The 83,603-nt window shown below is 69.7% G+C and carries 63 protein-coding genes, 1 tRNA gene and 1 pseudogene (1 of these 65 only partly in view); 31 read left to right on the top strand and 34 right to left on the bottom strand.

The window, feature by feature from the left end; all coding sequences use genetic code 11:
* Window positions 1-72: 72 nt before the first annotated feature.
* Window positions 73-2,655, bottom strand: coding sequence for an ABC transporter permease (locus ACTWQR_RS20365; protein WP_443228534.1), 2,583 nt, complete (start codon window positions 2,653-2,655; stop codon window positions 73-75).
* Entirely contained in the window at window positions 2,652-3,440 is a 789-nt protein-coding gene (locus ACTWQR_RS20360) for an ABC transporter ATP-binding protein (protein WP_443228533.1), read from the bottom strand. The genes ACTWQR_RS20365 and ACTWQR_RS20360 overlap by 4 nt, the downstream gene beginning before the upstream one ends.
* 488 nt (window positions 3,441-3,928) lie before the next feature.
* On the opposite strand from ACTWQR_RS20360, the gene ACTWQR_RS20355 reads away from it, so the two are divergent.
* The 3 genes from ACTWQR_RS20355 to ACTWQR_RS20345 all read left to right on the top strand — a co-directional run bounded on the left by ACTWQR_RS20355 (window position 3,929) and on the right by ACTWQR_RS20345 (window position 7,960).
* Window positions 3,929-5,434, top strand: a complete 1,506-nt coding sequence (locus tag ACTWQR_RS20355; RefSeq protein WP_443228542.1) for an MFS transporter — start codon at window positions 3,929-3,931, stop codon at window positions 5,432-5,434.
* Between the two features lie 238 nt (window positions 5,435-5,672).
* Entirely contained in the window at window positions 5,673-7,283 is a 1,611-nt protein-coding gene (locus ACTWQR_RS20350; protein WP_443228532.1) for a flavin monoamine oxidase family protein, read from the top strand.
* Entirely contained in the window at window positions 7,280-7,960 is a 681-nt protein-coding gene (locus tag ACTWQR_RS20345; protein ID WP_443228531.1) for a Rid family hydrolase, read from the top strand. Before ACTWQR_RS20350 ends, ACTWQR_RS20345 begins: the two co-directional genes overlap by 4 nt.
* A gap of 37 nt (window positions 7,961-7,997) precedes the next feature.
* Here ACTWQR_RS20345 and ACTWQR_RS20340 read toward each other — a convergent pair whose 3' ends face one another.
* The 3 genes from ACTWQR_RS20340 to ACTWQR_RS20330 form a co-directional block, all read right to left on the bottom strand.
* The gene (locus ACTWQR_RS20340; protein WP_443228530.1) at window positions 7,998-8,765 is read right to left on the bottom strand and encodes a DUF1963 domain-containing protein; all 768 of its coding nucleotides are present in this window, start codon (window positions 8,763-8,765) and stop codon (window positions 7,998-8,000) included.
* Window positions 8,766-8,816: 51 nt separating this feature from the next.
* Window positions 8,817-9,650, bottom strand: coding sequence for a hypothetical protein (locus ACTWQR_RS20335; RefSeq protein ID WP_443228529.1), 834 nt, complete (start codon window positions 9,648-9,650; stop codon window positions 8,817-8,819).
* 200 nt (window positions 9,651-9,850) lie between these two features.
* Window positions 9,851-10,600, bottom strand: coding sequence for a hypothetical protein (locus tag ACTWQR_RS20330; protein WP_443228528.1), 750 nt, complete (start codon window positions 10,598-10,600; stop codon window positions 9,851-9,853).
* A 404-nt stretch (window positions 10,601-11,004) separates the two neighbouring features.
* Between ACTWQR_RS20330 and ACTWQR_RS20325 the strand changes: the two genes are divergently transcribed.
* The 4 genes from ACTWQR_RS20325 to ACTWQR_RS20310 all read left to right on the top strand — a co-directional run bounded on the left by ACTWQR_RS20325 (window position 11,005) and on the right by ACTWQR_RS20310 (window position 15,688).
* Window positions 11,005-12,360, top strand: a complete 1,356-nt coding sequence (locus ACTWQR_RS20325; protein ID WP_443228527.1) for a hypothetical protein — start codon at window positions 11,005-11,007, stop codon at window positions 12,358-12,360.
* A gap of 283 nt (window positions 12,361-12,643) precedes the next feature.
* The gene (locus ACTWQR_RS20320) at window positions 12,644-13,483 is read left to right on the top strand and encodes a helix-turn-helix domain-containing protein (protein WP_443228526.1); all 840 of its coding nucleotides are present in this window, start codon (window positions 12,644-12,646) and stop codon (window positions 13,481-13,483) included.
* A complete protein-coding gene (locus ACTWQR_RS20315; protein ID WP_443228525.1) occupies window positions 13,455-13,760 on the top strand; it encodes a DUF397 domain-containing protein in 306 nt (101 codons plus the stop codon). Before ACTWQR_RS20320 ends, ACTWQR_RS20315 begins: the two co-directional genes overlap by 29 nt.
* Before the next feature lie 164 nt (window positions 13,761-13,924).
* Entirely contained in the window at window positions 13,925-15,688 is a 1,764-nt protein-coding gene (locus ACTWQR_RS20310) for a DUF2207 domain-containing protein (protein ID WP_443228524.1), read from the top strand.
* Between the two features lie 94 nt (window positions 15,689-15,782).
* Here the strand turns inward: ACTWQR_RS20310 and argG are convergent, their stop codons facing one another.
* From argG to ACTWQR_RS20290, 4 genes are all read right to left on the bottom strand, one after another.
* Window positions 15,783-17,231: an argininosuccinate synthase gene (argG, locus tag ACTWQR_RS20305; protein WP_443228523.1), complete on the bottom strand. Its 1,449-nt coding sequence runs from the start codon at window positions 17,229-17,231 to the stop codon at window positions 15,783-15,785.
* A 453-nt stretch (window positions 17,232-17,684) separates the two neighbouring features.
* Entirely contained in the window at window positions 17,685-18,032 is a 348-nt protein-coding gene (locus ACTWQR_RS20300; protein WP_443228522.1) for a hypothetical protein, read from the bottom strand.
* Between the two features lie 20 nt (window positions 18,033-18,052).
* Window positions 18,053-24,493: a polymorphic toxin type 30 domain-containing protein gene (locus ACTWQR_RS20295; RefSeq protein ID WP_443228521.1), complete on the bottom strand. Its 6,441-nt coding sequence runs from the start codon at window positions 24,491-24,493 to the stop codon at window positions 18,053-18,055.
* 156 nt (window positions 24,494-24,649) lie between these two features.
* On the bottom strand, window positions 24,650-28,189 hold the full coding sequence (locus ACTWQR_RS20290; protein WP_443228520.1) for a LamG-like jellyroll fold domain-containing protein: 3,540 nt from the start codon (window positions 28,187-28,189) through the stop codon (window positions 24,650-24,652).
* A gap of 147 nt (window positions 28,190-28,336) precedes the next feature.
* On the opposite strand from ACTWQR_RS20290, the gene ACTWQR_RS20285 reads away from it, so the two are divergent.
* Window positions 28,337-28,531, top strand: a complete 195-nt coding sequence (locus ACTWQR_RS20285) for a DUF397 domain-containing protein (RefSeq protein WP_443228519.1) — start codon at window positions 28,337-28,339, stop codon at window positions 28,529-28,531.
* A 142-nt stretch (window positions 28,532-28,673) separates the two neighbouring features.
* On the opposite strand, the gene ACTWQR_RS20280 is transcribed toward ACTWQR_RS20285, so the two are convergent.
* Window positions 28,674-30,197, bottom strand: a complete 1,524-nt coding sequence (locus ACTWQR_RS20280; RefSeq protein ID WP_443228541.1) for a helix-turn-helix domain-containing protein — start codon at window positions 30,195-30,197, stop codon at window positions 28,674-28,676.
* A 288-nt stretch (window positions 30,198-30,485) separates the two neighbouring features.
* On the opposite strand from ACTWQR_RS20280, the gene ACTWQR_RS20275 reads away from it, so the two are divergent.
* Both ACTWQR_RS20275 and ACTWQR_RS20270 read left to right on the top strand, forming a co-directional pair.
* Window positions 30,486-30,968, top strand: a complete 483-nt coding sequence (locus ACTWQR_RS20275) for a DUF485 domain-containing protein (protein WP_443228518.1) — start codon at window positions 30,486-30,488, stop codon at window positions 30,966-30,968.
* Between the two features lie 26 nt (window positions 30,969-30,994).
* Window positions 30,995-32,575 carry a sodium/solute symporter gene (locus ACTWQR_RS20270; RefSeq protein WP_443228540.1) on the top strand — a complete coding sequence of 527 codons (1,581 nt, stop codon included), beginning with the start codon at window positions 30,995-30,997 and terminating at the stop codon, window positions 32,573-32,575.
* Between the two features lie 190 nt (window positions 32,576-32,765).
* Here the strand turns inward: ACTWQR_RS20270 and ACTWQR_RS20265 are convergent, their stop codons facing one another.
* The 3 genes from ACTWQR_RS20265 to ACTWQR_RS20255 form a co-directional block, all read right to left on the bottom strand.
* Complete coding sequence (locus tag ACTWQR_RS20265; protein WP_443228517.1) at window positions 32,766-33,653, bottom strand: cellulose-binding protein; 888 nt, start codon at window positions 33,651-33,653, stop codon at window positions 32,766-32,768.
* A gap of 164 nt (window positions 33,654-33,817) precedes the next feature.
* Complete coding sequence (locus tag ACTWQR_RS20260) at window positions 33,818-36,766, bottom strand: SUKH-4 family immunity protein (RefSeq protein ID WP_443228516.1); 2,949 nt, start codon at window positions 36,764-36,766, stop codon at window positions 33,818-33,820.
* Window positions 36,767-36,773: 7 nt separating this feature from the next.
* A complete protein-coding gene (locus ACTWQR_RS20255) occupies window positions 36,774-37,769 on the bottom strand; it encodes an SMI1/KNR4 family protein (protein ID WP_443228515.1) in 996 nt (331 codons plus the stop codon).
* Window positions 37,770-38,039: 270 nt separating this feature from the next.
* On the opposite strand from ACTWQR_RS20255, the gene ACTWQR_RS20250 reads away from it, so the two are divergent.
* Together ACTWQR_RS20250 and ACTWQR_RS20245 are read left to right on the top strand one after the other, a co-directional pair.
* Window positions 38,040-38,543 carry a YwqJ-related putative deaminase gene (locus ACTWQR_RS20250; RefSeq protein ID WP_443228514.1) on the top strand — a complete coding sequence of 168 codons (504 nt, stop codon included), beginning with the start codon at window positions 38,040-38,042 and terminating at the stop codon, window positions 38,541-38,543.
* A 75-nt stretch (window positions 38,544-38,618) separates the two neighbouring features.
* A complete protein-coding gene (locus tag ACTWQR_RS20245; protein WP_443228513.1) occupies window positions 38,619-39,113 on the top strand; it encodes an SUKH-3 domain-containing protein in 495 nt (164 codons plus the stop codon).
* A gap of 603 nt (window positions 39,114-39,716) precedes the next feature.
* On the opposite strand, the gene ACTWQR_RS20240 is transcribed toward ACTWQR_RS20245, so the two are convergent.
* The gene (locus tag ACTWQR_RS20240) at window positions 39,717-41,081 is read right to left on the bottom strand and encodes a sensor histidine kinase (protein WP_443228512.1); all 1,365 of its coding nucleotides are present in this window, start codon (window positions 41,079-41,081) and stop codon (window positions 39,717-39,719) included.
* 167 nt (window positions 41,082-41,248) lie between these two features.
* Between ACTWQR_RS20240 and ACTWQR_RS20235 the strand changes: the two are divergent.
* The 8 genes and pseudogenes from ACTWQR_RS20235 (at window position 41,249) to ACTWQR_RS20200 (ending at window position 48,077) form a co-directional block, all read left to right on the top strand.
* Window positions 41,249-42,123, top strand: a pseudogene (locus ACTWQR_RS20235) (hypothetical protein).
* Window positions 42,124-42,134: 11 nt separating this feature from the next.
* Window positions 42,135-42,205: transfer RNA gene (locus ACTWQR_RS20230), tRNA-Gln, on the top strand.
* Window positions 42,206-42,317: 112 nt separating this feature from the next.
* Window positions 42,318-43,766: a bifunctional UDP-N-acetylglucosamine diphosphorylase/glucosamine-1-phosphate N-acetyltransferase GlmU gene (gene glmU, locus ACTWQR_RS20225; protein ID WP_443228511.1), complete on the top strand. Its 1,449-nt coding sequence runs from the start codon at window positions 42,318-42,320 to the stop codon at window positions 43,764-43,766.
* A gap of 158 nt (window positions 43,767-43,924) precedes the next feature.
* A complete protein-coding gene (locus ACTWQR_RS20220; RefSeq protein ID WP_443228510.1) occupies window positions 43,925-44,896 on the top strand; it encodes a ribose-phosphate diphosphokinase in 972 nt (323 codons plus the stop codon).
* A gap of 267 nt (window positions 44,897-45,163) precedes the next feature.
* Complete coding sequence (locus ACTWQR_RS20215; RefSeq protein ID WP_443228509.1) at window positions 45,164-45,751, top strand: 50S ribosomal protein L25/general stress protein Ctc; 588 nt, start codon at window positions 45,164-45,166, stop codon at window positions 45,749-45,751.
* A gap of 123 nt (window positions 45,752-45,874) precedes the next feature.
* Window positions 45,875-46,492 (top strand): aminoacyl-tRNA hydrolase, encoded by a 618-nt coding sequence (pth, locus tag ACTWQR_RS20210; RefSeq protein ID WP_443228508.1) that lies wholly within the window; start codon window positions 45,875-45,877, stop codon window positions 46,490-46,492.
* A gap of 150 nt (window positions 46,493-46,642) precedes the next feature.
* Window positions 46,643-47,128 carry a hypothetical protein gene (locus ACTWQR_RS20205; protein WP_443228507.1) on the top strand — a complete coding sequence of 162 codons (486 nt, stop codon included), beginning with the start codon at window positions 46,643-46,645 and terminating at the stop codon, window positions 47,126-47,128.
* Between the two features lie 223 nt (window positions 47,129-47,351).
* A complete protein-coding gene (locus ACTWQR_RS20200; protein ID WP_443228506.1) occupies window positions 47,352-48,077 on the top strand; it encodes an LPXTG cell wall anchor domain-containing protein in 726 nt (241 codons plus the stop codon).
* A 102-nt stretch (window positions 48,078-48,179) separates the two neighbouring features.
* Here ACTWQR_RS20200 and ppc read toward each other — a convergent pair whose 3' ends face one another.
* Window positions 48,180-50,912, bottom strand: a complete 2,733-nt coding sequence (gene ppc / locus ACTWQR_RS20195; protein WP_443228505.1) for a phosphoenolpyruvate carboxylase — start codon at window positions 50,910-50,912, stop codon at window positions 48,180-48,182.
* Between the two features lie 314 nt (window positions 50,913-51,226).
* Between ppc and ACTWQR_RS20190 the strand changes: the two genes are divergently transcribed.
* From ACTWQR_RS20190 to ACTWQR_RS20180, 3 genes are all read left to right on the top strand, one after another.
* Window positions 51,227-52,237, top strand: coding sequence for an acyl-CoA desaturase (locus ACTWQR_RS20190; RefSeq protein ID WP_443228504.1), 1,011 nt, complete (start codon window positions 51,227-51,229; stop codon window positions 52,235-52,237).
* Window positions 52,234-52,911 carry a TetR family transcriptional regulator gene (locus ACTWQR_RS20185; RefSeq protein ID WP_443228503.1) on the top strand — a complete coding sequence of 226 codons (678 nt, stop codon included), beginning with the start codon at window positions 52,234-52,236 and terminating at the stop codon, window positions 52,909-52,911. The genes ACTWQR_RS20190 and ACTWQR_RS20185 overlap by 4 nt, the downstream gene beginning before the upstream one ends.
* A gap of 112 nt (window positions 52,912-53,023) precedes the next feature.
* Window positions 53,024-53,647, top strand: coding sequence for a Uma2 family endonuclease (locus ACTWQR_RS20180; RefSeq protein WP_443228502.1), 624 nt, complete (start codon window positions 53,024-53,026; stop codon window positions 53,645-53,647).
* 31 nt (window positions 53,648-53,678) lie between these two features.
* Here ACTWQR_RS20180 and ACTWQR_RS20175 read toward each other — a convergent pair whose 3' ends face one another.
* Window positions 53,679-54,041 carry a VOC family protein gene (locus ACTWQR_RS20175; RefSeq protein ID WP_443228501.1) on the bottom strand — a complete coding sequence of 121 codons (363 nt, stop codon included), beginning with the start codon at window positions 54,039-54,041 and terminating at the stop codon, window positions 53,679-53,681.
* A gap of 4 nt (window positions 54,042-54,045) precedes the next feature.
* Window positions 54,046-54,864: a trans-aconitate 2-methyltransferase gene (locus ACTWQR_RS20170; RefSeq protein WP_443228500.1), complete on the bottom strand. Its 819-nt coding sequence runs from the start codon at window positions 54,862-54,864 to the stop codon at window positions 54,046-54,048.
* A gap of 135 nt (window positions 54,865-54,999) precedes the next feature.
* Between ACTWQR_RS20170 and ACTWQR_RS20165 the strand changes: the two genes are divergently transcribed.
* Window positions 55,000-55,497, top strand: coding sequence for a MarR family winged helix-turn-helix transcriptional regulator (locus tag ACTWQR_RS20165; RefSeq protein WP_443228499.1), 498 nt, complete (start codon window positions 55,000-55,002; stop codon window positions 55,495-55,497).
* Here the strand turns inward: ACTWQR_RS20165 and ACTWQR_RS20160 are convergent.
* Window positions 55,456-56,223 carry a LuxR C-terminal-related transcriptional regulator gene (locus tag ACTWQR_RS20160; RefSeq protein ID WP_443228498.1) on the bottom strand — a complete coding sequence of 256 codons (768 nt, stop codon included), beginning with the start codon at window positions 56,221-56,223 and terminating at the stop codon, window positions 55,456-55,458. The two genes, ACTWQR_RS20165 and ACTWQR_RS20160, sit on opposite strands and share 42 nt — an antisense overlap.
* A 258-nt stretch (window positions 56,224-56,481) precedes the next feature.
* Between ACTWQR_RS20160 and ACTWQR_RS20155 the strand changes: the two genes are divergently transcribed.
* Together ACTWQR_RS20155 and ACTWQR_RS20150 are read left to right on the top strand one after the other, a co-directional pair.
* A complete protein-coding gene (locus tag ACTWQR_RS20155; protein WP_443228539.1) occupies window positions 56,482-56,961 on the top strand; it encodes a GNAT family N-acetyltransferase in 480 nt (159 codons plus the stop codon).
* A 99-nt stretch (window positions 56,962-57,060) separates the two neighbouring features.
* Entirely contained in the window at window positions 57,061-58,491 is a 1,431-nt protein-coding gene (locus tag ACTWQR_RS20150) for a condensation domain-containing protein (RefSeq protein ID WP_443228497.1), read from the top strand.
* Window positions 58,492-58,503: 12 nt separating this feature from the next.
* Here the strand turns inward: ACTWQR_RS20150 and ACTWQR_RS20145 are convergent, their stop codons facing one another.
* The 6 genes from ACTWQR_RS20145 to galT all read right to left on the bottom strand — a co-directional run bounded on the left by ACTWQR_RS20145 (window position 58,504) and on the right by galT (window position 64,064).
* A complete protein-coding gene (locus ACTWQR_RS20145; protein WP_443228496.1) occupies window positions 58,504-58,974 on the bottom strand; it encodes a DUF3618 domain-containing protein in 471 nt (156 codons plus the stop codon).
* 99 nt (window positions 58,975-59,073) lie between these two features.
* Window positions 59,074-59,616 (bottom strand): phosphatase PAP2 family protein, encoded by a 543-nt coding sequence (locus ACTWQR_RS20140; protein ID WP_443228495.1) that lies wholly within the window; start codon window positions 59,614-59,616, stop codon window positions 59,074-59,076.
* An 86-nt stretch (window positions 59,617-59,702) separates the two neighbouring features.
* Window positions 59,703-60,752, bottom strand: a complete 1,050-nt coding sequence (locus ACTWQR_RS20135) for a YihY/virulence factor BrkB family protein (RefSeq protein ID WP_443228494.1) — start codon at window positions 60,750-60,752, stop codon at window positions 59,703-59,705.
* 146 nt (window positions 60,753-60,898) lie between these two features.
* Window positions 60,899-62,041 (bottom strand): galactokinase, encoded by a 1,143-nt coding sequence (gene galK, locus ACTWQR_RS20130; protein WP_443228493.1) that lies wholly within the window; start codon window positions 62,039-62,041, stop codon window positions 60,899-60,901.
* A complete protein-coding gene (gene galE, locus ACTWQR_RS20125; RefSeq protein ID WP_443228492.1) occupies window positions 62,038-63,006 on the bottom strand; it encodes a UDP-glucose 4-epimerase GalE in 969 nt (322 codons plus the stop codon). The genes galK and galE overlap by 4 nt, the downstream gene beginning before the upstream one ends.
* Window positions 63,003-64,064, bottom strand: a complete 1,062-nt coding sequence (gene galT, locus ACTWQR_RS20120; protein WP_443228491.1) for a galactose-1-phosphate uridylyltransferase — start codon at window positions 64,062-64,064, stop codon at window positions 63,003-63,005. Before galT ends, galE begins: the two co-directional genes overlap by 4 nt.
* Before the next feature lie 122 nt (window positions 64,065-64,186).
* Here galT and ACTWQR_RS20115 point away from each other — a divergent pair, with 122 nt between their 5' ends.
* Complete coding sequence (locus tag ACTWQR_RS20115; RefSeq protein WP_443228490.1) at window positions 64,187-65,866, top strand: sodium:solute symporter family protein; 1,680 nt, start codon at window positions 64,187-64,189, stop codon at window positions 65,864-65,866.
* Between the two features lie 56 nt (window positions 65,867-65,922).
* Window positions 65,923-66,261: a hypothetical protein gene (locus ACTWQR_RS20110; RefSeq protein WP_443228489.1), complete on the top strand. Its 339-nt coding sequence runs from the start codon at window positions 65,923-65,925 to the stop codon at window positions 66,259-66,261.
* A gap of 56 nt (window positions 66,262-66,317) precedes the next feature.
* Here ACTWQR_RS20110 and ACTWQR_RS20105 read toward each other — a convergent pair whose 3' ends face one another.
* The 10 genes from ACTWQR_RS20105 to rsmI form a co-directional block, all read right to left on the bottom strand.
* Window positions 66,318-67,028, bottom strand: coding sequence for a helix-turn-helix transcriptional regulator (locus ACTWQR_RS20105; protein WP_443228488.1), 711 nt, complete (start codon window positions 67,026-67,028; stop codon window positions 66,318-66,320).
* Window positions 67,029-67,331: 303 nt separating this feature from the next.
* The gene (locus ACTWQR_RS20100; RefSeq protein ID WP_443228487.1) at window positions 67,332-69,203 is read right to left on the bottom strand and encodes an outer membrane protein assembly factor BamB family protein; all 1,872 of its coding nucleotides are present in this window, start codon (window positions 69,201-69,203) and stop codon (window positions 67,332-67,334) included.
* Window positions 69,204-69,327: 124 nt separating this feature from the next.
* The gene (locus ACTWQR_RS20095) at window positions 69,328-71,184 is read right to left on the bottom strand and encodes an outer membrane protein assembly factor BamB family protein (protein ID WP_443228486.1); all 1,857 of its coding nucleotides are present in this window, start codon (window positions 71,182-71,184) and stop codon (window positions 69,328-69,330) included.
* A gap of 215 nt (window positions 71,185-71,399) precedes the next feature.
* Entirely contained in the window at window positions 71,400-73,202 is a 1,803-nt protein-coding gene (locus tag ACTWQR_RS20090; RefSeq protein WP_443228485.1) for an ABC-F family ATP-binding cassette domain-containing protein, read from the bottom strand.
* 191 nt (window positions 73,203-73,393) lie between these two features.
* Window positions 73,394-74,284, bottom strand: coding sequence for a 4-(cytidine 5'-diphospho)-2-C-methyl-D-erythritol kinase (locus tag ACTWQR_RS20085; RefSeq protein WP_443228484.1), 891 nt, complete (start codon window positions 74,282-74,284; stop codon window positions 73,394-73,396).
* Window positions 74,281-75,150, bottom strand: a complete 870-nt coding sequence (gene rsmA, locus ACTWQR_RS20080) for a 16S rRNA (adenine(1518)-N(6)/adenine(1519)-N(6))-dimethyltransferase RsmA (RefSeq protein WP_443228483.1) — start codon at window positions 75,148-75,150, stop codon at window positions 74,281-74,283. The genes ACTWQR_RS20085 and rsmA overlap by 4 nt, the downstream gene beginning before the upstream one ends.
* 265 nt (window positions 75,151-75,415) lie before the next feature.
* Window positions 75,416-76,804, bottom strand: a complete 1,389-nt coding sequence (locus ACTWQR_RS20075; RefSeq protein ID WP_443228482.1) for a ubiquitin-like domain-containing protein — start codon at window positions 76,802-76,804, stop codon at window positions 75,416-75,418.
* A gap of 142 nt (window positions 76,805-76,946) precedes the next feature.
* Entirely contained in the window at window positions 76,947-77,816 is an 870-nt protein-coding gene (locus tag ACTWQR_RS20070) for a TatD family hydrolase (RefSeq protein ID WP_443228481.1), read from the bottom strand.
* A 155-nt stretch (window positions 77,817-77,971) separates the two neighbouring features.
* On the bottom strand, window positions 77,972-78,406 hold the full coding sequence (locus tag ACTWQR_RS20065; RefSeq protein ID WP_443228480.1) for a hypothetical protein: 435 nt from the start codon (window positions 78,404-78,406) through the stop codon (window positions 77,972-77,974).
* 217 nt (window positions 78,407-78,623) lie between these two features.
* Window positions 78,624-79,481, bottom strand: coding sequence for a 16S rRNA (cytidine(1402)-2'-O)-methyltransferase (rsmI, locus tag ACTWQR_RS20060; protein ID WP_443228479.1), 858 nt, complete (start codon window positions 79,479-79,481; stop codon window positions 78,624-78,626).
* A gap of 62 nt (window positions 79,482-79,543) precedes the next feature.
* Between rsmI and ACTWQR_RS20055 the strand changes: the two genes are divergently transcribed.
* The 3 genes from ACTWQR_RS20055 to ACTWQR_RS20045 all read left to right on the top strand — a co-directional run.
* The gene (locus ACTWQR_RS20055; protein WP_443228478.1) at window positions 79,544-81,286 is read left to right on the top strand and encodes a dolichyl-phosphate-mannose--protein mannosyltransferase; all 1,743 of its coding nucleotides are present in this window, start codon (window positions 79,544-79,546) and stop codon (window positions 81,284-81,286) included.
* 127 nt (window positions 81,287-81,413) lie between these two features.
* Window positions 81,414-83,033 (top strand): penicillin-binding transpeptidase domain-containing protein, encoded by a 1,620-nt coding sequence (locus ACTWQR_RS20050; protein WP_443228477.1) that lies wholly within the window; start codon window positions 81,414-81,416, stop codon window positions 83,031-83,033.
* 93 nt (window positions 83,034-83,126) lie between these two features.
* Window positions 83,127-83,603: the 5' end (the start) of a penicillin-binding transpeptidase domain-containing protein gene (locus ACTWQR_RS20045; RefSeq protein WP_443228476.1), read on the top strand. 1,239 nt of this gene lie beyond the right edge of the window; 477 of the gene's 1,716 nt are visible here — the first part of the coding sequence; it begins with the start codon at window positions 83,127-83,129; its stop codon lies off the right edge, out of view.

Below are 83,603 nucleotides of genomic sequence, written 5' to 3'. Positions count from 1 at the left end.
GGCGCCGGGCCCGCCCCCGATCCCCCCGCCCCACCATGACCCCCGTACATGGTGGCCGCTCAGCCTGCGCGGCTACTCCGTGGCGATCGCGTTCAGCACGTTCATCCGCCCTGCCCGGAACGCCGGCACTAGCGCCGCGAACAGGCCCACGAACGCCGAGGCGATGAAGACGCCGACGATGGTCGGCCAGGGGATCTCTAGGACCTTCAGGCCTTCCAGAGCGAGGAGTTTCTGGGCCGTGGCGCCCCAGCCCATGCCCAGGCCGAGTCCGAGCAGCGCTCCGAAGAGGGCGATGACGACCGACTCCAGGCGGATCATGCGGCGGAGCTGGCGGCGGGAGAGGCCGATGGCGCGCATCAGACCGATCTCGCGGGTGCGCTCGACGACCGAGAGGGCAAGGGTGTTCACGACACCCAGGACCGCCACGATGATCGCGAGGGCCAGCAGGCCGTAGACCATGTTCAGGAGCTGGCCGATCTGGTCCTTGAGCTCCTGCTTGTAGTCGGACTGGTCACGGACCTGGTACTGGGGGTACGGGTCCAGGGACTTCTTCAGAGCCGCGTACGCCGGCTTCTCCTGGCCTTCCTTGGCGGTGGCGAACATGATCTCGTTCGGCGGGATCTTGTCGGCCGGGACGTACTTCTCCATCGTGACGATGCTCATGTACAGCGCGCCCTTGTCGATGGCCACGTCGTCGTCCGTGATCGCCGCGACCTTCAGCTCGGCGGTCCGGCCGCCCTTGAAGGCGACGGTCACCGTGTCGCCGACCTTCACACCGTGATCCTTGGCGTACCCGGAGCCGACCGACATCGCGTCCTTGCCGTACGCCGCCGACAGCTCACCGGCGGTCGTCTCGCGGCGCAGGTCGCTCGCGTACGTCGGGTCCGCGGCCGTCATCTCGCTGTCCTCGGTCTTGCCGTCGGGCGAGGTGAGCTTGGCCTCGACCTCCTTGTAGCTGGTGACATGCTCCAGACCCGGCGTCGACTCGATGGCCTTCTGGGCCTGCGGCACGATCCGCTGGTTGCCCTGGATGATGAAGTCCGTGCCGACCGACTTGTCGAGTTCCTCGGTCGCGGAGGCCACCATCGAGGAGCCGACGACCGAGAGGCAGGCGACCAGCGCGAGGCCGATCATCAGGGCCGCACCCGTGGCGCCCGTGCGGCGCGGGTTGCGCAGTGCGTTGCGCTCGGCCAGGCGTCCTACGGGGCCGAAGGCACGCAGCAGGACCGCGCTGATGGCCCGGACCACTCCCCCCGCGAGCAGCGGACCGATGATGACGAACCCGATCAGCGTGAGCACCACACCGGCGCCCAGCATCAGCGAGCCGTCGCTCGCCGTGTCCGAGGTGCCCGCCAGGTACAGGGCGGCGGCACCGGAGCCGGTGAGGACCAGGCCGATCAGGCCCCGTATCCACCCGGCCTTGCCGTCGGCCGGCGTACCGGCGTCACGCAGCGCGGCCATCGGGGAGACCTTGCCCGCGCGGCGGGCGGGGAGGTAGGCGGCGAGCACCGTGACGACGATGCCGAGGACCAGGCCGACCACCGGGGTCGCCGTCTTCACCGTCAGGTCGGCGGTGGAGAGGTTCATGCCCGCCATCGACATGAGCTTCATCAGGCCGACCGCGATGCCGACGCCCGCGCCGACACCGGCCACGGATCCGACGACACCCAGCAGCAGGGCCTCGACGAGCACCGACCGGTTGACCTGCTTGCGGGACGAGCCGATCGCCCGCATCAGGCCGATCTCACGAGTCCGCTGGGCGACCAGCATCGAGAAGGTGTTGATGATCAGGAAGATGCCGACCAGGAAGGCGATCCCGGCGAAGCCGAGCATGGCGTACTTGATGACGTTCATGAACTCGCCGACGCCCTCGCGGTTCTCGTCCGAGAACTCCTTCTGCGTCTGGACCTTGTACGCCCCCTCGGCGCCCTCGGCGCCGGCGAGCGTCGCGGAGACGTTCTGCTTCAGCCGTGCGTCGGTGACACCCTGTTCCGCCGTGACGTTGATCTGCGTGAACCGGCCGGTGGCGCCGAGCAGTTCGCGCTGCGCGGTGGCGGTGTCGAAGTAGACGACGGCCGCACCGGGGTTGGTCACCTTGAAGGTGGCGATGCCGACGATCTTCGCCTTGAAGTCGCCCGTGACGGCGATGGTCCGCAGCTCGTCACCCATCTTGAGGTTGTGCTTGTCCGCGGTGTCGGCGTCGACCATCACCTCGGTCGGCCCGCGCGGGGCGTGACCGGAGGTGATCTCCATCGAACGCAGGTCGTTCTTCGTCCAGTTGCCCGCGATCGTCGGAGCGCCGGTGCTGGACCCCATGTTCTTGTTGTCGCTGTTGACGACGGTCACGTTCATCGAACCGACCGCGCCCTCGGCCGACTTGACGCCGTCCGCCTTCTCCGTCCGCGCGACGACCGACGCGGGCAGCGACTCGGGCTTGCCGTTCTGCGGGGTGTCGTCGGCCTTGGCCGCCTTGGGCTGGACCGTGACGTCGGACGCGGTCGTCGCGAAGAGCTTGTCGAACGTCGTGTTCATGGTGTCGGTGAAGACGAGCGTCCCGCAGACGAAGGCCACCGACAGCAGGACCGCCACGGCCGACAGGGCCATGCGTCCCTTGTGCGCGAAGAAGTTGCGCATCGAGGTCTTGAAGACGGTCATGACGTACGCCCCCGGGCGTCGAAGTCCTTCATGCGGTCGAGGACGGCCTCGGCGGTCGGGCGGAGCATCTCGTCGACGATCCGGCCGTCGGCCAGGTACAGCACACGGTCCGCGTACGAGGCGGCCACCGGGTCGTGCGTGACGATCACGATGGTCTGGCCGAGCTCGTCGACGGAACGGCGCAGGAAGTTGAGGACCTCGGCGCCGGCGCGGGAGTCCAGGTTTCCGGTCGGCTCGTCACCGAAGATGATCTCCGGGCGCGCGGCGAGGGCGCGGGCCACGGCGACGCGCTGCTGCTGGCCGCCGGAGAGCTGGGTCGGCCGGTGCTTCAGGCGGTCGGCGAGACCGACCGTCTCGACGACCTGACGCAGCCAGGCCTTGTCCGGCTTGCGGCCCGCTATGTCCATCGGCAGCGTGATGTTCTCCAGCGCGTTCAGCGTCGGCAGCAGGTTGAACGCCTGGAAGATGAAGCCGATCCGGTCCCGGCGCAGCTGTGTGAGCTTCTTGTCCTTGAGGCGGGTGATCTCCGTCTCGTCCAGGTAGATCTGCCCTGAGGTCACGGTGTCGAGGCCGGCGAGGCAGTGCATCAACGTGGACTTGCCGGACCCGGACGGGCCCATGATCGCGGTGAAGTGTCCCCTGGCGATGTCCACGTCGACGTGGTCCAGCGCGACGACCCGGGTCTCTCCGGCCCCGTACGCCTTGACGACCTGCCGCGCCCGCGCGGCAACGGCCGAACGCTCTCCAGTGCCCCCGTGCCTGGGAATGGTTACAGCCGATGTCACGGTATGTCTCCTAAGTCGGTCATCCAGTAGGACGACGAAGTCTGACGAGATTTGTGGTCGATTCACGTCGTCCGGTTACGTCGTTTTACGTCGTTCCGTTACAGCGACAAGTCTCGCGGCGGGAGGTGGTCCACCGCGCTGGTGCCCAGCGCAGTCTTTTGCTGGGGAAAACCCCACCCCCCGAGATGCGGTTCGTACGAGGTCCGTACGAACCCGCATCCCCCCTGCCGCTCCCCAGCGGCATAAAGCCAGGCTAAGGAGTGACAGGGCCCCCTCTCCTCCTCCGGCGGTACGAACCCTCCCCGAGCCGTAGTACGGAGGTCCCCCTAGGGGATCTCCGCCCTCCGGTGGAGCACTCCACAGGGACGCCTCCGCCTTTGAGCCCAGTCAGCGTCCACCCTCCCCTGGCGTGAGGGGCAAGTGAGAAGGTGGAGCGACAGATAGATGCAGGGGGAAGGAATCCGGTGAGCCAGGGGGAAGAGACCGAGATACCGGCCGCGGAGGAGGACGGGACCGCCTCGTCGCAGGCCGGGACCCGCAATCGCCGCGCCGTCGTGGCCGCCCTCATGCTCTGCATGGGCCTGGCCGCGCTCGACTCCACGATCGTGTCGACCGCCGTCCCGCAGATCGTCGGCGACCTCGGTGGCTTCTCGGTCTTCTCGTGGCTGTTCTCCGGCTATCTGCTCGCTGTGACGGTCACCCTGCCCGTCTACGGCAAGCTCTCCGACACCTTCGGCCGCAAGCCGGTCCTGATCGCCGGCTCGATCCTCTTCCTCCTCGGCTCCCTGCTCTGCGCGGTCGCATGGAACATGGCCGCGCTGATCGCCTTCCGAGTCGTCCAGGGCCTCGGCGGCGGCGCCCTCCAGGGCACGGTCCAGACCCTCGCCGCCGACCTCTATCCGCTGGAGCAACGCCCCAAGATCCAGGCCAAGTTGTCCACGGTCTGGGCCACCTCGGCGGTCGCGGGCCCGGCCCTCGGCGGGGTGCTCGCCGCGTACGCGGACTGGCGCTGGATCTTCCTCATCAACCTGCCGCTCGGCGCGGTCGCGCTCTGGCTGCTGATCCGCCACCTCCACGAGCCGCGACGGGAGCCGGGACCCCGGCCCCGGCCTCGCGTCGACTGGGCGGGCGCCCTCACCGTCTTCGCCTGCGGCGGCTTACTGCTGCTCGCGCTGGTGCAGGGCGGGGTGGCCTGGCCCTGGCTGTCACTGCCCTCAATGGCCTTGTTCTGTACGGGACTTGCCTTGATCGGCGCTCTGGTTCTCATCGAACGCCGTGCCGCCGAACCGATCATCCCCGGCTGGGTCTGGCGCCGCCGCACCATCGCCGCCGTGAACCTGGCCCTGGGCGCGCTGGGCCTCCTCATGGTCGCCCCGACGGTCTTCCTCCCGACGTACGCGCAGGCGGTCCTCGGCCTCACCCCGATCGCCGCCGGATTCGTACTCTCCGTATGGACACTGAGCTGGCCCGCATCGGCGGCCCTCAGCCAGCACGTCTACCGTCGCATCGGCTTCCGCAACACGGCGATGATCGGCATCGGCACGGCGGCGCTGCTCCTGCTCGCGTTCCCGTTCCTCCCCTACCCCGGCGAACCCTGGCAGCCCGCCCTCCTGATGCTGCTCCTCGGTGCCGCCCTCGGCCTCTTCCAACTCCCCCTGCTCATCGGCGTCCAGTCGAGCGTCGGCTGGGCCGAGCGTGGCACGACGACCGCGTCCGTCCTCTTCTGCCGCCAGACCGGACAGACCATCGGCGCCGCACTCTTCGGGGCGGTCGCCAACGGGGTGCTGGCCGCCCGGCTCGGCGGCGCGGGCGACCTCGACTCGGTGACGCGCGCCCTGGACTCGGGCGCCCCCGGCGAACAGCTGCGCCGCGCGGTCGCGGAGGCGGTCCACTCCGTCTACTTCGGCGCGGCCTGCGCCGCCGGACTCGCCTTCCTGGTCCTGCTGCTGGTGGCCCCGCGACGCTTCCCGGTGATCACGGATCCGGACGACTGAGGCGCCCCGCGCCGCCCAGCATCGCCGAACTCGCCTTCCTGGCCCTGCCGTTGGTGGGGCCCGCCGAGCTGCTCATGCCATCGATATGTCGTCGGCATGGCTCCGTAACAGTCCTGTTGGACGCTCGTGGAGCACTTCCGGCTCACCAGCAACTCGCCCCCCACGTGGCCGGGTTCGATCGGACGATGCGCCCGGCCCACGCACGTCGCGGGCGCGGGCCGCGGGTGAGGAGACATTGATGACTCAAGAGGCATCCCGTCGCAACTTCCTGAGATCCGTCGGAGTCGCGGGCGGCGCCGGAGTGATGTACTCGGCGATGGGCGCGCTGGGCCTTGCCCCGGTCCCGGAGGCACGGGCGGAGGAGTACCGGCCGCCCCGGGAAAGCGACTTCTCGCTCGCCGGGAAAACCGGAAAAGGCGGCAAGAAGGTCCTCATACTCGGCGGCGGCATAGCCGGCCTGGCGACCGCGTACGAGCTGGGCAAGGCCGGCTACGACTGCAGGATCCTTGAGGCGAAGGACCGCCCCGGCGGCCGCAACTGGACGGTCCGCGGCGGCACCGCGCTCACCGACCTGGACGGACGCACTCAGACGGCGTCCTTCTCCAAGGGCCAGTACATGAACGCGGGCCCGGCCCGGCTGCCGCAGTCCCACGTCACGCTGGAGTACTGCCGCGAACTCGGCGTCCCGCTGGAGGTGTTCACCAACACCAACGCCAACGCGTACATCTACCACGAGAACAGCGCCGCCCTCGCGGGCAAGCCGGTCCGCTGGCGCACCGCGAAGGCCGACGCGTACGGATACGTCTCCGAGCTGCTCGCCAAGGCCACCGACCAGGGCGCCCTGGACACGGAGCTCACCGCCGCCGACAAGGAGCGGCTGATCGCCTTCCTGCAGAACTTCGGCGCCATCAAGGGCAAGGCGGACGGCTTCGCGTACACGGGCTCCGACCGGCGCGGCTACTCGGTCGAGCCGGGCGCGGCCTTCGAGGCGGGCACGGTGCTCGGCCCGGTGCCATCGTTGTCGGACGTCATCGGGAGCGGCGTCGGGCAGCGCTTCTCCTTCGAGTTCGGCTACGACCAGGCCATGCTGATGTTCCAGCCGGTGGGCGGCATGGACGCGATCCCGTACGCGCTGGCGAAGGCCATCGGCCGGGACCGGATCATCTACGGCGCCAAGGCGCTGGAGGTCAAGGACCTCCCCGACGGCGCCGAGGTCGTCTACCAGGACGCGCAGGGCCGCACCCGCAGCCGCCGCGCCGACTTCGTCGTGGCGGCGATCCCGCCCATGGTCATGGCCCGGGTCAAGCACAACCTGGGCGCGGACATCACCGCGGCGCTGAAGTACGCCGTCCCGACCCCGGTCGGCAAGGTGGGGCTCGAGTACCGCAGCCGCTGGTGGGAGACGGACGAGCACATCTACGGCGGCATCACGCCGACCGACACGGACCTGGCCACCATCTGGTATCCCTCGTACGGCTACCAGGGCCGCCGCGGCACGCTCATCGGCTACTACAACTTCGGCGCCAACGCCGTCGCCTACAGCAACCTCCCGCACAGCCAGCGGGTGGAGCGGGCGGTGAGCCGGGGCGTGAAGATCCACGGAGACAAGTACCGCACCGAGCTCGACCGCTCCTTCAGTGTGGCCTGGCACCGCACGCCCGACATCGAGGCGGGCTGGGTGGGCTGGCCCTCGCAGACCGGCCCGGAGTACAAGCTGCTCAACAAACCCGCAGGCCATGTCTACTTCGCCGGCGACTGGCTCAGCCACGTCATCGCCTGGCAGCACGGCGCGTTCACCTCGGCCCGCAAGGTCGTGACCGACATCCACGAGAGGGCGATGGCCGCATGAAGCAGATGACGCGCGTGACGCACATGAAGCGCATGAGCCGGCGTACCCAGATCCTTACCGCCACCGCGCTGACGGGCGCGTTCCTGACCGGATCCGTCGCGCTGGCCGACGCCCAGGGCTGGTGGTCGCCCGGCCCGAAGACGGTACGCGTGATGCTGCCCGAGGGACAGACCAACCCGGCCATCGCGAACGGCGTGGCGATGGGCGGGGAGGTGGCCGTCTACCAGAGCAGCGGCCTCGGCCCGACCGCGCTCAACCCGAGCGCACCGGAGGGCACGCCCGAGCGCTACACCGACCCCTCGCTCACCGAGGGGGCCACGGGTGTCACGATCACCGAGGCCCAGGCCCTCGTCGTACTGCGCAACATCAAGACCAACCTGGAGGCCGCGGGCCTGACACCGGCCGACGTCATCACGATGAAGGCCTACCTGGCCAATCCGCCGGGCACGGAGATCGCCGACTACGCGGGCTGGAACCGCGCGTACCGGCAGTACTTCGCCAACATCGACCTGAAATCCCACGAGGTCGTACCGGTCCCCATGGGCAACTCGCCCGCGAAGGCGCCGCTGCTCGCCAACGACGCACGCCCGGCCCGGGTGTCCCTGGAGGTCGCCTCGCTGCCCGTCCCGGGCTGGCTCGTCGAGGTCGAGGTGACCGCGAGGTACAAGAAGCGTTAGCGGGCGCCCTTGGTCAGGGCCATTCCCGGGCGTCGGATCAGCCCATCATGTCCATGCAGACGTGCACCCGGTCGAAGCGGAGTGCCGCCAGATCGTCGCGCCGGATCACCCAGTGGATGAGGCCTTGATCCAGCTCTTCCACGTCGGCACTCCATTCGGCCAGCAGGACCCAGTCCTGGTCCTTGGGCGATTGCGGAGCGGTGTCCTCCGTGGCCGCCCACATCTCGGCGTCCTGCACGGGGTCGTTGTTCCAACTCCAGGGATAGCCACCTATCTGCAGTGGCCCGTTGCTCTGTATGTCGGTGCACGTCTTCCACCACACGCCGCCCAGTGCCTCGCCGTGCGGATGCTCGGGGCGTATCGCGCTGCCGTGGTTGGGAAGGGAGGGATCGACACTCAGGCGGAGTCGGCTTTGCGAGTACACCGGGAACCAGTCGTTCTCCTCCGTCGGCCTTCGCTCGGAAACGGCTGTCCCGGCGGGGACGTACACCACCTCGCCCTCGGGCTCTTCGTACTCGACGAAGAGCAGCAGATGACCGTCGGGCGGCAGCGGGAGGTCCGTCGCCTCCCGGGGCAGGGCAGCACAGTCGATGGAGGCGACGAAGGGGAACTCGTAATCCGGGGCATCGGCCGGAAGCATCGGGTGACCGCCCACTTGGGCCACTACCGGCCCGTCCCCGTCAGGGCCCAGCGTCGCGCACTGGCGGGCGATGCCTGTCCAACGCTCCACGTCGTCGGACGGGATGCCCTGCCTGAGCGCCTCTTCACGGAAGGGTCCAAGTTTCTTCGATGTCTCGGCATTCACGCTAGGGAGCGTAAGGGCAGGGACTGACAACAGCGGTCCCGGCGACCCGGCTCAGGGGGTGTCGTAGATGGTGGTCGCTGTGCCGTTGGTGACCTTCACCTCGCCGGTGAGGCCCTTCTTGGCGGCGCTCTCCAGTTCGGCTTCGGTGCACTCGGTGCCGCCCTCCTGCCCTTCGCCCACTCCCGGGCCGCCGCAGACCTGGCCGTAGCCCCAGATCTGGGTGTCCTCGGCGACGAAGAACTGCTGCGGGACGCCGTGCTCCTCGGTGACCGTGTACTTGCCCGGCGCCAGGTAGCTGACGGCGCCGTGCCAGGTGCCGTTGACGCCCTTGCCCTTGTTGATGCCCTCGATGGGCGTGTCGCGGGAACCGGAGTCCGAGCCGGAGCCGGAGTCGGAGCCGGGGCCGGCGTCGGACGGGGCGGCCCGCCGCTCGGAGACCAGCGTTGCGACGCCGCCGCTCATCTTCACATCAGCGTTGACGGCACCCTTCTTGGTGGCCGTCTCCAACTGGTCCAGCGTGCACGGCGCGTCCACCTTCGACTGCGCGTCCCCGCATATGGTGCCCACGCCGTAGACCTCGGTGTCGTCGGCGACCCAGAACTGCTGGTCGTCCTTGCCCGGGGCGGACACGATGTACTTCCCCGGCGCGAGGAAGGTGACCGTGCCGTTGCTGAACGTCCCGCTGACACCCTTGGACGTGGACCCCTTCGCATCGCTGGAGCCGTTGGAGTCCGCTGCCTTGTCCGCGACCGCGGTCGAGCCCTTGGCACCCTTGCCGGAGGACGAGCCGCCGCCGGTCGCGGAGTCGTTCTGGCAGGCGGTCATCAGCAGCCCGGCGCTGATCGCGGCGGTGAGGACGGCGGCCTTGCGCAGGTGACGGTTCATGACGGGAGGTCCTTCCGATGTGAGGGGTAGCGGGTCGGCGGTGCTGCTGCCGTTCTCCCGCTTCGTGATGACTATGAGGGCCCCGCAGCCCCGCAGGTCACGCCCGTCCTCGCATCAGGACACCGCTGTCGCACAGCCGTGACACAGCAACACGACCTCTTGGGCCCGGTCCCTTGGCCCGGTCCCTCAGGCCCAGTCCCTTAGGTCCAGTCCCTTAGGTCCAGTCCCTGAGGCCCTGTCCGGGGTACGGTCCGCCTCCCGCAGGAGGCGGACGACAGCCCGCCCGTGTGTCCTGGAGCCATGGGCTTGAACAGGCGTACGGCGATGAAGGCGGGCCTCGTGGCCTCGGTGGCGTCGGCGGTGGGGCTCAACACCGCCCGCGCGCAGGCGACTTCGTCCGTCACAGCACTCACTGTGCAGGGCGAGACGGCAGCACGGACGAACATCCCGGTCGTACGGGACCGCCGCGCGTCCGGAGGCAGATACCTGGCCCTGGCCACCAATGAGAAGCCGGGCCGGGAGGGTTGGTACGCGGCGTACGTCGTCCACCCCCCGGAGGCCGGCCTGTACGCGCTGACCGCCGTCGCCACCGCCCCCGTCGAGGTACCGCACACCGAGACAGCGGCCTCGTACCTGCAACTCTCCCTGAACAACGACCCGTTCACCGAGATCGCCCGGTCCCAGCCGTACTGGTACGAGTCGAAACCCGCCTGGGGCGACCTCTCCCTCCTAGACCTCGGGGAGCTCGAACTCCGGCGCGGCGAGAACACGTTGACGTTCCGGGTGACCGAGCCGACGGTCCGGGAGGAGGGGACGGCGTACGCGCTCGCGCTGGACTCCTTCACGCTGAGGCGGCGGGTGCGTGTGGAGTTGCGTGAGGCGTACGTCGGCGACAGGGGCCGGGGCCGGGGCACGTACCGGTACGGGGAGCCGGCGAGTCTGAGCCTCAAGCTCAACGGGCACGCCGAACGCCCGCACCATGTGCGCTACACGGTCACCGACTACTTCGGGGAACGGGTGGCGGAGGGCTACGCGACGATCCCGTCCGGAGAGACGACGACGAAGGTCTCTCTCCCTCAACTCGCGCCCGGCAATTACCGAGTGGACGCATCAGATGACCTGACAGCGCACTTCGCCTGCCTGCCCGCACGCCCCGCCGTCAGCGGGGCGGCCAACCGCTTCGGCGTCAACGTCTGGGCCACCTCCCTCATACCGCGCTCCCGCCTGGACGCCTTCGCCGCCGCGATGAAGGACATGGGCGCGGGCTGGACACGGGACGGCCAGTCCTGGGCCCGCCGCAGAGCCGTCGCCGGGCGCGTACGACACGGATCACCATGCCCGGGTCACCCGCACCATGCGCAAGCACGGCCTCTCCCCCTTGGAGGTCATCTCGCCGGCCCCCGAGTGGGCCATGACGGAGGCCTCACTCCCCCTCCCCGCGGACCTGCGGCACGCGTACCGCTACGCCCGCCGCCTCGCGTCCCGGCACTCCGGTCACCCCGCCGCCATCCAGCTCTCCAACGAACCCGACGTGGACGTCACCAGCAGCACCGGCGACGCACACGCGGCCTTCGTGAAGGCGGCCGCACTGGGCATCGCAGCCACGCCCGACCCGCCCCTCGTCGTACTGCCGGGCATCGCGCAGTCGGGCCCCTTCCAGGACCTGATGCTGGAGAACGACGTGGTGCGGTACGCGGACGTCTGGGCGTTCCACGGCTACCCGGACCCCGCCGAGCAGGACGAACCGGAGTTCCCGGGGGCGGCCGAGGAGCAGCGCGAGCTGGCGCACCGGCACGAGGCGGACGACGTACCGCGATGGATGACGGAGTGCGGCGCGTTCTTCTCCGTACGGCCGGGCGTCGACCTCACCCCCGCCCAACAAGCCGTCCAGGCTCGCTACTTGGTCCGCTCGATGGTGGAGGGGCTGGCGGCCGGGAACAGCCGGCAGTTCTGGTTCGCGGGGCCGCCGCTGCACGACGAGGGGGTGTACTTCGGGCTGCTGAGCCGGGAGTTCCAACCGTTGCCGGGGTACAGCGCGTGCGCGGCGCTGACGTCGATGCTCGGCGAGGCGCATTTCGTCGCGCCCGTACGGGGGTTGCCGACCGGGGCGGTCGGCTTCGACTTCGACTCGGGGCGGGGTGAGTTGGTGAGGGTCCTCTGGGCGTCGACCTCGAAGCCGGTACGGGTCACCGTGCGCGGGGACGCCGCCCTGTACGACGTGATGGGCAGGCGGGTGAGGGCTGATGGCCCCTTGACCGTCTCCCGCGACCCGGTTTACGTCGTCACCGTGGGCGACACGCGAACCGAAGTACGCACGCCCTTGAGCCGCCCAGCCCTCTCCCCCGCCGAACACGTCGTCCTCAGCCAGCGCTACCCCGCCCGGAACGCGGCCCCCAACAAGGACAACGGCGACGCGGAACCCCCTCTGGGTTACCGCCTGTCCCGCCGCACCCGTATGTCCCTGGACATCTACAACTTCACCGACGCCTCACAGAGGGTGACCGCCAAGGCCCGCCCCGCCGGGGGTTGGTCGGCACGGGCGGACGGCCCGACGCGGGTCGAGATCCCACCGCAGGGCCGTACGACGGTGACGTTCACGATCACGGCGGGCAGCGGCGTGCGACGTCGGACCGACCACCGCCTGGAGTTCACGGCCACGCTCGACGGCGACGAGGTGCCGCCGTCGGTGTCGCTGATCCAACTCAAGTAAGCGGCCCACACTTTGGGCACTGACACAGCGGAAAGCGAGTCGGCGACTCGATCGGCGGGGCCTCGCGCGCCGGTTCGTACGTCACCTTCGGGCCCCAGGTCCGTCCGCCGTCCCGGGAGACCCGGAGGGTGAGGTACGGACCGGGGACCTTCTCGTCGGTCGCTTCCATCGCGTTGCCCTTTCACTCTCTGTGTCGATCAGGACACACAGTGGCGTCACCGTCGGTACGCTCGATAGATAGCTGAGCGTGACAACGGAGTGCGCACGAAGGGGAGTTGCACGGATGGCGATCGAGGACAATCCGCGTTCCCGGGAAAAGTACGGCGAGGAACTGAAGCGGAGGCGTGAGGCGGCCGGCCTCACGCAGGAGGAGCTGAGCCAGCGTGCGGTGATGTCACGCACGCACATCGCCCACATCGAGGCGGGGCGACGCAGGCCGGATGTGAGGGATGCGGAGCGGCTGGATCAGGTGTTGGAAGCGGGAGGGTTCTTTGTACGGTTCTTGCCGACGCTGGACGGCAAGAAGGTAGCGGAACACTTCGCTGAGGCAGCGGAGTTGGAGCGGCAGGCCACCATCATCAAGCAGTACGCCGGCACCCTCGTACCAGGATTTCTACAGACAGAGGCGTACGCGTACGAGGTGCTCAGCTCCGGGCACCCGCCCAAGAGCGACGAGGAGCGTGACAGGCTCCTCGGCACACGTCTTGAACGAGCTCACATCCTCGACAACTTCGACTCACCGGTGGTGTGGGTACTCTTCAGCGAAGCGGTGCTCCGCCAGGTGATCGGCAGCCCGGCGGTTATGTGCGAACAGCTCGGACACATCATGGAGTTGGGCGAGAGTCGCCGCATCCGCGTGCATGTACTTCCCTTCCGGGCCGGGGCTCACGCCGTGTTGGAAGGCCCGGTCAAACTCATGTGGTTCGAGGACCTCCCACCCGTTGCCTACGTAGAAGGCCTGAAGTCGGGCAGGATTTGGGAAGTTCCGTCCGTGGTGCGCCAATGCGAGGACGTCTACGATCACGCTCTGGGCGACGCGCTGTCGCACCGCAAGTCCCTGGAACTGATCAGGTCGGTCGCGGAGGATTACGAGCATGAAGCGCAGCAAGCACATCGTTCCTGACTCCTCGGTGCTGACCGCTTGGCGCAAATCCACCTACAGCGGCGGCGACAGCGGCGAGTGCCTGGAGGTCACCGACCCCACCGCCTACGCGACTTGGCGCAAGTCCACCTACAGCGGCGGCAGCAGCGGCGAGTGCCTAGAAGTGAACGATTCCCCCGCCCCCACCCGAATCCCGGTCCGAGACAGCAAGAACCCCCACGGCCCCGCCATCACCTTCTCCGCCCCCGCCTGGACGGCCTTCGTCACCGCCCTCCGCGGAACCGCGGCAGGTCGCTGAGTCCGGCGTAGGCTGCGGATCTCCGTGGGGCGGCTGGGGGGTTGTCCCGGGACTAGTGGGGGGTTGTCTTGAGCGGTAAGAGCGATGGAAGCGATAGAGCTGACAAGGCGAGACCGGCCAGCGGGACGGCTGCGCGGCGGCGTCGGCGCCGCAGCCTGGTCTGGATGTTCCTCATGGTGCTGCTGCTCGGCGCGGTCGTGGGACTCGGCGCACTCGCGGGGAACACCGAGCGGGTCAACAGTATGTGGGTCAGCGCCGAGGTCGCCAAGGACGGCAGCGCCCGCATCACCGAGGTGATCGACTACGACTTCGGGTACCCCGACGGCTCCCGGCACGGCATCTACCGTGATATCCCGGGCCTGACCTACGAGGATCCGGACAACGAGGTCAGTGCCACCGTGGACGGCGCCCCTGTCCCGTACGAAGTCACATACGGTGAGACGACGGACCTGAGCATCAGGGTGGGTGACCCCGACAACACGATCACCGGGCTCCACCGCTACCGCATCCAGTACACGCTCCAGAACGTCGCCCCTGACGGCAAACTCGCCTGGGACGCGGTCGGCACGGGCTGGAAGACCGACCTCGACAACGTCGAGATCCATGTCGTGGCCCCGTACGACCTCACCGGCACGCGTTGCGTGCAGGGCAGGACCGGTTCCGAGCAGAGCTGCAGTGCCGCAGAGCCCGAGCCGGGCCGGCTCCTCGTCACACTCGACAAGCTCAAGGCTGGCCGAGGCGCCACGCTGTACGCCTCCGGCGCCGTGAGCGGAGCCGCCGACCAGGTGGCCGCTCCCGTACCGCCCTCGGGGGCGGCCGACGGTGACCCGATCGTGTACCCGCTGAGGACGATTCTGCTGGTGGGCGGCCTCGCCCTGGGCAGTGGCCTGCTGACGGCCGGGCTGCTGCGTCTCGTCGGCCGCGACCGGCTCGCGACGGACGGGCCCGCCGGTTCCCCGCCGGGGACCGGTGGTGGTGGCGGGGAGCGGCGCGTCGACATCGACAGGCTCATGGCCTCGCTCACGCCGACGTCCGTGCCTCCGGAGGGCTTGAGCCCGGCGCAGGGCGGCATCCTGCTCGCCGAGCAGGTCGAGCCCCAGCACCAGGTGGCGTGGCTGCTCGGTACGGCCATCGACGGTTACGTCGGTATCGAGGGTGACGAGCGGTATCCGACCGTGCGCCGGAACGCCGAGCGCGTGCCGACGGATCCGGACACCGAGGCCGTGCTCAGTGAAATGTTCGCGGGCCGCGAGGAGTTCACCCTGGGCCTGCACGACCAGCGCTTCCGGACGGCCTGGCAGAAGCTCGGCACCCAGATGACGGAGTGGCAGCGGACCAGCGACCTGTGGGACCCGGCCGGCGAGCGGCGTTCCCGCAAGGGGAAGCTGATCGGGCTGGCTGCCACGCTGCTGGGCTTTGCCGCCGCCATCGGCGCCAGCGTGCTCAACGGCTCGACGAACCCGGCGGGTTGGCCGATCGCCATCGTGGGCGGGCTGGCCGTGGGCACCGGTCTCGCCCTGAGGCGCCGCTCGTGGGAGCTGCAGTCCCGTACTGCCCGCGGCACGGCCCTGTTGCTCCAGGTGGAAGCCTTCCGGCGCTTCCTGGCCGACTCGTCCCCGCAGCCGGCCGACGGGACGATCGACGAGGACCAGCTCGAGCTGTACACGGCGTGGGCGGTGGCACTGGGCGAAGTGTCCGGCTGGCAGCAGGCGGTCGCCGCGTCGACGGCGGCACCCGCCGCCACCGGCACCGTCCGCCGCTCGACCGCGCTGGCACGGTACGGCCCGGCGCTGGCGGTGGGCCTGGTCGCCGCCGCGATGGTGTCCGGAACGCCCCCGTCCTCCGGCGGCTCCGGGTCCGGCGGGTCCGACGGCTCCGGTGGAGGGGTCGGCGGCGGCGACGGGGGAGGCGGCGGAGGTTCGTGGTGACCCCGACGCCCCGGGGCTTCCGACGTCCTGGGGATCCCGGTCTTCCGCCGCCGGTCCGGCCCAGGCGTCCGGGCCGGTGAGCAGGGCCGTCCGCTCAGTCGGTTCCTGACTCCATCGCGGCGCGGTCCAGCAGTTCGTCGTCGTCCGAGACCTCGCCGCGTGAGGCGATGACCTCGGCGCCACCCTGCGGCATGGTGCCGATCAGTCCGGTCGAGGCTGCCTGGGCGGCGCCAATCAGGGCCGGACGGTCCGTGCCGACCATGCCGAGACCCGCGTACTGCTCGAGCTTGGCGCGTGAGTCCGCGATGTCCAGGTTGCGCATGGTGAGCTGACCGATCCGGTCCACCGGGCCGAACGCGGAGTCCTCGGTGCGCTCCATCGACAGCTTGTCGGGGTGGTAGCTGAACGCCGGGCCGGTGGTGTCCAGGATCGAGTAGTCCTCACCGCGCCGCAGCCGCAGCGTCACCTCGCCGATGACCGCCGTGCCGACCCAGCGCTGCAGCGACTCCCGCTGCATCAGCGCCTGCGGGTCGAGCCAGCGGCCCTCATACATGAGGCGGCCGAGTCGCCGCCCCTGCTCGTAGTAGGTCGCCAGCGTGTCCTCGTTGTGGATCGCGTTGACCAGGCGCTCGTAAGCGGCGTGCAGCAGGGCCATACCGGGCGCCTCGTAGATGCCGCGGCTCTTGGCCTCGATGATCCGGTTCTCGATCTGGTCCGACATGCCCAAGCCGTGGCGTCCGCCGATCGCGTTCGCCTCCATCACCAGATCGACCGGCGAGGCGAACTCCTTGCCGTTGATCGTCACCGGGCGGCCCTGGTCGAAGCCGATCGTCACGTCCTCGGTGACGATCTCGACCTCGGGGTCCCAGAACCGCACGCCCATGATTGGGTCCACGGTCTCGACGCCGGTGTCGAGGTGCTCCAGGGTCTTCGCCTCATGGGTGGCACCCCAGATGTTGGCGTCCGTCGAGTACGCCTTCTCGGTGCTGTCGCGGTAGGGCAGACCGTGGGCGAGCAGCCACTCCGACATCTCCTTGCGGCCGCCGAGTTCGGTGACGAAGTCCGCGTCGAGCCAGGGCTTGTAGATGCGCAGGTGGGGGTTGGCGAGCAGGCCGTACCGGTAGAACCGCTCGATGTCGTTGCCCTTGAACGTCGAGCCGTCGCCCCAGATCTGCACGTCGTCCTCGAGCATCGCCCGGACCAGCAGGGTCCCGGTGACAGCACGGCCGAGGGGCGTGGTGTTGAAGTAGGCGCGCCCGCCCGAGCGGATGTGGAACGCCCCGCAGGAGAGCGCGGCCAGGCCCTCCTCGACCAGCGCCGCGCGGCAGTCGACCAGGCGCGCGACCTCGGCACCGTACGCCTTCGCGCGGCTGGGCACCGAGGCGATGTCGGGTTCGTCGTACTGGCCGATGTCGGCGGTGTAGGTGCACGGGACGGCGCCCTTGTCACGCATCCACGCGACCGCGACCGAGGTGTCGAGGCCACCGGAGAAGGCGATGCCGACGCGCTCGCCGGCGGGCAGGGAGGTGAGGACCTTGGACATGGAGAGAGTATGCGCTTAAGCGCATGAATATGCAAAGCCGCCCCGGGGGTGCCCGAGGGCGGCGTCCCCGCAGGATGAGCCCCACTGCGAATGACCTCCCCCGTGGGCCGAAGACCACTGCCGTCGTGAGCCGGATACCGTTGCGCGCGCTGCCGTCGTACGTCAGGGCGAGCAGCGCGCACGCCCAGACGAAGAGCCAGGGCGTCGCCATCAACCGGCCCAACCCATAGGACGTCAGCCCGCCCTCTCTGGCCTCGTCGGCCATCCAGCGCAACAAGCGACAAGCGACAAGCAGCCGACCGACCGACGGTGACGCTTGGGACTTGTCCCGTCTTTGCGGACCTTCATCAGAAGGAAATCGACGCCCATGGTTGCGCTCCAAGTGATTCGGGATCGAGATCACCAAGGGGGCGGCCACCAAAACCCGGCAGCCGCCCCCCACCCGCACGCGGCTCACTCAGATGTGTCGCGGTCCAGATAGGGCTTGAGGTACTCCAGGTATTCCCTGTGCTCCGCGCCGATGACCGCAGCGTCGATATCCCGCAGGGGCGTCAGGTCCGCATCGCCGATCTTGTCCGCGGTGTCCAGTTCGGACAGAGCGTGCAGTTGCGCCTCCAGACACACCCGGGACTCCTCAAAGGAAGCCATCATCGCGAGTGTCTCGGCGATGGCCCGCGCCTCCTTCGCGGAATAACTCCGCATCCAGTCCTCGACACGGTCACTTCCGGACTCCCGCACCCGCTCGTTCTCGCTGACCAGTTCCCTGATCAGCTCGGCCAGCCTTCTACTACCGATACTCATCGTGCTCCTTTCAGATCAGGTCAGTACGGCAGCTTGTACTGGCTGGGCCAGGGAATGTGCGTCGCGTTGGCGGCAGCCGGGTTGTAATTCGGGCTGGCCGGCTTGTGAACATTCTTGTGGTAGAGATTACCGGCGGCGTCCTGGAACTGACCGCCGATCTGGATGCGGACGATGTCACCGTTGGCGGCATGGCTGCCGGCCGGGGCGCTTGGGTCCGCGTCGTGCACCCTGAGTCGCACGGTCTTCCCGGTCACCGGATCTGTCCACTTCCACTTGGCACCCTTTTGTGCTCCCCCTGGTTCGGGAGTCCACTTCTCCTTCACAGCGTTCTTCGGAATCACACTGAGCGGATCCGCGCCTTGCAGATCCCAGCCACCGCCCTTTACACGAGTGGCGTTCTTTACCGGAGGCGTGCCCTTGGGCGCTTTCTTCGTCCCGGTCTTGAACAGTTTCTTCGCCAGTGACTTGAGGAAGCCGACTCCACCCCCGAAGAATCCCGCTACCTCGGCCGCGTTGTCTCCGGCGTCGAAGGCCTGGGAGTCGGTGTCGACACCGTGCTTCTCGACGAAGTTGTCGTACTGGTCCGTGCCGCCGCTGCAGTCCTCGATCCAGCACCACGGGCTGAAGTTCGACATGGCCTCGGCGCCCGACGCGAGATTGTGGCCGATGCCCGCGAGACCGTCCTTGAACGACCCCTCGGCACGCGGGTCCTCGGGCTCCACGTTGGTGTTGCAGCCGGGCTTGTAGGCCGGGTACGTGGCTGAGCAGTCGGTACCTGTGCCGCCGGAGCCCCCACTGCCGTAGTTCGCGCTCCCCATGGTGCTCATGCCGCCCGAGTTGCTGGATTGACTGGCCCGCCAGCGGACGTAGTTGAGCAACGCGATGATGACCCGGATGATGGCCCGGATCATGGCGATGAGGGCGCCGAAGAACTTACCGTCGGGGTCGGAGAAGGTGACCGGGTTGTTGTTGCTGTACGCGTAACCGTTGATCTGCTGCGAGTCGGTGAGATCGGCGACCGGGTCGACGCTGACGAATCGTCCGGTCGTCGGGTCGTACTCACGTGCCCCCAGGTGGGTGAGGCCCGTCGGGTCCTTGGTGCCGCCGACGAATCCCCTGTCCCCGACCCACGCCTTGGCAGCCTGGCCCCGGTCCTCGCCGAAGGGCGTCATCTGACGTCGGGTGACAGCCTGGGTGGTGGCGTCGATCTGTACGCTCGCCGTGCCGTTGTGGTCCGTGGCGATCCACGTCAGTCCCGCCGTTGTACGCGCCGCCACCATCTGGCCGCCGTGGCTGTAGTAGCGGGTGGCCTCGACCTTGCCGCTCGCCTTGTCCAGCCGCAGTTCGGTCTCACCGAGGTAGAGCGTGGTGCCGGTGGTATCCCGCCGGATGAGCCGGTTGCCGTTCGCGTCGTTGAGGTACTCGGTGGTCGTCTTGTCGGCCTCGGTGACCTTCTCGAGCTTGCCCTCCGTGTTCCAGTCGAGGTCCTGAGCCTTGCCGCCGACCGTGCGGGTCTCGGTGTTGCCCGCGGGGTCGTAGGTGTACTGGTTGCCCCCCGTGACGGTTCCGTCGGCCTTCTTGGTCTCGGTCGTGGCCAGGGCGTGCGGGCGCGGCTGTGTGGCGGTCTTGTAGGTATACGTCGTCGTCGCGGGACCGTCCGCGGCCAGATGGTTGGTGGCCGTCTTGCGGTTTCCCGCGCTGTCGAACGTGAAGGACTGCCAGTAGGGTGCCAGGCCCCCGACATTGCTCTTCGTGGGCTCGGTGGCGCAGTCGCCCGTCGCGGTCCAAGCCGCCTTCAGCCGGCGATGGCCGTCATAGGTGAAGCACTGCTTGTCACTCGGGGCGGTCGCCTTGTCCTCGACCTCGACCGGGTTTCCGGCGATGTCGTAGCGGTAGTGGACGTCGGAGTCCGTGCCCGAGTGGGTCTCGGAGACGACACTCTGCCGTGCCAGACGCTTGGTGCCGTCCTGGTACGACCGGTTGATCTCCGTCCAAGCCGCGGAGGACGAGACCCCGAGCGTGGTGCGGATCTGCTCGCCGGCGGGCAGGTAGTCCGTGTTCTGGACGATGCCCGTGAGGCCCTTCAGCGTGTCCGGAAGCCGCGTTCCGGTGTAGCCGTACTCCAGAACCTCCTGGCCGAGACCGCCCATCGCCGGGATGGTGCGCTTCTGCGGCGTGCCGTCGAGGTTGTAGGAGTTGGCGATGGTCCAGGTCCCATTGCTGCCGGCCAGGGCGCCCTCGGTCTTGCTGACGGTGTACTGCTCGCTCAGGACCCGGTAGAGCTTGTCGTACTTGGCGTTGGTGGTCGCGTAGACGCTTCCGCCTTTGCCGCCGACATAGCGGATGGCCGACGTGATCTGCCCCTTGGCGATCGAGTCGTACGTCCAGCGCGTCAGGTATTTCGCGTCCTCGGGGGCCGGTTTGCCGTCGACGACCGGGACCTGGCCGTCGAGCTTCCCGGTGGGACGGCCGATCAGGTCGTAGGTGTAGCCGAGCGTCTTCTTCCGGGCGTCCGTGGTCGCGACAACCTGGTCGAGGTCGTTGTACTCGGAGGAACTGCCGCCCGCGTCGGGGTCACTCGCGTTGGTCTCGCGGCCGAGGAAGTCGAAGCCGTACGTCCAGGTGTTGCCGTTGTCGTCCTTGACCTCGGTAAGCCGGTCCGCGTGGTCGTAGTCGTATGTGATGCGGCTGAAGTCGCTGCTCACCGAGTTGCCGCTGTACTCCAGCTTCTCGACAACGCGGCCGCGCGCGTCCACCTTCTGCCGTACCGCGGGCGCCCCGGCCGGTGGCTCGACGAGCGTGGTGTCGCCGTTGTAGGTGTGCTTGGTGCGGGAGAACTCCTTGCCGTTGGTGAGGGTCTTCTCGACCACCGGGCGGCCCGCACCGTCGTAGGTGACTTCCGTTCCGGCGGGCGCGGCCGTCAAGAGATCGGCGAGCTTGCCGGACGGCGCCGTGGTGTCGACGTAGTCGGACGAGGCCTCGAACTCCAGGCCGCGCGTGTCGTACTTGGTCTCCGTGATCACCCGGCCGGTGCCGGTGGCGGCGGGAGTCTGCGTCTGCTTCAGGCGCAGAAGAGCGTCGTAGATGGCGTAGCGGGTCTGATACGAAGTGCCGTCGTTCTCCATCGACTTGGTCGCGACCCAGGAAGCGGCCGTGTTCTGCACCTTGTACTCGAACTTGTGGTTCGAGGACTGGCCGGAGGCACGGTCACGGTCGGCGAGCCAGACGTCGGTGAGGCGTCCGAGGCTGTCGTACGCCATCTCCGTGCGGTTGCCGTTGGCGTCGGTGGTGGAGAGGTTCACGCCCCACTCGGGCGCGTGCTCCGTGGTCACCGTGTGGTCCAGAGCGTTGGATTCGACGGACTTGGTCAGCGGCCCACCCGCCGCGGGAGAGTACTCGACGTGCTTCGTCCGCGTGCCCTTGGTGTCCCAGCTGTCGGTCAGGCGCCCCAAAGCGTCGTACTTGGCGGTGTCCACCGTCTGGAGTGCGGCCGAGCCGTCCGCCCTGTACCCGGTGACACGCTCCTCTCGCGTGGCGTCACCCTTGGTGGGCGCCTTCCCCCAGGCCTGACCGTCGTAGGACGTTCGCATGTCCGATATCACGTCGGTGGTCTTCGGGTCACTGGTGCGCCGCGGTGTCGCGTCGCAGCCGACGCCCACCGTTTCCACCCGCTTGGGCAGCGACAGAATCCAGGCGTCCGTGTTGGTGGCGTACTCCGTGACCGTGCAGTCCTTCTCCCCCGCCGCGTCCGTCTCCTCCTTCAGCGGCAGACCGCTTGTCGGGTCGTACGTCGTCGACTTGGTGGCCGTCAGCTCACCGCCACCGGACAGGGCGGTGCGGGTCACCGATGAGCCCGTGCGGACCATGTACGCGTTGACGGTGCCGTAGGAGTGCTTGTCCGTGGCGGTCGTGCGGGACCACGGGGTGTTGATCGTGCCGGTGACCTCGCCGCCGGACGTGCCGTTGTAGGTGATCTGCTCCCGCGCCTGGCCCGCGAACTGCTCGGAGTCCGTTTTCGAGACGCCCTTGGAGTCGGTGACCGTCTCCTTGCGCGTGCTGCCGTCGGACTGCTTGTCGCCGTCCATGCCGCGGTAGTAGAGGGCGGTCGACTTCGACTGGGTGCCCGAGGGCTCGCCCGTTGTCGTCGTCACCTTCTGGTAGCCACGCCAGATGCCCCACGTCCGGTACTTGGCCGGCGTGATGGGCGACTCGTCGTCGTACGCCCACGCGCCGCCGCCCGAGTACGTGTAGTCCGTCTGTTTCAGCGGGGAGCCGCCCGTCGGATCGGACTCGGTGACCTGGGTGACGACGTACTTGTGGAACCAGTCGGTGCGCGGCTTGGGATCCGTGCCCGGTGTGGGGTTGGACGGCGGTATCCACTTGACCGGGTAGCAGCGCCGGGTGTTGGCGTCGAGCTTGGACGGGACGTCCGTGTCCGCGACGCAGTCCTCCTTGGAGTAGTTCGCCGTCAGTTTGGAGCCGGTCTCCGAAACGACCGTGCGCACACGCCACTTGATGAAGGGAGCGACGTCGTCACCCGTCCTGTCCACACGGTTGTGGAGCTGGATGCCGCTGAACTTCACCGCGGGGAGCGATGCGTCCGTACCCGCCTTGCCCGTGCGCTGAATCGACTCCAGCCACAGGCCGGCGTCCGAGCCGTCGCCCGGGTCGGGGAACGACTGGTCCAGGTGCCAGGAGTTGACGCTGCGGTAGTCGGTGTCCGCGCCGGTGCCGGAGCCGTCGTACACCTGCGTGGTGACGTCGGTCAGCCTCTTGCGGCTGAAGAACGACGGGCTCGGCTGGTCGGTGCAGGTGGCGTCCGCCTTGCAGATCTGGTCGAACGGGACGTCCGGCCAGGCGTTGCGGTTGGCGGAGGTCAGCGAGCCGCAGGTCTCGCCGCCGGACACCGGGAGGCAGCGCTCGGCGACCGTGAACTTCACCCGGGCGGCGGCCGGCTGGGTCGTCGAGAAGACGGTGTCCGTGCGCTGACCGTAGTCGACGCGCTTGAGCCAGCCGTTGCGGACGTACTCGGTGCCCTTGCCGGTGGAGCCGTTCTTGGCGTAGTGGTTCAGTTCCTTCTCGTACCAGTACGTCATGACGTTGCCGTGCGGGTCCACGACGTAGTCGAGGTTCCACCGCCAGGCCTGCGTCTTGGCGCGGCCGGCGAAGGAGTCACCGCCGGAGTAGCCGGGTTCGCCGGAGTCGTCGCCGTAGACCGGGGCAGTCCAGACCGAGTTGGTCTCCGCCTTGCCGGAACTCCAGCCGGGCAGGCGGTTCTTGCCGAAGACGTACTGGGTGCCGTCGGTCCCGGTGACCGTCCAGAACTCGCCCTTGTCGCCGGTGTCCCCGTCGTCGCCGTTGAGGGCGCCGGTGTCATGGACGACGCGCTCGCCGTCGTCGCTCTTGGGCCGCCACTTGCCGCCCTCCTTCACCAACGGCGTCGACTTGCCATTGAGGACCAGGGAGGCGTTGTCCTCTTTCCAGCACTGGTCGTACTTCTTGTCCTGGCCGTCGTCCTCACAACTGCCGTACGCACGCTCGACGTACGACACGGGGAGGTCGAAGCCCTCGCCGATCCAGGACGGCTGCGCGCTGGTCGAGGAGGTACGGCCGTCCACACTCTGCGCGGAGTAGCCGATGGAGAGGTTCGGAGACGGGCCCGCCGGGGCGGGCGGGGTCTCCAGCGGATAGTTCCAGGTGAAGTCGCCGTTGGAACCGCCCGCCGACCAGGTGGAGGAGGCCGCCAGCGGGGTGGCCTCGTAGCTGCCCTGGTCGGAGGAGGCTGCCGCGGAGAGGGCGAGGACCGCACGGGCGGCCTTCGGGGCGGCGACCTGGGCGGTCACCGTCTCCTTCTCGGCGTCGTTCTCCGAGGCGACCGGCTCGGTCTTGCGGCAGGCCGCCTTCTCCGGGGTGGTCAGGGCGCACTCGGGCAGCCGGACCAGGCGCAGCCTGGAGGACCAGTTGCCGCTGTAGGCGTCGGCGAAGGAGCTGTAGTCGACGGTCGTGGCGGCTTTGCCGCCGCCGGTTCCGGCGACGGTGAAGACGAGGCCCTGGATGCCGAGTTCGGCGGTGGCGCCGCGGTCGAGTACGCGCACCTGGGCCTTGCCGGCGGCATCGGCGGCGGTCGTGGCGGTGGGATCAGTGGCCTTCCTCGCCCGTGCCGCCTTGGGCGGTTCGACCTGCACGGCCGCCGCGGTCGGCCACGTCACCGTGCGCGCGGCCTTGTCCCGCGTCCTCTTGGCGGCGGCCACCGTCGGGTCGTGGACCTTGGTGAGGTTGGGGTCGAAGGGCTCGGCCTTGCCGTACCTGGCCTTCTGCAGGGCGCTGTGCTCGCGGTCGTCGGCAGCCTGCGCCGGTGCGGCACTGAGCAGACCTGCGACGACCGCGGTGGATACGGGCAGGACGACGGCGGCCAGCCGACGGCGGCCCGCCCTGCTCCATGCCCACCTTCTGGGCAGCACTGAGCTGTACCTGGACAACACGTGGGGGGTTCTCCGGATTCTGAAGAGACGGCGTCTGAAAAAACGCCGGGAAGACGGTGAAGAACGAAGTCGTGGCAGAGCGGGGTGTGCGGGACGCCTGGTCCCGCACACCCGTGAGGTGATCAGGTGCGGCCGCTACTCGACCGGCACCGGAGGCTCGTCCACCGTGGACAGTCGCGTGATCTCGGCTTCGGAGAGCACGCCGGCGTAGACCCGCAGGTCGTCGAGCTGGCCGGGCAGGGCGTTGCCCCACTCTCCGTTGTCGTGGCGGCGCGATCCGCCGACCATCAGCGGACCGGCGGGCTGGAAGGCCTCCTCGCTGAGGACGCCGTCCTCGTCACCCTGCCGCTGGCCGGAGACGTAGAGCTTGACCGACCGGTTCACCGAGTCGAAGACGCCCACGACGTGCACCCAGCCGCCGGGCGAGTTGACCTCGTCCGACACCACGGTGGCGGCCGGTCCCCCCACGACGTCCGTCTCGTACCGCCCGAAGTTCCAGTCGCCGATGGATTCGCCGGCTTCCTGGCGGTACCAGAGTCGGAAGGAGTTGCGCTCGGCGCCCGGGTGGGAGAACACCGTCGGCGAGTAGGCCGTGGTGGTGTCGTCCAGCTCACCGTTTCCCAGGTTCGCCCAGCCCGCGACGGTGTAGCTGCCGGACTCGTCGAGGGCCACCGCCGAAGTTGCTCGGCCGAGCTTGGCCGCGTCGAGACCGAGGACGTTGCCGTGCGCCGGGTCGTCGGTCGGGACGAAGGCCGCCCCGGTCTGCAGGAGCAGCGCGTTGCCCCGGCCGGAGGCGTCCGCACCCCTGGTGCCGGAGGTCTCGTCCAGCGCCCAGTTGGCGAGCAGTGCGGCCTCACTGTGGCCCGTCGCCGGGTTCTCGGCGTTGGCGATGGCCTCCAGCTCATTGTCGAAGACGACCCGGTTCCATACCTGGACCTGGTCGAGGTCGCCCTCGAAGTAGTCCGTGAAGCCGCCGCCGGTCTTCATCCGGCCCACCTCGAAGGCGCCCTTCGCCGCCCACGGCGTCGTGTACTCGGTGGCCGCCTGGAGCTGCCCGTTGACGTACAGCCGGATCTGCTTCCTGTTCTGGTCGTAGACGCCCATCAGGTGGGTCCACGCGCCGATGACCGGCGGCTTCTTCGACTGGGCGCGGGTGATGGCCGGGCTGTCGACGTCGGCCGAGTACCGGTTGAAGATCCAGCGGTCCAGCGACTGCGAGTAGTAGATCTGGAAGCTGCCGGCCCGCGTGCCGCTCTGCGTGGCCACGGTGGAGATGTGGTCCTTCGCGGTCAGCCGCGCCCACGCGGAGACGGTGAAGCCGTTGGTGGTGTCCAGGACGGACGTGGCCGTGGAGCCGGAGGCACCGGTGCCGTCGCCGCGCATTCCGCCGCCGAGCCGGGCCTTGTCGGTCCAGGTCGCCGCCGAGGTGAGCGTCAGCGGCCTGCTCCCGCCCGAACTGTCCGCCGCTGTCGTCCCGTTGCCGTCGTCGAGCTTCCAACTCGCCACCGGGTCCGAGCCCTTGGCCACCTTGAACAGGTAGTCGTAGGTGGTGCCCGGGTTGCCCGCGCCGTCGAAGGTCTGCACCCGAAGCGTGTTGGTCAGCCGCTTGTCGGGCGCGGCCTCGATCTCGTACGAGGGAGTGTTGGCCGTGAACGACTTGCTGCCCAGCTTCACGCCGTTGAGCCACCAGTCGTAGCGTCGTACGTCACTGGCGCCGGCGGCGACTTTGAAGGCGGCGGTCATACCGACGCTGCCGTACTCCGGATCGGCGCTGTCGCAGGTCGTGCCCGTGCACTCCGGGTACACGATCGAGGTCACCTTCGGCGCCGGCGGGCCCTTGGAGTCGATTTTGAAGAAGCAGTGGCCCGACCACGGCCCGAACAGGGAGTGCGTGGCGCCCTTGTACGTGTACTTGTACTCGGTCCTGGCCCGGAATTTGTAGGTGGCTCCGTCGTCCAGCGTCGCTGTGGGCACCGTCCCGGCTGTGCCGCTGTCCGTCCAGGTGGACGGCTTCAGCGACGTCGGCGTCGTACTACTGCCCTTGTACAGCTCGAAGTTGGGGCGCAGCGAGGCGTTGGAAGCGTCACTCGAGGTCGGCGTCGCGGTCAGGCGGGGCGTCGTGTCGCGGATCAGCGCCGGGGACGAGGAGGCCGAGCACGAGACCTTCGGGTCGGACATCTTCACGGACGACGGCTTGGCGTTCGGCGGTGTGACGTACGTGATCGAGAGGCGCGGTTTGCGGGAGGCGGTGGCCTGCGCGTCGAGCGGGGACATGAACTGCTTCCACGCGATCGGGTCGCCCTCGTCGGCGCGCAGCCCGAGCGTGGTGAGCGTGTCCTTCGCCTTCGCTGTGTACGCGACGGCGGCCGTGGCGTCGAATTCGATGTCGCCGTCTGGGCAGGTGGACGAATGGCCCTTCGCCGCCGAGACCGTGTCGACCTTCGCGTGCCACTTCGGCGGGTTGTTGCTCCACGTCGTGGACCCGGAGATCTGGCTCGTGCGGTACAGGTCGATGTTCTTCTTGTCGCAGTTCGCGGACCAGATCGCGTACGGCGTGAATGTGGCTCCCAGGATCTTCTTGCCGGCCACCTTGCGGGTGTCGAACTGGAAGAGTGAGCGCGCCTTCTTGTTGTCCACGTAGGCGTCGTAGCCCACGCCGAGTGCGTGCTTGGTCTTCCAGAAGCTGGTGCCGGGCGAGCTGGACCACAGGGTCGTCCAGCCCGTCAGTGTCGCCTTGACCGCCGGAGGGTCGAGGACGACAGGGAAGGTGGTGGCACCGTCGGCGAGGAACTTCTGGTCCGGGACGATGGAAAGGGCGTCGTCAGTGACGCTCGTGTCCATGACGGCCGTGCGGGAGCGGGAGTTGGCGCTGAGTGAGCCGGCGACGGCCGGCGCGGACCTCGCCGACCTCGGTGAGGCCTTCTTGGCCATGGCCTGGGCCGTACCCGCGTCCCACATCAGCGCCGAGCCGCTGGAGACGACCGCGTGCCCGGCGTCGTCGACGAGCGTGGCCGTCCCGGTCTCGTCCGCGCGCACGGACAGCCCCCGGCTCTCGACCGGGAACTCCACCTTCTTCAGGGCGGGGTTGGCCGCGGCCTGACGCGAGTGGAGTACGAGGTGGTAGGTGAACCCGTCCGGATGCGCCTGCACGGCGAGATCGACATCGGGCAACACCGAGCGGTAGACCGCCGACGCTCCGTCGACCTCCGGCTTCGGCAGGGTCCACGGGGACGACACCGCGTACTCCTTGCCGCCGGTCACCAGCCGGGCCAGTGGTACGTCCTTCCCACCACCGGAAAGTCGGACATCCTCCGCCGCACGCGGCGCGAGGCTGCCGTCCGGCCGCTCGACCAGGGTGGTGTCGACGTCGGTCCATTCACCGTTCTTGCGCACCCGCTCGGGCGACGTCGCGGCCTCGGCCGTGAACGTTCCATCAGGGTTCGCGACGACCCGGCTGGTCGCCGACGTCAGCTCGCCGACCTCGACAGCCTGCCCCGAACCGACGGCTGTCTGTGACGCCTTCTGCTCCGCGGTGGCGGCGGGCAGTGTGTCGTCCTCCCAGAACGCCTTACCGCGCGCGGCCTCGTCGGCCGCTCCGTCAGCGGCCGACGCCCCCGTTGTTGTCGCTTCGACCGGAACAACAGCCAAAGCCAGCGCTGCGGAAACGACGGTCATCGCTCCACGCAGCGCTCTTTTGCGACTGGTTCGCCGCACTCTTCCCCCTGCGATCTTAAATTTTGATGAGTGTTTCTTGGTCGACAGGGAGATTAACGGTTCGAACGTGACGCCCGTGAACTCAAGTTGTTCACATTTTGATCACAAGTGATCAAGGAATCGCGCAAGTTGACGGAGGTAACACTCGACGTCAATGCAGGCGCATGGCGCAAATCGAGCCACAGCGGCGGCGGCAGCAACTGCCTCGAAGTGAACGACTCCCCCGCCATCACCTTCTCCGCCCCCGCCTGGTCGGCCGCATTGCCACCCTCGGGGAAACCAGGCACTGGGCGCGCCCCATAAGGGGCACGGGGAACTGCGCGACCAGCCCCAACCGGCCCGCACCCAAAAAAACCGCCCAACCCGCGGAGCGCCCCGCGGCGAATGACCTCCCCCGTGGGCCATTCGCCGCGGCATCCCCCGCCCCTCCCCCACCAAGGGCACGCTAAGAGGCAACGTCCGCCGGAGACCACCGTGCACGGTGGCCAGATTCGTCCGTCGGGTGTGCACGGTGTCCAGCCGCCACGCCATCCGCCACGCGCAGGGCGTGGACGAGGTCGTGGACGCCCGACGCGGTCGTCAGGAGGTCACGGTTGAGGAGGAGTTCGGCGGCGCGGAGGTGAGCCCGGACGGTGTTGCGGCTCAGGCCGAGGCGCGCGGCCGTCCGCTGGGCGTCGGTGTTGGCGTCGATCCAGGTCTCCACGGTGAGGTGGAGGTTGCGGTGGCGGGTTTCGTGGAGGGGGCGGAGGAAGCTTTCCGCCCAGGCGGTCGCGGGCGCCGTACGGAGAAGTTCTCCGAGGGGCGGCGCGGCCTGCCGGCCGGTTTCGTCCGGATCGAGTTGAGGGCCCATGAGGGACAGGGCCAGGTCCAGCGTGGCGCGAGTGCGTACGTCACCGAGGTCCAGCCCCAGAGCCTCCTCCGCCCGCCGGCAGTGGACCGCGACGGTGGTGCGGCTGATCTGCAGCAGGCGGGCCACGGCGGACCGGGGGAACGTCACGGCCAGACGAGTGATGTCCACGGTGGGCTTGGGAACGGCGTGCAGCGGCTCCAGGAAGGCGCGCGCCCAGGTCACGGCGGCCCGGCGGGGCAGCAGGTGGACCAGGGAGGGCTGACCGCGGTAGACGCCCAGCCGCTCCTGGGAGTTGCGGGCGACGGCCAGCGCGTTCAGGGCCTCACCGTAGGCATCGGCCGTGGCGGCAAGCGGATGGGGCCTGCTGACGCCCACCGCGTACCCGGGATTCTCCCGGACCAGCCGCCGCAGCACCTCTCCTCGCTGGAAGCGACCGGCGGGCTCCACGTCCTCGGCGATCGGGCAGATCAGGTGCTCCTTGAACGCCGGGCAGTGCACCATCAGGCCCGGCCCGTGGTAGCCCGAGGCGTCCAGGTAGGTCCTGGCCAGCCGGTCACGGTCGGCGGGCGGGCAGTGCAGCACGTGGACCCGTACGCGCTCCGCGTCCAGCAGCGGCGGGACGTCACCCGTGGTCATCCGCCTGGCCATCGTGACGTCCCCGGCCAGCAGCGCGGTCAGCACCGCGAACCGCAGTTGCCGTGCCTTCTGCTCATACTCGCGTGAGCTGTCGTCGGCCACCGACGCCTTTCCCAGCAGCTCAAGGAGACCGCCGGCCTGTGATGCCAGCGCCGCCGCCTCCCGCGACAGCGCCGAGGCGCTGACGGTCACCAGCACCGGACGCGGCTCGCGTACGCCGAAGGCCTCGAGGTGCACCTCCAGTTCGCCGACGCGCGCCATGGCCGCGGCCAGCCGCCCGTCGGCCAGGCGCTCGAGCTGCTCCCTCAGCGTCCCCACGAGCTCTCCGGGAAACTCCGCCGTCGCCGCCTGGACCGCGCCCCGGCACCCGACCCAGGCGGCCTCGGCCCCGATCCGCGGCCCGAGCCACCGCAGCACCTCCCCTGGGTCGCCGTGCCGCCGCACCACCCGCAGCAGCTCGTCGAGATACTCCCCGCGTTCCATCGTCCCCACAGCCGCACCCACCTTCCCAGGGCCACAACCGCCGCGACCGCCGTCCTACAGCGGAACCCTACGGGGTGTCCGTGAACGCGAGTTGTTCACGTTTGCTCCCACAGGGCCGACGGACCTCGCGGGTTAACGGGGGTAACACCCGAGGTCAGCGAAGTAAGCGCATACCGACCAGCCAGTTTGCCGAAACGGCTCCACATCCAGCCACCTCCGACTAGCGTGCCTCGTCACCCCCCGCTCCCTGCGGTCCGCACGGACCCGAGCCACGCAAGGAGAACCGGGATGTCCTACAACACGTCCCCGTCCCACCCAGTTCCGCCGCACAATCCGCCATACGTCCCACCGCCCAATTCCTCGCCCTCCTCGCCCTCCTCGCCCTCGTACCTGACTTACCCCTGGGCACCACAACAGCCGGAACCCGAACCCTCGAGACCACCGCGCCATCGGCACGCCGCACTCGGGCACCACAGCGACATCCGGGTCCTGCGCACCGCGTACCGCTGGCAGCGGCGCGTGGCGACGCTGACCGCGCTGGGCTACTTCACGCTCTTTCTGATCCTGTCCGCGGCCGCGCCGTCGTTCATGACGGGCGAGGTGACGAAGGGCCTGCCCGTCGGACTGCTGCTCGGCCTGATCCAGGTGCCCGTCACCTGCGTGGCGATCGCGCTGTACGAGTACACGGCCCGCCGGGGCGTCGACCCGATCGCCGAACGAATAAGGAAGCAGGCCGAGTTGGACACCAAGCGGGCGGAGACCGGCCGGTGACCGGCTTCAGCAGTTCCGCCCAGGCGATGTCACTCGTGGCGTTCACCGTCATCGCCACCATCACGCTGCTGCTGTGCGTGATGACCGGCCCCGACCGGGACGACCTGGACGAGTTCTACACCGGCTACAGCTCGCTCTCCCCCATGCGCAACGGCCTTGCCATCGCGGGCGACTACATCTCCGCGGCGACCGTCCTCGGCACGGGCGGAGTGATCGCGCTCTTCGGGTACGACGGGGTCGTACTGGCCCTCAGCACCGCCCTCTCCCTCATGCTGCTGATGTTCCTGCTGGCCGAACCGCTGCGGAACGCGGGCCGGTTCACCATGGGCGACGCGCTGGCTCGGCGCATGCCGGGACGGGCCGTACGGATCACGGCGTGCGCGGCGACGCTGGCCGCGCTGATGCCGATAATGCTCGTCCAACTCGCCGGTACCGGCGATCTGTTGGCATTCATCCTCGGATTCTCGAACGACGGCCTGAAGACGGGCTGCATCATCGGGCTCGGCGCGCTGATGATCAGTTACGCGGCGATCGGCGGCATGAAGGGCACCGCGCTGATCCAGATCATGAAGATCGTGATGCTGCTGGGCTCCGGCGCCGTCATCGCCGTACTCATCCTGGCCAAGTTCGACTGGAACCTCGGCGGCCTCTTCGACGCCGCGGCGAAGAGCAGCGAGGCGGGACCGGCCTTCCTGAACTCGGGACTTCAGTTCGCGGGCGGCCCCAACCCCAGCCTGGACATGATCAGTTCACAGCTGACGGTGGTGTTGGGCGGCGCCTGTCTGCCGCACATCACCATGCGCATGTACACGGCGGGCAGTGCTCGTGAGGTACGCCGGTCGATGTCCTGGGCGGTGCCGGCCGTGGCGGTGTTCGTGCTGATCATCACGGTCGTGGGCTTCGGTGCGACGGCGCTGATCGGGCGGGACGCGATCGCGGCGGCGGACCCGCAGGGGAACACGGCGTATCTAATGGGCTCCCGGGCCGCGTTCGGGACGGACGTGTCGACCGCCGAGACGCTCCTCTTCACCACCGTCACGGCGGCGATCTTCCTGACGGTGCTCGCGTCGGTCGCCGGGATGATCCTCGCCTGCGCCAACTCGCTCGCGCATGACGTGTTCGCGCACGGCAAGCGGCAGCCTTCGCCGCGACGGGAGATGACGCTGGCGCGGGCGTCCGCGGTGGCGGTCGGTGTCCCGGCGATTCTGCTGGCCACACTTGTCCAGCACCACAGCTTGCAGCCGTTGGTCACGCTGTCGTTCTGTCTGGGTGCCTCGGCGATCGCGCCCGCGCTGGTCTACAGCCTCTTCTGGCGGCGTTACACGCGTGCCGGGCTGATGTGCACGCTCATTGGGGGCTCGGTCAGCACGCTCGTGTTGATGACCGGTACGAATCTCGTCTCCGGGTCGCCCATTTCCGCGTTTCCCGGCTACGACTTCACCTGGTTTCCGTTCACCACGACGGGGATCGTGTCCATTCCGCTGGGGTTCGCCTTTGGGTGGCTGGGGACGATGGCCTCCGGCCGGGGGCAGGCGGAGGAGCAGCGGAAGCAGTACGAGGCGGTGGAGGGGTGGATTTTGGCGGGGGTTGTGCGGAAGGGGAGTTAGGGCGGGGGAGGTCGGCTGGGGTTGGTGTGTGGGTGCGGGTTGGTTCGGGCTGGTCTCGCCCACGCGGCGGAGCCGCAAATTGTCACAGCCCCGCGCCCCCTGCGGGGCGCCAAGGCCGGTTTGCTGTCTGCGGGTTGGCTTGGGTTGCTCGCGCCGTTCCCGCGCCCCTTGCGGGGCGGGGCTTGGCTGGTTACTCCGCTGCCGCCTGGCCCGTCAAGGCGGTCAGGCTGCTGCGTACGTGGTCCATGTGGGCCTGTACGTCGTCCCACTCCGTGCCGTGTTCGCGCAGGATCCGCTCCGTCTCGCGTGCGATGCGGTCCTCTTGCACCCGTGCCTCGGCGAGGAGTTCGGCGGCGCGGGCCTCGGCGTCCTCCTGGAGGTGGCGGGCGGACTCGTGGGCCTCGGCGAGGGCGCGTTCGGCCTCTGTCACGGCCGCTTCCGCGTGTGCGGCCCGCTCCTCGTGGCGGGCGTCGAGGGCGGCCTCCCGTTCCTCGGTCTCGCGGGTGACCTTCTCCCAGCGTTCGGCGTGCTCCTTCTCCTGCTCGGCGAGGAGCGTCTCGCTGCGCCGCCGGGTCTCGCGCAGCGCGGCGAGCGCCTCGCCGCGGCTCTCCTTCACCTCGCGCCGCGCGCCGATCCGCATCTCGTCGGCCTCGGCCTGCGCGGCGAGCAGCCGGTGCCGGGCCCGCTCGTCGGCCTCGTCGCGCACCGCGTCGGCATCCGCCCGCGCGGCTTCCCGTACGAGTCCGGCGGCCGCCTCCGCCTCCTCCACGACCCGCCGAGCCTCCTGCCGCGCGCTCTCGCGCACCTCCTCGGCCTCCTCCTCCCCCAGCTCGTAGATCTGCCGGGCACGGTCGCCGAGCGTCTCGTACGTCTGCGGGGCGAGCCGCGACACGGCCTCGCGCAGCCGCTCCGACTCCGCCTCCATCTCCCTGGCCAGTACGGTCAGCCGGGCGGCCCGCTCCCAGGCGGCGTCGCGCCCCGCCGAGAGCTCCGCGGCGTACGCGTCGACCTGCTCAGGACGGTAACCGCGCCCCCGTACGGCCTCGAAGCCCTGAGGCGACACCGATGCGCTGCTCATCCTCGAATCCCCTCACGACGTACAAAACCGATGTGGCGCACATCTTGGTGGATCAGACGGAAGTGTGCATAACGCGACACTCCGCACACAAAGAGGTCGGGGACACAAAGAGGTCGGGCCCGGTCAACCGACCGGGCCCGACCCTCGCGCTCAGTGACTCGACGTCAGAGCAAACCGTCCCACATCTGCTCGAGCAGCACCGACCACCAGCTCTCCGGGGACCCGAGGGCCACCGGGTCGAGGGCGGCGAGCTGCGCCTGGAAGTCGACGGTCCAACGGCCCGCCTGCTCCTGGTTGAGTCCGAAGCGAAGACGCCACATACGGCCCAGCAGAGCGAGACTGCGGGCGAACTCGGGCAGCCCCGAGTTGACGAACTGCGGCGGTACGGGCGCACCGCCCGGCCCCGCCTCCACGGGCACCGCGACGATGTTCGCCGTCCCGTACTGGACACAGATCGCCTTGCCGAAGTCACTGCCCATGACGAGGTACGAGCCCGCGTCCGAGGCCGGCTGCACACCGCGCTCCTGCGCCAGTTCCGCGAGCGTCGGCACGGGGCGCCCCGGCTGGGCCTGCGCCCAGAAGAACGGGTTCATGTCGACCGGCAGCCCGGCCACCACCAGGGTGTGCGCCACGATCGGCGGTACGCCCTGCCGGGACACCGCGGCCTGGTCGAACCGGAAGAGGCCCGGCCCGAACGCCGCCGCCAGCTCCTGCCCGATCGCCTCCGGCGGGATCGGCGGCGCGGGCTGCACCGGCGGCAGCGGCGTCCGTACGGGCCCGGGACGTGCCGGACCATCGGCCACTTGGTGCAACTCGCCCTGGTGCGCGAGCAGTTGAGCCATGCCCTGCTGACGGCTCGCGTGGTCCGTGCCGTACGGGGCGATGCTCGTGATGCGTGCCTGCGGCCAGCTCTCCCGGATCATCCGCGCGCAGTACGCACCCGGCAGCTCGCACGACTCCAGCTCCGTGTGCAGCTCGAGCACCTGCTGCGGCGGCACGTTCATCGCACGCAGCTCGTGCAGGATCTGCCACTCCGGGTGCGGCGTGCCCGGCGCGGACCGCCGGATGAGCTGCTGCTCGGACCCGTCCTGGGCGCGGTAGCGGAGTACGGCCTGGTAGCCCGGGCCGACCGTGGGCTTGCCCTGCTGGGGATAGCCGTAGGCCGGGGGCGGAGGTTGCTGACCGGGGAAGGGCTGCCCCGGAAAGGGCTGCTGGCCGGGCGGCGGCGTCGGTTGGGGGGCGGGCATACCCGGAGCACCGGGGCCCTGGGGCGGCGGGGGCATGCCCGGGCCTCCCCCCGGGGGACCGGACAGCATGGTTTCGGCGTGGTGGACGGCACCGGGGGTGCCGGGCACTACGCCGGGTCCTCCAGCGCTGCCCGGAGCACCGGGAGCGCCTGGAGGTTGAGGTGCGCCGGGACCGCCGACCGGGGGCCCGGACAGCATCGTCGCGGCGTGGTGGACGCCACCGGCGGGCGTACGGCCCGGAGGGTTGGGGGCGCCGGGAGCACCGGGAGGCTGCGGGGAGCCGGGGGCACCCGGAGCCGGTGGAGCACCCGGAGTGCCGGGCGGGCTCGGGGGCTTGGGCGCACCGGGTGCGTTCGGGTCGGCGAACACGGTCGCGGCGTGGTGAACACCACCGGGCGGCGTACCGCCCGGCGAGCCGGGGGCACCGGGCGGCTGCGGAGCACCGGGCCCACCAGCCTGGCCGGGACCGCCGGGCTGACCGGGCGCACCGGGACCCGGCCCCTGCGGCCCGTCGGGACCGATCTGGGAGACGAGTTGCGTCGGCACGTACCCGCCCGCCGGAGTGCCCGGCGCACCGGGCCCGGACGGCGGAGCCGTACCTCCCGGCCGCGCGCCCGGAGTTCCGGGCGCACCGGGCGGAGGCGGCGTGCCGGGCGCTGCGGCACCACGCGCGCCACGCGGCGGCGCCTGCGCCTTGCTGGTCGCGGCGTCGGCGATGTCACCGGCATGAGGCGCCAACGGCCGCCCGGGCGGACCCGAACCGGCGGGCGGCTGCGGGGCGTTGGGTGCGGCGGGCGGCTGCGGGGTGCCGTACGAGGGTGCGGCGGGGGCACCCGGCGGCGGGGTACCGGCACCAGGCCCCTGCGGGTAGCCGTATGAAGGAGAGGGAGCACCGGGCGGCGGCGTACCCGGAGCACCACCGGGCCCCTGCGGATAGCCGTACGAAGAAGGGGCACCGGGCGGCGGCGTACCAGGCGCACCCGGCCCCTGGGGCCCACCCGGGAACTGCGGCGGGTTCTGCCCGTCCACCGCGGGCGTGACTGCCGTAGGCGGAAGCCCACTGCCGCCCGAGATCAGCTTGGTCTTGGCCTCCGGGGGCGCCTCGGGCGGCGGCGCGCTCCCCTCGTCGAACTCACTGAGCTGCGGAGCGAACACCGTCGCGGGCAGCGGCACGGAACGGTCGTCGCCCGTCTCGGCGTTGGTGTCGGTCCCGGCCCACGGAGTCGCCCCGGCGGCATCCCCACCGGCGGCCGGCCACGCTGTACCGCCACCGGGAGCGGAAGGCGCCCCCGGCCCGGACGGCGAACCGGCCCCCGGCCTCGAGTCCACCACGGGACCCCGCATCGTCTCAGGGAGCGAACCCCCGCTCCCGCCAGCCCCATTGGCGGGGGCCGCATCGGCAGGCGCACCGGCGGCCGCGGCCGGACGAGAATCCGCGGCCGGACGAGATCCGGCCCCGTCCGACGCTCCCGCCTCTTCCCTCCGGTCCGGAATCCCCATCCGGTCCGCCGCCTCCTGGAGCCACTCCGGAGGAGTCAGCAGGAACGACGTCTGGTTGAGGTCGACGCGCGCGGGAGGCGCGGGCGCCGGATCGGGCGCCGCGTCCGGCAGCCCGTATTCCTCCTCGTACCGGCGGATCACCTCACCCACCGGCAGCGAGGGCCACAGCGTGGCCTCCCCGCTGTCGCGTGCGAGGACGAGCCGCTGCGCTCCGCCGTCGGAGCGCGGACCGTCGGCTCGGTCCTCGGCCCACACCACGAAACCGAGTTCGAACTCCCGCACCCGCACCTCACGGTGCTGGTAACCGGGCACATCCCCGTTGATCCACTCTTCAGCGCGCTCCTGCGCCTGCGCGAAGGTCACCATCGGACGCTCACTCCCCCACCGAAGACACTGCGGACACCGGCACCGCCCGCGCGAAGCCGCCGTCCACCATCAGGTTCGCCACCGTCTCCAGCTCGGGCGGATTGCCCGCGAGCCTGGACAGGAACTGGTCGAAGTCGTCACCACAGGGCAACAGCAGCCGCTGCACGCGCTCGGCGGGCGGCCACGCGTCCTGGTCACGGGCGTCGTCGTACGCGCAGAACCAGACCGACCCGAGCCGCTCGCCCTTCACCTTCACCGCGAGCAGCCCGCCCTGCGCGAACCCGACTCCCAGGTAATCCTTGGTGAGATGGTCCCGCAGGCACTTGTTGACGTACACGAGGTCGTTGACGGCGGCCTCCTCGCGCACGGTGAAGAACGGCTGATCCACCAACAGCCCCAACTCGGCGTCGAGCGCGGCACCGACGGGCGCGCACCCACCGGCCACCTTCAAGAAGGACCGATACGCACCCGGCAGCCGATAGCCGAGATCCTCCTCGACCCCCAGCACCTGCTGCTCGGTCACCGCGACCGACGACTTCGGCAACCCGAAGTGCGTGGGCCGGGTCTCCTGCAACGGCCGGGTCCCCCGCTTGTTCTGGTCGACGGCGGCCGTGGCCAGCCCACCGTGATGCCGCAGCAACGCCTTCACCTCGACCGGCACCAACTCCAGTCGCCGCGTGCCGGGTACGTGATGCCAGGTCCAGCCGTGCGGAGTGGCCACCGCCGGAATGGTGTCCCACAGGTCGTGTCCGGCCGCCGCCATCGCCGCGTTCGCGGACACATAGTCCGTCAACCGCAGCTCATCGACACCGAATCCCTCGGGTGGCTCGGCGATCTCCGCGGCGGCACGCGCATAGAGCGAGAAGTCGGGATAGCCGTGCTCGTCGATCCGTACACCTCTCGGGTGACGGGCCGCCCGGACCGGGTCCGGGAAATGCACGACCTGCCCGGCGTAGGCCGCGTTCGGCGGCGCGGCTTGCTGCCCGAGCCGACCTGTCGTCATGGCGGTTGCCCCCTGCGGCGTTCTGTTGGATCGCGGATATCGACAGCCTATGCGGTTGAACGACACCGGTCACCGGGCCTCCGGTTCCGTACCGGCCAACAGGCCTCCGGTTCCGTGACCTGCCGTCATCGCGCCGTGACGGTGCGACGAAGACCTCGCGTGTCGCACCGCCCCAGCTTCCCCACCAGGCACGGAGTTTGGCACTCTGTCCGAGCACCGGGGCGGTGACATCAGCGGCTGCCGCCGCGGGGCCGGGGAGGGAACACGACAATGAACGCTACGCAGACAGGCACGTCAGGGGACCCCAGAGTCGGCTGGAGCAGCGCCGAAACGGCCCCCGCTCCCACCCTCCTCCACCGCCGCGACGGGATACTCCCGACCATCGCCGCCGCCCTCTCGGTACGAGGCGCGACGCTCACCGGCACAGCGGCCCGAGGCGACCAGCAACCACCGCTCCACCCTCTCGTCCGGGACTTCCTCGACACGTTGACGAGCGGCCAGCGCGACCGCTTCACCGGCCGCTGCGCAGAAGTGATTCTCATCTCCCGCCACATCAGCGCGGTGGACGCGGCCCGCTCCAAACGGGCCGCACGAAAACCCATGACCAACGGCGAGGCCCGCAGATCGCTCAAACAGGCCAAACTCACGGCCCGCCGCATCCGCGAGGACGGCGACCCGCTCCACGGCAGCTTCGCGCCCCCCTGCCGCTCCTGCACGGCACTCAGCGCCCACTTCGGCGTACGCGTCGTCGACCCGGCGAACGCCGACGAATAGGCCTCCGCCGAACAGGAGGACAAACCAAGCCCACCGCAGCCACAACGCCAGCCGCAGCTCGATGAACGAAGGCCGATGCAAACCGACCGCACCTCCACGACCCGCTTTTCCGCCCCGGTCGACGCAGCCCTCCGCTCCGCCGGATGGCAGCCGGGCCGCTGGGACATAAAGCAGGCCGAGTTCTGGGCGGACGCCCTGCGCGGGCACGAGTCCCCCGCCGGCCACCACCACGCCGTGTTCCCGGCGGCGGTAGAGGCATGGGCGGAGTTCGGCGGCCTCCACATCCCCGCCACGGCCCCCGGCCGCCAGATCGCCCCGTCCCCCCTCCACCTGGACCCGCTCCACGGCCTCCACATGGCCCGCACCCTCTCCGACCTGGGCCGAGCCCTGGACACCGAAGTGGCCCCCCTGGGCGAGGAGTCCGACACCCGAGCACTCCTGGCCGTCGACACAGAGGGCCGCGTCTACACCCTCGATCACACAGGCGACTGGTACCTGGGCCCAACCATCGACGAGGCCCTGACAGCCCTCGTAGCAGGCCTGGAACCCACCCGCCTGACGGCCCCCTGAGCACACCCGAACGCAATCACCTCGCGCCCAGTCGCCACGTATCCGGAACCGCACCCCCACCGGCGGCGGCGAGCCGCAACGCACCCGCCCCCGTCCCCCCACCGGCGGCCAGCCACGACCCAAGGCGGGAGTGGTCATGCCCCCACGCGGCCGCAGCCCGCGACTCGACCCGGGGACGGGACCACCCCCATGCCTCACCGACGGCCAGCCGCAACCCAAGGCGGGGGTGTCATGCCTCACGCGGCCGCAGCCGCGACCCAGCCCCGGGCCGGTCGCGTGCCCCCACCCGGCCGCAGCCCGCGACCCAGCCCCGGGACGGTCATGCCCCCACGCACCCGCAGCCAGAACCCAACCCCGGGGACGACCAAGCCCCCACACACCCGCAGCCGCGACTCAACCCGGGGGCGGGGCCGTGCCGGTACGTCATGCCCGTCGCACAGAGCTCCTACAAACAAGGAACCACTGTCCAAGCGAACAGCCGTAAGCCCGGCGAGCGACGGGCAGACGTACCGGCACGGCCCCGCCCCCACCACCCACACACCGCAGGCGCCCCGCGCAGCCCCCGCCCCGACGCCTCGACGCCCGGCCCGACCCGCCCCCGGCTCAGCCCTCCGCCGGAATCACAGCCGACACCCGAAAACCCCCCGAATCCGTAGGCCCGGACACAAACACCCCACCAAGCCCGGCAACCCGCTCCTTCATCCCCAGCAGCCCATTCCCCCCACTGGGCAAGCGGGCGGCCCCCGCGGCCGCCACCTCCGGCGGAGGCCCGTTCTCCACCTGCATGGCGATCTCCGACACCCGATGCGCCAACCGCACCCGCGTCTTCGCCCCCGCCGCGTGCTTGTGGACGTTCGTCAAAGCCTCCTGCACCACCCGATAGGCGGTCTGCTCCACCGCAGCCGCATACGACCGCGGATCCCCCTCCACAGACAGATCAACGACCATCCCGGCGGCAGCGGACTGCCCGACCAACTCCTCCAGATCGTCGAGACAGGGCCCCTCACCCCCGTCCTCGTCAGCGGCCCGAGAAGCCGCCGCAGCCGCAGCCGCCCCCACCGCCGCGAGCGGCACAGGCTGCATCCGAACCGCCGCCGATGACGAGGTAGACGCAGAAGAAGGAGCAGAGGCAGAAGAAGACGCCCCCTCCCCCGTACGCAGAACCCCCAACATCTCCCGCAACTCAGTCAACGCCTGCCGCCCCATGTCCCCCACCAGCGACGCGTTCCGAACGGCCTTCTCAGGATCCTTCCGGGCCACGGCCTGCAAGGCAGCCGCATGCACGACCATCAGACTCACCCGGTGGGCGACGACGTCATGCATCTCACGAGCGATCCGCGTCCGCTCCTCGTTGCGAGCCCACTCCGCCCGCTCCTCCGCCCGCTCGGCGAGCAACTGCAACTCCCGCTCAAGGGAGTCGGCCCGCTCCCGCAGGCTCTCCATCAGCCGCCGCCGCGCCCCCACGTACAGCCCGAGCAGAATCGGCGGCGCGGTCATCCCCAGCGAGGTCGTGATGGACACGAACGGAACGAACCAGTCCCCCACCTCCGCCAGCTCACCGCGCCCCATCCCCTGGTGCGCCCGCACATACGTGACGATGAGCATCCCGACCATCGACATGCCGGCGAGCGCCCCGATGATCCGCCGCGGCATCTCGGACGCGGCGAGCGTGTAAAGCCCGACGAGCCCCATCAGGAACCCCATTTGGGCGGGTGTGATGGCAATCGAAACAAGAACAACGGCGATGGGCCACTTCCGCCGCACCAGCAGAACGGACCCCGCGACCACCCCGAAAATCATCCCCACAGGCACCGCGAGCCCCGCGGCATCCGCGAACGGCATCCCCTCGATCGCACATTCCACCGCGGACACCAGCGCGAGGCTCCCGTCGAGCACCGCACTGCGCCGCCTCGCCCACCACCACGGCCCGGTCAGGGTCGCGGAGTGGTCTTCCCCCGTCGTGGTCATGCCTCCAGCCTACGATTGCGAGGTGCCGCTTTTCCGGTGAGTTTCGCGTACTGGCCTACACCACTCGCCGTAATCGAACAGATGCGAAACCGGCTGGTATCCCTCGAACTGCTGAATCGCCCACCGTTCGACCCTGGAAGCCCGTATTCCCCCTGGACGATATGTCCATGGCACACGCACAAGGCAAGTACACGGACTTCGAGGGGCTGCGAGAGCGGGCGATCGCCTTGCGGCAGGCAGGACTCAGTCGCCGCCAGATCCGCGACCGGCTTTTCGTCGACAACAACGACATTCTCAACCGCCTCCTGGAGGGCGAGCCGGCTCCCGAATGGACGAAGCGACCCAACGCGAAGGACGACCTGAGGGACAAGGCGAGAGAGCTCCGATTGCAAGGCTGGACCTACGACCAGATCCAGGTGGAACTGGGCTGCTCGAAGAGCTCGATTTCCCTGTGGGTACGGGACCTACCGAAGCCCGAGCGCCGGGCCCCTGCCGAGCAAGCGAAGCTGGCGGCGCGGAAGCGGTGGGATCACGAACTGGCAGTTCGGGACGAGGAACGGCGGCGCACGAAGGCAACGGCGGCAGCAGACATCGGCGCCCTGTCCGATCGAGAACTGTTCCTTCTGGGCGTCGGGTTGTACTGGGCCGAGGGCACCAAGGACAAACCGTACGACCGGCGAGAGAACGTCACCTTCGTCAACAGCGACCCGGGAATGATCGAGATCTTCCTCCGCTGGCTCGACCTCCTCGGAGTGGAACGCGATCGCGTGCGCTACTCCGTCATGATCCACGAGACTGCCGACGTGGCGGGCGCCGAAAGCTACTGGGCGGACCTCGTCGGCGCCGACAGCAGAGCGTTCAACAAGACGACCGCGTCAAGAAGCACAACCCCAAGACCGTCCGTAAGAACGTGGGCGAGGCCTACCGCGGCTGCCTGGTGATCAAGGTTCACCAGAGCGCAGATCTCTACTGTCGCATCGAAGGCGCCTGGTACGGCATAGTGTTGTCCGCGCGCAATGCCGGTCGACCAACTCGGACATAGCGCACATGCCATCCCGGGTCGTCTAATGGCAGGACAAATGGTTTTGGTCCATTGAATGAGGGTTCGATTCCTTCCCCGGGAGCATGACAAGAGCGGGGCCCGACAGCCAAGTCGGGCCCCGCTCACATTTCCCCCTCACAACGCCCCGGTATCCTGCGGATGTCCCCACCCGTCCAAAGCCGAAGGGCATCCCCGTGAGCGCCAACCGCCCGGCAGCCGTCGTCGTCCTTGCAGCGGGTGAGGGCACCCGTATGAAGTCGGCCACACCCAAGGTCCTGCACGACATCTGTGGCCGCTCCCTCGTGGGCCATGTACTCGCCGCCGCACGCGAGTTGGAGCCCGAGCACCTGGTAGTGGTCGTCGGCCACGCCCGCGAGCAGGTCACCGCGCACCTGGCGGAGACCGCCCCGGGCGTACGTACGGCCGTGCAGGCGGAGCAGAACGGCACGGGCCACGCCGTCCGCATGGGCCTCGAAGAGCTGGGCGGCCCCGTCGACGGCACGGTCGTGGTCGTCTGCGGAGACACCCCCCTCCTCAGCGGCGAGACCCTCCGCGGGCTCGCGGCGACCCACACCGCCGACGGCAACGCCGTCACCGTGCTCACCGCCGAGGTCCCGGACGCCACCGGCTACGGCCGCATCGTGCGCGAGAACGTCTCCGGCGCCGTGACCGCGATCGTCGAGCACAAGGACGCCACCGAGTCCCAGCGCGCGATCCTCGAGATCAACTCCGGTGTCTTCGCCTTCGACGGGCAGCTGCTCGCGGACGCCCTCGGCAAGGTCCGTACGGACAACAGCCAGGGCGAGGAGTACCTGACGGACGTCCTCGGCATCCTCCGGGAGGCCGGGCACCGCGTCGGCGCCTCGGTGGCCGGGGACCACCGCGAGATCGCCGGCATCAACAACCGAGTCCAGCTCTCCGAGGCCCGCCGCATCCTCAACGACCGGCTGCTGGAGCGCGCGATGCTCGCCGGCGTGACCGTCATCGACCCGGCCTCGACCTGGATCGACGTCACCGTCACCTTCGAGCAGGACGCGATCGTGCACCCGGGGACGCAGCTCCAGGGCGCCACGCATCTCGCCGAGGGCGCCGAGGTCGGCCCCAACACCCGCCTGAAGAACACGAACGTGGGCGCCGGGGCACGGGTCGACAACACCGTGGCCGACAGCGCCGAGGTCGGCCCGCAGGCGAACGTGGGTCCGTACGCGTATCTCCGTCCCGGCACCCGCCTCGGGCTGAAGGCCAAGGTGGGTACGTACGTGGAGACGAAGAACGCGACGATCGGCGAGGGCACGAAGATCCCGCACCTCTCCTACGTCGGCGACGCGACCATCGGTGAGCACACGAACATCGGCGCGGCCAGCGTCTTCGTGAACTACGACGGCAAGGAGAAGCACCACACCACGGTCGGCTCGCACTGCCGGACGGGCTCGGACAACATGTTTGTGGCTCCTGTCACCATTGGAGACGGCGCGTACACCGCGGCGGGCTCGGTCATCACGAAGGACGTGCCGCCCGGTTCGCTGGCCGTGGCCCGGGGCCAGCAGCGGAATATCGAGGGCTGGGTGGCCCGGAAGCGGCCGGGGAGCGCGGCCGCGAAAGCGGCGGAGGTCGCCGCCGGGGAGCCGGCCGGCGAAAGCTGACCGGAAAGCGCCGCTTCCGACTCGGCGTACCGTGATAGATGCACACCCGCACACCCAGCTGAGACCCCATCTCAAACACCCCTGAGACCACATCTCAACACCCAGCTGAGACATCTCTGATCAACGCCCAGCTGAGAAACCCCTGAGGAGACAGTGCTGTGACCGGGATCAAGACGACCGGCGAGAAGAAGATGATGTTCTTCTCCGGCCGCGCTCACCCCGAGCTTGCCCAGGAGATCGCCCACCAGCTGGGTGTCGGGGTCGTCCCGACGAAGGCCTTCGACTTCGCGAACGGTGAGATCTATGTCCGCTACGAGGAGTCGGCCCGCGGCGCCGACTGCTTCCTGATCCAGAGCCACACGGCCCCGATCAACAAATGGGTCATGGAACAGCTGATCATGATCGACGCTCTGAAGCGGGCCTCCGCTCGGAGCATCACCGTGATTGTGCCGTTCTACGGTTACGCCCGTCAGGACAAGAAGCACCGCGGACGTGAACCGATTTCGGCGCGTCTGATCGCCGACATGATGAAGACGGCCGGCGCCGACCGCATCCTGACGGTCGATCTGCACACCGACCAGATCCAGGGCTTCTTCGACGGCCCGGTCGACCACCTCTTCGCGCTGCCGATCCTGGCGGACTACGTGGGCACGAAGGTCGACCGCACGAAGCTGACGGTCGTCTCCCCTGACGCCGGCCGCGTGCGCGTCGCCGACCGCTGGTGCGACCGCCTGGGCGCGCCGCTGGCGATCGTGCACAAGCGTCGTGACAAGGACGTCGCGAACCAGGTCACCGTCCACGAGGTCGTCGGTGACGTCGAGGGCCGCGTCTGCGTCCTGGTCGACGACATGATCGACACCGGTGGGACGATCTGTGCGGCCGCGGACGCGCTGTTCGCGCACGGCGCGGAGGACGTCATCGTGACGGCCACGCACGGTGTGCTCTCCGGCCCGGCCGCGGACCGTCTGAAGAACTCCAAGGTCAGCGAGTTCATCTTCACGAACACGCTGCCCACCCCCGGTGAGCTGCAGCTCGACAAGATCACGGTGCTCTCGATCGCTCCGACGGTCGCGAGCGCGGTACGCGAGGTCTTCGAGGACGGCTCGGTGACCAGCCTCTTCGACGAGTAGCGGCCCCGGGTCCGGTGGCTGGGTCTGAACTACCGGTAGCTGGGTCTGAACTAGCAGGGTTTGGTAGCCGGCTCTGGTAGTCGGCTCTGGTAGTCGGCTCTGGTAGATCGATTTCTTGTACGGCCTCTCCGCCGCGTAAGCTGTCACAGTTGCTCGGCGAGGGAGGCCGCACTCTTTGGGTGTGGCGGTCCGTTATCGACGCGCTCTTCGTAGCAGGCCGATTGTTTGGCCGGGTGACCATCTTCCCCACGTACTACGAGGAGTGACATGGCCGACGTCAGGCTCGCCGCCGAGACCCGTAACGAGTTCGGCAAGGGCGCCGCGCGCCGCATCCGCCGCGAGAACAAGGTTCCCGGCGTTCTGTACGGCCACGGTGCCGACCCCGTCCACATCAAGCTGCCGGGCCACGAGCTGCAGCTCGCCCTGCGTACCCCGAACGTCCTGCTCTCCCTGGACATCGAGGGCAAGACCAACCTCGCGATCCCGAAGGCCGTCCAGCGTGACGCCATCAAGGGCTTCCTGGAGCACGTGGACCTGCTGCTGGTCCGCAGCGGCGAGAAGGTCAACGTCGAGATCTACGTCCACACCGAGGGCGACCTGGCTCCGGGTGCCTACCTGGTCGAGCACGTGCTGAACGCGCTGCCCGTCGAGGCCGAGGCCACGCACATCCCCGAGTCGGTCACCGTCTCCATCGAGGGCCTGGCGGCCGGCGACTCCATCCTCGCCAAGGACGTCCCGCTCCCCGAGGGCACCACGCTGGCCATCGACGAGGACGCGGTCGTCCTCCAGGTGCTGGCCGCGCAGGCCGAGGAGGCCGCGGGCGAGGGCGAGGGCGGCGAGTCCGCCGAGGCCTGATCCCGCACCGCATCATCGTTCGCAGGCCGCCGCTCCCGAGGGAGCGGCGGCCTGCGCGTATCCGCTGATCAAGGACAGTTGGTCAGAGGACAGCCGGTCAAGGACACTGCTGTTCAAGGACACATGGGAGACACGGACGTGACCACGGCCACGGAACCAGGCGCGCCCTGGCTGATCGTGGGGCTCGGCAACCCCGGCCCCGACTACGCCATGAACCGCCACAACGTGGGCTTCATGGTGGCCGACCTCCTCGCCGGACGGATCGGCGGCAAGTTCAAGCGGGCCGGCAAGGCACAGGCCCAGGTGATCGAGGGCCGCATCGGCCCGCCCGGTCCGGGCAGCCGCCGCGTGATCCTGGCCAAGCCGATGTCGTACATGAACCTCTCGGGCGGCCCGGTCACGGCCCTGCGCGACTTCTACAAGGTGCCGACCGCCCACATCGTCGCCGTCCACGACGAACTCGACATCGACTACGGCGTGTTGCGGCTGAAGCTCGGCGGCGGCGACAACGGGCACAACGGCCTCAAGTCCATGACCAAGGCGATGGGTCCCGACTACCACCGGGTGCGGTTCGGGATCGGGCGCCCCCCGGGGCGTATGCAGGTGGCCGACTTCGTGCTGAAGGACTTCTCCGCCGCGGAGCGCAAGGAGCTGGACTACTTCGTCGACCGTGCGGCGGACTCGGTGGAGAGCCTGGTCATCGACGGGCTGGAGCGGGCGCAGTCGTCGTACAACTCGTGAGTCCGGCCACCGCGAGGCCGACCATCGTGAGGCTGGCCACCCGGGACGCCGAACAGGTCCGTACAACACGGGACTTGTCCGACCGCCGGAGCCCTTCCGAAGCCCTGCCGGAGTTGACCGAGCACAGGGCCATGGCCAAGGATCACCGCCATGCCTGCCCTCACCTCCCGCCAGAACACGTTCGCGGCGCTGCGGTTCGGGCGGCTCGCGGCGATGGGGACGATCGCGGCGCTGCTCCTGATCGCGGGCGTCTGGGCCTCCTGGGGGACCGCCCAGCACGTGATGCTCACCAAGGGCCGCGAGCGCGGCACGATGACGGTCACGCGATGCGCCGACGACCGGTGCACGGGCCCGTACCGGCCCACGTCGGAGGGGTACACCCCACGCGACCGGGTCGTCCTCGACAGCGAGGTCGCGGTGGAGAAGGGCCGGACGTACACCGTCGCCGTGAAGCCCGGCAGCGACGAGGTCGTCCGCACCGGCCCCGGCGGACTCCTCTACGCCTGGGTCCCGCTGGGCGGCGCGCTCCTGCTCGCCTCGATGGTGGTCGCGGGCGGACTGCGGCTGACCCGGCTCGCCTGGGCCCTCGGCGGCGCGGGATTGACGCTGGTCACGGCCGCTTTCGTGGCTCTCTGACGACTCCGCGGCGGCTCTTCGACGGTTCTCCGACGGCTCCCTGTACGGCTGCACGTCCGGGGAAAATCCGTACGTTCTCTGATCGTTATCCCGGACTGTTGGGGCGATACGTAACGCATGGCGCACAGGGGGCGTTCTGCCGCTTGACCCGCTGTCGGCGGAACTGGAAGCTGAGCCGCCCCCTCCACATCTTCCCGTTCCACCTCTCGAAGATGGACTGCCCATGCCTACCCTCACCCGCGCCCTCGCCACCCGCGCCCTCGCCACCCGCGCCCTCGTCGTCGGCGCCCTCGCGACGGCCGCCCTGTCGGCCGTCCCCGCCGCCCACGCCACTCCGCCCGGCGACAACGGCACCGTGAAGATCCACGACGCCGCCACCGGCGAGGAGCTCCGCAAGAACGAGCCGCACGTCTGCGCCTTCTACCTCGACGCCTTCGGCTTCGACGGCGACCAGCAGGTCGACTGGCACATCGAGTCCAGGGCCCCGACCGCCGGCGTCAAGGGCGAGACCGTGAAGTCGGGTGCGCTGACGCTCGACGCCGAGGGCCACGGCCGTACGAACGATCTGTCGCTGCCTGACGGGCACTACAAGCTGTTCTGGAACTTCGACGGCGAGAAGGGGGCCGCGAAGCACAAGGTGTTCTGGACGGACTGCGAGGGGTCCGGGGGGTCCGATGAAAGCGAGGGCTCCGAGGGGTTCGAAGAAGGCGGCGGTACACCGTCCGCCGTGCCCGCCTCGCCCTCGGACACGGACGGCGAGTCGGAGGCCGAGCCGTCCTCATCCGCTTCTGACGGGGCCGCGGGCCCGTCCGCCCAGGGCAGCGGCGGCGTCGACCTCGCCGAGACCGGCAGCGGCGCCCCCGTCGGCATCCTCACCGCAGCCGCGGCCGCGCTGCTCGGCGCGGGCGGCTACCTGGTGTTCCGCCGCCGGAAGGCCAACCAGGACTGATCTCCCGGCCCAGCTCGCGAACGAACGGTGCCCCCGTGCTCGTACGCAGGATGTACGAGCACAGGGGCACCGCCATATGTCCGGCGGAAGTCCGTGCAGCGATCAGCCGGTGTTGCGCAGCCCAGCCGCCACACCGTTGACCGTCAGGAGCAGCGCCCGCGCCAGCAGCGGGTCCGGCTCGGCGCCGGCCGCGGCCGCGTCGCGCTGGCGCTTGAGGAGGGCGACCTGGAGGTACGAGATCGGGTCGAGGTAGGCGTCGCGGACGGTGAAGGTCTGCCTCAACACCGGGTGGGCGTCGAGGAGTTCACGCTCGCCGGTGATGCGCAGGACCTCGCGCACAGTCAGCTCGTGCTCGGCCTGGATGGTGGCGAAGACGTGCTTCAGGTCGTCGGGGACCAGCGTCTCGACGTAGTGGCTCGCGATCCGCAGGTCCGTCTTGGCGAGGGTCATCTCGACGTTGGACACGAAGTTGCGGAAGAAGTGCCACTGCTCGTGCATCTCCTCCAGCACGCTGTCCAGGCCGGCCTCGCGCAGTGCCTTCAGCCCGGAGCCGACGCCGAACCAGCCCGGCACGATCTGCCGCGACTGCGTCCAGCCGAACACCCACGGGATGGCCCGCAGCCCGTCCAGACCGGCCCCGGAATCGGGGCGGCGCGAGGGCCGCGAGCCCAGGTGCAGGTCGGCCAGCTGGTCCACGGGCGTGGCGGCGAAGAAGTACGCCGGCAGGTCGGGGTCCTCCACCAGCCGCCGGTAAGCGGCGTGGGCCGCGTCGGACACCGCGTCCATCGCCGCGTCCCAGCGGGCCAGCGCCTCGTCGGACTGGCGCGGCGCGGTGTGCAGGGCGGAGGCCTGGAGCGTGGCCGCGACGGTCAGCTCCAGGTTCTCCCGGGCGAGCGAGGGCACCAGGTACTTGTCGGAGATGACCTCGCCCTGCTCGGTCACCTTGATCTCGCCCTCCAGCGTGCCCCACGGCTGCGCGAGGATCGCGTCGTGCGAGGGGCCGCCACCGCGGCCGACGGTGCCGCCCCGGCCGTGGAAGAGACGCAGGCGTACGCCGTAGCGGTGGGCGACGTCGCGCAGGCGCCGCTGCGCCCGGTGGATCTCCCACTGCGAGGTGGTGATGCCGCCGAACTTCGACGAGTCGGAGTAGCCGAGCATGACCTCCTGCACGTCACCGCGCAGCGCGACCAGCCTCCGGTAGGAGGGGTCGGACAGCATGTCCTCCAGGATGGTGTCGGCGGCCTTCAGCTCGTCCGTCGTCTCCAGCAGCGGCACGATGCCGATCTTCGCCCAGCCCGCGTGCAGGTCGATCAGCCCGGCCTCGCGGGCCAGCACCGCCGCGGCGAACACGTCGTCCGCGCCCTGGCACATCGAGATGATGTACGACTCGACCACCTCGGGCCCGAACACCGCGAGCGCCCGCTTCACCGTCTCGAAGACCCCCAGGGTCTTCTCGCCGGCAGCGTCCAGCGGCGCCGGGGTCGGCGCGAGCGGCCGCCGGGACCGCAGCTCCTTGGCCAGCAGCTTGTACCGGTACTCGCGCGGCATGTCCTCGTAGCGCCACGACTCCTCGCCGAGCCGGTCGAAGAGCTGCCCGAGCGCGTGATGGTGGGCGTCCGCGTGCTCCCGTACGTCCATGGTGGCCAGCTGGAGTCCGAAGGCGGCGAGCGTGCGGATCGTACGGTTCATGCGGCCGTCGGCGAACAGCGCGCCCCGGTGCTCGCGCAGCGAGGTCTGGATGAGCGTGAGATCGGCCAGCAGCTCGGCCGTGCCCAGGTAGTCGTGCCCGTCCTCGTGCGGGGTCCCCTTGGCCAGGCGCTGCTTGGTGTTCTCCAGCTTCTGCCGGATGCAGGTGGCCTTGAGGCGGTAGGGCTCCTCGGCGTTGAGGCGCTTGTAGCGGGGGCTGATCCCGGGCAGTCGCTCCAGGTCCGCCTGGAGGGAGGAGAGCAGCTCCTCGGTGGCGCCCGTGTAGCGGATGGAGTTCGACAGGAAGCCGCGCAGCTCGTCGATCAGCTCCAGCGCGTCGTTGATGCCGTGCTCGTGCTGGAGGATCAGGACGTCCCAGGTGACCTGCGGGGTCACGTTCGGGTTGCCGTCGCGGTCGCCGCCGATCCAGGTGCCGAAGGTCAGCGGGCGGGTCTCGTCCGGCAGGACGACGCCGACGCGCTCCAGCTCGGCGGTGAGGTCCTCCAGGACGTCGCCGACCGCTCCCGCGTGCAGTTCGTCCAGGTAGTAGATCGCGTTGCGGGCCTCGTCGGCGGGCTCGGGGCGGACGACCCGGAGTTCGTCCGTCTGCCACACGAGGTCGATGTTCTCGGCCAGACGGGTGTCGTAGCGGCGCCGGTCGGCCTCGATGACCGAGGTCTCCAGCAGGGCGGCGATCCTGCGCAGCTTGTTCAGGACCGAGCGCCTGGCCGCCTCCGTGGGGTGGGCGGTGAAGACCGGGCGAACATTGAGGTGCTTGACGGTCTGCCGCAGGTGCTCGGGGTCGGCGTCCTTCAGCCGATCGGCCGTACGGGCCAGAAGTCCGCCCTCGGCGGCACGCCGGGCGCGCAGCTCGCGGCCGCGGTGCACCTGCTCGGTGACGTTCGCCAGGTGGAAGTACGTGGAGAAGGCGCGCACCAGCTTGGCCGCGGTCTCCAGCTCCGTCCCGCGCAACAGCTCGGCGGCGGCCTCCCCGTCCTCACGGGTCAGGCGCCGGACCCGCTCCACCAGCTCCAGGAGCTCGGGGCCCTCCTGCCGTACGAGGGTCTCGCCCAGCAGATCCCCCAGGCGGCGGATATCGGCGCGCAGCTCGCTGCTGGTTGTCGTGGTCTGGTCGTCGGCACTGCTCACAGGTGCGGCTCCTTGCAGTGTTGAAGCTCGTCTGAGGGGAACCCGTCGGGCCTGGGCGGCACGCGCCGCATAGGCACCGGGCATCCGTGGAAGTAATCAGACATCCATGGAAGTAATGAAAGCGGACCGCGCTGTCCGACGACTCCAGGATAGGTGTCCGGGCGGACGCGCAGTCTCACGACCTCTTGCCGCCGGGCGGCACGCTGCCATACTTACGACGCCGTAGGTTACGGAACCGTAGGCACGGTTTCCGGCCAGCGGCAGGCGCGATTACCGGCCACTCTCACAACCCTCGACCCCACAGGGGACGCCCCATGACCACCAGTTCCGATGTGCTCGACGACGCCCCGAAGGCGAACGACGGCACCTCAATCCCCTCCGCCACGCTGGGCGGCGAGCAGAAGCGCTCGATCGAGCAGATCACTCTTCTCCTCTTCATCACCGTCCCGTTCCTAGCACTCCTCGCCGCGGTGCCGCTGGCCTGGGGCTGGGGTGTGAGCTGGCTGGACCTCGGCCTGCTGGTCTTCATGTACTACCTCGGCTGTCACGGCATCACGATCGGCTTCCACCGCTACTTCACGCACGGCTCCTTCAAGGCCAAGCGCCCGCTACGCATCGCGCTGGCGATCGCCGGCTCGATGGCCGTGGAGGGCCCGCTGGTCCGCTGGGTCGCCGACCACCGCAAGCACCACAAGTTCTCCGACGCCGAGGGTGACCCCCACTCACCGTGGCGCTTCGGAGAGACGGTGCCGGCCCTGATGAAGGGCCTGTGGTGGGCGCACATCGCATGGATGTTCGACGAGGAGCAGACTCCGCAGGACAAGTACGCGCCGGACCTGATCAAGGACAACGCGATCCGTACGATCTCCCGCCAGTTCCTCCTCTGGGCGGGGATCTCCCTGGCACTCCCGGCGCTCGTCGGCGGCCTGGTCACGATGTCCTGGTGGGGCGCGTTCACGGGCTTCTTCTGGGGCTCGCTGGTTCGCGTGGCGCTGCTGCACCACGTCACCTGGTCGATCAACTCGATCTGCCACGCGGTGGGCAAGCGCCCCTTCAAGTCGCGTGACCGTTCGGGCAACGTGTGGTGGCTGGCCGTGCTGTCCTGCGGCGAGTCCTGGCACAACCTGCACCACGCCGACCCGACCTCCGCCCGCCACGGTGTGGAGCCAGGCCAGCTGGACTCCTCGGCCCGCATCATCCGCTGGTTCGAGAAGCTCGGCTGGGCGTACGACGTGCGCTGGCCGTCACGCTCGCGTATCGATTCCCGCCGGAACCCCGACGGGAAGGGTTCCCGACGCGAGCCGGAGACCGCCGAGGCTGCATGATTGACGGCGTGGCGACCGACTCCAGCGCATCCTCGAGCAATGAAAAACCACGGCGCGCCCGCCGTACCCGGATGACCGGTGCGGAACGCCGGGCCCAACTGCTGGAGATCGGCCGCACCCTCTTCGCCACGAAGGGGTTCGAGGCGACATCGGTGGAGGAGATCGCGGCGAAGGCCGGCGTCTCCAAGCCCGTCGTCTACGAGCACTTCGGCGGCAAGGAGGGCCTGTACGCGGTGGTGGTGGACCGTGAGATGCGCCGCCTCCTCGACATGGTGACGAGCTCCCTCACGGCAGGCCACCCCCGCGAACTGTGCGAACAGGCCGCCTTCGCCCTCCTCGACTACATCGAGGAGTACACGGACGGCTTCCGCATCCTGGTCCGTGACTCCCCGATCCCCCAGTCGACGGGCTCCTTCGCTTCGTTGATCTCCGATATCGCGACTCAGGTGGAGGACATCCTGGGCCGCGAGTTCAAGAGGCGGGGCTTCGACCCGAAGCTCGCCCCCCTGTACGCCCAGGCCCTCGTCGGCATGGTCGCCCTCACCGGCCAGTGGTGGCTGGACGTCCGCCGCCCGAAGAAGGCGGAGGTGGCGGCCCACCTGGTGAACCTGGCGTGGCACGGGCTGGACGGGCTGGAGGCGAAGCCTCGGCTGATAGGGCGCCGGAAGAGCTGAACGTGGGCCGCTCGGCGGAGTTCGTGCCGACGTCACTCTTTGTGATGACGGCGCGGAATTCCGAACGCTACGGTGAAGTAGATGGCCCAGGATCCCGTCCATGGGAGGAACCATGACTGCCGAGCCGATCGCCGAGCACGAGCCCGAGCACGGCTGCCGCTGGCCGGTGCCGCCGCAGGACGGATACACCGTGGACGACCTGTTCACGCTGCCCGACCTCCCGCCGCACACCGAGCTGATCGACGGGAGCCTTGTTTTCGTGAGTCCGCAGCGGGACTTCCACAGCACCATGATCGACCTTCTGGTGACGGGCCTACGCCGCAGTGCCCGATCCGTCCACGCGGAAGTGAAGGTCAGGCGAGAGATGACAGTCATCCTGGACCACCGCAACGGCCCCGAGCCCGATATCTCCGTCGTCCGCTCGGACGCCGTCACCGGATCGAATCAGACCCGGTTCGAGGCCGAGGGCGTCCTCCTCGCCGTCGAAGTGGTCTCCCCCGACTCCGAGTCCCGTGACCGCGACACCAAGCCCCGCAAGTACGCCGCCGCGGGCATCCCCCACTTCTGGCTGGTCGAGATGGCCGGCGGGGACCAGCACCCCGTTGTACGGGTCTACGAACTCGACCCGGTGACCAAGACGTACGCACCGACCGGCATCCACCACGACCAGCTCAAGATCAGCGCCCCGTACGACATCGACATCGACATCACACTGGACGCGCTCAAGCAGCTCTGAGCCGAACGAGGGCCGGTGCGGCCGGAGCAGCTCAGCCCACCGGCTCCAGGAACTCCAGCCGGTTGCCCACCGGATCCTCGGAGTAGAAGCGGCGATGGCCCGGGAGGTTGTCGTCCCAGGTGACTGTCGCGCCGAGGGCGGCGAGGCGAGCCGCGTACGCCTCGATTCCCGTGACCCGCAGGCCGGGGTGAGCCTTCTTCGCCGGACGGAAGTCGGGCTCGATGCCCAGGTGCAACTGCACGGGACCCGCCTGGAACCAGCAGCCCCCGCGCGGGGCGAGCACGGGTGGCTTGGGGAGCTCGGTCATGCCGAGGACATCGACGTAGTACGCGCGGAGGGCCGGCTCGGAGCCGGGCGGAGCCGCGAGCTGAACGTGGTCGACGGCCGTGAGCATCCCGTCAGGCCGCCTTCCGGGCCACCACGAACAGGCGCCGGAACGGCAGCACCGTGCCGTACGGAGCCGTCGGATACGCGTCGCGGAGCAGATGGCGGTACTCAGTGACGAAAGCGTCCCGCGCCTCCGGGTCGTCCGAGAGAGCGGTGAGCGCGGGCCGCATCCCCGTGCCCTTCGACCAGTCCAGGACCGGGTCCTCGCCCGCCAAGAGCTGCATGTACGTCGTCTCCCAGACGTCCGCCTCGCAGCCGAGGCGGGCCAGCCGGTCCAGGTAGACGAGCGGGGCGTGGACCGAGTCCTCGTGGCGGAGGACGCCGGTGAGGCGGTCCCTCCAACGGGCGGAGGCGGCGAGTTCGCGCATCAGGGCGTGCAGGGGCGCGTCGATGTTGTTGGGGACCTGGAAGGCGAAGGTGCCTCCGGGGGCCACCGCGTCGAGCCAGGAGGGGATGGCGTCCAGGTGGCCGGGGACCCACTGGAGCGCCGCGTTGGAGACGATCAGGTCGTACGTCTCCGTGGGCGCCCAGTCCGTGAGGTCCGCGTGGGCGAAGTCCAGCCGGCCGCCGCCGGCCGTCGGGCCCGCGTAGGCATCCGTCCTGGCCAGCATCTCCGGGGAGTTGTCGTAGCCCGTGATGTGCGCGGCCGGCCAGCGTTCGGCGAGCTGGGTGGTCACGTTGCCGGGGCCGCAGCCCAGGTCGGCGATGCGGGCCGGGTCGCCGGGCAGCGCCGGGACGCGGGCGAGGAGTTCGGCGAAGGGGCGGGCGCGGTGTTCCGCGTGGCGCAGGTACTGGCCCGGGTCCCAGGTGGGGGTGGTGGCGGCAGGCATGGGGCCTCCTCGAAGTCTCTCGCCGAGTCTCGAAGTCTCTCGCTGAGTCCCGTCAAGTATGGCGGTCACTATCTTGACGTCAAGATAGTCCACATCAAGAGACTCCACATCGACACAACCACTACACTGATCGCCATGGAGGACGAGGTCGATCGGCTGGTCGCAGCATGGCGCCGGGAGCGCCCCGACCTCGACGTGGAACCGCTCGAGGTGCTCAGCCGCGTGAGCAGACTCGCCCGGCATCTGGACCGGGCACGCCGGATAGCCTTCGCCGAACACGCCCTGGAGCCCTGGGAGTTCGACGTCCTGACGGCACTGAGGCGTGCCGGGACTCCGTACCAGCTCTCCCCCGGCCAGCTCCTCACGCAGACCCTGGTGACCTCCGGCACGATGACGAACCGTATCGACCGGCTGGCGAAGAAGGGTCTGGTCGAGCGACTCCCCGCCCCCAGCGACCGGCGCGGCGTCCTCGTGCGCCTCACCGAGGAGGGCCGCGACCGCGCCGACCAGGCGCTCGCCGGGCTCCTCGACCAGGAGCGGGCGATCCTCGCGGAGCTCAGCAGTGCCCAGCGCGGCGAGCTGGCCGGGCTGCTACGCCAGCTGACCGCCCCGTTCGACAACATCCCCGGCTAGGTCGACCGGTCCGACCCCGGCCCGGCGGGCGAGCGCCACGGCCGCGAGGGTCGAGTGCACGCCCAGCTTCCCGAGCACGTTCTGCATATGGGTGCGGACGGTGTGCGGGGAGAGGAAGAGCCGCTCGGCCACCGCCTTTCGCCCCAGCCCGGCGACCATGCACCGCAGGACCTCCCGCTCACGCGGGGTCAGCGACTCCACCAGCCGCTCACTCTCGGTGCGGTGCTTGCGGGCGGCGGTCAGCTCGCGCAGGACTCCGGTGAGCAGGGCGGGCGGAAGGTGTGTCTCGTCCCGCAGCACGCCTCGTATGACCGTGAGCAGCCTGGACAGCGAGCAGTCCTTGGCCACCCATCCCGACGCGCCGGCCTGCAGGGCGAGGGCCGCGCGGCGCGGGTCGTCCTTCTCGGCGAGCACGACGATACGGACGCTGGGCTGTCCCGTACGGACGCCCGCGACCAGCGAGATGCCGTCGACCAGGCCTTCTTCGTTGCTGTCGTGCACGGGCACGGCCGGGCGGGTGCCCGGCACGTTGCCGCCGAGGTCGGCGTCGACGAGCAGTACGTCGAATCTGCGGCCTTCCGCGGCCGCCCGCTCCAGGCAGCGCAGCGCGGCAGGACCGCTGCCGGCCGCGGAGACGTCCACGTCGGGCTCGGCGGCCAGGGCGGCCGCGAGTGACTCGGCGAAAATGCGGTGGTCGTCGACGACAAGGACACGGATGCGAACCACTGATACCCCCACTGGTCGGGGGACGACCGACGCAGGTACGGCGTCCGGAGTGATCCCGAGCCCCCCTTGGAGCCCGGCAAACGGGGTGCCGCAGCCACACGGCCGCCGCCGTGCTGAGACTGCTACCCCCACTCCGGGCGTCGTACCCGACTGTCTCGCCCCCTGAGCAGCACCGGCCCCCACCGGTGCTGCTCATCAGAGTAAGGCCGGGTGGCAGGAGCGGAAGGTAATTTGCAGAACTGGTTGGCCAGCGCGTTTATGGTGTGCCGTATGTTTCGTATGGAGACAGAAGTCGACAAAGAGCGTAGCCAATTGCTGCGTTCCCGGCTACGGGACGCCAACCTGGCGGCCTCTCCTGTACTCCGTTCTCTTCGCGGAACCCCTGGTGAGCGGGAAGTTCCGCTCCAGATCTGGGCGTTGGGGCCGGGCTCTGGCTCTGGCTCTGGCTCTGGTGACGAGCTCGTCGGCGGTCTCATCGGTTACACATGGGCGACCTGGCTCCACGTGACGTATCTCTGGGTCGACGAACGCCACCGAGGCTCCGGCATCGGCTCGCGTCTCCTGTCCCAGGCGGAACATATGGCCCGTACGGTTCGCGGCTGTCTCAACTCCCGCCTGGAGACGTGGGACTTCCAGGCCCCGGATTTCTACCTGAAGCAGGGGTACGAGGTGGTGTGCGTGATCCCCGACTATCCGCCGGGGGTTACGGAGTACACGCTGACCAAGCGGCTGGCGTGAGGCCGCCGGGTCTCGTTCACGACGTTTCTCCCAGATCATCCGGTCGTTGGTCCGGGCATGCCCTACCTGTGTCCCGAGGGCATGGGAACGGAGAGCCCCGTGCGAATGACCGACCTCCAGCGCTGCGAGATCCGGCCCGGACGTCTCGTGGAATGGACACTGCATCCGACGACCGTCGAGGCCGCGACCGGTCTGCCGGACGATTCCCGCCCACCCTCGTACGTACAGGAGTCCCACGTTCGAACAGCGCGATCGGTGCGCGAGGACGGCTTGTTCGTGCCGACCTGGAGCGGCACGGCATTCGACATCCCGGGACAGGTCGATCTCGACGTCCTCCAGGACGCGCTCCAGGCCTGGACACTTCGGCACGAGACGCTGCGTAGCGGCTTCCGCTGGAGCGATGACGAAATGCGGCGCTTCACGCTGGACGCCGACGCCGTCGTGCTGCACCGCGAGGACATCGGCGACTTTCCCGAGGCACCGCTGCTGATCCGGTACCTGCAGGACCGTTTCGACATCGTGGCGGACGCGCTCACCTGGCCGAACTTCATTTTCACCGCGGTCGTCAGGGACGCCGGCACCAGCGTCTACATGGTGTTCGACCACAGCAACGTCGACGCGTACTCGATCTACCGCATCGCCGCCGAGATCCACGAGCTCTACGCCGCCTTCCTCGAAGGCCGCGCCGCGGACACGAAACCGGTCGCGAGCTACATCGACTTCTGCGCGACCGAGCGCACGAACGCCGATCAGATCGACGACACGCACGCGATCGTCGACCGCTGGCGGGAGTTCGTCGCGCAGTGCGACGGAAAGCTGCCGAACTTCCCCGTCGACCTCGGTCTCGACCCCGAAGGGCCGCTGCCAACCCAGAAGTTCATCCACGAGATGCTCGTGGACGACACGGCCGCGGCGGCCTTCGAGGCGTACTGCCGCCCGTACGGCGGAAGCCTGACCGGCATCCTCGCGGCCACCGCCCTCATCGTCCGCGAGATCAGCGGGCAGCAGGTGTACCGCACGGTCGTGCCGTTCCACACCAGGGTGAAATCCCAGTGGTCGGATTCGGTGGGCTGGTTCGTGGGCGGCGCGCCGATCGAGATTCCGGTGGCGCAGGCGCCGGATTTCGACAGCGCGCTGGCGATGGTCCGCGCCGCGCTGCGGGAGAACCGGTCGCTGGCCCGGATGCCCATCGCCCGCGTGCTCCGGCTGCTGGGCTCCGACTTCCGGCCCACGTCTCCCGACCTGTACTCGATCGTCTCGTTCGCCGACGCGCGCGGCATCCCCGGGTCGGATCGATGGCAGGACCTGAAGGCGTACGGGCTGATCCGGGTGTCGTACGGCGACCAAGTGTGCGCGTGGACCACCAGGCTTCGCGAGGGTCTGCAGCTGGCCTGCCGCTATCCGGACACCGACGTCGCGTACAAGAACATGCGGCTGTACGTGGAGCGGCTGCGGGAGCTCATCGTTTCGGTGACGCGGGAAGACTCGGCGGCCGTGGGTGCCTCGGACGGGGCCGCCGCGTCGAAGTGACGCCCCGGCTTGTCATCGGCGCCTCCTTCGGGAGCGGCGGATGAGCAGGAACGCGGCGACGGCGCCAATCGCGACGAGCAGCGGGGTGCGGTTGGCCCGCGCCGCCCGCACGCCCTGGCCGGTCTTCTCGCGGACCGGCTCGGGGGCCTTGTCCCGGGCGAGGTGGCCGACGTGAGCCGCCTTGTCGCGGACCTGCTCGGTGGCCGCGACGGCCTTGGTGCGCACCGGTTCGGGTGTCTTGTCCTGGACCCGGTGGGCCGCCTGGGTCGCCTTGTCCCGCAGTTGGGTCCTGGCCTGTGTGGTCTTCTCGCCGACCTGCTGTTTGACGGCGACGGTCCTATCCCTGGCACGCGTCTTGACGTCGGCCTTGGCGGCCAGCGCCTCGACGGTCTGGCCCAGCTCCTCACGCGTTTCCTTGATCTGCTCGCGCAGTTTCTCCGGTGTGGACGCCGACCTGTCGGTCCCCGGCTTGTCTCTGGTCATCGCTGCGCCTTCTCCCTGTTCTTCGTTCTTCCTCGGCTCTGTTCTTCGTTCTTCCTCGGCTGTCACGGACGGTGCCGCCGTTGAGGCACGTCCGCGCGGTCAGGTGCCCGGGTACCCCTGGAAGAGGAAGCGCACCAGTGCGCCCGCGGTCAGGCCGATGGCGCCGCCCGCGGCCACGTCGGAGGGATAGTGCGCACCGGAGTGCACCCGCTCCGCGGCGACCATCGCCGCGGGCACCGCGCAGGCCGCCCCGGCGGTCGGCCACATCGGTGCGACGGCGGCGGTGAAGGCGAAGGCCGCGGCGGTGTGGCCGGAGGGAAAGGAAGAGCTGTCGGGCCGGTCCTCCGCCTCGCCCCGCGTGATCCACTCCTGCGGGGGACGGCGACGCGCGTACAGCCGCTTGGCCATCGGGACGGCCAGCAACTCCGCCACCGCCGTGCCGGCCAGGCCCGCGGCGGCCGCCCCGCGGCCCCGCGCCCCGCCGACGGCAGCCATCGTCGCGGCTGCCGCCCACCACAGTTTGGTGTGTTCGGCCGCGCCCTCCACCACGGGGAGCACCCGCCGCGCCCAACGTGAGTCCCACGAGATCGTCCACCTGGTCAGTCGGCGATCCGCGTCGCGCAGTTCCGCCAGTGGTCTCATAGCGGCACACCCCCGGTCGGGGCCGTCCCGTGCCCGGACGGCGACCCCTCGGTGCTCCGGCCGCCTCGGGCTCCGGAAGGATCCGGTCACTCGAAACGACGGCGATCCTCTTCGTCCCATTTTGCTGTGTCCCGCGGCTGTACGTACGGCTCCTCATCGGCCGGGTGCCCGCCGGCCACCGCGCGCTGGCGGACCAATTCCGCGTCGAATTCCAGGCCGAGCAGGATCGCCAGGTTGCTGATCCACAGCCACACCAGAAAGATGATCACGCCGGCGAGGGCCCCGTAGGTCTTGTTGTACGAGGCGAAGTTGGCCACGTAGATCGCGAATCCCGCGGAGGCGATCATCCAGATCACCAGGGCCAGGAAGCTGCCGGGCGTGACCCAGCGGAAACCGCGGCCCTTCGCGTTGGGCGTCGCCCAGTACAGGATCGCGATCATGATGGTGACCAGGATGACGAGCACTGGCCATTTGGCGATCGACCAGACGGTCAGGAACGTGTCGCCGATCCCCAGAGCGGTGCCGGCCTGGCGGGCCACGCCTCCGGTGAACACGACGATCAGCGCGCTGGCCACGGCGAGCACCATCAGCACCACGGTCACGCCGAGCCGGACCGGCAGCACCTTCCACACCGGCCGGCCCTCGGGAATGTCGTAGACGGTGTTGGCCGCGCGGATGAACGCCGCGATGTAGCCGGACGCCGACCACACCGCCACCAGCAGACCCACGATCGCCACGATCGAGCCGAGGCCGCCGTTGTCCCGCAGCTGCCGTACCGCGTTGCGGATGACATCGCGGGCCGAGCCGGGGGTGAGGTTCTGGATGTTGTCCAGCACCTGCCTCGTCGCCGACTCACCGGCGACGCCCAGCAGCGAGACGAGTACCAGCAGGGCCGGGAACAGCGACAGAATCCCGTAGTAGGTCAGGGCCGCCGCCCGGTCGGTCAGTTCATCGTCCTTGAACTCCTTGACGGTGCCTTTCAGCACCGCCGACCAGGAGCGCCTGGGCAGCTTGGTGGGTTCGTCCGGTGCCCGCCGCTCCACCTGTTCATCCGGCCCGGCACCCGCTCCCCGCCCGGCCTCGGTGTCCTGGCCGGTCGCGGCGTGCCTGCCGTGCAGTTTGCCTGTCCGTGCCATGACGGCCGGGTATCCGGACACACCCGACTCATGCGCCGCAGCCATCCGGGAACGTCCTGAAAGTTCCTTTTGCGACGTTCCCGGAGATCACCGTGAGGCCAGATCAGACCAGGTCAGACCCAATCAGGCCCTCCCCAGGCCCTGTGTCAGGCCAGGCGTCGTGCACCCTCCGAAGGCACCGCCGCGAACACCCGAGGCGCCTTGAAGCCGGCCGCCTCGAACGCCTCCTCCACCGCCTTGGTGATCGTGTCCGCGTCCGAGGTGTCGACGAGGACGATCGCCGAGCCGCCGAAACCGCCGCCGGTCATGCGGGCGCCCACGGCGCCCGAGGCGTTGGCCGTGTCGACGACCAGGTCCAGCTCGGGGCAGGAGATGCGGAAGTCGTCGCGCAGGGAGGCGTGGCCCTCGGTGAGGACCGGGCCGATCGCGCGGGTGGCGCCCTGTTCCAGGAGCGCGACCATGTGCTCCACGCGATGGTTCTCGGTGACGATGTGCTTCACCAGGCGACGTACCTCCTCGTCGTCGAGACGAGCGAGGGCACCCTCCAGATCCTCGTACGCGACGTCCCGCAGGGCGGCTACGCCGAGCGCGGCCGCGCCCGCCTCGCAGCCCGCGCGCCGCTTGCCGTACTCGCCGTCGCTGTGGGCGTGCTTGACGCGCGTGTCGACGACCAGCAGTTGCATCCCCTCGGCGGCCAGGTCGAAGGGGATCTGGCGCTGGGACAGGTCACGGGTGTCGAGGAACAGCGCGTGGCCCGCGGTGCAGCAGGCCGAGGCGGTCTGGTCCATGATGCCGGTGGGCGCGCCCACGTAGACGTTCTCCGCGCGCTGGCACAGTCGGGCCAGCCGCGAGCGCTCCAGGCCCAGCTCGTTCAGGTCGTTCAGAGCGAGGGCGGTGACCACTTCCAGGGCTGCCGACGAGGACAGGCCCGCGCCGGTCGGCACGGTCGACTCGAAGTGGACGTCGGCGCCGCCCACCGCGTGTCCGGCGTCGCGCAGCGCCCACACCACGCCGCTCACGTAGTCGGTCCAGGCGTCGGTGCCGCCCGGCGCCAGCTCCTCGACACGCAGCTCGACGGGGTCGCCCTCGACGTCCGCCGAGTGCAGCCGCAGCACCCCGTCGTCGCGGCGTGCCACGGCGGCGACCGTGGTGTGCGGCAGGGCGAAGGGCATGACGAAGCCGTCGTTGTAGTCGGTGTGTTCACCGATCAGGTTGACCCGCCCCGGCGCCGCCCAGACGCCCTCGGGGGCCCGCCCGAACAGTTCCTCGAACCTTGCGGCGATACTCACGAGCCACTCTCCCTGTACTGCGCGAACGCCCACGCGTCCGCGACGATCCCCGCGAGATCCGCGCGGGACGGGTTCCAGCCGAGCCGCTCGCGGGCCGTGGCCGCGGAGGCCACGAGCACCGCCGGGTCGCCGCCGCGGCGCGGGGCCACCGCCTCGGGGATCGGGTGTCCGGTGACCTGACGGACGGTCTCGATGACCTCGCGGACGGAGAAGCCGTTGCCGTTGCCGAGGTTGCAGATGAGGTGCTCGCCGGCCGTGGCCGCCTCGACGGCCAGCAGGTGCGCCTCCGCCAGGTCCGCCACGTGGATGTAGTCGCGGATACAGGTGCCGTCCGGCGTCGGATAGTCGTCGCCGTAGATGGAGATGGCGTCCCGTCGGCCCTGCGCGACCTGCAGCACCAGAGGAATCAGGTGCGACTCGGGGTCGTGCCGCTCGCCGCAACTGCCGTACGCGCCCGCCACGTTGAAGTAGCGCAGGGAGACCGCGCCCAGTCCGTGGGCCACCGCCTCACCGGTGATCATGTGGTCGACGGCCAGCTTCGAGGCACCGTACGGGTTCGTCGGCGACGTGGGCGCGGACTCGACGATCGGGGTCGCCTTCGGCTCGCCGTACGTCGCCGCCGTGGACGAGAAGACCAGCTTGCGCACGCCCGCCGAGCGCATCGCGGCCAGCAGGGCCATCGTGCCGCCGACGTTGTTGTCCCAGTACTTCTCGGGCTTCACGACCGACTCGCCGACCTGTGAGAACGCGGCGAAGTGCAGCACGGCGTCGAAGGAGGAGTCCAGCCACTTGGCCGCGTCGCGGATGTCGCCCTCGATGAAGGAAGCATCCGCCGGGACTGCCTCACGGAAGCCGGTGGAGAGGTTGTCGAGGACGGTCACCTCGTGGCCCGCCTCCAGCAGGTGCTGCGCGACCACGCTGCCCACATAGCCCGCACCACCGGTGACCAGGTACTTCCCACTCATGAACTCGCTACCTCTCGCAGTCGCTGGGCCGCGGACTCCGGCGGCACGTCGTTGATGAACACGTTCATGCCGGACTCGGAACCCGCGAGGAACTTCAGCTTGCCGGGCGTACGGCGGATGGTGAAAAGCTCGAGGTGGAGCGCGAAGTCCTCCCGCACCACACCGTCGAACTCCTCCAGCGTGCCGAACGGCGCCTGGTGCCAGGCGGAGATGTACGGCGTCGCGGACTCGCCCTCACCGAATATCCGGTCGAAGCGCCTCAAGAGTTCCAGATAGACCTTGGGGAACTCTGTGCGGGCGCCCTCGTCGAGACCCAGCAGATCGGGCACCCGGCGGCGCGGGTAGAGGTGCACCTCGTACGGCCAGTGCGCCGCGTACGGCACGAAGGCCACCCAGTGCTCGGTCTCCAGGACGACCCGCTCGCCGGCCAGCTCCCGGGCCACGACCTCGTCGAACAGGTTCTCCCCGCCCGTCGCCTCCTTGTGCGCCGCCAGCGACCGCAACATCAGTGCCGTACGAGGCGTGGTGAAGGGGTAGGCGTAGATCTGCCCATGCGGATGTCCGAGCGTCACACCGATCTCGGCGCCGCGGTTCTCGAAACAGAACACCTGCTCCACGGAGGGGAGATGGGACAGCTCGGCGGTGCGGTCGGTCCACGCCTCCAGGACCAGACCGGCCTGCTCCTCGGTCAGATCGGCGAAGGACGCGTCGTGGTCCGAGGTGAAGCAGACGACCTCACAGCGGCCGGAGTCACCGGCCAGCGAAGGGAAGCGGTTCTCGAAGACCGCGACGTCGTACGAGGAGTCCGGGATCTCGCTCAGCCGGTCGCCCTCGGAGGGGCACAGCGGGCACTCGTTCGCCGGCGGGTGGTAGGTGCGCCCCTGACGGTGCGAGGCGATGGCCACCGAGTCGCCGAGGAGCGGATCCCGGCGTACCTCCGAGGTGGTGACCGTGCGGTCGAGCGGGCGCCGGTCCACCGCGTCGCGCACCGTGTCGTCGCGCAAGTCGTAGTAGATGAGCTCGCGACCGTCGGCCAGCCGGGTCGAGGTCTTCTTCACGCCGGACTCTCCATCCGTACCCGATCAAACCATTGAAACAGAACCAAACACATTAAACCACAAACCCCCACGCCGGTCACCATCACAACCAAACAAAGAACACCAACCGAAGTGAGCACTGTATGCAGACCCCCACATACCTGGCGGCGGAGCTGCGGCTTCCCACCAACTGGCTCGACTACACGATCCTGGCGATCTACTTCGTCGTGGTCCTCGGTATCGGCTTCGCCGCCCGCCGCTCGGTGAGGACCAGCCTCGACTTCTTCCTCTCCGGGCGTTCGCTACCCGCCTGGGTGACCGGCCTCGCGTTCATAGCCGCCAACCTGGGCGCCACGGAGATCCTCGGCATGGCCGCCAACAGCGCCCAGTACGGCGTCTACACCACGCACTGGTACTGGATCGGCGCCATCCCGGCCATGGTCTTCCTCGGCCTGGTGATGATGCCCTTCTACTACGGCTCGAAGGTCCGGTCCGTACCCGAGTTCCTGCTGCTGCGCTTCGACAAGGGAGCGCATCTGCTGAGTTCGGTCCTGTTCGCCTTCGCCGCGATCCTCATCGCCGGGGTGAACCTCTACGCCCTCGCCATCGTCGTCGAGGCGCTGCTCGGGTGGCCGGAGTGGGTGTCGATCGTCGTCGCGGGCGCCTTCGTGCTCGGGTACATCACGCTCGGCGGACTGTCCTCCGCGATCTACAACGAGGTGCTCCAGTTCTTCGTCATCCTCGCCGCGCTCATCCCGATCACCGTGCTCGGCCTGAAGAAGGTCGGCGGCTGGGACGGCCTGTCGGACTCCCTGACCGAGAGCCGCGGCGGCGACTTCGTCACGGCGTGGGGCGGCACCGGCATCGGCAGCGACAACCCGCTCGGCGCCAACTGGCTGACCATCGTGCTCGGCCTCGGCTTCGTGCTCTCCTTCGGCTACTGGACGACGAACTTCGCCGAGGTGCAGCGCGCCCTGTCCGCGAAGAACATGTCCGCCGGGCAGCGCACCCCGCTGATCGCCGCGTTCCCGAAGATCTTCATCGTGTTCCTGGTGATGATCCCGGGCCTGGTCGCGGCCGTGCTCGTACCGAAGATCGGGACCCCCGACTCCGACCTCCAGTACAACGACGCGATCCCCTACCTGATGGAGGACCTGCTCCCCAACGGCGTCCTCGGCATCGCGGTGACGGGCCTGCTGGCGGCCTTCATGGCGGGCATGGCGGCCAACATCTCGTCCTTCAACACCGTCTTCACCAACGACATCTGGGGGAGGTACGTGGTCCAGGGCCGCGAGGACGCGTACTACGTGCGCTTCGGACGGCTGATCACGGCGATCGGTGTGCTGGCGTCCATCGGCACGGCGTTCCTGGCCTCCTCCTTCTCCAACATCATGAGCTACCTCCAGACGCTGTTCTCCTTCTTCAACGTGCCGATGTTCGTCGTCTTCATCATCGGCATGTTCTGGAAGCGCGCCTCGATGAAGTCCGGCTTCTGGGGGCTGCTGGCCGGGACAACGGTCGCGATGATCAACTACTTCGTCCTGTACAAGCAGGACGTCATCGACATCCCCTCCGACCAGGGCGCCAACTTCGTCTCCGCGATCGCGGGCTTCGTGGCCGGCGCGGTGGTGATGGTCGCCGTCTCGCTCTTCACCGCGCCGAAGCCGACGGCGGACCTCCAGGGCCTGGTCTACGGCACGCGCTCGCCCGGCATGGACGAGCCGCCGGCCAAGGGCGACGACGCCTGGTACCGCAAGCCGGCGCTGCTCGGCTGGGGCGCCATGATCCTGGCCGCCGCCTGCTACATCCCGTTCTCCTTCTGACCGCCGAAGGACCGACATCCATGGATGACCCACGACCGATGAAGGACCGGTAACCCATGTCCGAGCACTCCGAGCACTCCGAGTACTCCGAGCGCGACGTCCACCGCGAAGTCACCGAACTGCAGGGCAAGTCGGCCACCGCCGCCCGGCTCTTCGACATCCGGCGGATCATCGGCGGCCTGTTCGCGATCTACGGGATCATTGTCACGATCGCCGGCATCACCGCGTCCGACGCCGACCTCGACAAGGCCGAGGGCGTCAACATCAACCTCTGGACCGGCCTGGCCATGCTCGCCCTAGGCCTGTCCTTCCTGACCTGGCTCCGGCTCCGCCCCACCCCACCCCCACTGGACGCAGACCGCCTCCCGGAGGAACCCGAGCAAAAGAAGGGCTGATTGGAAGGTTCGGGACAACTGAGCACCGCCTGCGACGTCCCAAACCTTCCAGTCCCCTATAGCTCCGGGGGTGGGGGCGGCTCCGGAGCGAGGCGCGGGGGTGGGGGGCCTGCTCGGTCCAGGAGGCCTGTTCGGGCTGCCAGTGCGGCTGCTTCCAGCCTCGATCCCACCCCGAGCTTCATCAGGACTCGCTGGACGTGCGTCCGTGCGGTGCTGGGGGCGATGCCCATGCCGGCGGCGATGAGCCTCGTATCCTCGCCGTCGGCCACCCTCACCAGTACCTCGACCTCCCGAGGCGTCAGCATCTGGAGCAGCCGCTGGCCCTCGTCGTCGGGCTGGGCCGCCGGATTGAGGAGCTCGCTGAAGGCGCCTTGCAGGAGCTGCGGCGCCACGGCCGCCTCGCCCGCCCGTGCCTTCATGATGGCCCGCTCGACGCCCTCTATCCGCTCGTCGTGCCGCACGTAACCGGAGGCTCCGGCGGCGAACGCGGCGGCGATCCCGCGCGGGTTGGGCACCGGCCCGAGGACCAGCACCGCGACCTGCGGGCGCTCGCGCTTGATCTTCACCACCGGGTCGAAGATGCCCGGTTCCGCGGGCGTGGCCGTACCGATCAGGCACACCTCCGGCGCCCGTGTGATCACCAGCTCCGCCGCTCCCGCCGCGGGAGCCGCCGCGGCCAGCACGCGGTGCCCGCGCAATTTCAAGGCCGAGGCCAACGCCTCGGCGAGCAGTCGGTGGTCGTCGACCACCATGAGCCGCACTCCCATCGAGCCCAACCCCCCAGTCCCCCCAAGGATCCCCACTGGTACCCCATGGATAGGAGCCCCCCGGCTCTCCATCCCCGGAAGCTACACGCTTGTTCGACGTTGCGCTTCCCCTACAGGAGAGAAGTGCCCCGGATTACCGAAATTCCTCGTATTCGCGAGCGATGCGGGGTACGAGCGCGGTCTCGCCCCTGAGCAGGGACGGGACCGCGCTCGACGGGCGAACGCTTGATCGGCGTACGAGATCCGCGTGCGTGATCCGCACAGGGGATCCGCGTACGAGATCGGCGTCGGACCGCCCACCGACTACTCGGCGCCGAAGCCGATCGCCGAGTAGTCCTTCTCGCCCTCGGTGTACGGCTTGCTGATCAGGTCCTGGCCCATGAAGAGCCGGCCGCCGGTGTAGAGCATCTCCGAGCTCTTGGGCACCAAGCCGCTGATCGCGTCGCTGACCTGCTCGGTGGCCGGGGTCTCCAGAAGCTTGGTCGCCTTGAAGCTCTTGCCGTCGATGGAGACGACCTGGGCACCCTTGTCGTAGGGGCCGTCCTTGTACGCGATGACGTTGCCACCGTCCATGCGGATCGGGAAGATCTCGTAGCCGTCGCCGGCGTCGGCCCGGTCGCCCGTGGACTTACCGCTGGCCAGCGAGAAGGAGACGATCTCGTTGGTCTGGCTGTACTGCTTGCCGCCCTCGTGCTGCTTGGTCGGCACGTACAGCTTCTCGTTGCCGACCGCGATGGCCTTGCAGGAGTGGACCTTGTTCACACCGCAGTCGTGCTCGTACTTGCCCTCCTCCAGCCTGATCGTGGCGCGCAGCTTGCCGCTGTCGTCCAGCGAGAAGACCTCCGTGGCGCCGGACGCGGTGATCTCGCCCGAGTCCACGCCGAAGACGACCGGCTTGGTGGAGATGACCTTGGCGTTGTCGATGCCCGTCGGGAGCTTGTAACCCCACTTGACGGTGCCCGTCTTCGGGTCGAGCAGCTGGACCTCGTACTTCTCGTTGCCGTAGTCACCGCACTTGCGGACGGCTACGAGCTGCTCGCCGCCGGCGTAGCCGACGTCCTGGCACGTGTCGACCTTCGGCTGCCACAGGACCTTGCCGGTGGTGAGATCGAAGGCGGCGCCGCCCGAGTTGCCGGAGCCGGCCGCGACCGTGGTGCCGGTGATGCTGACTTCCTTGAACGCGGCCTTCTCGCCGCCGCCCGGGGCGATGGACTTGGTCCACAGCGCCTTGCCGGTGTCCAGGTCGAAAGCCGTGACCTGGGTGCACTGCGGATACGGATCGGCCTTGGTGCGCTTGGCCTCCTCCGCGACCACCACGGCGACGCCGTCCTTGGTGACCTCGGGGGACCCGGCGCAGGTCAGGCCCGTCAGAGGCAGGGTCCAGGACTTCTTGCCGGTGTCCGGGTCGTAGCCGATGACCTGCCTGACGTCCGCCTTGGCGTACACCTTGTCGGTCAGCCAGGAGCCCTCCACGCTCCAGACCTCCTTGTCGGGCACCGCGGCCGCGGGCACCTGGAAGAGCACCTTGGCGCTGGTGCTGGAGGGCACCTTCTCCGTGCCGCCCCCGCCGATGGGGTCGTCACCGCCGCCCTTCTCGTCCTTGTCGCCGTCGGTGCCGCCGGTGCCCGAGGAGGTGTCCTTGCCGTCGTCCTTGCCGGACGAGTTCGCGTACCAGACACCGCCGCCGACGATGAGGGCGATCACCGCGACGGCCGCGACGATGATGACGGCCTGGGCGTTGAACCTGCGGCCGCCGCCGGGCGCCTGCGGCTGCAGCGGCATGGTGGACGGCTGCGGATAGCCGTACGGGGTCTGCTGCGGGTAGCCGTACTGGGGCTGCTGGCCCGGGTAGCCGTAGCCGGGCTGGCCGGGAGGCGGCGTGCCCGGGACACCCTGGGGCGTCCCGGGCGCCTGGGGGTATCCGTACGGCTGCTGCGGAGGCGCGGCCGGGGGCGGCGTCTGCGGCGACTGAGGGGCCTGGGGAGCCTGCGGGTAGCCGTAGCCGGGCTGCTGTGGCTGCTGCGGCGGGGCGGCCGGCGGCGGAGTGGGTGCGCCGAAACCGCCCGGCGGGGGGCTCTGCGGGGCACCGAAACCGCCCGGCGGCGGGTCCTCGGGTGCGCCGAAACCGCCTCCCTGGGGCGGCTGACCGGGCGGCGGGGGCGGCGGCTGGCTCATGGCGTGAGTACCTCGTATGCGAAGGGGACGAAGGTGGGGTGGGCCCGGGCGGGCGCGAGCGGAAGCGGAACAGGAAGACGAAGACGAAGACGAAGACGAAGACGAAGACGAAGAGCCGGCCGGGTCACTTGCCGAAGGCCAGCATCAACTTCTCCTTCGACTCGTCGTTGCCCGTCAGCCGGGTGGTGGAGAGGTAGAAGCGCCCGTCCACGTAGTCGACGGTCTTCGAGAAGAAGCTGTTCTCGATGTCCGCGGTGCCCTGCGGGTTCTGCAGCAGCTTCTTCGGCGTGTGCGAGCCGCCACCGGTCGGGATGGAGACGATCCGGCCGCCCGCGTCGTACGAGGGCTGCACATACGCGATGAGGTTCGTGCCGTCCGTCTTCAGCGGCATCATCGACTCGTCCGCCGGGGACTTGGTGCGCCACTTCTCCTTGCCGGTCTCCAGGTTGATCGCGACGACCTCGTTGGCACCGCTCTTCGCCTCGGTCGGCAGGTAGAGGGTGTTGGCGTCGGCGGCCACGCCCGAGCAGCCCTGAAGGTCACGCGTGAGGATCGCCCAGCCGCACTCCGGCGCGAAGGACTCGTCGACGCCGACCTCCGAGCGGACCGTGCCGTCGTTCTTCAGCGTCGTGATGTTCCACTGCTTCTTGTCCTCGTTGGTGAGGTACAGAACGACCGGGTCGACGGAGTAGGCCCGCTCGAGCCGCCAGCCCTTGGGGAACTTCTGGGTCCACTTGGCCTTGCCGGTCTTCGGGTCGAGCTCCTGGATCTCGTCGTGCTCGTTGTCGCCGCCGGCGCCGCAGGACGAGACCGCGAGGATCTTCGCACCGCCCGTGAAGGCGGCCGGGTAGCAGGTCGGCTCGTAGTTCTTCTTGTCCCACAGCTTGTCGCCGGTTTCGACGTCGTACGCCGTCCCTGACTGCGAGCGGCCGACCACCAGCGTGTTACCGCTGATGGCCAGTCCGATGTTGAGGGTGCTGTCGAAGAGCTCGCCCTCGGCGATCTCCTTGGTCCAGCCCTTCTCACCGGTGTTGAGGTCGATCTGCACCAGCTGGTTGCACCCGGCGGTGCTCTTGGTGCCTTCCTTGTACGCCACGAAGACCTTGTTGTCGGACGTCTTCTGCGTGGACACCGCGCAGATCGGCTGCGGCATCGTGATCGGATCCCAACTGGGCTTGCCGTCACTGACGTTGTAGGCGAAGAGCTGCTTGTACGCCGCCTTCACCGCGATCTTGTCGGTGACCCACAGGCCTGGGGCGTCGGCGCCGGAAGAGGGCGCGTCGGGCGCCTCCTTGTACCAGAGCACCTTCGACTCGCCCGCCTGGCGGCCCTCGTTGAGGTCCTCGGGGTCCGCGCCGCCGTCGCCGTCGCCGTCACCGGGGTTGATCGGAGCGTCCGAGGCGGAGGGCTTGGCGTCCTGGCTCTTGTCGGCGACGGGCTTCTTGTCGTCGTCACCGCCACTGGAGACGGCCCACACGGTCCCGGCGATGACGATCGCCGCGGCAACCGCCGCCCCGATGATCATCGCGGGCCTGCCCTTGAAGGGACCGCGCGAGCCGCCGCCCGGCGGAGTGCCGGGCGGGCCCGGGAACTGCGGCTGCTGCGGGTATCCGTAGCCGGGCTGCTGCGGCTGGCCGTAGGGGCCGGGCTGCTGCGGCTGACCGTACGGACCGGGCTGACCATAGGGTCCCGGCTGGCCGTACGGACCGGTGCCCGGCTGCCCCTGCGGTCCCGGCTGGCCGTACGGGCCGGGCTGCTGCGGGTATCCGTAGCCGGGCTGCGGCGGCGTCTGCGGGGCACCGTGCGGAGGCGGCGGAGTCTGCGGAACGCCCTGCGGAGGCGGTGGCGCCTGCGGTGGCTGGCCCGACGGCGGAGGCGTGGCCCCGTGCGGGTCCTGCGGCGGGCCGAAGCCCCCCTGTGGCGGCTGGTCCTGCGGAGCTCCGTACCCGCTCTGCGGCGGCTGATTGGGCGGCTGAGCCATCAGCGCGTTCCCCCTTGATCTCACTGATTTTTAGCCATGCCCTGTAGTACGCACCGCAGTAGGCGGTGCACTCACAGTGGTTGTCAGACTGCCTAAGACTGTTCTCAGACGGCCCTTTCTATCACCCTGACGCGCTCGAACAACGGGCCGGTTCCCCCCTGTTCCCAAGGGAGGACCGGCCCGTGATGCCCTCGTTATGCTCCTTCACGCGCCCTTCACGCGTCGTCTGCGAGCTCCAGCCAGCGCATCTCCAGGTCCTCGCGCTCGGTGGCCAATTCCCGCAGTTCGCCGTCCAGTTTGGCCACCTTCTCGAAGTCCGTGGCGTTGTCGGCGATTTGGGTGTGGAGCTTGCTCTCCTTCTGGGAGAGCTTGTCCAACTGCCGCTCGATCTTCTGGAGTTCCTTCTTGGCGGCGCGCGCGTCCGCCGAGGATGCGGCGGTCTTCTCCGCGGCGGGAGCCGGAACCGAGGCCGCCGCGGCCTCCTCCATCTTGTGCCGCCGCTCCAGGTACTCGTCGATCCCGCGCGGCAGCATCCGCAGCGTGGCGTCACCGAGCAGCGCGAACACCCGGTCCGTCGTCCGCTCGATGAAGAACCGGTCGTGGGAGATCACGACCATCGAGCCGGGCCAGCCGTCGAGCACGTCCTCGAGCTGGGTGAGGGTCTCGATGTCGAGGTCGTTCGTGGGCTCGTCGAGGAAGAGGACGTTCGGCTCGTCCATCAGCAGCCGCAGGAGCTGGAGACGGCGGCGCTCACCACCGCTCAGATCCCCGACCGGCGTCCACTGCTTCTCCTTGCCGAAGCCGAAGGTCTCGCAGAGCTGGCCCGCGGTCATCTCGCGCCCCTTGCCGAGGTCGACCCGGTCGCGGACCGCCTGGACGGCCTGCAGCACCCGCCAGGTGGGGTCGAGCTCGGCGACCTCCTGGGAGAGGTAGGCGAGCTTCACGGTCTTGCCGACGGCGATCCGGCCGGCGACGGGCTGCTCCTCGCCCTCGGAGCGCGCGGCCTCCGCCATGGCCCGCAGCAGCGAGGTCTTGCCCGAGCCGTTCACCCCGACCAGGCCGATCCGGTCGCCCGGCCCGAGCTGCCAGGTCAGGTGCTTGAGGAGCACCTTGGGCCCGGCCTGCACGGTGACGTCCTTCAGGTCGAAGACGGTCTTGCCGAGCCGGGACGAGGCGAACTTCATCAGCTCACCGCTGTCCCGGGGCGGCGGCACGTCCGCGATCAGCTCGTTGGCGGCCTCGACGCGGAAGCGCGGCTTGGACGTACGGGCGGGGGCGCCGCGCCGCAGCCACGCCAGCTCCTTGCGTACGAGGTTCTGCCGCTTGACCTCCTCGGTCGCGGCGATGCGCTCCCGCTCGGCCCGGGCGAAGACGTAGTCGGTGTAGCCGCCCTCGTACTCGTACACGTCGCCCTTCTGCACGTCCCACATGCGCGTGCAGACCTGGTCCAGGAACCACCGGTCGTGGGTGACGCAGACGAGGGCGGAGCGCCGCTCGCGCAGATGCTGCGCGAGCCAGGCGATGCCTTCCACATCGAGGTGGTTGGTGGGCTCGTCGAGGATGATCAGGTCCTGCTCCTCGATGAGCAGCTTGGCCAGCGCGATACGCCGGCGCTCACCGCCCGAGAGCGGTCCGATGACGGTGTCGAGCCCTTGCGGGAAGCCGGGCATGTCGAGGCCGCCGAACAGGCCCGTCAGTACGTCCCTGATCTTGGCGTTGCCCGCCCACTCGTGGTCGGCCATGTCCCGGATGACCTCGTGGCGGACGGTGGCCTCGGGGTCCAGGGAGTCGTGCTGGGTGAGCACGCCGAGGTGCAGGCCGCCGGAGTGCGTGACACGCCCGGTGTCGGCCTCCTCCAGCTTGGCGAGCATCCGGATCAGCGTGGTCTTGCCGTCGCCGTTGCGGCCGACCACCCCGATCCGGTCGCCCTCGGACACGCCGAGGGAGACTCCGTCGAGCAGCGCACGGGTTCCGTACACCTTGCTGACTGCCTCGACATTGACCAGATTGACGGCCACTCGTACTCCTGACAGGGGGGATCGATCGACCTTCCAGGGTAGTCGGCCGTGAGGATGATCCTTACGGCCGTCCATGGGACGGTGCCCGTAGCCTCCGGCGGTCGAGCGGTTTGTTGGGTGCGGTCAGGTGGGGGCTGGTCGCGCGGTTCCCCGCGCCCCTGAAGGGCGCTCCCACGTGGGGCCTACCCCCGTCAGACCACCGTGGCCCCGGCCACGGGCCCCACAGCGACACGCGCTGTCCGACACGTACCGGAGCCGAGCGCGTCGGCCACCTTCGCCGCGGACTCCGCGTCCCTGGTCAGAAACGCGGTCGTCGGTCCGGATCCGGAGACCAGCCCGGCCAGCGCCCCCGCGGAGCGCCCCGCGGCCAGCACGTCGGACAGCGACGGCCTGAGGGACAGCGCGGCAGCCTGAAGGTCATTGGAGAGAGCCGCCGCGAGAGCCACGGAGTCGCCCTTGGCCAGCGCGTCGAGCAGCACCCGCGAGGCGACCGGCTCGGGCACATCCACGCCCTCGTTGAGACGGTCGAACTCCCCGTACACAGCCGGAGTGGACAACCCCCCGTCAGCCACCGCGAAGACCCAGTGAAACGCTCCGCCCACGTCCAGAACGCGTAGCTTCTCCCCTCGCCCGGTCCCGAGCGCCGCCCCGCCGACCAGGCTGAACGGCACGTCACTCCCCAACTCGGCACAAATATCGAGGAGTTCGGACCGAGCGGCCCCCGTTCCCCAGAGCGCGTCGCAGGCAAGGAGCGCCCCCGCACCGTCGGCGGAGCCGCCCGCCATACCCCCGGCGACGGGAATGTCCTTGGCGATGTGAATGTGCACATCGGCCGCACGCCCGACCCGCGCGGCCAGCTTCTCAGCCGCACGAGCAGCCAAGTTCGTACGGTCCAGGGGGACTTGGGAAGCGTCGGGCCCCTCGCAGGTCACCCGAAGCGCATCCGCCGGGCTCACGGTGACCTCGTCGTACAGACCGACCGCGAGGAAGACGTTGGCCAGGTCATGGAAGCCGTCGGGGCGGGCACCGCCCACGGCCAGCTGGACATTGACCTTGGCCGGGACGCGTACCGTCACACTCACTCTTTGTTCTCCGCGATCCGTGCGAACTCTTCCACCGTCAGGGACTCACCGCGGGCCTGCGGCGAGACCCCCGCCGCGACGAGAGCGGCCTCGGCGGCCGGAGCCGAGCCGGCCCAGCCGGACAGCGCGGCCCGCAGGGTCTTCCGCCGCTGCGCGAAGGCGGCATCGACCACGGCGAACACCTCGCGCTTCGAGGCGCTCGTCTTGACCGGTTCCGCCCGCCGCACCAGCGACACCAGCCCGCTGTCGACGTTGGGCGCGGGCCAGAACACGGTGCGCCCGATCGACCCGGCCCGCCTGACGTCGGCGTACCAGTTCGCCTTCACGGACGGCACCCCGTACACCTTCGAACCGGGCGGGGCGGCCAGCCGGTCGGCGACCTCGGCCTGCACCATCACGAGCGTCCGCTCGATGCTGGGGAAGGTGTCGAGCATGTGAAGCAGTACGGGGACGGCGACGTTGTACGGCAGGTTCGCTACGAGGGCCGTCGGCGGGGGGTCGTCCGGCAGGTCGCCGGCACCGACCTGCATGGCGTCGGAGTGCACGAGCGTGAACCGGCCGGCACGCTCCGGCATCCGCGCGGCGATCGTCGCGGGCAGCGCGCCCGCGAGTACGTCGTCGATCTCGACGGCGACGACCCGGTCCGCGACCTCCAGCAGGGCGAGGGTCAGGGAGCCGAGCCCCGGGCCGACCTCGACGACCACGTCCTCTGGGCGTACGTCGGCGGTCCGTACGATCCGTCGCACGGTGTTGGCGTCGATGACGAAGTTCTGGCCGCGCTGCTTGGTGGGCCGCACGCCGAGCGCTGCCGCGAGTTCGCGGATGTCGGCGGGGCCCAGGAGGGCGTCGGGGGTGGGGCTGGTCACGCCCCAAGGGTACGGGTGGGTTGAGCGGAGGGTTTTCGCCCCCGCCGCCCTTACCCGTCCCGTCCCGTCCCGTCCCTGAGGGTTGCGCCCCCAGACCCCCCTTTCGGCCTGGAGGGCCTCGTCCTCAATCGCCGGACGGGTGAGAATCAGCCCCTCCGGCGATTGAGGAGCGGGGGTCCGGAGGGCTGGCCCCCTGGCGGGTCTGGGGCGGAGCCCCCAGGGGATGGGACGGGTAGGGGCGGCGGGGGGCGAAGGAAACCACCACTCACCCCTGCAACCGCGCCCCGCAATGCGGCCAAGCACTGGCCCCCCGCCGCACATAAAGCTTCTTCGCACGGAACGTCTGCTCGGCGGCGGACGCGTCCTGCGGCCGCCCCGAACCCCCAAGGTTCTGCCAGGTCCGAGTGTCGAACTGGTAGAGCCCGCCGTACGTACCGGAGGAATCGACCGCACCGGGCCGCCCACCCGACTCGCAGTGGGCGAGCCCCTGCCAGTTCAGGTTGCCGGCGCCCTCCACGGACGTCGGCAACGGCTTCGTGCCCACTTTCACCACTCGCGTCTGCGGCTCGTGAACCACCTCGGACCTGAGCCGCCGCGGCCGCTGCTTGACACCGTTGACGATCCGCAGGGCGTACGTGACGCGCCGCAGCCCGGGTCGCCCCGCCCGCTCGACGACCTCCGTGCCCCGGAAGAGCTCCGGATCGTCGCTCCGCCGCACCGCGAAGGGGATCGGCTCCTCGCGGACCTCCTTCGTTCCGGTGACCCGCATGACCGTCACCGTCTGCCCGTCGCGCGGGAAGCTCCCGGGCGGCACGGAGGTGGTGTCCTGCCCGCGCAGCGTGATCCCGGCGTCGTCCACGACCTCGCGGACCGTCGCGGCGTTCGTCCGGAGCGTCCGGGCCCGCCCGTCCGCCATGACCGTCAGGGTCCGCTCGGTGCGCACGTCGAGTTCGATCCCCTCGCGCCCGATCCGCAGGGAGCGCGAGACCGACACGTACGCGCCCTCCGCACGCACCCCGAGCTGCCGAAGCGCCCCGTCCACCGTGTGCGCGGTGGTCCACACTCTGCGCCGGTGTCCGTCGAGGGTGAGGCGCACGGGCCGCCCGTACCGTACGGCGACCTCGTCCCCGCTGGTCAGGGCGGCTCCGGGCGCGGGCGTCACGCTGTCGTGCGCCCCCACCTCGACGCCCTCGTCCGCGAGCAGCTCGGTCACGTCGTCCGCGAAGGTGTGCAGCGTGCGCGGTTTGCCGTCGACGCTCAGCTCGATCGCCTTGTCGTTGGCGACGAACGCCGAGGTGCCGCCCGCGAGAAACGCCACGACCAGCGCCCGCGGAAGCAGCCGGCGCACCTCGGACCGCTCTCCGGTCCTCCGGCGCCGGGCGGCGCGCCGGGCTTCGGCTCGGCCTCCGGAGCGGGGCAGCTCAAGGGTCTCGGCCACGGTCGGCGCCTGGCGCGGCAGTGTCGGCGCCTCCGACCCGGTCCATGCTTCATAAGCGGGCCGGTACGTGTCCGGGTATTCGTGACCGTACGTGTCCGGGTATTCGGGACCATACGTGTCCGGGTATCCGTGACCGTACGTGTGCGGGTATCCGTAACCGTACGGCTCATGGTTCTCGTACGTCGGGCCATACGTCTCGTACTGCGAATTGCTCACTACGACACGCTCCAGCTCCAGGGGTCCGGATCGGGCGACCAGAACCTAGCGGAGGTGTCATCGCTCTCCAAAGTCACATGGCTACACAGAGTCACAGTGCTGCTCCGAGCCACACCGCGCCGAACCCCGTGAGCGTTATGCCTCAGTAATCGAATGCCCGGGCCGTGTTCGCCGAGATCGCCGTCGCCAGCGCGTCCTCGTCCAGGCCGCGTACGGTGGCCATGGCTCGGACCGTGACCGGAATGAGATACGGGGCGTTAGGCCGTCCGCGGTACGGCGCGGGGGTGAGGAAGGGCGCGTCGGTCTCCACGAGGACCAGTTCCAGCGGGGCCACGGCGAGGGCGTCGCGCAGCGGCTGGGCGTTCTTGAAGGTCATGTTCCCGGCGAAGGACATGTAGTAGCCGGCGCGGGCGCAGATCTCGGCCATCGCGGCGTCGCCGGAGTAGCAGTGGAAGACGGTCCGCTCGGGAGCGCCTTCCTCCTTCAGGACCCGCAGGACATCGGTGTGGGCGTCCCGGTCGTGGATGACCAGCGTCTTGCCGTGCCGCTTGGCGATCTCGATGTGGGCGCGGAAGGACCGCTCCTGCGCGGCCTTGCCCTCGGGGCCCGTACGGAAGTAGTCGAGGCCGGTCTCGCCGACGCCCTTGACCTGGGGCAGCGCGGCCAGCCGGTCGATCTCGGCGAGCGCCTCGTCCAGCGCGCTGTCACCGCCGGCGGCCCGCATCCCCTGCCGGGACCAGCCGTCCGGGTCGCCGTGCACGATGCGGGGCGCCTCGTTCGGGTGCAGCGCGACGGTCGCGTGGACCGCGTCGTACGCGGCCGCCGTGTCCGCCGCCCACCGCGAGCCCTTCAGGTCGCAGCCGACCTGCACGACCGTCGTCACGCCGACCGACGCGGCCTTCGCGAGGCCCTCCTCGACCGTGCCGGACTGCATGTCGAGGTGGGTGTGCGAGTCGGCGACCGGCACACGGAGGGGGTCCGGAAGGGGCGGGGCTTCGGCGTTGGAAGGCATGTGCCGATCCTACGAAAGTACGAAGCCCGCTCCTGCGAACGGGAGTCGTACGAAGCCCGCGGCTGCGAACGGGAACGCCGGGCCTCACCTCGCGGGGCGGGGGGAGCCGCTGGACGTGAGACCCGGCGCCGGGGGGTAACCCGCGAGCCGTGGGGTCACCCCGCCTTGCGGTGGTGGAACGGGTGCAGCAGATCGGCGAGGTGCCAGTGGTGCTCCGCCTCGGGACCCGCCGTCGACTCGGCCGATTCGGCCGTCTCCGCCGACTCCGCGAGGACGTCGGCGGCCTTCCGCGGACGGTCGGGCGCCGACCGGTGCATCGAGTTCTGCGCCGCGGACACCCGTCCCGGGCGCATGATGCGCAGGACATGACCGTCGCAGTTCAGGCAGGTGGGCCGGCTCAGCGGCGACGGCACGACCAGACCGTCGGCCACGTACATCACGAACTCGGTGCCTTCGGCGTCGAGGTGGTGCTCTATCTCGTACGACTGCTCCCAGCCGTGCCCGCAGTTCATGCAGGCGAAGGAGTACGACTCGTTGACAACGGCGGTCGCCGCGCTGCGATGGCCGGTCTGCCCTGCGATCTCGCTCATGCCAGCTCCTCTGGTCCGCTGGACGAGGGACGGGTGCGTCCCTTCACCCAGTGGACGCTTCCACCGGCGTGAACGCATCAGACCTGCCGACTGTTGAAGCCGTCTTGGCCGTTCTTTGTCCGAAGGCCTCCGTCAGCCGACCTGGGCTTTGCCTTTGACGATCGTCCTTTGCTCCCCTATGGGGCGCCTTCTGTCGCGTGCGCCCCCGACAGGGCCTCTACGGGGCGGCGCGAGCGGCGTTCTTCGCCGCGACCACCGCGTCGAAGACCTCGCGCTTGGGCAGCCCCGCGTCGGCGGCCACGGCGGCGATCGCCTCCTTGCGCCGCTCCCCCGCCTCCTCGCGCACCCGCACCCGGCGCACCAGTTCCTCGGCGCCCAGTTCCTCGGCGCCCTTCTCGGGGGCGCCCTCCACGACGACGGTGATCTCGCCGCGTACGCCCTCGGCGGCCCAGGCGGCCAGCTCGCCGAGCGGGCCGCGCTTGACCTCTTCGTACGTCTTGGTCAGCTCGCGGCACACTGCCGCCCGGCGCGTCGCCCCGAACACCTCGGCCATCGCGGCGAGCGTGTCGTCGAGCCGGTGCGGCGCCTCGAAGTACACGAGCGTGCGCCGCTCGCCCTCGACCTCCCGCAGCCGCGACAGCCGCTCGCCGGCCTTCCTGGGCAGGAACCCCTCGAAGCAGAACCGGTCGACGGGCAGCCCGGACAACGCGAGCGCGGTGAGCACGGCGGAGGGCCCCGGTACGGCGGTGACCTTGATGTCCTTCTCCACGGCGGCCGCGACCAGCCGGTACCCGGGATCCGACACGGACGGCATCCCCGCGTCCGTCACGAGCAGCACACGCGCCCCGCCCACCAGGGCCTCGACCAGCTCGGGCGTACGCGCCGACTCGTTCCCCTCGAAGTACGACACGACCCGCCCGGACGGCTGCACGTCCAGCGCCTGCGTCAGCCGCCGCAGCCGCCGCGTGTCCTCGGCGGCGATGACGTCGGCGCCCGCCAATTCCGCCACCAGCCGGGGCGGCGCGTCCGTGATGTCACCGATGGGCGTGCCTGCGAGTACGAGTGTTCCTGTCACGGTTCCATCCTCGCAGGGGCGGGGCACGGGACTCCCACAGACCTGTTCCCTACGATGGCGCGGTGACCAGTACCGCGTCCTCCACGGACACCCGCCAGGGACAGGGCGTCGAAGAGCATCGGCCGTCGTGGCAGCAGCGCCTGCGCCGGTTCGGCTACCCGGCCCGGCCCAGAAGCGACGTCCGCGACCGCCTGGTGCCCGCGTACGCCGAACCCGGCCCGCGCCTGTGGACGGCGATCGGGCTCGGCCGGCCGGCCGCGCACCGCATCACGCGTTGGTCGGCGTGGGGCGGTCCACTGCTCATCACGCTGCTGGCGGGCGTGATGCGGTTCTGGAACCTGGGCAGCCCGAAGGCGGTGATATTCGACGAGACGTACTACGCCAAGGACGCCTGGGCACTCATCCACCGCGGATACGAGGTCAACTGGGCCAAGAACGCCAACGACCTGATCCTCCAGAACAACGGCGACATCAAGATCCCGTCGGACGCCGCGTACGTGGTCCATCCGCCCGTCGGCAAGTACGTCATCGGGCTCGGCGAGTGGATGTTCGGGTTCACCCCGTTCGGCTGGCGCTTCATGACGGCCCTGCTCGGCACGCTCTCGGTGCTGATGCTGTGCCGGATCGGCCGCCGGCTGTTCCGCTCGACGTTCCTGGGCTGTCTGGCGGGTGCGCTGATGGCCGTGGACGGCCTGCACTTCGTGATGAGCCGCACCGCGCTGCTCGACCAGGTCGTGATGTTCTTCGTCCTGGCGGCCTTCGGCTGCCTGCTCATCGACCGCGACAAGGTCCGCGAGCGGCTGGCGGCCGCGCTCCCGCCGGACCCGGACGGAGTCGTACGCCCGGACGCGCAGACCGCGGAGAACACCCTCCTCGGCCGCCGCCCCTGGCGTCTGGCGGCCGGCCTGATGCTCGGCCTCGCCATCGGCACCAAGTGGAACGGCCTCTACTTCCTCGTCGCGTTCGGCCTGCTGACGGTCCTGTGGGACGTCGGCTCACGCAGGGTCGCCGGCGCCCGGCGCCCACACGTCGCCGTCCTCAAGCACGACCTGGGCTGGGCCTTCCTGTCGACGGTCCCGGTCGCCGTCACCACGTACGTCCTGTCGTGGACCGGCTGGTTCCTCTCCGCGACGGACGGCAGCGGCGGCTACTACCGGGACTGGGCCACCGCCGACGGCAGGGGCAGCTCCTGGTCCTGGCTGTTCCCGGACTGGTGGCTCAGCCTGTGGCACTACGAGTCGCAGGTGTACGAGTTCCACGTCGGCCTGTCCTCCCCGCACACGTACCAGTCGAACCCGTGGAGCTGGATCGTCACCGGCCGCCCGGTCTCGTACTTCTACGAGTCCCCGCTCCCCGGCAAGGACGGCTGCCCGACGGACGCGGGCGAGAAGTGTGCCCGCGAGGTCCTCGCCCTCGGCACCCCGCTCCTGTGGTGGGCGGCCGGCTTCGCGATCCTCTACGTCCTGTGGCGCTGGCTCTTCCGCCGCGACTGGCGCGCGGGCGCGATCGCCTGCGGCATCGCGGCCGGCTACCTCCCCTGGTTCCTCTACCAGGAACGCACCATCTTCTTCTTCTACGCCGTCGTCTTCCTCCCCTTCCTCTGCCTGGCCGTGGCGATGATGATCGGTGCCTTCCTCGGCCCACCGGGTTCGAGCGAACGCCGCCGGGTCATCGGCGCGGCCGCCTCGGGTGTCCTCGTCCTGCTGATCGCATGGAACTTCATCTATTTCTGGCCGATCTATACCGGCCAGGCCATCCCGATCGACAGCTGGCGTTCACGGATGTGGCTGGACACCTGGGTCTGACAACCCTCGACACCTCGGTCTAACAATCAGGGAACACGGCCCACATCCGCCTCCCCCGCCGCATACAGTGCGAGCACGGGGACCTTTCTGAACACGTTCAGAAAGGCCGAGGGGAGGGGATCGCGCAATGCGCAACGGGGCAAAGACCGCCCTTGTGGGCGGAGTGTTCGCCGTGATGGTGGGGGGCGCCGGATACGGCGCGTACAACATAGTGACCGCGATCAGCGGGGGGAACGGATCGCCCGGGACGGCGGTGAAGACCGGGCCGCCGTCGAGCGCGGAGGTCAAGGAGACCACCGAGAAGTTCTTCGCGGCCTGGGAGAAGGGGCAGGCGGCCAAGGCCGCGGGACTGACCGACAACGCGGGGGTGGCCAAGACCCTGCTGACCAACTACCTCGGCAGCGCGTATGTGACCAAGGTGCGGATCAGTCCCGGTACGCCGACGGGCGCGACGGTCCCCTTCTCCGTCTCGGCCACGGTGTCGTACGAGGGGAAGAGCAAGCCCCTCTCGTACGAGAGCGAGCTGACCGTCGTGCGCGGGGTCACCACGGGCAAGGCGCTCGTCGACTGGAAGCCGACCGTCGTCCACCCGGACCTGCAGGAGGGCGACACCCTGGTGACGGGCGAGGCCGCGAGTCCGCCGATCCAGGCCGTGGACCGCGACGGCGTGGTGCTGACCGAGGGGAAGTACCCGTCGCTCGTCCCGATCATGGAAGAGCTGCGGAGCGCGTACGGCGACACGGCCGGCGGCACCCCGGGCATCGAGCTGGCGATCCGGCGCGCGGCCGAGGGCACGGCCGACAAGACGCTGGTCACGATCGCCAAGGGCAAGCCCGGCAAGCTGCAGACCACGCTCAGGGCGAGCGCCCAGGCGGCCGCCGAGAAAGCGGTCAAGAAGTACGCCGAGTCGTCGGTGGTCGCGGTGGCGCCGAGCACCGCCGAGGTGCTGGCGGTCGCCAACAACCGGGAGGACGGCTTCAACGCGGCCTTCCTCGGCAAGGTCGCACCCGGCTCCACGATGAAGATCATCTCGGCGGCGACGCTGATCGACAACGGCGTCACGACGGCGAACGGGCCCGCGCCCTGCCCGCCCGACGCGACCTGGCAGAGCCAGACCTTCAAGAACCTCCAGGGCATGACGCCCAACGAGAACGCGACCCTCTCGGAGAGCTTCGCGCGCTCCTGCAACACGGCGTTCGTGAAGTACGCGGACGAGGTCGAGGTCGACTCGCTCACCAAGGAGGCGCAGGAGCGCTTCGGGCTCGGCCAGGACAACTGGAAGACCGGCATCCCGTCCTTCGACGGCTCCGTCCCGGCCTCCGGCGGCCCGGACACGGCGGCCAACATGCTCGGCCAGGGCCAGGTCCAGATGAGCCCGCTCAACATGGCGTCGGTCACCGCGACCGTCGTCACGGGCAGGTTCCGGCAGCCGGTGATCGTGCCGCAGCGCCTCGACGACCGCGAACTGGCCCAGGCGCAAGGCCTGGAGGCGAACACGGCCGCGCAACTGCGCCAGATGATGAACCGCACGGCGGCCAGCGGCACCGCCGCCGACGCGATGCAGGGGCTCGGCCCGAACTTCGGCGCCAAGACCGGGTCGGCGGAGGTCGACGGCCAGAAAGTGTCCAACAGCTGGTTCACCGGCTACCGGGGCGACATCGCGGCCGCGGCCATGACCCAGGAGGGCGGCCACGGCAGCGACGCGGCAGGCCCGATTGTCGCGGCTGTGCTACGGACAGGTGGCTGAGCTCACCCTCACAGGGCGGGACCCTAGGGTGGTGGCTGTCGTTCTCGTAGGAGACCGTGAGGGCAACGGGGAAGCAGCGAAGGAACGGAACGCGTGGGGAACAGGAAGCGTGCCGCCGAGCGCGGCAGGACGAAGCCCGCCGTCATCGGCGGGATGATCGCCGTGGTCGTCGGCGGCGCCGGGTTCGGCATCTACAGCGTGTACGACGGCGGGGCGGCGGCCGACGACAAGGCGTCGGCCGCCGCCGAGAAGAAGGCCGTGAAGACCGGCCCGCTGTCGGCGACCGAGGTCAGATCCACGGCCACGGCGTTCCTCACGGCCTGGCAGAGCGGTGACGTCACGACGGCCGCGGCCGCCACGGACGACACCGCGGCGGCGCGCACCCTGCTGACCGGTTACGGCAAGGAGGCGTACATCAAGGATGTGACCCTCACCGCCGGCAAGCGCTCCGGCGACTCCGTCCCGTTCTCCGTCAAGGGCACGGTCTCCTACAAGGGTTTGACCAAGGCCCTCGCGTACGAGTCCGAGCTCACCGTCGTCCGCCGCGCCAAGGACGGCAAGCCGCTGATC

The sequence above is a fragment of the Streptomyces sp. 2A115 genome (genome assembly GCF_052245575.1).
Taxonomy (GTDB): domain Bacteria; phylum Actinomycetota; class Actinomycetes; order Streptomycetales; family Streptomycetaceae; genus Streptomyces.
Note: the sequence above shows the minus strand (reverse complement) of the source record. Positions and strands in the feature narration are given on the sequence as shown.

What these genes read in the sequence shown, in the direction of transcription:
- ACTWQR_RS20070 (WP_443228481.1), bottom strand. Translation starts at nt 77,816, where the DNA reads ATGCCTTCCAACGCCGAAGCCCCGCCCCTTCCGGACCCCCTCCGTGTG.
- ACTWQR_RS20255 (WP_443228515.1), bottom strand. Translation starts at nt 37,769, where the DNA reads ATGACGACAGGTCGGCTCGGGCAGCAAGCCGCGCCGCCGAACGCGGCC.
- ACTWQR_RS20205 (WP_443228507.1), top strand. Translation starts at nt 46,643, where the DNA reads ATGCCTGCCCTCACCTCCCGCCAGAACACGTTCGCGGCGCTGCGGTTC.
- ACTWQR_RS20050 (WP_443228477.1), top strand. Translation starts at nt 81,414, where the DNA reads ATGCGCAACGGGGCAAAGACCGCCCTTGTGGGCGGAGTGTTCGCCGTG.
- ACTWQR_RS20140 (WP_443228495.1), bottom strand. Translation starts at nt 59,616, where the DNA reads ATGAGACCACTGGCGGAACTGCGCGACGCGGATCGCCGACTGACCAGG.
- galE (WP_443228492.1), bottom strand. Translation starts at nt 63,006, where the DNA reads ATGAGTGGGAAGTACCTGGTCACCGGTGGTGCGGGCTATGTGGGCAGC.
- ACTWQR_RS20165 (WP_443228499.1), top strand. Translation starts at nt 55,000, where the DNA reads ATGGAGGACGAGGTCGATCGGCTGGTCGCAGCATGGCGCCGGGAGCGC.
- ACTWQR_RS20215 (WP_443228509.1), top strand. Translation starts at nt 45,164, where the DNA reads ATGGCCGACGTCAGGCTCGCCGCCGAGACCCGTAACGAGTTCGGCAAG.
- ACTWQR_RS20265 (WP_443228517.1), bottom strand. Translation starts at nt 33,653, where the DNA reads ATGAGCAGCGCATCGGTGTCGCCTCAGGGCTTCGAGGCCGTACGGGGG.
- ACTWQR_RS20240 (WP_443228512.1), bottom strand. Translation starts at nt 41,081, where the DNA reads ATGACCACGACGGGGGAAGACCACTCCGCGACCCTGACCGGGCCGTGG.
- ACTWQR_RS20145 (WP_443228496.1), bottom strand. Translation starts at nt 58,974, where the DNA reads ATGACCAGAGACAAGCCGGGGACCGACAGGTCGGCGTCCACACCGGAG.
- ACTWQR_RS20110 (WP_443228489.1), top strand. Translation starts at nt 65,923, where the DNA reads ATGTCCGAGCACTCCGAGCACTCCGAGTACTCCGAGCGCGACGTCCAC.
- ACTWQR_RS20175 (WP_443228501.1), bottom strand. Translation starts at nt 54,041, where the DNA reads ATGCTCACGGCCGTCGACCACGTTCAGCTCGCGGCTCCGCCCGGCTCC.
- ACTWQR_RS20335 (WP_443228529.1), bottom strand. Translation starts at nt 9,650, where the DNA reads ATGAACCGTCACCTGCGCAAGGCCGCCGTCCTCACCGCCGCGATCAGC.
- ACTWQR_RS20300 (WP_443228522.1), bottom strand. Translation starts at nt 18,032, where the DNA reads ATGAGTATCGGTAGTAGAAGGCTGGCCGAGCTGATCAGGGAACTGGTC.
- argG (WP_443228523.1), bottom strand. Translation starts at nt 17,231, where the DNA reads ATGTCCAAGGTCCTCACCTCCCTGCCCGCCGGCGAGCGCGTCGGCATC.
- ACTWQR_RS20345 (WP_443228531.1), top strand. Translation starts at nt 7,280, where the DNA reads ATGAAGCAGATGACGCGCGTGACGCACATGAAGCGCATGAGCCGGCGT.
- ACTWQR_RS20315 (WP_443228525.1), top strand. Translation starts at nt 13,455, where the DNA reads ATGAAGCGCAGCAAGCACATCGTTCCTGACTCCTCGGTGCTGACCGCT.
- ACTWQR_RS20280 (WP_443228541.1), bottom strand. Translation starts at nt 30,197, where the DNA reads ATGGAACGCGGGGAGTATCTCGACGAGCTGCTGCGGGTGGTGCGGCGG.
- ACTWQR_RS20275 (WP_443228518.1), top strand. Translation starts at nt 30,486, where the DNA reads ATGTCCTACAACACGTCCCCGTCCCACCCAGTTCCGCCGCACAATCCG.
- pth (WP_443228508.1), top strand. Translation starts at nt 45,875, where the DNA reads ATGGGAGACACGGACGTGACCACGGCCACGGAACCAGGCGCGCCCTGG.
- ACTWQR_RS20095 (WP_443228486.1), bottom strand. Translation starts at nt 71,184, where the DNA reads ATGGCTCAGCCGCCCAATCAGCCGCCGCAGAGCGGGTACGGAGCTCCG.
- ACTWQR_RS20170 (WP_443228500.1), bottom strand. Translation starts at nt 54,864, where the DNA reads ATGCCTGCCGCCACCACCCCCACCTGGGACCCGGGCCAGTACCTGCGC.
- ACTWQR_RS20325 (WP_443228527.1), top strand. Translation starts at nt 11,005, where the DNA reads ATGCGCAAGCACGGCCTCTCCCCCTTGGAGGTCATCTCGCCGGCCCCC.
- ACTWQR_RS20245 (WP_443228513.1), top strand. Translation starts at nt 38,619, where the DNA reads ATGCAAACCGACCGCACCTCCACGACCCGCTTTTCCGCCCCGGTCGAC.
- ACTWQR_RS20350 (WP_443228532.1), top strand. Translation starts at nt 5,673, where the DNA reads ATGACTCAAGAGGCATCCCGTCGCAACTTCCTGAGATCCGTCGGAGTC.
- ACTWQR_RS20200 (WP_443228506.1), top strand. Translation starts at nt 47,352, where the DNA reads ATGCCTACCCTCACCCGCGCCCTCGCCACCCGCGCCCTCGCCACCCGC.
- ACTWQR_RS20115 (WP_443228490.1), top strand. Translation starts at nt 64,187, where the DNA reads ATGCAGACCCCCACATACCTGGCGGCGGAGCTGCGGCTTCCCACCAAC.
- ACTWQR_RS20250 (WP_443228514.1), top strand. Translation starts at nt 38,040, where the DNA reads ATGAACGCTACGCAGACAGGCACGTCAGGGGACCCCAGAGTCGGCTGG.
- ACTWQR_RS20320 (WP_443228526.1), top strand. Translation starts at nt 12,644, where the DNA reads ATGGCGATCGAGGACAATCCGCGTTCCCGGGAAAAGTACGGCGAGGAA.
- ACTWQR_RS20155 (WP_443228539.1), top strand. Translation starts at nt 56,482, where the DNA reads ATGGTGTGCCGTATGTTTCGTATGGAGACAGAAGTCGACAAAGAGCGT.
- ACTWQR_RS20260 (WP_443228516.1), bottom strand. Translation starts at nt 36,766, where the DNA reads ATGGTGACCTTCGCGCAGGCGCAGGAGCGCGCTGAAGAGTGGATCAAC.
- ACTWQR_RS20185 (WP_443228503.1), top strand. Translation starts at nt 52,234, where the DNA reads ATGATTGACGGCGTGGCGACCGACTCCAGCGCATCCTCGAGCAATGAA.
- ACTWQR_RS20365 (WP_443228534.1), bottom strand. Translation starts at nt 2,655, where the DNA reads ATGACCGTCTTCAAGACCTCGATGCGCAACTTCTTCGCGCACAAGGGA.
- ACTWQR_RS20065 (WP_443228480.1), bottom strand. Translation starts at nt 78,406, where the DNA reads ATGAGCGAGATCGCAGGGCAGACCGGCCATCGCAGCGCGGCGACCGCC.
- ACTWQR_RS20290 (WP_443228520.1), bottom strand. Translation starts at nt 28,189, where the DNA reads ATGACCGTCGTTTCCGCAGCGCTGGCTTTGGCTGTTGTTCCGGTCGAA.
- ACTWQR_RS20135 (WP_443228494.1), bottom strand. Translation starts at nt 60,752, where the DNA reads ATGGCACGGACAGGCAAACTGCACGGCAGGCACGCCGCGACCGGCCAG.
- ACTWQR_RS20105 (WP_443228488.1), bottom strand. Translation starts at nt 67,028, where the DNA reads ATGGGAGTGCGGCTCATGGTGGTCGACGACCACCGACTGCTCGCCGAG.
- ACTWQR_RS20100 (WP_443228487.1), bottom strand. Translation starts at nt 69,203, where the DNA reads ATGAGCCAGCCGCCGCCCCCGCCGCCCGGTCAGCCGCCCCAGGGAGGC.
- ACTWQR_RS20180 (WP_443228502.1), top strand. Translation starts at nt 53,024, where the DNA reads ATGACTGCCGAGCCGATCGCCGAGCACGAGCCCGAGCACGGCTGCCGC.
- ACTWQR_RS20310 (WP_443228524.1), top strand. Translation starts at nt 13,925, where the DNA reads ATGTTCCTCATGGTGCTGCTGCTCGGCGCGGTCGTGGGACTCGGCGCA.
- ACTWQR_RS20190 (WP_443228504.1), top strand. Translation starts at nt 51,227, where the DNA reads ATGACCACCAGTTCCGATGTGCTCGACGACGCCCCGAAGGCGAACGAC.
- ACTWQR_RS20270 (WP_443228540.1), top strand. Translation starts at nt 30,995, where the DNA reads ATGTCACTCGTGGCGTTCACCGTCATCGCCACCATCACGCTGCTGCTG.